The organism is Synechococcus sp. N32 (assembly GCF_900473895.1).
Lineage (GTDB): Bacteria > Cyanobacteriota > Cyanobacteriia > PCC-6307 > Cyanobiaceae > Parasynechococcus.
The window spans coordinates 437791-542070 of the sequence record NZ_UCND01000015.1 but is presented as its reverse complement, the minus strand read 5'-3'; the positions used below and the strand labels follow the sequence as shown (position 1 = coordinate 542070).

Here is a 104280-nt window from a genome sequence, read left to right as displayed (position 1 = left end):
GGCCCTGATCCAAGTACAACTGGCCAAACCGGGCCCAATCGCGGCCGCTGGCCCACACCAGGGATGAGCCCACCAAGGTTCCACTGTTGTCGTTTTCGAGAACGGCAGTTGCCATCCCGAGAGGCCCGAACAATGCCTGCTTGGGAAAGCTCCAGTAGCGCTGATCGTCATCGATGGCATGTCTGAGGATCCGGCTGAGGATGTTGGTGGTTCCGGATGAATAGCTCCACTTTTTTCCCGGTTTTTTGCTGAGGGGTTGGCTGGCGGCGAACCCGGCCATGTCGGCTTCCTGGGTCAGCATCCGCACCAGGTCCGAGTTCAGTGTTCCCGTCGATTCCTCGAACGCCAGTCCGCTGTTCATGCGCAGCAGCTGATCCAGGCTGATCCTTTGGCGTGGATCCTGCGGATCACTCCATTCGGGCACCTTCGGTGGTTTGCCTGGATCCAGAAGCCCTTCTTGGATGGCCCGTCCGATCAGGGCATGGGTGATGCTTTTGCTCATCGACCAGCCAATCAGTGGCATGTCGGGCTGGATGCCTTGGGCGTATCGCTCTGCGATCACCCAGCCGTTCTGCACCACCACAACGGCGCGGGTGCGTTTTGGTGTGAGCGGCTCGTTCTCTTCAAAGGCGCGATCGAGAGCGTCCTTCAGTGCCTGCTTATCGATCTCCGGCGGTTCTGCGGCGGCTGTGTCGCTCAGTGGCCAGGCAGAGCCAATGGGCTGGGGCGTCTCGGAGCCAGGCTGGTTTGGCTTGGGCAGCCGGGGTTTTGGATGCCCATCGATCTGCCAGGTGCAGCCCCGTTCGCCGTTCTGAATCGCTTCAGCACGAATCAGCCCGAACAGGGCGCTGGCTTCAACGCGTCCAGCGTTTGGTTTGATCCGGGTGTGGATCATCCCCTGGCCGGCGGCCAGATCTTCGTTGAGCACCTGCTCTGGATCCATTCCAGCCATCAGCACGCTGCTGCAGAGCTGCTTGGCGCTGAAACTCGCCCCCGCCCTGGCGAATGTGATCAGGTTGCGCAGCGGAGGCTCCAGGCCTGCTGTGGCGCTGAAGGCCACGGCCGCCACGGAGATCACCACCGTCCGCCACTGCTGCTTTGTCACCCTTGCTTTGTCACCCTCAATGGCCATGAAAAAAGCGGGGTTGTCCCCGCTTCAATCATGGATGGAACGTTGGCTTCAATACACGTCGTAGCTGACGCCGCGGTAACGCAGTTCTCGCCCACCGCTTGGGTGCTGTTGTGGGTCGATTTGTTCGTAGGCGACGCCGCGATAGCGCAGCACCTTGGTTTTGCTCCCCACCGGGGTGTGGACCCGGTCGGTGTGGCCCTGGTGGCGGTAGGCCCGTGCCATCTGTGTTCTGGCCGTTTCGATGGCCTGATTGCGCACAGTCCGTGCCTTGATCAGTTGAAGGGTGTTCATCTCTCTCTTGCGCGGTGCCCACGCCCCCGTTGCCTGGCGCGGATCTGACTGCGGCCTGTTGATGAGGCTCAACGTGACCACACCCTAGCTCCAATCTGTATCAACGGCTACTGTTTTATCTGCTTCTTTTGGGAGGCGTTGTCAGCATGGCTCTGGATGAAGGCAGCGCTTGTCTGGGGCAGTTCCTCTGGTGTGCATCTGCGGGCCGTCTGCGGCCGGCAAGACCACCCTGGCAGCCCGTCTGGCCGAGCAGCTGCGTGCCAGGGGGCGTCATCCCCTGCTGATCGCCTGCGACGACTACTACCGCTGTGGTTGGTCACCCAGCTCGCGCTATGGCTTCGACACGGTGGATGCCATTGACGCGGATCAGCTGAGGTTGCAGCTCAGCGCTGTTCGCTACCGCCAGTTGAACGCGCTGCGCAGCTACGACATGCGCAGCCGCAGGGTGAGCTCCAGGTTGTTGCAGCAGCCCTATGACCTGGTTCTGGTGGAAGGCTCCTACGGGCCACAGCATGTGTTGGAGGCTGTGCCCATCTCGCTGGTTGTGTACGTCGAAACCCCACTGCTTCAGAGGTTGATCAAGCGTCTCTGGCGTGATGTTCGCGACAGGCAGAGGCCGGCTTCCTATGTGATTCGCCAGATGCTGCGCGAAATGCTCCCGGGTGAGCGTCGCTTCATTCACCCCTTGAAGCGCCGCGCAGATCTTGTTGTTCGGGGCTACAACTTCGATCTGGAGCCGATTCTCAGCAGGATTGGATAGCTGCTTAAGTCTTGATCAGTCTCAGTGGCTTGATTCTGCGTAGGCCTGTGCGTCTGGAGACTGATTGATTGATGGTTTTGATGGTTTGCCCTGGCTGATTCGATCAGCGGGTCTGCTTTTTAGGGCGAGACGTCTTCTTTTTAGGGCGAGACAGCAGGCGCGAGATTTTGGTCATCCATCGACCCGGTGCAGCTTGTTGCGTCGAAACAACCGCTGCTCTTTGCTTGGCTGACGCAGGGTTTGGGCCTGAAGGTTCTGATAGCGCCCAGCGGAAATCTATCAAGGATCGTGGCTTGCCGGCTGGGGACAGAGCCAGCACCTGCTGGCGAAGCTGACGTTGAGTGCGCAACAGCCTTCAAAGGCACCTTTGTGCGCCATGGCTCAAGCAGGTCCTGTTCCGCCAGCAGGGGTCTCTCGTTCATCACAGGCGTCAAACAGTGCCCGCCCAGGGGAGACAGGCTCAGACCTTGTTTCCTTCGTCGTCCCAGTACTCGATTCTGTTCACGTCAAGATCGTCTTGTTTGAGTTTGGCGGCGATCTCCTTGGCCCTCGCCCTCAGATACAGCTCATCGGTCACCAGGCTTTGGTAAACGATCTCCTCCAGGGTTTCTGCGGGAGCTTCTGAGACGATCTGCTTCACGTCGTCCTTGCTCAGCTTCACGTCAGTTCGAATGCTGACGGTCTGCTCGAAGTTGAACTCGATTTCGTTGATGACCGATTCCATGGGCTCCTTCTCCTTCCAGGCAAAAAGAAACCCCCGCCAAAGGCAGGGGTTCCAAAACGGCTCGCAGGAGTGTGTCCTTGTTTCCACCCTGTGGGGCGTTTTTCCTCACAAACTCAACATGCCAATCCGATGCGTGGGCTGGGGTTGCTGATGGACAGCCTCGAAGTTGGCACCAGCGACCCGTCTCAAAGTTCAACCGCGTCGCCCCAGGCTGGAGATGCAAGGCGCTTCCAGCCCTGGGTCTGCAAGGACGCCCAGAGTTGTTCTGCTTCGGCCTTTCTCAGGTGTCGGCGTTCCTTCAGCAGGGGAGGGCCATCAGGCAGGCGCCGGCCTCTGTCGATGAAGACCTTCGGCTCATGGATCCATCCCTTCTGATCGCGATGGAATCGCCAGATCCAGCGGTCGTCGCTGTCAATCAGCCAGCCCTCTCCCATGACCATGCTGCAAGTACATCAGTACTAGCAATGGTGGGTTTGGCTGGTCAAGTGGTCTTCTGGTTCAGGTCCAGGCCAAAAAAAAGGAGCAGGCCCCTCAGCCCACCCCATCCGTGACGCATGGAAAGCACCACTGCTTTCGTGATGCACTGTCCAAGACGATGGCGCTTTGGTGGGTATCGATCCGCACATTTTTAGGCATTACTGCTTAGTAAGAACTGTTCTCATCCGCGGGATGATTCCGGAGGCGCGAGCATCACTGCCAACGCTTCGGGGAGTTGAACGAGCGCAGGTTCCCTCGCCTGCGCCTCCCCCAAACATTCATGGGAAGAGGTTGCGGATCCAGTTGCCTTGGCGCCGATCGTCTGATCCAGCTACCAACGCTTCAGGATCTTCCGCGTCATGGCCTCTTTCAACATCAGCATCGAGGGTGGTGCCAGCTTTTCGTGCCCTGATGACACATACATCCTCGATGCTGCCGAGGAGGCCGGAGTTGATCTGCCCTATTCCTGCCGGGCCGGCGCCTGTTCCACCTGCGCCGGCCGATTGGTGAGTGGCTCGGTGGATCAGACCGATCAGAGCTTTCTCGATGATGATCAGATCGGCCAGGGGTTTGCCCTCCTTTGTGTGAGCTACCCCACCGCTGATTGCGTGATCAAGGCCAACGCTGAAGAGCTGCTGTCTTGATCAGGGCTTGCGGGTGATCACAGGACGGCGCCGTTTCGGATAAAGCTCACGGCACATGGGGCAGACGGTTCCGTCGCAGCCCCGTGCTGTGCAGAACTCACGGCCCCAGAAGATGATCTGCAGGTGCAGTCGGTTCCAGTGCTCCTTGGGGAAGAGGCGCTTGAGGTCCTGTTCCGTGCGCGCCACACTGCTGCCGTCGCTCAACCCCCAGCGCTGGGCCAGCCGGTGGATGTGGGTGTCGACGGGGAAGGCGGGCACGCCGAAGGCCTGGGCCATCACCACGCTGGCTGTCTTGTGCCCCACGCCCGGTAACGCCTCGAGTTCCTCAAAGCTCTGGGGAACATCGCCGTCGTAGGCCGTCACCAGAATCTGGGCAAGGCGGCGCACGTTTCTGGCCTTGGTTTTGGCCAGCCCGAGCTGCCGGATGAACGCCAGGATCTGCTCCTCCTCGAGTGCCGCCATGGCGGCGGGTGTTGGCCCAGCGGCAAACAGCGCCGGCGTCACCTCATTCACCTTCTTGTCGGTGCATTGAGCACTCAACAGAACAGCGATCAGCAGGGTGAACGGGTCACTGTGATCCAGGGGGACCGGTGTTTCCGGGTACTGCTCGTGGAGGCGCTGCAGGATCACCTCCACCCGCTCAGACCTGCGCACGGTTTTTCAGTGGGTGGAGTGATCCTGGCGCCTCAGTGATTGCATCGCTTCGTTGCAGCCTTTCCCTGCCGTTGCCGAGATTGTTTTAGGACCTACTGATGCGATCCTCGATCAGGGCGCTTCGGCACGCATTGCCTCAGTTGAACTTGAACCGTACGGCAGCAGTGCTGCTGGTTGTGATGGGTGTGCTGCTGGCCTCTTGCCGCAGCCGAGAGCAGGACGTCAGCGCGGATTCACGCCCCCAGGTGCTTACCACCTTCACGGTTTTGGCCGATCTGGCCAGCAATGTGGCGGGTGAACGGTTGCAGGTGGCTTCGATCGTCAAGCCCGGTGCCGAGATCCACGGCTACCAACCCACCCCCAGTGACATCGAGCGCGCCAGCAAGGCGGATCTGATTGTTGAGAACGGGTTGGGGCTGGAGTTGTGGGCCCAGCGTTTCACGGCTGCAGCAGGGGATGTGCCCACCATCACCCTTTCGGAAGGCATGAAGCCTCTGCTGATCACGGAGGACGCCTATTCCGGCAAGCCCAATCCCCATGCCTGGATGTCCCCCCAGCGCACGATGGGTTACGTGGACCATCTGGAGCGGGCTTTCAGCCAACTCGATCCAGCCGGGGCTGAGGACTTTGCCGCTAACGCGTCGGCCTACAAAGCCAAGCTCCAGACCCTCGATCAGGAGCTGCGCAAGGCGATTGCCGCGCTGCCGGCCAAGCAACGGCTGCTGGTGAGTTGCGAGGGAGCCTTCTCTTATTTGGCAGCGGATTACGGACTCGAGGAGGCCTATCTCTGGCCGGTGAATGCAGAAAGCGAGATCACACCCAAGCGCATGGCACGGTTGATCGACACGGTGCGAGAGCGCGGGGTGCCAGCCATTTTTTGTGAAAGCACCGTCAGCGATAAAGCCCAACGTGAGGTGGCAGCGGCGGCAGGGGCGCGATTCGGTGGAACCTTTTACGTGGATTCCCTCTCGCCTCCGGACGGGCCTGCCCCCACCCTGTTGGAACTGCAGCGGCACAATGTGGGTCTGATCCGCAAGGGCCTGGACCTGTCCGAGAGCAACCGCTGATGCGCATTCAGGCCGACCAGCTCTGTGTGGACTACAACGGCACCGTTGCCCTGTACGACGCCAGCCTGCACCTGCCAGCCGGTTGCATCTGCGGTTTGGTGGGCATGAACGGTGCTGGTAAATCGACGTTCTTCAAGGCTCTCACTGGGTTTGTGCGCCCCTCGCGCGGCAGAATCCGGATCAACGGCAGCAGCGTTGCCGAAGCCCAGCGTCATCAAGCGGTGGCCTATGTGCCCCAGAGCGAAGGGGTGGATGCCCAGTTCCCCGTATCGGTGTGGGATGTGGTGATGATGGGCCGCTACGGCGCGATGAATGCGTTGCGGATTCCCCGCAGCTCCGATCGTGTGGCTGTGCAGGACGCCTTGACGCGGGTTGATCTGCTGGAGCTGGCCGATCGTCCCCTTGGCACCCTCTCCGGTGGTCAGCGCAAGCGCACGTTCCTGGCCCGAGCCATTGCCCAGCGCGCTGATGTGTTGCTGCTGGATGAGCCCTTCAATGGGGTTGATGTGCGCACTGAGCAGCTGATGGCCCAGCTGTTTCTTCAGTTCCGCGACGAGGGCCGCACGATCCTGATCTCCACCCACGACCTGGGCCACGTTCGTGATTTTTGCGATCTGGTGGTTCTGATCAACAAGACCGTGCTCGCCTACGGGGAAACCTCAGAAGTGTTCACCCCCGAGAACCTCGCCATGACCTTCGGTGGCGTGCCGCCGGATCTGCTGACGGGCAACAGCTCCCCCGAAGAGACGTTCTGATCGACAAACTTGCGGTTTAGTCGACGTTGTTGATTGATTCAGCAGACTTGATCGGCAGCTCCAAACCGGTGGATTGCTGCAGCTGTTTCAGCAAGGTGGCGATTGTGAGGGTGGAACCGGCAGATTTCTCCGCCACCAGACTGACCTCTTCCACTTCAACCGGCTGCACCGTATCGCTGAGCATCGTCAGCAACGGTTCCAGCTTCTGCAGCAGGAAAAGGCGTTTGGCGTCATCCCCCGAGCGTTTCAACGATTCCACAAGATCGCGCAGACCGTCCGCCTGGGAACGACCCTGTTCAATGATCGTGGCGGCTTCCCCCTTGGCCTCGGCCATCATGGTCTGACATTCCGACTCCGCCGGCGCGACGATATCGGCTTGCAGTTGTTCGGTGACCTGCTTGATCCGCTCGGTTTGCACCGGCAACTCAGCTTCTGCACGGGCCAGCTCGGCTCCCACGCTGGCCTCCACTTCGGCAATGAGTGCTGCCCTTCGGGTGAGGGCATCGGTGGTGCGCTTTTCGGCGTTGGCGGTGGCAATGGCGAGGTCCTTGTCCAGTCGCCTGAGGTCTGTGATGCGCTGGTTTTCAGCCTGCTTCACGGCGGACTGAGACTTGGCTTCTGCCTCTGCAATGCGCGAATCCCGCTTCAACTCCACCAATTGCTTGCGCCCGATGGAGTCGAGATAGCGCACATCATCAGAAATGTTCTGAATCTGCAGGGTGTCCAGCACCAGTCCAAGGCGCTGGAGATCGTCTTCGGCTTCCTCCAGGAGTGTTCGGGCGAAGGTCACTTTGTCTTCATTCAGTTGTTCGGGGGTCAGGCTCGACATCACGCCCCGCAGATTTCCCTCCAGGGTTTCCTTGGCGATGTGTCGGATCTCGTCTTGGCTTTTCCCGATCAGCCGCTCGATGGCGTTGTGAATTCCTGGCTCATCTCCCGAGATCTTGATGTTCGCCACACCGGAAACATTCAACGGAATGCCTCCTTTGGAGTAGGCGTTCTCCACCCGTAAATCGATGATCATGTTGCTCAGATCGAGCCGCATGACCTCCTCCAGTACCGGGATGCGCAGGGCGCTGCCACCTCGGACCGTGCGGTATCCCACGGTTTGACCGATGCCGGTGCGCCGCCTAAGTCCAGCGAAGATCAAGACCTCGCTGGGCTGACAGATGTAATAAAGCTGACGCAGCAGGATGATGAAAGCCCAGAGACCGGCAGCACCGGTGAGGCCGATAGCGACGAACATCAGAGATCTCCTGAATGAATAGTGGTGCTGCTGTTGCTCAAGGTGGACAGCAGATCGATGCCCAGGATCTGGTGCACTTGCTCGAAGAATTGGCGCACCACCCGGTGGTTGAGCTCCACAAGGCTGGCGAGGCTGGAGGCGTCATTCCCGTCCAGCGTGGTGATGCGCTTCAGCTGGATACGGCTGGGCAGTTGCGTTGCCTTGTCCAGCACCATTTCGATCTGCTGCAGCAGAAACACCAGTTCCGCGGTGCTGCCGGCCTCGTCCCACACGGTGGTGAGCAGATCATTCACCAAGGCACTGGCTTTCACATCCTCCGCTGTTGCAGCTGCCCGGCCTCGCGCCCGTAGTTCCTTCGCCTGCTGTGCGGCCTGAGCTGGAAGCACCTCTTCCGCCTGAAGCCGCAGCCGTTCAAGTTGTGCCCGCACCTGCTGAAGTTTCTGCTCGGCCCGAGCACGCGCTTCGAGTTCGGCTGCCGCCGTACGTTCCTCCTCGGACCGAGCTTTTTTTTCCATCTCCGCGATTTGAGTGCGGACCGCGTTGTCTTTTTCCAGCACGGTGGTTTCGGCTTCGGTGCGGACCACCTCAGCGACCTCTTCCATTTCCGCTTCCACCCGTTCGGCCTGACCGATCGCTTCCGCTTCAGCGATCTCCGCATCTCGCACGATCTGTGCAACCCTTCGACGGCTGATTGAATTCAGATAGTCGACATCGTCCGACACACTCTGAATCTTGAGGGTGTCGAGCTGCAGGCCAAGTCGCCGCATGTCTGAACCGACATCATCCGCGATCTGTTCAGCGAACCGCAGTCGATCCTCATTCACTTGTTCAGGTGTGAGCTGAGCGAGCACACTGCGCAGATTGCCTTCCAGGTTTTCCTTGGCCACCTGCACGATTTCGTTCTGGTGATGGCCGAGAAACCGTTCAATCGCGTTGTTCCGGATCGCTGGATCCGTGCTCACCTTCACATTGGCAATCGCCTGAATGTTGAGGGGAGTGCCGCCATGGGAGTAGGCATTGCTCACCTCCACAACGACCGGCAGCAGCGTCACATCCATGCGCCGTGCCGTTTCCAGGATCGGTTTCACGAAGGTCCAGCCACCATTGGCAACCACGCGATAGCCCTTGGCTCCTTGGCCCTGGTTTGACTTCGAACCGGTGACCACGAGCATTTCGTTGGGCCGGCAGATGCGGATCATCCAGCGACTGATCAGGTTCAGAGCTACAAGGCTCACCAGGACAAGGCCGGCTCCCCCGATGATCAATTCACCCTGATTGCGGTTGCTGAACTGAACGGTTGGCGGTCCGGTCTGCGCCTGGACCAGTTGTTTCGGCATCCGCGTTGCTGAGATCCGGTCCTGGCATAGCGACCGTGGTGCCAATCGACCATCACAATTCAGGCGGTTGAAGGGTTTCAACACGCAAGGTGTGGTCGTCGCTGGCGACCACAACCACCTTGGTGTTTGGGGCCAGAGCGCCTTTGCAACTCAGTGCAGGTCGCCGCAACAGCGTTCCCCGGACGGACAACTCAACGAAACCGCGCTGCTCGGCGTCCATTGCCAAAGTCACTACTCCCTCCAATCCGATCAGGTCGTCGCTGCGCACGAGGCTGTCGGCCTCCCGTCGGCCGATCACGCGCAGCAGTCGCGTCGCCGCCAGACCCATCCCGCCCCCAATGGTGAGGGCAATCAACTGACTGAACCAGCCGGCACTGGTCCGCACCAGCAGTTGCATCAACAGTCCAGACAAGCCGAAGCCTGTGAGACCAAACGACCAGAACGGAGTGCTGAACAGCAGGCTCAGCGCTCCGCCTTCCCCGTCGCCGCTGACGTCATCGTTTAAGGAGAGGCTGATCAGCACCATCCCGGCAAGGAGGCAGAACAGGTAAGCGTTGAGCATGGGGCGTCGTCTTAAAGGGGATCGTTGGGCATCACGGCGGTGAGTGCCTGCTCCAGGTCTTGCATGAACACCTGCATCGCCTCGCGACGGTTGCTGCGGTACTGACTCAGACGTGGCCGCACGGGCAAGGCTCGTCCGAGCTGCACCTCCACCCGTTGTGGGCCGAGGCTGGGCTGCCCCTTCCAGGGCTTGTCTTCGATCCAGCCGATCGCTTCCTCTACCAGCAGCAACATCTCGGCAAAGCGGTCAAAGTCGGGTCGATCACTGATGTAATGACCACTCACGCTGGTGAAATGCTCCACCAGTCGCATGCGGGTGAGTTGGAGGTCGGCTTCCCGTGCCTCCCAGTCCGCCAGGCTCCGCTCCAGCGGCGGAAGCTGATCAACACCTTCCCGGTAGATCCGATCCCAGGCGGCCTGCTCGATCCGGCGACAGCGCTCCTGGAGATTGCCGACGGCACGCAGGCCGAAATGGGTTTCGGCTTTGGCCAGGCCATGCCGGCGGTAGGCATCAATCCGTTCGCTGAAGGTCTGAGCTGGATCGGGCTTCAGCCGTTCGAGCTGCTCAAGGGCTTTGAGCAGATTCATGCCGATCTGGATCAGCCGGTCGCGGCTGGTGGTCTCGGGATTGTCCGGGCCGGCGTCGGGGGAGGAGATGCCGAGATGGCGTTCGAGGCAAGCCAACCGCGCTTCGAGGGCGATCCAGTTGGGGTGCCTCCAGCTGTAGTGAATGCCGATGGGCAACACCACCAGTGGCCGCTCGTCGTTGGCTTTCTCCAGATCCTCCGCGGCCCAGAACGCCAGCTGGGCCACTCCCGGCTCCAAGGGCGCCATCTCGCCGGAGAGGTTGTTGGTGGCTCCTTCCGGTGCCACCACCAGCGGGTAGCGCCCCTGGGCCAGAGCCCCGCGCGCTTGGGCCAGCGCTGGGCGATCCAAGCGGCCGCGGTGGATGGCGATGCCGCCACTGCGTTGCAACAGCCAGCCGATCACCGGGCCCGCCCAGATCGGAATGCCGCGGTCGTAGAGAAACCGCAGCTGGATGGGTCGTGGCAGCTGCAGCTTGAGTCGCCGTGCGGCCCGGGGAATGCCGTTCCAGAACAGATCCGCCATCACCACCGGATCACGGGTGCTGGGGTGCCGAAAGGCGATCAGCAGATTGCAGCCCCCCGACTGCTGGGCTGCAAAGGCCTTGGCCAGGGCTTCTGCCGCATCACGATGGCTCAGCTCAAGGCCCTGACTGCGGAAGAGCAGCGGAAGCAGGCGGCTCACCACGGCCTGAACCATCCGGCTGGGACGGGTGGGCAGCCGGCGCAGTGCAGGACGAGCGTTGTGGGTGGAGGCGCGGGGCATCGAACCGACTGCAGCGCGCCCATACTGATCCGATGGAGCTTTTGCTGGAACCCCTCAGTCACGCCTTCATGGTGAAGGCGTTGATGATCAGTGCCCTGGTTGGGGGTGTTTGCGGGCTGTTGTCCTGCTTCATGACCCTGAAGGGATGGGCGTTGATGGGTGATGCCGTCTCCCATGCGGTCCTCCCTGGCGTGGTGGTTGCCTATGCCCTGGGCCTTCCCTTCTCCCTGGGGGCGTTCGTCTTCGGTGTGGGCTCCGTTGCCGCCATCGGCTTTGTGAAGCAGAAGTCGAGGGTGAAGGAAGACACCGTCATCGGGCTTGTCTTCACCGGTTTCTTCGCTCTGGGGCTCGTGCTCGTCTCCAAGACGCGCAGCAACATCGATCTCACCCACATCCTCTTCGGCAATGTGCTGGGGATCTCAGCGGGGGATGTGCAGCAGACCCTGGTGATTTCGGTGCTGGTGCTAGTGCTGCTGCTGCTGTTCCGGCGGGACCTGATGCTCTTCTGCTTCGATCCCACCCATGCCCGATCGATCGGGATCAACACCGGACTCCTGCACTACATGCTGTTGGGACTCCTCTCCCTGGCCGCTGTTGCCGGTCTGCAGACCGTTGGAATCATCCTGGTGGTATCGATGCTCGTCACCCCCGGTGCCACGGCCTATCTGCTCACCGATCGGTTCGACCGGATGACGCTGCTGGCCGTCACCAGCAGCGTGCTCTCCAGTGTGCTGGGGGTGTTCATCAGCTACTGGACCGACAGCTCCACCGCCGGTTGCATCGTGCTGGCGCAAACCGCGCAATTCGTGCTCGCCTTCCTTCTTGCACCTGGGCAGGGGGTGCTGCGGCGTCTCTGACCAGTTGATGAGTGGATCAGTGGATCAGCGCTCGTCGTCGTCCCAGTCGTAGGTGTCGTTGAAGCGCTGAACGCCGGCTTCTCGAAAGTGAAAGTCCTTGGCGGAACGACCCTGATCCGATGCAGTTTGCTTGGAACCGTCCTGGTCCCACGGCTCGCGGTAATCAAGATCGTCCCGCATGTTCTGGAACGGCTCAGGAGGCTTCGCTGTCATCCCACTTGGCTTTGCCATCCAGCAGTTCGATCAGCTCCTGGAGCTTGCCCATGGTGACGCGCACATCGGCACCGTCGGGCAGAACACCATCGGCTACCACGTTGTAATGGTCACGGCACTGGTTGCGCAGCTCCTGCAGGCGCTTCTTGGTGATGGTCTTTTTCTGTTCTGCCGTTGCCATGGCGATTGCGTGGTCTGGCCCTCATCCCTAGCAGAGCAGGGTGCTGCCTACCGATCTACCCCGGAAGAACCTGGCGAAAGCCATGGGCTTCCACCACGTTGAGCGGGGTGTTGAACAGTTCACTCAGTTCGGCGGGCCGCAGCATCTCCCTTGGGCTTCCATCCCCAACAAGACGTCCCTCTGCCAGAAACAGCACCCGTTCCATCTCCGGAACGATCGTGTCCACCCGATGGGTGACCTGCACCACGGTGGTTCCCGCTTGGATCAAGCGCCGCAGGATCGCCAGCAACTGATGGCAGGCCTGGAGGTCGAGGGCACGGCTCGGCTCATCCAGCACCAGCACCTCCGGTTGGTGAACCAGGGCGCGAGCGATCAACAGGCGGCGCCGCTGTCCGTCCGACAGCTCTCCGCAGCAGCGTTCACGGATGCCGTGGAGGTGCAGTTGATCGAGCAGATTTCGCGCTTGCTCCCATTGCCGCGCACTGGGCTTCTGATCACGGCCCAGCCTGGTGGCCCCAAAAAAATTGCTCACCACCGCCTCTTCAACAGCTGTTTTGGGATGAAGCCGCTGTTCCATGTCGCTCGACACCACCCCCAGGCGGCTGCGCAGCGCCCAGAGGTTCACCGTCTCGCTGCCAAACAACCGCAGATGAGCGTCGGGGCGAACGATGGGATACAGGCTGCGGTCGATCAGTTTCACCAGGCTGCTTTTGCCTGCGCCATTGGGCCCCAACACCGTTGTGGACTGCCGCAGTTTCAATTGCAGGTTGAGCTTGTGCAGCACCGGCCGATCGCCCAGCCATGCCTCCACATTGCGGAGATCCAGCCAGGTTTCAGTGGTCATGGCCCTCCTGCAGCAACCGATCGATCACGATCGACAGGCGCGGAGCGACAGGCCGGAGCTCCTGCTGCCGCTCACTCCAGATGGCGTCACGCACCAGATCACTGAGGGGCACCAACTTCATCTCCTGGCCCTCCTTCAACTGCAGTTGGCTCACGGGCACGCTGAGCGTTCCGCGGAACACGTGGGCCACCCGTTTGCCGCTGTCATCGCTGAACCATGGTTCGAGCGGCACGCTGGGTGACCAAGCGATCTCCTCCTGCAATTCGCGGTGCACGGCTTCGCTGGCTGTTTCTCCCGGATCGAGATGGCCGCCAAACAACCCCCAGTGGCCCGGATAAATGATCGAGTCGATGTCGTCGCGCAGTTGGAGCAGCCATCGGCCTTCCCGCTCGAGCATGGCCAGGGCGACGGCGGGCTTCATGACGCCTCCGGTGTCTTGCGGGACCACTGGGCCAGTCCACCGCCCCGCCCCCGCGCTGTGAGTGTTCCCTGCTGCTCGTTCAGTTCAATCAGGGCAAAGAAGGGCAAGCGTTGGGGTTCCGGTGAGGGCAGGCTTCGCTGCAGCAGCACCTGATCGGACCAGCTCAGCTCCAACGACGTGAAGCTGAACTTCAGCAGTGGTCTTGAACCCTTCAGCTGGGCCTGGCCGCTGAACCGCAAGCGGAAACCGGCCAGGCAGACCTGATTCACGATGCTCAGGCCCTGGTTGCCGCGGCTCAGGATCAGGCTGGCCTGCAGCCAACGCAGCAGCGGTGCGGTGCCGGGCGCCGGTGCATCCCCGCTGCGCGTCCAGGTCTGCTGCAACATCCAGCAGCCCGGCAGCTGCTCGATCTGAATGCCGCTGCCCTCACGGCGGCTCTGGTCTTCCCTCGCCAGAAGAGCTGCGGCAGGAGAATCAGGCAAGGCTGAGATCATGGGGCTCTGCAACATCCCCATCTTTTCGGAGTCGGCCCATGCAGCGCGACAAGCGCCGGACACCTCCCATAACGGACCTGCTTCTACGGGGACTGCGCATCGGGGCCAGCACCGTTGCCCTGGTGGAACTGCTGCGCAGCGATTGGATCGGAGGGGGGCTCGCCAGCCTGGCCTGGCTGGTCTTCGTTCAGGTGGAGCGTCGCCGGGCGCCGCTCAAGCCTCCGTCCTGAGGATCGAATCGATGCAGTTCGGGTGTTGACGGATATAAGCGTTGAACTCCATGGCCAGCAGACGGGCCTCAAAAGCATCGGTGGCGTAGAAGCAGGATTCCAGCTTTTCTCCGTTGGATGTCTTGTGGCGGACGGTGTAGGCAGCCCGTCCTTGAGCAATGCTGGCCATGGACTGATGAAGCAGTCGTTTCAAGCTGGCACTCCTGCCAGGTGGAATTCCATAACCATTCATTCATGTTTGCGTTTCAACGCTTCGTAAAGCTGTTTGAAGCGGCCGACAGTCCGTCTCACCTCTCTGCCCGCATCCTGCTGCCCATGGCCTCCCCTGCTCTGGCCTTCAACGTTGCTCTCGCGTCACTCCTGTCCCTGATCGCGGGGCCTGTTCAGGCGGAATGGCAGCCGATGCAGGAGCCGGCGGTTTGGCAATCCCGTCGCGGCGATCTGCTTCCCGGCGACGGCTGGATCTTCATGGAAGCCCTCGACACCCCCGCGATCAAGGCGGCTGAATACATCCGGGCCCCCCAGAGCGTGGACGGTTTCGTTGAGGTGGAAGCAGGCCTGCTGATTCAGCGCGCTGGCCAGGACCGGTGGACCCAACGGGTTCTGCCGATGCGTGCCAACTGTGCCAAAGGGCAGCTGGAGCAACGCCAGGCCGATGGTGCTTGGACCGTGTACCCCGGTCGCGATGGAACCGTGGTTAAGGTCCGCTGGATCTGCGCATTGCGATGAGTCGGCCTGCTTTTCGTTACGAGGAACCGGAACGCTTCGGCGAGTCGCTCACCACAGCACGCCCCTGGAACCGGTCTGCCCTGACCGACGTGGAGCTGCTCAATGGACGGGTAGCCATGCTCGGTTTTTTGGCTGCCGTGGTGCTTGAAAAGGCCACGGGCTTGGGAATCGCTGGTCAGCTTGGTGCAGCTCTGCGTTGGTACCTGCAGCTGGGTTGATTGATGACGGTTGTTCCTGTTCTGAAGGACTCCCAACGCTTCAAGTTGGATGCCACCGACGACGCGATCTTCTACAGCGAGCCGCGTTTCGTTCACCACCTGGATGCGGGTTTTCGTGCTCGGCTGACCGCCCTCTATCGCGAGCGCATTCCTCCCTGTGCCCAGGTGCTGGATCTGATGAGCAGTTGGGTGAGCCACCTGCCGGACGATGTCAGTTACGACAACGTCATCGGCCATGGCCTCAATGCTGAGGAGCTGAGTGCCAATCCCCGATTGGATCGGCACTGGGTTCAGAACCTCAACCGCGACCAAACCCTCCCGGTTGAGGATGCTTCGATCGATGCCACCCTGATCGTGGCCGGTTGGCAATACCTGCAACAGCCCGAGCCGATCGCCGCTGAGCTGTGGCGGATCACCCGCCCCCGGGGCCAGGTGATCGTGGCGTTTTCCAATCGAATGTTCTTCACCAAGGCTCCCCAGGTCTGGACCGACGGTGATGACCGTGATCACCTGCGTTACGTCGCTGAGGTGTTGATGGCCCAGGGCTGGCCCCAGCCGGAGATCGTTGCCGAAGACACCCGCGCCGAGGGTGTGATGGGCTTGTTCGGTGGCAAGGGAGATCCTTTCTTCGCCGTTGTGGCCGAGAAACCTCTCTACTGATTCCTCGACTTTCCTTTGCCTTGCAGGGATGGACGTTGTTCTGAATTGCGGCAGCGTGAGGCGAGAACCTGGATCTCCATGAGCTTCACCCTTCCGGGTCTTCTCCCCTGGCGCTTCAGGATCGTGTTGATCGGTCAGCAGGTGGTTCTGGAGGCTTCGTCTGAGGATCAGCAGCAGAGCACGGTTCTTGAACCTGGTGGAAGCCGCATTCGGCGTGGCTACGACCTGATCAAGGCTCCGCAATGTGCGTTGATCCGGTGAGCAGCACGTCTCGCCTCTCCCAGCTCGTCGTCATCTTCGGTGGCTTTCTGAGTACCGAGTCTCATCAGTCACAGCAAGCCCTTTGGTCTTGATCCTGCAGTGGTGGGCCTTGTTTGGGCCTAGTCCCTCAGTGCTGTTGCGCTTCAGGAATCTGCGGTTATGTTCGGTTCAGGGACCCCCACGGGGGGACCTCTGACCGGATGCAGCTGCACAGCGGGAGCAGGTGATAGAGCGGGCCCGGGAGGCCACGCGAGCTCGTGAGAAAGCGATCTTTCAACAGCAGGCTCAGAAATCGGCTGAATTCCGGAGCATGGGAATTCTGGGCCGGATGGCCGCTTCACCTCTCAGCGCCAACGCGATCGCTCAAGCCCGTGCCCAATGGGGCATCACAGGCGAATGATGGCGTTGGCTCGTCATACAGGCAGACCCACTCGGGAGGAATCCGGTGAGATTCCCCCTAAAGTGCGTGCTGCCCTAACCCTCAGGGCCGCAGGTCACAGCTGGAAGCAGTGCTCCGACATTACCGGGGCCAGCTACCGGAACCTCCTGAAGTGGAAGGATCTGCCGATAGCTGAGGCCTACGTCGAGGAGAAGGTGAAGGAGGCCCAGGCGGGCACCTACAACAAGCTCATTAGCGCCGGCCCAGCTGTTGCCGATCGGCTGCTGTCAATCGCGTTGAATCCAGAGACGAAGTCCTATGCCGCGGTGAGCGCCTGTGAGGCGGTGATCCGCAGCATCGAGCGAGGGGTGCTGGACCGCGAGATGCGGGAACACATCACCAAGCGGCGAGAGCAGATGGCCCAGCTGGAGCATGGACGACCGATCGATGTTTGAGCCTCGACTGCTGACCGAGGAGGAAGCGCAATGGCGTGCCTCCTGCGGTTGGCATGTCGATGAATCAGCCGTCGTCGTTGCCCTTATTTTCCGGCAGCTCGGTGGATTCAGGTGTCTTGGCCTTACTGCTGAAGATCACCTTTGCGATGACAAAGGCAATCGCAATGGCGCCCAGCAGAAAGCCAAGAAGCTCCATTGCTGATCAGGCTTTGATTTCAGTCTTCTGAGGAGCCTCGGTCTCACCGTTGTGGTGAGCGTTGGCGCCGCCAACAAAAACCAGCACAGCCATGATCGCGGCGATCGCAACAGCTGCACGGACGCGCAGGACGCCATACGAAGCAGTGAAGTCAGCCGTGTTCAAGTGTTTCATGCAGGTGAAACTAACGGCGTTCTCAGAATTTGAGCGCGTCAATTGATACGAGGTCCAGACCCTCGGAAAGATGTGAGTCAGGCAGCACTGCCTCCCATGAGCTCTGAGACGTTAGGCATTGGGTCTGGCTTCCCATCGGCAATGGCACGAGCGCGAAGGTAGAACCAGCTCTCGGTGTTGCCCTTGGCTTCCATGCTCTCGGCGATGGCTTTCCAGTTGTTGACTTCGGCTTGATCCATGGGGAGCAAATAAAAAAATCTCCGGAACCCCTCAGATCCGGAGACCGTCCAACTGTCTGGTCGCAGCTCTGCGTTCAGACACCCAGACACTAAAAATCCTGCTTTGGGGACGGAGGTACGGATGACCGTTAAACCCTCGGCACGATGTGAGTAACCAGGTCGGCGTTGACCCAGTTGATGACACCGGCATTGACATCAGTCAACTGAAACAAATGGAGGGCGGAGCCCCCTACGAGATCGACTTTTAGTCCCTACGAGTTACCTGCCTCTAGGACAATCACTTGATCCATTCTCTTTTCCTCGGCAGTGAGGAAATCGGCCCACATCCCTATAAGGAAACTCAGAGTCGCTAAAGCCTGAACCTGCTCCTTCGAGCCAGGACGGGTGTATTTGAAGTCCATGAACATACGGTCAGCGGCTGATTGCTGTTCCTGGCATCGAGCATCAATGGACATTGTCACGCCCCGATTTTGATCACAATAACTATGTTTCGTTACATTACGTAATGAGTGTGCTTTTGGGCCCTTATGTCCATCTCCAGTCAAGACCTGATCGTCTTCTTCGCCAGCTTCGGCGTGGCTCTCGTCGCTTTGAACCTCTACAAGCTGTCTCAGCCTGCAAAGGGCTGAGGCCTCAGGCCCGTGGGTAGGGGTGAGTCGCCAGGTCGGCTTTGACCCAATCGCTCATAAAAAAAGAGGCAGGCCCCTCAGCCCACCCCAAACGACGCATTAGAGGCACCACTGCCTCATCACCCATTTTGGCTCTCGCGTGACTCGCCTGTGTAGCCCTGCGAACCGATCGAGGAACCAATTAGGCATTAATTCCCAGTGAGAACCGTCATTCAGTCGTTTTAGAAATGAATTGCGCGTCTGCACCACTGCAGCGCCTTGGGAGATGAAGACAAGCGGGTTCCCTCGCCCGCGTCTCCCTGGTTCAGCAGCGCGGAACGATGTGCGTAACCAGGTCAGCGTTGACCCAGTTGATGACGCCGGTATCGACATCAGCCACTTGGAACAACGTTGGAACCTTTGGGTTTCTGGCACCGCCATCCACCCAGATCACATCTGCCATACGCCAAGCACCATCCGAGTCGGTGATGACCACCGCGTCGCCTGGTTTGACCTGCAAAAAAATGGGATCCGACTTGGGCGCTGCAACGGCGCTTGCATAGTCAACCGACATACTCCTGTACTAATACAGCTGTATTAGTACAGGAGTATGTCGCAGGTCCAGGAATGGATCCTTAAGCGTTCGATTTTCGAGGTGCTGCGGAGCTACGTGGTGAGCTTCGCCATGGCGGCTCTGAGGTCTGTCTTCTTCATCCAGCGCTGATATCGCCGCTCGTGCTCCTGGAGGGTGTGGCCCATGCTCGCGGCACAGAGGCTCTGATTGACGTTGGTCTCGATTGACCGCACGGCCCAGCGGTGCCTCAAGTCGTAGATATCCAATCGATAGTCGGCTCCGAAGATTTCGGCGATGGTCTCCTTGTAGATCTGCGCCTGGCGTCCGCCGCGCCATGCAGCCACCCATCTCTCGTTCTCAAACGAGTCGAACTGCTCTGGCTTGATCCACCGTGCTTCCGTGAGCGGCCCGGTTGGGATCTCCACCTCATTAAGGGCCCAGCGGTCGATCCATTCCTTCGGGCAGGCGAAGCAGGTTCTCTCTCCGGGCAGCTTCTTCTTCTGCTTGATCGACAGGCAATCGGCGGTGCCGTCGTCGTGCAGTTGAAGGCTCGGCACCTCACCTGGTCTGCATCCGAAGGCCGCCATCGCTGCGAGGCACCATCCCCACTTCGTGGGCCTGATCACATCAATGAGTTGGACCAGCTGCGTATCAGTAGGCAGCTTTCTCTCCTTGGCCTCGTAGTCGCCCCGCAGCTTGCTGAGCTTCTCGCGTCCTTCGACACCGCACTTGTCGAGGAGGTTTTCGAACAGGATGCAGGTCATCTCTCTTGTCCTGCTGTCCGGCTCCGTGGTCTCCAGCAGGGTTCGCTGCAGTAGCCCGAGGCTCAGTGCACCCTTGGCGGGCAACCGGTTGAGTACTGCCTGATATCGCTGCCAGGTGAGCTCCGTATTGGGGAGTCGATTCCGGGTCTGCCAGTAGTCCTTCTCGAATGTGGCGATCGCTTCGGCAACGGTGAGGGGCTTCTCAGGAATGACCTGGCCCGGCTGATGCTTTGCCCTCAGCACCACCGTGCTGGGATCGATCCCTTCGCTGATCGCTTGGTGCATCGCGGTGGCGATCTGCTCCGCTTCGATCAATCCGCCGGGCGTTGCAGGACAACCGAGGCCTGCCTTCCGCTGTTTCCTCACCCCTGCTGCATCAGTCCAGGTGCCTCTGACACCGATGGTCCCCCTGCCGGGCACGACATACAGCGTCAGCTTTGCCCCGCGATTACGCAGGGCTTGGTTAGTAGTGGTGAGGTCCAGATCCAACTGGGCTGACTCTCGGTGGCTTATTTAGGGATTTGGCGGGAAATGGGCCTGATTTGGGCCTAATTTCTTGCCGGCATCATCCCGCACAATCCGGAGGCTGACCACCACCTCCTCTTCGCTCAACCGCTCAAAACCGTTGTCAGAAATGAAGAAATTAGATCCCAGAACGGTTTCGCTGAATCAGCCCGTTGTCATCTTCGGTGGCTTTTTGATCACGCAGGAGGCCTATCGCCCCCTCGCTGATTGGATTGATCAGGCCACAGGCGCTGCGGTGCACATCGTGCCTGCGTCCAAATTGGATTGGCTGGCCACCAGCTGGGGTTTCGGTTGGCGTCGCCTGCTTGATCGCGTTGATGCCGCTGTGTGTGAACTTCAAAGCCAGTCGCCTACAGAGCGCGTCACGTTGATTGGTCACAGCTCCGGCGGGGTGATGTTGCGGCCCTATCTGGCTGATCAGACCTTTCTGGGACGCCGTTTCAACGGTGCAGCCCGGTGCAATCGTCTGATCACGCTCGGCAGTCCCCATCAGGCCCTGCGTGCCACACCGCTGCGGGCTCGCGTGGATCGTGAGTTTCCGGGTTGCCCTGAAGCCGATCGGGTGGACTACGTCGCGGTTGCGGGTTGGCTTGATCCGCTGGGAGCGAATGCATCCAATTTTTCGCGCCGCAGCGCTGCCCGCAGCTATCGCCAGATCATGGGCGACCCGGATCTGCAGGGGGACGGTCTGGTTCCCCTTCCATCAGCCCTGCTGCGGGATGCCCGGTCGATTGAGCTGGCTGATACGGCCCACGGCGGATTGTTCGGCCAAAGCTGGTACGGCTCCACCGATCGCATCGAGCGCTGGTGGTCGCAGCTCGGAGACTGAACCGGGCGATCAGGCATTGTGGCCTGCTTCGGCGATCAGCTTGTGCAGGAATCGAAAGGATTTGGGGGCCAGGCCAGGTCGGTCAAACGCAAAACAAGCAAAAAGCGCAAGCCGGGAACGTCAAACCATCGCCGTGATCAATGCCCGATGGGGCGCGACCCTGGCCTCGAGGCGATTCAGGCCAGGCAGTGCCTTGGCCTGCCGCTTACTGGGCGTTTAACTGTTGCCCAGGTGAAGCGGGCACACAAGCTTCTGGCTGTTCAACACCATCCCGACAAAGGGGGCGACCCCGAGGTGATGACACGGTTCAACACCGCCCGCGATGTGCTGCTTGAGCCCGAGATGGAGATGCTTGCTGCCTGACGCCCTCGACGTGCGTCCCAGGGCGTCAGCTGCCGCTGCTGCGGCCCAGCACCAGCCAGGTGATCAGCATCAAGCCGCTCAGACTGACCACGGTGTAAATCCAATCGGCGTATGGCGTCCAGAACAGTCCCGCAAGGGGGGCTGTCATCGGTCCCAGACCAGCAGGAGCACCACAAACAAGGCCCCGAACACGAGGAAGGGCGTGAGCAGCGTCAGCAGAGTCTGTGTTTCGATCGTTCCGGTTGCAGCAAGCGGATCATCCGGCGGTCTGTTTTGATCTGTCAAATCTCCGTTATTCACTGAGATTGAGGCCAGAGCTCGCCGCCAATCAACCTTCATCGGGATCGAGCAGTGGGATGAACAACCGTCAGCGTCAAATTCTTGTTGCTTTTTCGGCCTCGATGGGGCTTGGCTTGCTTGGCGGGTTGGCGTTCAACGTCACGTCCCAACTGATCCGGCCCGGCAAGATTGAATTGGGCCCGGCATCGCCGGGAGGGCCTGGCCGAGCTCCTGCGTTGCCTGAGCAGAACACTGGTTCATCTGATCCCGACTGTGTTGTTCCCCCTGGAGGTGGTCCGCCTGTCACGACGAATTTCCAGCCCTGTTGATTGCATTGCAAGGACGGGTTTTATGGCCAAAGTTTCAAAAGAAAAGATAAAAAAGTGCTCTTGCGATACCCAGAATTGTTTCGGTTGTTCGCTCCGATACCGAAATTGATGGCCGGCTGAGGTGATTGTTTGGTTCTCTTCCTGCCCATGCATGAAAAGCGATCAGCGTCTCAGCTATCTGCACTTGATGAACAAAGCTGCTGAATCGGAAGACAGACAGAGCTATTTTTATTACCTCAAGCTGGCTGAACAAACCCTGCAACGCCAGGATCCGGAGGTGCTCTGGAAGCCTGCAGGTTGATTCAGCGAATCATGTTGGCCTTGAAAAAACCGAATCCGAGGCCAAAGGATGAGGATTGATCGCGATGCAGCGTGACTGAAACATCGAAATCGAGAAGATCGGATTGTTCGATGTCATCACGCTTCAAGTTGTGAGCGTTCTCCGCTTCGAAGCCATCGATGATGGCTTCGCGATGGGTTTCCAGGTAATCCACCACCAGCTTCAGCACATGGTCCCGCCAGGCCTCGCTGGCGTCTTTGCTGATTCGATCAGACATGGTGGATGACTCTGTTTCTACAGGTTGAACCCGAGACCAACGTTGACACGCGTTCCGTAGTTGTAAGGACGAACCGGTCCAAACCATGGGGGTGGGGCGAGGACGACAGGTCGTCGATTAGGTGCGTAGTACACCGGGGCATAGGTGCGGTAGTAGGGGCGATAGCTGTGCTTCACAGCGCTTTTGTAGCCCTTCCGGTACCCCTTGTTGTAGGCCTTCTGTCTCTTGTGGGAGTGGTGATGGCGATCGTTGTGGGCCTGGGCAGCGGGACTAACACTGATTCCGGTGACAACAATCAGAAGCGCAGCAATGCTGAGACGTTGAGCAAGCGACATGGTTGAGCGTTTGACTGATCCGACACTATCCAGCGTGGATGGGGAAACCGTGTCAGCTTTCTGGCCAGATGTGACTGGATGCGTCTTGAGGGCGTGATTCCCTACTCGGTGTCTGTGCGTTGTTCGAGCACGAAACGCAGGGCCCACAGTCCGGCGTAGGAGCCCGTCAGCACGAGGAGGATCAAGATCAGCACGACACATCCTCAACGTGGTGGTTTGTTGTAGCTGAGCCGTGTTGGTTCTGTGGTCAGATCGTCCAGTAGCCGTACCAATCAGGATGGGCTGGGCCATCGTCAACTTGGTCGTCGTCGACTTGGCCATCCGCGATCAGTTTCAAGTGCCACTGGCCATTGCCGTGAATCGGCAGAAGATCATCGAGCGCGCTGTCCATTTCGACAGGGTGAAGATCATCCTTGTGCACCTGCTCTTGTCCCTTGAGCCAACGCTGCCGTGCCCGCGCCTTGGCGGAGGCTGAAGAGCGGGCCACGATCACCCCGAAGGCATGCTGTTCTGCCATCGAGGCGGGGTCATAGGCGCCAAGGTTGACGAACCACAGCTGCGGACCGCCAACACTGGATGGATCCTGCGCTTGCTCAACAACCTCAACGCGATAGCCATCGACATGGTCGATGCAGCGGTAGCTGTCGATGTGCAAGCCACGGCGGAGGCCGATCCATTCCTGCCGCAGTGCCGGCAGCGTTGCGTCGATGGTCTCGCCCACGACCCAGCGAACATCGTGCTGCTCCACATGGCAGCCCTTGCAACGGCCCCCCAGCACCACCAGGAACAGCTTCTTGGCGCTGCTCATCGCTGGGCCGGTGATGACGCGTCGGCATGGGCGACGACGGCACGGCAGTGGGCGATGAACTCCTCGCCGTTCCTCTCCCCTTTGGCTTCCTTGGTCTGCAGGCTGAGAATCTCAAAGGTTGTGGTGGTGCTGCTGCTCACCGGGGAGACGGTCGGACTGCGGCTTCCATCATGAAGGCGATTGTCTAGCGGCAGTCCGTCGTAGGGATCGTTGCCGTCACAACGCTGAAAGGCTGCATGGATGGCATCAATGGCCTCCCTCACCTGATATGTCGCCCCTCGCTTCCTGGCGCGCTTGGTGATCGTCACCGCCGTGCGGTTCAGCAGCCGCTTGTAGCCGTCGGCGTCGATGTCCAGCCAGCTGGGGGGCGTGACCGACAACGGATTGCGTTCCATGCACCCCTTTGGTGGCTCCAGGTGTTCAGACTTTTTCGAGCCAGGCCAAGAACAACCGGCGGATTTCCTCTTCGTTGGTCACCCGTTCGCTCAGAGATGCCGTGACTGCGCCGGGGTGCTCGCGCTGCACGATTTGCTCAGCCTCGTAGGCATCCGCCGCTTCGACAGGCTTGAAGCCAGCGTCAACGGCCGCTGGAGCGCAATAGAAGACGGGGTAACGGCTCATCGGGTTGCTGCAACCTCCAACCGATAGCAACGATTCTGCGATCGAGGGAATGGCTGTGGGGAGCTTGCACCCACATCTGTTGAGTTCAGGCATCTTTCTTAAGTCCTGAGCCTCAACAGGTGCTGATCCATACCTTTGGTGGTTCTTGCTGAGGAACCGTGGCTTTTGATTCTGGAGATAAAACAGATCGCTTCATTGCCGCAGCCAAAACACGGGCGGAAGCTGCATTGAACGAGCCGGCACCAAAACTGACGGCATTGGAAAAGGGAATGTTGGAGTCGCTGCGACGGGGTGGAAGGCCCGTGCGTCATGGCTGAGCTCAGCGCATGAGCAGCCAAACGGCCAAAGCACCGCAACCAAACCCCTTGATGAACTGGGCCCAGGTGAGGCCGTAGGTATCGAGGGAAAGCATTCTCATCATCAGATTCAGAACCTCTTTGTGTTTCCGAATCAAGGCTGAGCTGTTGGCCGTGTTCAGTTGCGGAATCTGTTTGAGTTTGATCTCCCCGAGCTTGGCCAACGTTGCTGGTCGCGTGTGCTGCTGGAGCTTAAGGCGCGCCTGTTGGTCCGAAACGAACAAACCTTTCTTGGGTTGCTGTTCATCGGGTGACACGTTGCTAGGCAGTGGAAGCCCCTCCACTTGATTCATCTTGAAAAGAGTCGTCAGTCTGTCGACGGGATTCCTGGTGAGTGCACTGCTGGTGTCCCCCGCTTTTGCCCAAAAGGTTTCGAAAGAAAACGTCCGTGCGCTGAAACCGCCAGGATGCAAGCTGAGTCCATCAACGGTGGACTCAACAACTACCGAGCTTCGAAATGCATCTACGCCACCGGTAAGGGAGGTGGCAACTGCTTGAAGAATGCAAGTGATGGCTACCTGTTCGTGTTTGATGGTGGTTCTCCAGGCTGGCAAGAGGCTGGTGGTCAACCCACTGTTGAAACTGAAATTCTTGTCTCTCGAGATGGAGCTTCGGTTGTTGATGTTGTCTACAATGGATCACCGCGTTAATTGAAGGATTCTTCCAAGAATGTGGTTTGAATGGCCCCGCTGCTCAGGCGGGGCTTTTTTGTGGCTTGATTGAGCTCCATATCATTCGGGCATTCGAAGAACTGCAATCGGTCTAAATAATGAATCGACTGGAAGATGTGAATCCCAGGAGTGCGCAAGATGCTGTGAATACAGGGGTTCAACTCATCAAATACAGCAAGAGAAAAAAACTCATGCAAACGATAAATATCCGATCTGAGTGCCTCGTTCTCCATCCGCTCCCAGCTGTTGTTGAGCCGTTCCTGCAGAGAGGATGGGGCCCAGCAGCTTCAACGGCCCTTGTCTTCCGGCTTAGCCCTGCCGCCCCTGCGCTTGGCCGTTGTGGGTCATGTCGAATGGGTGGAATTTCTGGCGGTGGATCAGTTGCCCCGCCCCGGGGCCATTGGTCATGCCTTGCAGACTCTGCAGGAACCTGCTGGTGGTGGAGCCGTCGTTGCGGTGCAGATGGCACGGTTGCAGCAGCAACCCGTCCAGTTCTTTACGGCTTTAGGTCGTGATTCGGTCGGTGAAGCCTGCGTCAAGCGACTCGAGGATCTGGGCCTTGAGGTTCATGTCGCCTGGAGGGAGGTGCCAACCCGTCGTGGTGTGAGCATGGTTGATGGTGAGGGGGATCGGGCGATCACGGTGATCGGCGAGCGGCTGACCCCATCACTGGATGACGACCTTCCCTGGAACGCCCTTGGCGAATGCGACGGCCTGTTTGTCACGGCCGCTGATGCTCCTTTGTTGAAAGCCTGCCGTTCTGCTGCAGTTTTGGCGGCGACCCCGCGCGTTCGTTTGCCCGTGCTTCAGCAGGCCGGTGTGCCCCTCGATGCCTTGATCGGCAGTGGCCTTGATCCGGGTGAACGGGTGGAGTCGGGGCAGTTGAACCCAGCTCCCCACACAGTGATTTGCACGGAAGGTGCCGCAGGCGGTGTTAGTCATCCAGGCGGCCGCTATGACCCATCACCCCTTCCGGGGCCCTTGGTCGAGAGTTATGGCTGCGGTGACAGCTTTGCGGCGGGAGTGGTCACAGGTCTTGCGGCGCGCTGGCCCCTGGCGGAGGCCATCGCTTTGGGTGCCGAGTGTGGTGCCGCCTGTGCGACGCGATTTGGGCCCTATGGATGAGTGCTCGCCACGCGCGATGGCTCTCAATATCGGCAAAAATGCACTGATACACCAGCTGTTATGGCGCCCACCAAAAGAGAGATCATTGCCGCATCGGCAGGCTGGGTTGCCGTCACGTTGAACGTGGTTCCGGGCTTGGGTGCCGGGTACCTCTACCAGCGCCGCTGGAAGGCGTACTGGATCACGTCTGCTTTGGCGACGACCTGGTTTGTCCTGGGTGGAGTGCTGGGACAGGGGGCTGAGGCTGCTGAAGAAATCCAAAACCAATGGATTGGCTTGCTTGGGCTCGTTGCTCTCGCAGCTGGAACAGCAGTAGAGGCTGGGCTCGCAGTGAAGAAATCGCGTCAACAGAACTGAGGCTGGTTGAGGCCAGAACACTCAGCGACTGGGTTTTGTATGTCCTCAGCGACATCTGCCCTTGACGGGGCTTGGAGTGATCGCTACCCCTCGCGCCTGATCGCCTCGTCCTTCATCCGTTGAACCCGCTCCAAAACGGATTCATTGCTCATCCTGTTGTTCAGCCGTTCCACCAACAGTGGAAAGGCCAATGGGCTGGGCCGCGGAGTTTCAACGTGCAGCCATTCCTGGCTTGCAGCGCGCTCCAAGGCCGCCTCCAGGCGTGAGATCTCCAACTGGTCATCGAGCACCTCCTGCTGCGCCTGCAGCAGCAAGCGGTTGTTCGGCTCATGGCGGCTGAACACATCGAACAGCAGCGATGCACTGATCTGAAGCTGACCGGTGCTTTTGCTCGATCCCGGAAATCCCCGGTTCATCAGGCCTGCGATCTGGGCGATGGCGCGGAAGCGTCGCCGTTGCAGCTCGGAAAGATTCAGTGCGTTCTTCAGATCCCGCTCCAGCTTTTGGCGATCGAGCAGCAGATCGATGTGGTCTTCCAGCAACTCCGCCATGGGGTAGCTCTTCGGTGCCAACAGCTCAAAGCCGTAGTCGTTCACCGACACCGTGATCGTGCCCCGCTCCAGACGGGTGAGCCGCGACGCCCAGAGGAAGCCGATGCCCTCATGCACGAACCGCCCTTCAAAGGGGTAGGCATACAGATGTGTGCCTTCCCGGGTGCGACAGGTCTCAATCAGCAGCTGTCCCACCGTCGGCAACACCGAGATGTCCTGTTGCCGATCAAACAGGGGCTTCAGAGCCTGAAGTTCAGCGTTGTCGAGATCACCACGGCTGGCGCGGTCCACCTCAAGACGCAGGTGATGAGTCAGCAGATCGGAGAGAGCCATCTGCCCCCCAGCCCAGGCAGGCACCGTGCGCGTTTTCTTTGTGCTCACCTTCACGTAGGCGGTCATGTCGCGCAGCCGCACGAATTCCAGCTGGCGGCCGGAGAAGAAGAACACATCCTTCGGCTTCAGCTGGCTGATGAAGGTCTCCTCCACATGGCCGAGCACGGCACCACGAACAAAGCGCACGGTGATCGCTGGTGCGGCCGTGATCGTTCCAACGTTGAGACGGTGCAGCCGGGCGATGGCTTTCTCGCGAACCCGGTAGCGCTGGCTTGTCTCCTCCCACTCGAGCTTGCGGTAGCGGGGGTAGGCACCGAGGCACTCTCCGCCCTGCTCCAGAAACAGCATGCACCAGTCCCAATCCTCCTGGCTCAGCTCGGCATAGGCCGCACAGCTGCGCACGGCCTGCAAGGTCTGCTCCGGATGGAAGCCAGGGCCGCAGGCCAACCCCGTGAGGTGCTGCAGCAGCACATCCAGAGGGGCTTTCGGCGGCTTGCGTTGTTCCACCAGCCCCTCCGCCAGTCCCCGACGCACAGCACTGAGTTCGAGTAGCTCGAGCGCATTGGTGGGCATGAACAGCACCTGGGATGTTCCGCCGGGCAAGTGCGCTGACCGCCCCGCCCGCTGCAGCAGTCGCGCCAGATTCTTCGGACTGCCGATCTGCACCACCTGTTCCACGGGTTGGAAGTCCACCCCGAGGTCCAGGGAGCTGGTGCAGACCACCCAACGAATGCCGCCGGCCTTCACGGAGGCTTCGATCGCTTCCCGCTCGCTGCGATCAATGGCGCTGTGGTGGAGGGCCAACCCCTCCTCCATTTCCGGGCAGGCGAAGCGCAGGCACTGGTGCCACCGCTCCGACTGATTGCGGGTGTTGGTGAACAGCAAGGTGCTGATGCCGGGATTGAGGCGTGCCACCAGCTCCTCGTACATCCGCAACCCGAGGTGTCCGGCCCAGGGGAAGCCATCGATCGTCTCCGGAAGGATGCTCTGAATCTCCGTGCTGCGGGCAGGAGCGCCTCCGATCAGCTGTGGCTCACTTGCCGTTCCCAGGGCATGGCGCGCTGCCTGCTCGAGGTTGCCGATGGTGGCACTGATGGCCCAGGTCTGGAGCTGGGGGCGCAGCTGGCGCAACCAGCTCAGGCACAGCTCCGTCTGGCTGCCCCGTTTGCTGCCCATCAACTCGTGCCATTCATCGAGGATCACCGTCTCGAGTTGGACAAACAGCGCTTCGGCCTTGGCATTGCTCATCAGCAGGGCGAGGGACTCCGGAGTCGTCACCAGAATCTGTGGTGGTGCCTTGAGCTGTTTGGTGCGTTCGCTGCTGCTGCTGTCGCCATTGCGGATGCCCACCCGAATCGGCCAGCCCATCGCCTCGATCGGTTCGCGGATCGCCAGCGACAAGTCGCGGCTGAGGGCCCGCAAGGGCGTGATGTAGAGCAGTCGTATTCCCTTCAACGGCTGCTCCTCCGCCAACATCCGCGCGATCGGTCCCATCACGGCGGCGAAGGTTTTGCCAGATCCTGTGGGTACCTGGATCAAGCCATTCCGCCCCGCCAGATAGGCGCTCCAGGTCTGCTGCTGAAACGGCAGCGGTGTCCAGTTCCTTTGCGCGAACCAGTCATGAATCGGCTCCAAGCGAGGGTCGTTGGTTGTTGGCTTTGGCCTCGCCTTCGCTTTTGCCTTCTTTTCTGAAGCTGCCATCAGCGGTTCTCGATCAATGCCATCGCGGTCTGGAGTGAATCCGCTTCATCGGCGGGTTTGTCGCGTCGCCAGCGCAGGATGCGCGGAAAACGGACGGCGATGCCGGATTTGTGGCGTTTTGAGGGGTGGATGCCCTCAAAGCCGATTTCAAACACCAGCTCGGTTTTCAGGGACCGTGCCGGCCCGAAGCGCTGCAGGGTGTTGCGTCGGATCCAGCGGTCCAGCTCGAGGATTTCGGCATCGTTGAGGCCGGAATAGGCCTTGGCGAAGGTCACCAACTGCGGCTCTTCAGCGTTGGTCCAGAGGCCGAAGGTGTAGTCGGTGAAGAGGTTGGCGCGACGCCCACTGCCGGCCTGGGCATAGAGGAGCACCGCATCGAGGGTCATCGGCTCCAGCTTGTGTTTCCACCAGTTGCCCCGTTTGCGGCCGCTCAGATAGGGCGATTCCGCCTGTTTGATCATCAGCCCTTCGGCGTTGTGCTGACGGGCCTGGTTGCGCTGTGTCTCCAGTTCCTCCCAGGAGTCGATCGACCAGGACGGGCTCTGCTTCAGCCGCCACGACTCGGGATGGTTGATGCTGCCCAGCAGTGCCGCCAGCTGCTGCTGGCGCTGCCGTAATCCCTGCTGGCGGATGTCGACGCCTTGATGTTCCAGCAGGTCGTAGGCGATGAACCGCATCGGGCAATCCCGTTTCAACGTTGCTCCAACGCTTTTGCGGCCCAGTCGTCGTTGCAGCTGATCAAAGCCAAGCGGTTCGGCGGCGTCCTGTTGCCAGCAGATCAGCTCGCCGTCCAGAACGCTGCCGGATGGCAAGGCCTTGGCCACCTCCACAAGTTCAGGGAAGCTCTCGTTGACCAGCTCTTCTCCCCGGCTCCAGAGGTAGACGCCGGAGCCGCGATGAATCAGCTGACCGCGGATTCCATCCCATTTCCACTCCAGTTGCCAATCGCTTGCCGATGTCTCCAGCAGTCGTTCGGGTTCCAGGGGACTGGCGAGATAGAAGGGGTAGGGGGTGCCGCTGGAACGGTGTTCATCCGTCGTTGCGCAGGCGGTGAGTTGCCTGAAGCGCTCTGCGGAGGGCTCAAAGCCGCCCATCAGCCGTTGCACCACAAGGCTTTCTTCGAGATCAAACGCTTCGGCGATGGCCCGGCTGATCAAGCCCGTCGACACGCCGACACGGAATCCCCCAGTGAGCAACTTATTAACGATGAAGTGCTGGTCGAGCGGGGTTCGGTGCCAGAGCCAGATCACGGCATTGGCTTGATCGTCGTCGCTTCTGGTGCTGATGGCCGGCAGCAGGGTGTCCATCCACCAGCTCAGGGGCATGTCTCCATCACCGCTGGGCAGATCCGGATCGCTTGCTTCGACGCGCTCTTGCACGGCGGGCCAGAGCAGGCTGATGGTTTCAGCTGAGTCGCCCACCTGGCCGTAGCAGTCGTCGATCAGCCAATCCGGAAGACCACCGCGGTCCCGCAGGATGTCGCGGAGTCGGCGACCGGTGATTAGGCGCCTGCGGCGCTTGCCCAGCAGCAGCGTCAACGCCCAGGCCGACTCCTCTGGTTCGACCCCCTGAAAGTGATCCACCAGCGCTTGCACCTTGGCCTTGGTGCCCGTGACCTGATCCAACTGATTGAACAGGTTCTGAAAGGCACGCATGCGCGCTGGAACGGGATGGATGGAAAGCCCTGCCATCCTGACAAGACATTTTGTGAGCAGTGCTGGAAATCCGGCGGAGACCTGTGTTGATCTGAGCGACAGCTTCCTGAATCAGCCGGATGGCGCTCCTCTGGGACAACCTCGCGCAACAACTGGACACTGTCCGCGCCACTGAGTCAGCAACTGCCGTGGCGACTCCTGTGTCTGTTCCGGAAACAGCGGAGGATCCTTCCGACCGTCAACGTCGACTGCAGAAGGCGCTTGAAGCCGTTAAAGACAGCGGCAACGCCATGATGATTGAGTCACTCAATGCTGCGATTGAAGGTCGTCAGGCGAATCTCAACCTCCCCGATCTGCCTGACGGCATCGCCAAGTTCTAGTCCGCCTCCCCTTCGAACAAGGTCTCCAGCGGCTCCGCATCCACACCCTCCACCTCCCGCAGGTAACGGGCCAGAACGTCGCTTTGCCCATGGGTGACGTACACCTTGCGGGCGCCGCTGTCACGAACGGTCTGGATCAGCCCAGGCCAGTCGGCGTGATCACTGAGCACGAATCCCCGCTCATAGCCCCGCCGTCGACGGGCTCCGCGCACCGCCATCCAGCCGGAGGCAAAGGCGGTTTGGGGTGACTTGAAGCGACGCATCCAGCTGGAGCGATGGGCCGACGGTGGCGCCAGGATCAACCGCCCTTCGAGCGGATCCTTTCGGGGCAGTTCGCTGACGGGACGGCTGGGGGTCATCGGAACCGCTGCCTCGCGGTAGTGGCGGGTCACGGTTTCAACAGCGCCGTGCAGCAGCACCTCCTCCTCCACGCCGATGGCCTTCAGTTCAGCCAGCAAGCGTTGGGCTTTGCCGAAGGCATAGCAGAACAGCAGGGATGGTCTGCTGCGATCACGGCTCCACCAGGCATGGATCTCCTCGGCCACCTGCTCACCGCTTTGCCAGCGATAGATCGGCATTCCGAAGGTGGCTTCGGTGATCAACACGTCGCAGCGCACTGGTTCGAAGGGGTCACAGCTGGGATCGTCATCCCTTTTGTAATCCCCACTGACCACCCACACCTCACCCTCTGATTCCAGACGGATCTGCGCCGAACCGAGCACGTGTCCGGCGCTGTGAAACGACACCTTGCATTGCCCCAGCCAGTGTTCTTCGCCGTAAGCCACTGGGTGAAGGGTGATGTCTTTGCCGAGCCTCTGGCGCAGCACCCCTTCACTGGAGGCCACGGCCCAGTACTCCCCGCATCCGGGGCGGGCGTGGTCGGCATGGGCGTGGGTGATCAGGGCCCGGGGAACCGGACGCCATGGGTCGACCCAGGCCTTCGCGGCACGGCAATACAACCCCTCCGGTGTGCGTTCGATCAAGCTCCGCCACCGATCGCTGCAGACAGTCTGAAAGGCCCATACCTTGAGCGCGTTCGACCCGCTTGCCATGAAGCTGCTCGCTGCCGCTCTGTTTGTTTCAGCCCTGGCTGCGCCCAGTTCCGCTTTGGCTCAGAAAAAGATTCCCAAGGCCCAAGGCCACAACCAATGCCCCCTGGGTTATGTCAACACCCTGGGCACCACTTGTGTGTCTCCCATTAATTACGAGATGAAGCCCACCAACGGTGAAGCCTGCCCCTCCGGCTGGATGAATGTTGGCGCTGGCTATTGCCGTAAGAAGTAATCAATTCAGTGGCTGAGGCCTCAGGCCACTCCAGCGCTCCAGGGTGTTGATCGATTGAACACCCTGGAGCCGTGTTGACCCGGGCCGTGTCCAGGTGGGGATGGACCGAATGTTTTCATCCCTGCACTGCCTGAGCTGGTCCGGGTACTTGTCGGGCAGATCGCATTCCACGTAGTTCAGGTTGGCTCCGGCCTGTTTGCCGAAGAGCTTCATCTGTTCTTTGCAGGCGGGGCACCAATGGGCTCCAAAAAACCTGGCGCCCACCGTGTTGAGTTGCTCGGCCAACTTGATTGTTTGTGCTGTGGACTCCGTTGCGGGTTCAGGAATTGGTTGGTTCCACGGTTGTGCAGTCGCTGCGGTGTACAACGTCCCCGCCATCGCTGCCATCAAGGTCAGAACCCTGATGCCCTTGGGCTGGATGACGGGGGCCATGATCGCAGGGGTTGGATTGTCGAAAATTTATTCGCGTACCGCGTCGTTCTTTGATCTGTTAGCGCGTCACCGGCTCATTTCGAGCATGCGCTGCATGGGTTTCATGGCCTTCAGACGCATCGATTCATCCATCTCGATCGCAGGCGTGAGGGTCTCCAGGCATGCCTTCAGTTTTTCAAGGGTGTTGAGCCGCATGTAGGGGCAGGCATTGCAGCTGCATCCATCGATCCCTGGAACGTCGAGCAGGGTTTTTTCAGGAACACGCTGCTGCATCTGATGCAGGATCCCCGGTTCCGTAAGAACGATGAAGCTGTTGCAGGAGCTTTGTTCGGCGTAATTCAACAGCTTGCTGGTGGATCCAATGAAATCCGCCAGGTCCAGCAGATTCTGCTGGCACTCGGGGTGGGCGATCACTTCAGCCCCGGGATGTTCGTGCTTGAGGGCCAGCACGGCTTCTTCGCTAAAGGTCTCGTGAACGATGCAGCGTCCCGGCCAGAGGGTCAGCTCGCGACCGCTCTGTTGCTGAACCCAGCGCCCCAGGTTCTGATCGGGTGCGAACAGAACGGGCTGGTCGGCAGGCAGCTGATTCACCAGATCAACGGCATTGCTGCTGGTGCAGATCAGATCGCTTTGCGCCTTCACTGCGGCCGTGCAGTTGATGTAGCTCACCACGAAGTGGTCGGGGTGCTCTGCCCGGAAGCGGGCGAACTCATCGGCGGGGCAGTCGTCCGCCAGAGAGCATCCGGCCTCCAGATCCGGCAGCACCACCGTCTTTTCCGGAGTAAGAATCTTGGCGGTCTCCGCCATGAAGTGCACGCCGCAGAACACGATCACGTCTGCATCGGTGCTGGCGGCCTTGCGCGACAGCTCCAGGGAGTCACCAACGAAATCGGCGATGTCCTGAATCTCCGGCTCCTGGTAGTAGTGCGCCAGGATCACGGCATTGCGGTCCTGGCGAAGCCGGTTGATCGCCGCAACAAGGGCGGTGTCAGCGCTCATCAGGACCGGTTCGGGGCAGGATGGCCACAGCCTAGGCATTCGCTCTGAAGCACCTGCGACTTGCCATAGCCGGTGATCTCCACGGCGCCTGGGGCGACGCGGATGAGCAGCTGCTGCAGCGGCTCAAGCCCGACGCTGTTCTTTTCGTTGGTGATCTTGCTGATGGGGATCTGCGTCTGACGCGCCGGATCACGCGGCTTCCCTTCCCCGTGGCCGTGATCCTGGGGAACCACGACCGCGGGCGTGATCGCAGTGGCGGCATCCTCGAGCAACAACGCGCTGTGCTCGGCGATCTCCATTGCGCCTGGCGCTCAATTCAATGGCCGGAGCTTCCGTTGACGGTTGTGGGTGCGCGTCCATGCAGTGCTGGTGGAGGTTTTCACCTATCGAAAGCGGTGGAGGCGGTGTACGGCTCGGTGTCGCTTGAGGCTTCAGCCGAGCGGATTGTGCAGGCCGCAGCTGATGTACCCGCTGATCAGCCCCTGATCGTCATGGCCCACTGCGGTCCCTCAGGCTTGGGATCCGAGGCCGCCAGTCCCTGCGGACGCGACTGGAAGACGCCGGCAGTGGACTGGGGTGATCAGGATCTGGCCCTTGCCCTGGACCGCATGGCCAAAGACCGACCTGCCGATCTGGTGATCTTTGGGCATATGCACCATGCCCTCAAGCGCGGCTCTGGTTTCCGCCAGACCCTGTTGCGTCATCGCCATGGAACCGCGCTGATCAATGCCGCCTGTGTGCCCCGTTCAGGTGTGGATGGGCAAGGTCGAACGTTGCTGCATTTCTCCTGGGTTGAATTCCAGGGGGCCCGCCTCACGCAGCTCGCCCATCGCTGGTACACCCCCGATGCTGAGTTGATCCATCAGGAGCAGTTGCCGATCGATGCTCCGTTGCCGTGCTGATCTATTTCTGCAGCAGCAGCCATGGCTTCGGCCATGCGGCTCGCGATGCTGCGGTGCTCCAGCTACTGCGCCGCCTGCGTCCTGAATGGACCTTGGTGATGAGCTCGGGTCTGCCCTCCCCCGTACTCAACCTGCTGTTGGGGGATGCAGCGATTGAGCAGCGGTCCTGTCAATGGGATGTGGGCATGGTGCAGGCCGACGCGCTCGGTGTGGATTGCGCCACCACCCTCAGGGCCCTGGATGAGCTGGAGCAACGACTGCCGGCCCTGATCGAGGCTGAGGCTCTCTGGCTTGCGTCGCAGGGGCAGCCGGTGTTGATCATCGGGGACATTCCCCCGGCCGCAGCCGCCCTGGCCCAGCGCCTCGATGCACCTCTGGTGTGGATGAGCAATTTCGGGTGGGATGACATCTATCGCCCCTTGGGCTCTGCCTTCCAACGCTGGGCCGATGCTGCTGCTGAGGCCTACCGCTGCGGTGATCTGTTGCTGCGCTGCCCGTTTGACCTCGCCATGCACTGGGGGTTGCCTGAACAGAGGCTCGGTTTGGTTTGCGCCAGCCCGCGGCCCATTCCGGCGGATCTTGAGGCTTGCCTTGATGCCCAGGATGCTCCCCTGGTGTTGGTGGGGTTTGGAGGCCTGGGCTTGTCCCTTTCGCGGGATCTGTTTCAGCTCTGGCCCAACCACCATTTCCTGCTTCCGGCGTCAGCAGATGCCTCGCAAGCGCCTGAGTTGGCGGCGCTCACCAACCTCACTTTTCTGCCGGATGGGCTGCGCCCCGTCGATGTGCTCGGCCGTTGCTCCCGTTTTCTGGGCAAGCCGGGTTTCAGCAGCTTTTGCGAGGCGATGGCCCTAGGGGTTGGGATGCACGTGGTGGAGCGCAGCGGATTTGCCGAAGCTTCGGCGCTGATGGATGGTTTGCGTCGCCACGGCCAGCACCGTTGCCTCAGCCGTCAGGAGCTGGACACCGGCGCATGGCAGCTGGACCAGCCGTTGTTGGCGCCAAGCGAAGCCCCTCTTTCTGCATCAGGGGCTGAAGAAGCCGCTCTGGCACTGGTGGGTTGGGTTGCAAGTCGTTTTTAATTTTTGGTCTTTTTCATCACCTTTTTGAGCTGATTTGCCTGCCTGATAGTGGTCTGGCCGATTATTTGACTGGCATATATACCTATTGATTTGAGCCTTTAATTCGAGAAAGTCACCCTGTGTGGAAATTTTTATCCGCTCGAGCATTTCATCCGCTTCTGATCTGCTCATCGTCCTCTTTCGAGGGCATGCTCCTTGAACGCTCTTTATGGCTATCTCTGCATTCATCGGTCGTCAGACGCTTCATGCGGCCGTGATCGTCGGAGTTCTGCCTGCCCTCAGTTCCCTTCTTCCTGCCCAGGCGAGCCTGCTCCCCCCCGCCTCTCGGGCGCAGCTGATCCATACCTCTGACTTCCAGCCCAGCCGGGCCATTCCCTACGTGATTACGCCCGAACGTCGGGCGATGCTCAACACGATCCGTTTTGCGGAAGGCACCTGGAAAGGTGGTCTGGATGTGGGCTATCGGGTGATGTTCGGCGGTGGCTTGATGCCTTCCCTCGACCGGCATCCCAACCGGGTGATCTACAGCTCCCGCTACGCCAGTGCAGCTGCGGGGGCTTACCAGTTCATGCCCTTCACCTGGAATCTGGTTCAGCGCAGCATCGGCGTGCGCGGTTTCGGCCCTGAGGCTCAGGACCAGGGCGCGTTGTTTCTGATTCAGCGGCGCAAAGCCCTGGGTCTGACCGACACCGGCGTCCTCAGCCCGCTGCTCGCCGCCATGCTGGCTCCGGAATGGGCGTCGTTTCCCACCCTCGCCGGTCGCAGCTACTACGGCCAACCCGTCAAGAAATACGCACGTCTGCGTTCTTTCTATGAGGTGAACCTCGCAGAGTTGCGGCGTCTGCGTGACGTCAAGCGCCAGGCGCTCGTCACTCCCCCTCCGGCCCTTTGCACTGGGTCGCGCATTGAATGCGCCACCCGGCTCTGACGGCATTCACGTTTCTCGACGTTCCTCAGCCGTCGGCGTCGTTCTGAAGTTTCCTGCCAACGGTGGCCTGGGCGATCAGATACGCGGCGATCCCTCCCGCCAGGAAACCGACCCCATTGCGCAGCAGGGGCATCACTTCAGATGTTCGTGTGATCACAGGAGCAACGCCGAAGACGCCGAACAGCATCACCCACAGCGGTGAGAGCAGCAGCAACCAGGCCCAGGCGATGGTTTCGCCCTCCTTGCGGGGATAAGCCGCAAAGCCAGCAATCAAACCGCCAAAGATTGAGGTGGTCAGCGTCCAAAGCCACTGTTCCTGAGGAAGGCCAGGAACCACCTGACAGCCACCACGGTCCAGACAGATTTCCACCGCATTGAGGGCATCCAGCACGGCGCCGTCTTCGCCGTGATCCTTCACGTAGTACTGGTTGCCGTAGCGGGTCTGCAGCTCCACCCAGTAAGTGCGCGGCATCATCGCGAAGTAGGCATCGCCAACGTTGAAGTTCAGCAGGTTCCCGCCGCGGGGGTCGGCCACCAGCAGCAGGCTGCTTTCATCCAGCCCCCAGAACTCGCGAATGGCCAGACCCGGTGTGCGTTCGTACTGGGTCAACACCCGCATCTTCCAGCCGGTGCGTTTCTCCACATCTGCCAGAGATGCCTCCAGCTGGGCCCGCTGGGTGTCACTGAACACCTTGGCGAGGTCGATCACCGGGGTGGGGTGATCCGGCAGCAGCTCCGGGTTGTCGTAGGCCTCAGCCGGGGTCACCAGTACACCCAGGCTGACCAGAGCCACCACGACGAGGCTCCACAGATGTTGGATGTGATGTGTTCCCATGGAACTGCTGCAGCGACCGGCATTCTCTCCAATGGAACCGATGGCTGCGTCCTGTCCCGACTGGTTGGCAACGCATCTGCATCAGGCGGGGGGTGCCGTTCCGTTTTCCCGGTTCATGGATCTGGCTCTGAATGAGCCGGAGCACGGGTATTACGGCTCAGGCCGTGCACGCATCGGAGCCCAGGGTGATTTCGTCACCTCCCCCTCGCTGGGCAGTGATTTTGCAGCCCTTCTGGCTCCTCAGATCCTGGCCTGGCTGACGTCGATGTCCCGAAGTGATCCTGATCAACGCCTGTCGATCGTGGAAATCGGCCCTGGCGAAGGCCATCTGGCCCGGGATCTCGTTGCTGCATTGCGTGGTGCTGATCCAGAGCTGTTGGCTCGGATCGAATTGGTGTTGGTGGAGGCCAATCCCGGCATGCGATGGCGGCAACAGGCTCTGCTGGAGGAAGCAGACGATCTGCCGCTGCGCTGGTGTTCCCTGGACGCGTTGGGCAGCGCTTCGGTTCATGGGGTGGTGATCGCCCATGAGTTGCTGGATGCCCTCCCGGTGGAGCGCTTGATCTGGCGGCAGGGATCCCTCCTGCAGCAGTGGGTGGAGCTCAACCAAAACGGTGAGCTGCAAACGACGCATCGGCCTCTCCCCGATGGTTTGCACCAGGAGATCAGGCGTGTGTGCAGCCAAGGCGGCATTCAGTTGCCGCCACCCGATGCCGAAGAGGGTTGGACCACGGAGTGGAACACTGCATTGCCCGACTGGTTCGCTGCGGCGGCGGCTGCCGTGGATGCCGGCGTGCTGCTGGTGATTGATTACGCCCTGGAGGCCCAGCGTTATTTCACAGCCCGGCGCTCCGACGGCACCTTGATGGCTGTTTGCGCTCAGCAGGCGGGGCTGTCGCCCTTGGATCAGCCCGGCGGGCAGGACCTCACGGCCCACCTCTGTATCGAAGTCGTGGATGAAGCGGCTCAGCGCAACGGTTGGATGGTGGGTGATAAGGCGAAGCAGGGTGAGGCCCTGCTGGCCTTGGGGCTTGCAGAGCGTCTGCATGGACTGCAGCAGCTACCGGGCCAACAGTTGGCGGAAGCCCTGCAACGGCGTGAAGCCCTGCTTCGCCTGGTGGACCCCGCGGGGCTCGGTGCGTTCCGCTGGCTCACCTACCTGCGCGGGTTGCCGGAAGACGGCTTCAGTCTTTCAGGCGCTCAAGGCAGCTGAGGATCTCGTCCCGACTGACGTCATCGCGAATCTCTACGGTTCCTATGCTGGTGGGCATCACGAAGCGCAGGCGACCGTCGCGCACCTTTTTGTCCCCCTGCAAGCTGTCCAGAACCGCATCGGCGGCGAGATCGGGCCAGGCGGTGGGGAGTCCGGCGCTGTCGATCAGTCGGCGTTGGCGCTCGGCGTCGTCGCGACTCCAGCTGCCCTGCAGCACGCCAAGTTCACCCACGGCCACCATGCCAATGGCGACCGCCTCGCCATGCAGCCAGGTGCCATATCCGCAGAGGGTCTCCACCACATGGCCGAAGGTATGGCCGTAGTTGAGGATCGCGCGTAAGCCACCCTCCTTTTCATCGGCGGCCACCACCCGGGCCTTGGCCGCGGCCGATCGCTGCAGGATCGAGCTCAGGCGTTCCGATCCAAGCCCAGCGGGCGTGCTCGGGTCGGGGCAGGCCTCCAGTTCCTCGAACAGCGCCGTGTCACCGAGGATTCCGTATTTGATCACCTCAGCCATGCCGGCCCGGAACTCGCGTTCGGGCAGGGTGTTCAGGGTGGAGGGATCGATCAACACCAGCCGCGGCTGGTGAAAGGCGCCGATCAGGTTTTTGCCGCGGGGATGGTTAACCCCGGTCTTGCCACCGATCGACGCGTCCACCATGGCCAGCAGGGTTGTGGGCACCTGCACCACCTGGATGCCCCGCAGCCAGGTGGCTGCCGCAAAGCCGGTCATGTCCCCCACAACGCCGCCGCCGAGGGCCACCATCAAGGAGCTGCGTTCGAGATTGGCGTTGTAAGCCGCATCGTGGATTTCCGCCACCGTGGCTGGTGTCTTCTGGGTTTCGCCGGCGTCAATCACCAACAGTTCCACACTGAAACCTGCCGCTCTGAGGCTGTTCAGGCAGGCGTCGCCATAGGGGCTGGCGACATCCTGATTGCTGACCACAAGCACACGCCGACCCGCCTGCACTCCAGCGTCCAGCATCTGCTGCCCAAGCCTGGCCAGGCTGCCGTCTCCAATCACCACGTCGTAGGGGTTGCGCTCCAGCGCAACGCGGATGTGATGCAACGGGGTGATTGTGGTCATGAAACCGTTGGAACCCACCTACTCTCGCAACAGTGTCGCTGGTCCTGTGCGCGAAAGATCAGTGCGCAACTCCCTTTCGGCCTGGGCGTTCCTGTTGCCGGCTGTGGTCCTGATCAGTTTGTCGGTGCTGTTGCCGGCCCTGATGGCTCTGGTGATGAGTTTCACCGCCACGGGGCTGGATGTCAGTGAACCCCTGCGTTTTGTTGGTTTGGCCAACCTGGAGCGCCTGCTGTCGGATCCGATGGCGCGGCAGGTGCTGGTCACCACCTTCCTTTATCTGGTTGGTGTGGTGCCTCCCATCGTTCTGGGGGCGCTGGCGCTGGCGGTGCTGGTCAACCAGGGGCTGCCCGGTCGGTCTTTTCTGCGGGGCGCCTTTTACACGCCGGTGCTGGTGTCGATCGTTGTTGCAGCCATCGCCTTTCGCTGGCTGTATGCCGAGAACGGACTGATCAATGGATGGTTGAGTGCCCTGCTCGGTGATGCCTTCAGCCCGATTGGTTTTCTCACCACGCCGCAGCTGGCCCTGCCCGCCGTGATGTTGGTGACCCTCTGGAAGGGGCTTGGCTATTACATGGTGATTTTTCTGGCGGGTCTGCAGGGCATTCCCCAGGAGCTCTATGAGGCTGCGGAGCTGGATGGCAGCGAGGGCTGGAGAAAGCATCTCGACATAACCCTGCCCTTGATGAGTCCCTACGTGACCTTGGTCGCTGTGGTGTCGTCGATCGCGGCCACGAAGGTGTTCGAGGAAGTGTTCCTGATGACCCAGGGAGGTCCTGCGGATGCCACCCGAACCATCGTTTATTACGTGTACGACCAGGCCTTTGCCGAATTGGAGATCAGCTACGCCTGCACCCTGGGCCTGGCGCTGTTCCTGTTGGTGTTGCTGTTCACCATGATTCGGTTGGCCTTTGCCGGCGATCGCCCCCTGATCTGACGCTGTCATCGGCCCTGCAAACTGGCAAGCTGCGGACATCAGCTCGGACACGATGATCGGCGTTGTTGGAGGTGGTCAGCTGGCACGGATGCTTGTGCAGGCCGCCGCGCAACGCGATGTTCCCATCGCTGTTCAAACGTCCGATGCAGCTGATCCCGCGGCTGGTTTGGCCTCGCGCCTCGTGGCAGCGGATCCCCGGGATGTGGCAGGAACCCGGGAGCTGGTGGTGGGTTGTGACGGCATCACCTTCGAGAACGAGTGGGTCAATATCGATGCCCTTCAGCCGCTGGAGCAGCAGGGGGTTCGTTTCCAGCCCTCGCTTGCTGCGCTTTCGCCCCTGGTCGACAAGTTGTCGCAGCGCCAGCTGCTCGACGATCTGGCGATCCCGAGCCCGCCCTGGTGTCCGCTCAGTTTGATTTCACCGGCCCAGCCCGCGCTTCCTCAGGGCTGGACCTTTCCGGTGATGGCCAAGGCCTCCCGTGGTGGTTACGACGGCAAGGGCACGGTGGTGTTGCGCGACATCGATGGCCTGGCGCAGTTGTTGCGGGCGGTCCCTGCCGACGACTGGCTGTTGGAATCCTGGGTGGACTACGAGCTGGAGTTGGCTCTCGTGGTCAGCCGCGATCAGCGCGGCCGCATCCGCCATTTTCCGCTGGTGCAAACCCACCAACATCAACAAGTCTGTGACTGGGTTCTGGCCCCTGCTCCCGTGGATCCTTCGGTGGCTGCGCTGGCTTACAACGTGGCGGCCTCTCTGATGACGAAGCTCGGCTATGTGGGGGTGCTGGCTCTGGAGTTTTTCTATGGGCCCGCTGGCCTGCAGGTGAATGAAATTGCTCCACGCACCCACAATTCCGGGCATTTCTCGATCGAGGCCTGCACCAGCAGTCAGTTCGATCAGCAGCTCTGCATCGCGGCTGGTCTTCCCGTGCCTGATCCCGAGCTCAAAAGCCGTGGTGCCTTGATGGTCAACCTGCTCGGCCTCGACCCCGAGCGTCATCCTCCTTTGGATCAGCGGCTTGAGTCCCTGGAGGCCGTGCCGGGGCTTCACCTGCACTGGTACGGCAAGTCACCGGAAACACCGGGCCGCAAGTTGGGGCACGTGACGCTGCTGCTTGAGGGTGACACGCTCCTCAAGCGGCGCGATGAGGCTGAGTCAGCACTTGCCGCCATTCGCCGGATCTGGCCCCTCGAGAGCGAGAGTCAGGACTAGGGTTGGTAGCGAACTGCTGTGTTGGTGACGGCCTTTTTCTAGTGCTCTGATCTGACTCTCTTTCGACTTGGGGAGACTGTCGTGACGGTGACGTAGACCGGCCATGCAGCCGGAAACGAAACCCCACTTTGTCGCCCCTTCTGGTTCTTCCAGGTCGACCACTGGGGCTCGCACGGCATGGCGGTTCACCCCCTTCGCTTGATCAATGTTGTGGGTGCCTTGGACTTCGCCAAGCCATCACAAAACCAATATCTCCAAGTTTCTGCGTCAATATTCTGAAAGTTTGTTTTTTGGACTTGGTTTACCGGATGACTTTTTTGTCTTCTCTCTAGGTTCTGCTCTAAAACGTCTCTGCTTTGTTAGTGGGGCAGGCCCCTCATCAGCCAAGACTCGACCACAAAAAACAGAAGGAAGAATGAGCCGATGCTAATCACCAGTAGCTTGCCATTCATGCTGAAATTTTTCGCTCTTATTGCACTCTAGATACGTTCGTCTGGCTTGGAGTGGAGATTTTTGGTGGGGCTAGTTTTCGGAGTGGTTGAACTCCTGGAGCGCGTACTGGGCGAGGCATTTGTCTTTACCGGTGTCGGTCAGCGAGATGGTGGTCACGCTCTGATGCCAGTTTCGACGGTTGATCAATTCGTTGAATTCGGTCAAAGCGTCTTCGAGGTCGTCGAAACCGCCCATGCTCTCCATCGTTTGTTGCCCTTGTTTGACGGCAATTTCGAGGGGCATGGATCGATCGCTGCAGCCTTCAAGGCTACCCCTGTGCAGTTGTGTAGTCGATGATGCTTACGGCTGTGTGAACAAAGCTTGTCAGCGCTTTTCCTGTTCTTAGCGTTTGTTTGGTTGCAGTGCTGAGATGCGTGATCCACGCCTGGACGAACTGATTCAAATGGAAACCTGGGATTGGTGGAAAGCTCAGGTCTTTTATTTGCGCGAAAAGAAAGATTATGCTGATGCTGAGGCGCTGTTCATGGAATTCAAGATTCCTGCATCTGACTCCAATGATTGATGCCGCTGGTTGATGTCACTTGTTGATGCCACTTTTTGATGCAACTGTGCATGGATTGAGGGAGCCCATTTCGTTCTCCCATTGAGTTGGTTGGCTGTCGGTGTTGTTGAGAATCAATTTTCCGCATCGCTTCATTGTTCATCTTTCCGTGCAGGTTTCTTTCTTCTCATCCGTTTTCGGCCTGGTGGCAAGCGCACTGCTTGTGGGTTGTTTCGGCAGCCCCGCTGCTGACGCTGTCACCTTTTTGCCGGATGACGCTGAAGTCGCATGCCGGGCCATCCTTCCCCAATGTTTCCGCCGATCCGATTGGGCTGAACTCTGTGCCCGAGATCCCAGCGTTGCCGATGGTCATCCTCAGGCCTGTCGCGCTGCTGGGTTTGAGTCAGGCAATCGCCTTCAGGGGCGGTGATGCAGGACGGCCTGTTCCAGGTCTGGCCGACTCATCGACGTCACCACGAAGACTTCCTGGGCGGATGTCCCCTTGCGGGCCACCAGCTTGTATCCCCCTGTGATCGGGGTGGACACCCTCAGCTGCAGTTCAGGACTGCGGCCACGCACCCGGCTTATCACGGCAGGGGTGATCGTCTGGATCTCCGTCTCGTGGGACAGGGCCTTCAGCCATGGGATCAAGCCGTCCACATAGGTGCTGTGGGTGATGACGACCCGGCCCAAAGCTGAACGAAAACCCTAGAACTGGTGAAAGTTAGCCACTTTGGCTATGCCAGAGAGAGCGCTCCGGGGCTGTGATGCTGAAATCAGTAGACGCTCTCCGCCACGTGATCAGCGGACCGCTGCAAGATGCCTGCGGCCCCCAGACCCGCATGCTCACCGCTGAGGTGCACGGAACGGAGGTTCGGGGCCTGGCCTTGTGCCCTGGCCGGGTGGTGCGTTTCGTGATGGACGAGCAGCTGCAGCGTTTGCAGGTGGCTGATCTGCTGCGCCTCACCAAAGCCAGCCGTAAGCCGGCGGCCTGACTCAGCAGCGTTCCAGAGGGGCCATCGTTAAGCCCTCGGCCTGAAGCTGCTGGTGGTACAGCTCGGCCTGCTCCAGGGGACCGCACCAAACTTCAGCCGCACCCTGCCCATCAATCTTGTTGGCGAGGTTCCATGCCTTGTCCTCACTCATGCCGGGAATGATCTTGCGCAGGCAATCCACCACGTGCTGGAAGGTGTTCACATCGTCGTCCAGAACGATCACGCGAGCCTGGGGGTAGCGCTGTGTTGTTCCCTGACGCTCCAGCACTGCTGATGAACCTGGGCTGGAGCTGGTCATGACAGATGCCTTCGGGCGGACGAAAAGGTGCCCAACCCTAGGTAGGATCCAGACAGTCAAGTGGTCAAGCGCATGTTGTTCACTCTGGGTTGGGCGTCCTTGGCCGCCATGTTCAGTTTCTCCATCGCCATGGTCGTCTGGGGACGCAATGGTGACGGCACCCTGAACTTCTGATCGAATCTGTGCTTCAAGACGCACCCCTTCTCAGCCAGACCCTGGCGGTCACGGCAGCTGTGCTTCTTGTCTTCGTCAGCGTTGCCGTGATCTATCTCTCAACGATCGAATGGAGAGACCGTCGACGCCGTCAAGGTTCAACCAAGTCATCCTCCTGATTCCGTCCGTCCGACGTCAACTTGGACTTCATCCCTGCACAGCCCTTCTTCTGGGGTTGTGCTTTTTTTGCCCGCCCTGCTGCTGGCCACCTCCAGCCTGAAGACGCCTTCTCTGAATCGCCGTGGAACAGCAGAGCTGTTTGAGATCAGTCGGCGGGCACGGTTGGTTCAGAGTTTTGAGGCGGACCCCGCCGCACCGGTGCCGAAGCTCTGGCAGCAGCGGCTTGGTTCTTCGGAAGCTCCTGATCGCTGGGCCCGTCATGGTCGCGGCACCTGGTGGCTGATTTGGTTGGACGACGGTGAACCCCTTCTGGCTCTTCCGTCCGCACCGCATTCGTCTGCTCTGGATCTGCTGTTCGCTGATGAACTGCACCGCAGCAGTTTTGATCAACTTCCGTCGCTGAAACGACGGGAGCCCTCGGCTCTGGAACAGCGCTGCTTGCGGCTGCTGACCAGCGGATCGGCCGTTCAGTGGCAACCCTCAGGCTTGGCTTCGATCAGCGGTTCCCTTTTTCCCGCCTTGGCGAGCGTGTCGCATGGCTGTCTGCGTGTTGCGCTCCGGGGCGATCGTCTGATGGCTGAAGGGCCTGTGGCCTCCAGACCCTTTCGAGTCCCTGCAGGCTCACCACCCGGAACACCACGCCGATGTCGTTCGCTTCGATCCGCCTTCGGCTTACCTGGAGCTCAACAGCGTTTCCCTGCTGCCGCTGCTGGAATCCTTGTTCAACAATTCACTGTTCGCCCAACAACTCGACAGCCGCTACGGATTGCCGAAGCAGTTGCGCGACGTTCTGCTCAAGGCACCTGTCCTTGTGCGGCTGGATGCGCTGGAGGGTGGTCGTTTCCAGGCTGCGATTCAAGCCAGGTTGATGCTGGCTGCTGGTGAAATCGACATGACTAAGCGAAGTCTTGATGCCGTTGCCACCGCTTTGTTGAAGCGCGGGTTTCAACGGGTTGAACGTCCCCTGTTGTCTCCCGATGGTCGGCCCTCAAACCATGTGGCCGTTGTTTGGTTGGATCCCCAGGGTCATCCGCAAGGTGGTTGGTCACTGGGTCCTGCACTCCGAGGTCAGGTGGAGTTGCTGCTGGCCCTGGGGGATGCCCCGAACCTCCGCAGCAATCCGCTGAAACGGATGGGCCAACAGCAGCTTCGCCTTCGCGCACGACCGGATCAATTGGCTCGGTTGGGGTGGCTCGGACCGGGCTGGCCGCGGGTGGTTGGCAAGGCACCTCAATTGGAGCTTGAGATGACGGCACTGCCGAAGCAGCAGCCCGGATGGCTTCGGCTTCAGCTGGACGTGCGTTGAGCCTGCTCTTCCAAGCGACGTTCCTTCTTGCGCTTCTCGGCAGCGATGGTCTCTTCCACCAGTTCAACGGCCTGATCCATCCGTTCACTGTTGGAGCCAAACAGCGTTAGGTCCTTCTCAACGCGATCGGTTGGCAAACCGAGTCCCTCAGCAAGTTCCTTGCTCTGTTTGACGATGGCCTCGGTGTCCGTACCGGTGGCATCTGCTGCAGCCGCCTTGAGCAGGCTCATCAGTCCAACGGCCATCAAACGCGAGTAGTGGCTGCCCTCGTTGAGGCTGTGGGATGACAGCAAGCTTTTGAGGCTGTCGAGATCCTTCCCTTTGGCCTGGTCCACCAGAGAGGCGTTGGTTTTGTGCAGCTTCGCTGCGTCGAAGCCATTGCTGCTGCACAGGGCACTGAACAGTGCCTCGGTCTGCGCTTCAGGCCGATAGCCCTTGGTGAAGGTGTCGAACACTGTGCAGAGCCCAACGCTGAACAGCCCGTTAGCTTCAAACCGACTTTGATGGCTCAGCAGATGCAGCTCCACCAGCAGCTCATCAGCAAGGCGGCGGTACAGCGGCGCAATGACGTGGGGAAAGGCCTGATGAAACGCGCGTTTGCTGTCGGCGATGGTCTGACTTGCGGCCAACGTGCAGTCCAGGAATGAATGGCCGGAACCCTAGCGCCGCAGACATCGCAGTTAGGATTGCCCGACCCTGCTGATGCTCAGATGATCCCCATTGTGATTGAGGAGTCCGGCCGGGGAGAAAGGGCCTTTGACATTTATTCCCGGCTTCTACGCGAGCGAATCATCTTTCTCGGTGAGGCTGTCACCAGTGACTCCGCCAACCGGATCGTGGCCCAGATGTTGTTCCTCGAAGCTGAGGATCCCGAGAAAGATATCTATCTCTACATCAACTCTCCCGGCGGTTCGGTTTACGACGGCCTCGGCATCTTCGACACGATGCAGCACATCAAACCGGATGTGCACACGGTGTGTGTCGGCCTCGCCGCAAGCATGGGAGCTTTCCTGCTCTGTGCCGGCACCAAGGGCAAGCGCAGCAGCCTGCAGCACTCCCGGATCATGATTCACCAGCCCTTGGGTGGTGCCCAGGGCCAAGCCAGCGACATCCGCATTCAGGCAGACGAAATCCTTTTCCTCAAGGATCGCCTCAACAAGGAACTGTCCGATCGCACCGGCCAACCCCTTGATCGGATTCAGCAGGACACCGATCGTGACTTCTTCATGTCACCCACCGAAGCAGTGAACTACGGCTTGATTGATTCGGTGATCGACAAGCGTCCTGTTCAGGCCGTTGCTTGAAAAAGGGAAACTCTAAAAACAACCGTCCCAGCAAGATCTGTCCGGTCTGCGAGCGGCCCTTTGAGTGGCGCAAAGCCTGGAGAAATTGCTGGGATGAAGTTGTGTACTGCTCCGAGCGTTGTCGACGACGCAAGAACAAATCCAATCCATAAAAAAGCCCCCGCCTGAACAAGACGGAGGCTTTTTGTTTGTGGACCAAGAATCAGTCGAGGGTGACGACGGTGCGGTCTTTCTCTGGAACAGCGGTGAATTCAGCCAGAACAGCCTTGAACTCATCACCATCCATGGTTTCCTTTTCGATCAGCAGTTCCACCAGGCGATCCATGGCTTCGCGGTTGGCAGCCACGATCTCCACGGTCTCGTCATAACAGCGCTTCACCATGTTGCGCACTTGAACATCGATCTGTTGGGAGATCGATTCCGACACGTCACTGCGTGACATCAGGTCACGGCCCAGGAAAACTTCCTGGCTGCCGCCCTCAAGGGCAACAGGGCCGAGATCACTCATGCCGAGTCGGGTCACCATGTTGCGGGCCATCGACGCCACCTGTTGGATGTCGCCACCGGCTCCCGTGGTGACTTCCTGGTGTCCGAACACCACGTCCTCTGCGGCACGGCCACCCAGGGCTCCCATGATGCGTGCCTTGAGCTGGGCACGGGTGACCAGGGTTTGCTCCTCATCCGGGGAGAACCAGGTCAGGCCTTGGGCCTGGCCTCGGGGAATCAAGGTGACCTTCTGAACAGGGTCGTGGTCCTTGACCATGGTGCCGATCAGGGCATGACCGACTTCGTGATAAGCGATCAGACGCTTGCTGCGACCGTCGGTGAGGGGACGACCCTCCATGCCGGCGATGATCCGATCGACAGCGTCGTCGATCTCGCTCAAGCCGATGGCTTCCTTGCGGCGGCGGGCGGTGAGGATGGCCGCCTCATTCATCAGGTTGGCTAGATCAGCACCGGTGAAACCAGGGGTCCGGCGGGCAATGCTTTCGAGGGACAGCTCCTCTTCGAGCTTCTTGTTGCGGCAGTGCACATCGAGGATGGCCAGGCGGCCCTTTATGTCGGGGGCGTCCACGGTGACCTGACGGTCAAAACGGCCTGGACGCATCAGAGCTGAGTCCAGAACGTCGGGGCGGTTGGTGGCGGCAATGATGATGATGCCGCTGTTGCCTTCAAAGCCATCCATCTCCGTCAGGAGCTGGTTGAGCGTCTGTTCGCGTTCGTCGTTGCCTCCACCGATGCCGGCACCGCGCTGGCGGCCTACGGCATCAATTTCGTCGATGAAGATCAAGCAAGGGCTGTTTTCCTTGGCCTTCTTGAACAGATCGCGGACGCGGCTGGCACCCACGCCAACGAACATCTCAACGAACTCAGAACCAGAAAGGGAGAAGAAGGGAACGCCAGCTTCACCGGCAATGGCCTTGGCCAGAAGGGTTTTGCCGGTGCCGGGAGGGCCGACCAGCAGAAGGCCGCGGGGAATCTGAGCACCCACTGAAGTGAATCGCTCGGGCTGCTTCAGGAAGGTGACCACTTCCTGGAGTTCTTGCTTGGCTTCGGTGACGCCGGCCACGTCATCGAACATGACGCCGGTCTCCGCTTCCATCATGAAGCGGGCTTTGCTTTTGCCGAACTGCATGGCCTGGCCAGGGCCGCCAGGCATGTTGCTGTTCCGGCGGGCCAGGAAGATCAGGGCACCGATCAGCAGCAGCGGGAAGGCCAGATTGCCCAGCACGCCGAGGGCTGGAGGTGCTGTGCGGGGCGGATGAATATCAAAGCTGATGCCTTCGGTCTTCAGCGTGTTGATCAGCTCAGGGGCCAGACCAGGAAGGTCAACGCGCAGGCGTTGAACGCGGTTGTCGAGGTCGGGATCGACGGCTTCGATCACGGCGTTGCGGCCACCGTCGTAGATATCAACGGCTGTGACGCGACCGGCCTCGACGTAATCGAGGAAGCGGCCGTAGCTCATCCGTGCCACCGCGGCATTGCGGGGAGCGACGGTGGTGCCATTGCTGTCCTGGCTGAGGCCGTTGATGCCTCCGTTGCTCACCACCTGCCAGCCGATCAGCAACACGACGCCGATTGGCAACAGCCAGAGGGCAAGAAGGCGCCAGCGCTGATTCATGAGCCGAAAAAATTCGTTAACGAGTGTAAAGGAGTTGGACTGATGTCTGAGGCCTGATCAAAGGCTTCTCAGGGCAACAATCGGGTCGAGCTTTGCGGCGCGTCGGGCTGGAACAACTCCGAAGAACAGCCCGATGGATCCTGAGAGTCCAACAGTGACCACTACCATCGTTGCGCCGATAGTTGCTGGCAGGGGCGTAACTGCCGCCACGAGGCTCACTGTTCCAAGACCCGCCAGCGTGCCGATGGCGCCGCCAAGGCTGGCAAGCACCAGGGATTCCACCAGAAACTGCTGCAGAACATCACCGCTGCGGGCCCCCAAGGCTTTACGCAGGCCGATCTCTTCGGTGCGTTCGCTGACGGACACCAACATGATGTTCATGATCCCGATGCCTCCCACCAACAGGGAGATCCCACCAATGGCCCCGAGCATCAGGGTGAGTCCTCCGGTGATGGTGCCCACGATGGTGAGGGCGTCCTTCTGGGATCGCACCACGAAATCGTCGTCTCGGAGAATCCGGTGCCGCTGCCTCAGCAGGTTGTTGATCTGAAAGCTGGCTGCGTTGATGCTGTTCTCATCCCTGGCTTCAACACTGATGGAGTTGAGGCTGATGCCGTAAATCGGATCCCGACCGGTGATCCGGTTCACCATCGTGGTGATGGGGATGTAAGTGTTTTCGTCCTGGTTGCTGCCGAACACGGCCCCTTTGGGGGCCATCACACCGACCACCTCAAAGCTTTGATTGCCGATCCGCACCTGCTGGCCAATCGCTGAGCCAGTGGGAAACAACTTGGTGCGCAGATCCGAGCCGAGCACGGCGATGGCTTTCGCACCGGCCACGTCCTTGGCGTTGATGAAACGGCCCTTGGCCACGTCGAATCCGCGCACAGGGGGGAACTCCGATGTCGCGCCGAAGACCGCACCCGTGGAGCTGCGGGCTCCGGCCTGCACCACCTGATTGGTGTTGATCACGGGCGCCACGCGCTTGACGCTGGGAACCTGGGTGGCGATGGCTTCGGCATCTTCCAGCACAAGCGTTTTCGGTCGCGTGACCCCTTGGCGTCTGGCGTTTGTGTTGCCCGGAACCACAAACAACACATTGGCGCCGAGGTTGTTCAACTGGCCTTCAGCCAGCAATTGCGCTCCCCGTCCAACCCCCACCAGGGTGATCACCGAGGCGTTGCCGATCACGATGCCCACCATCGTGAGCAGGCTGCGCAGCCTGTTGCTGCGCAGGGTGGACAGGGCCATCCGCACCGTTTCCGTTGCGGGCATGCGCCGGTTCATGGTGTGGCGTCGCTCAGATCAGTGTGGCCTGTGCTTCGTTGCCGACGATGCTCACTTTGACCAGATCTGTGGATCCGGAAACGCCGGTGTGGGTGCCTGCGGACTGAACCACGAGATCACCTTCCTTCAGCAGATCGAGCTTCTTGGCTTTGACCATCGCCGCCTGGAAGGTCTGCGTGGTGCGTTCGCCCTGGGGAATCACCAGCGGTGTCACGCCCCACACCAGCTGCAGACGACACGCCACGGTGCGATCAGGAGTGATGGCAAGGATCGGTGCCGCAGGCCTGAACTTGCTCACGTTGCGAGCTGTGGCCCCACTTCGGGTGAGGGGAAGAATCGCGGAGGCATTGAGCTGGCTAGCGATGGTGCTGACCGCACCGCTCAACGCGTTGGGAATGGTGCTGGGCAGGTGGCTGTCGATCGAGCGTTGGGGATAGTCCTTCTCGATCCGTCGGGCAATGGTGGCCATGGTTTGAACGGCTTCCACGGGGAAATCCCCCACCGCGGTTTCGTTGGAGAGCATCACGGCGTCGGTGCCATCCAGGATGGCGTTGGCCACGTCGCTGACTTCAGCTCGTGTGGGCCGGGGGCTAGAGGCCATGGAATCCAGCATCTGGGTGGCCGTGATGATCGGGATGCCCAGGCTGTTGGCCTTGCGGATCAGTTCCTTCTGCAGCAACGGAACTTCCTCGGCCGGCATCTCCACGCCAAGGTCACCGCGGGCCACCATCACGCCGTCACAGAGCGGCAGAATCGAGTCGATCTGATCGATGGCCTCAAACTTTTCGATCTTCGCCACCACAGGTGTCTCATGGCCCTGTTCGCGGATCAGTCCGCGAATCTCCTCCATATCGGAGGGATTGCGCACGAAGCTGAGGGCTACCCAGTCCACACCCTGGCTGAGGCCGAAGGCCAAGTCGGTCTTGTCCTTGTCCGTGAGGGCGCGAACGGACAACTGAACGTCCGGGAAGTTGACGCCCTTGTTGTTGGAGAGAACACCGCCCACGGTGACGGTGCAATGCAAGGTCTGCTGCGCTTTGTCGACGGTATCGACCTTCATCTCAACGCGGCCGTCGTCGAGCAGGATCCGGCTTCCTGCGGTGACTTCGTCTGCCAGCTTGTCGTAGGTGACCGTTGCGATCGTCTTGTCGCAGCTCACCGGCCGTGAGGTGAGTGTGAACGGATCACCGTTGGCCAGAGTGATCGGACCCTCAGCGAACCGCCCGAGCCGGATCTTCGGGCCCTGAAGGTCCTGGAGGATGCCGATGGTTTGCCCCAATTCCTCAGACACCTGACGAATCGTGGCGATGCGAGCGGCGTGTTCGCTGTGGTCCCCGTGGGAAAAGTTCAGCCTGAAGGTGGTGGCACCAGCCTTCACAAGCTCCTTGATCCGCTCCGGGCTCTCGGTGGCAGGGCCGATGGTGGCCACGATCTTGGTCCGTCGGTTCAGGTCGAACTGGCCCATATCGCGGCTGAAAATCCTTGCGGAAACTACCATCCGGGCGTTTCCCAACTGGCCCCATGGAGATGAATTTCTATCAGGACGCCGCCCGAAAGACGGCTGCCTACCCGGATGTGGGCCGTAATCCCATCTATCCGACCCTCGGTTTGACCGGTGAAGCCGGCGAGGTGGCCGACAAGGTGAAAAAGGTGATTCGCGACCGTGGCGGTGTGTTTGATGCCGACACCTGCGAAGCGATCAAGTTGGAGCTGGGAGATGTGCTCTGGTACGTGGCTCAGCTGGCCAGCGAACTGGGTTATGACCTGAATGAGGTGGCTGACGCCAACCTGCAGAAACTGTCGAGCCGGGCTGCCCGTGGGCGCATCGGAGGCAGTGGTGACCAACGTTGATCTCCTGATGCTCCGTCGATTTGCTTCCGTGTTGTTCTGCCTGCCCATTCTGCTGGGGCTGGCGCTCCCCTGTGACGCCGCTGAACTGCAGCTCAGTGAGGTTCGCCTGGATCCCTGCGGAGAGCTGGATGCCGGCAATCAACCTGAATTAAGCCGCCCGGTTGGTGCCAGCTGTTATGTGCTGACGGGAGACGTTGAGAACCGCAGCAAGAACAGCGTCATCGACACCGATGTGTATGCACGGATCCTGGATGCCAGTGGTGAACCGGTTCTCCCCAACAGAACCCGGGTGGGATCGATCGGGGATGTGAACCCTGGTCACTCCCCGTTCGCCCTGCGAATCTCAGTGCCGGCCGGAACCCCAGGGCCGTTTGTGATCAAAAATCCCCGTGCCCGTGGATTCAATGCTCCGGTCCGCAGCCGCGTTGATGTTGAGGAGGATGACCTGCTGCCGTTGGAACGGGGCATTAACCAGCAGTGATCACCCAGAAGTGATCACCAGCTGGAGCCCGACATGTAGAAGGCTCTGATCGACTGGCCCACCAGGCTCTGCAACAGGTTCAGGGCCAGGAAGGCCAGGATGGCGGAGAGGTCAATGCCCCCCAGCGGTGGGATCAAACCCCTGAAGGCGTTCAGGTAAGGGTCGGTGATCGCACTCACGCTGCTGAGCACCGGATTGCCCCAGTCCAGATTCGGGAACCAGCTCAGCAGAACCCGCACGATCAGCACCAAGGAATAGATCTGCAGGGTCTGGGACAGCACCTGCAGCAAGGTGACGGGTAGAGATTCCATGACGGGAGCTGATCTGCTCTGACTTTATGCAGCTTCCGTCAGATCGGTTGCCCCAAGATCAGGAAGCACGGAGAAGGTGCAGTGAAATTTTTCGGTGAGGGTGAGCCAATAGGACCGCCCCTCGCTCTGACGACGCCGTTCGATGAAGTCCTGCGCCAGCAGTTCCTTGATGTGGTCGTAGGCCCCCGAGCCCCGCAGATCCACAAGATCCGATTGAAGAATGCGTTTCTTCAGCGCAATGGTGGCGAGGGTTCGAAGGGTTGCTGTGGAGAGGTTCACCGGCAGCAGGTCTTTGACCAGATCGCCCATGCCGGCTCGCAGCTGCAGCCCGTAGCGACCGCTCTGTTCAACGACCTCCAGGGCACTGTCCCGCTGGGCGTAAGAGGCCGTCAGGGCGACGAGGGCTTCTTCAACGCTTCGGCGATCGGCGTCGGCCAGCTCGGCCAGTTCACCGATGCTGACGGGCCGACCCTTGAGATAAAGAATCGCCTCGAGCCGGGTGGGCAGGGATGGAGACGTCATCACAACCCCTCGAGAGCACTCAAGTTACCGCCCTGAAACTCAGAGGAACAGGCCATAGGCCGGGTTGTTGCTTTCATCCCAGTGGCGATAGCCCAGGGCATTGAGGAATTCGGTCCAGCCCTGCATGTCCTGTTCCGGCACCAGCACGCCAACAACGATGCGCCCCACGTCAGCACCGTGGTTTCTGTAGTGGAAGATGCTGATGCTCCAGCCGGGGTGGAGAGCATCCACGAAGCTCATCAAGGCACCCGGGCGTTCGGGAAATTCGAAGCGATAAAGCAGCTCTTTGCATTCCCCCGCACAGGCCGTGCGGGCTGAAGCCGGCAGACGGCCGCCCACCATGTGGCGCAGGTGAACCTTGGCAAATTCGTTGTCGCTGAGATCGAGGCAGGGGAAGCCGCCACGCTCCAGCTGGCTCAGCAGGGAGGCACGGTCGTTGTCATCGCTGACCTGCACACCGATGAAGATCTGCGCCGAGGCCCCATCAGTCATGCGGTAACTGAATTCCGTGAGGCTGCGCTCCCGCAGCAGTTCGCAAAGCCGCCTCAGGCTGCCGGGTGATTCGGGAATCTCCACGGCCAGCATTGCTTCGCGCTCTTCCCCGAGCTCAGCCCGTTCGGCGATGAAGCGCAGCCGGTCGAAATTCATGTTGGCCCCGCAGGCCACCGCCACCAGATTGCGCCCCGCCAGCTGGCGCTCGGCCACATCCTGTTTGAGTCCTGCTACCGCCAGGGCACCGGCGGGCTCCAGGATTGAACGAGTGTCTTCAAAGACGTCCTTGATCGCGGCACAGATGGCATCGGTGTCGACCCGCACCATCCGATCGACGAACTGCTGGGCCAGCGCAAAGGTGTGCTCCCCAACCTTTCTCACGGCGACGCCATCGGCAAACAGCCCCACCTGTTCCAGTTCCACCCGCTGCCCTCGCTCGAGGGAGCGGCTCAGGGCATCGGCATCCACCGGTTCCACACCGATCACCTCCGTTTCCGGCCACAGCCGTTTGACGTAGGCGGCGATGCCCGCGATCAGGCCACCACCACCCACGGCCACATAGATCGCGTTGGGTGGCTGCTCGGCCTGGCGCATGATCTCCATGCCGATCGTTCCCTGGCCTGCGATCACTTCCGGATCGTCGAAGGGGTGAATGAAGGTGAGCCCCTCGGCCGTGCAGCGTCGCTGCGCCTCCGCGGAGCACTCGTCGTAGGTCTCGCCATGGAGGACCACGTCACCACCCAGGGCCCGCACGGCCCGCACTTTCACCTCGGGTGTGGTGCTTGGCATCACGATCACGGCCCGACAGCCAAGCCGCTGGGCACTCAGGGCGACGCCCTGGGCATGGTTCCCGGCACTGGAGGCAATCACACCGCGCTTGAGCTCGTCTCTGCTGAGCTGCGCCATGCGGTTGTAGGCGCCGCGCAGCTTGAACGAGAACACCGGCTGGAGATCCTCCCGCTTCAGCCAGACCGTGTTGTTCAGCCGGCGGCTCAGATTGGGTGCGGGATCCAAAGGGGTCTCCCGCGCCACGTCGTAGACGCGGGCACGCAGGATCCGCTGCAGGTAATCGGTCATCTCACCATTCTTCCAAGGGTTCGATCCAGACAGGATCCGGGTTGGTTCCCGTAGATTGCACGTATTGGAGTTGGCAGTGCATGCATCTCGGAGATCTGAAGCATCCGAATGAACTGCACGGACTCAGCCCGGCCCAGCTTGAGGACGTGGCTCGGCAGATTCGTGAGAGGCATCTGCAGGTGGTGTCCACCAGCGGTGGTCACCTGGGGCCTGGCCTGGGGGTTGTGGAGCTGACCCTGGCCCTGTACCAGACGCTTGATCTCGACCATGATCGTGTGATCTGGGATGTGGGCCATCAGGCCTACCCCCACAAATTGATCACCGGCCGGTTCAACGATTTCGACTCCCTGCGTCAGCAGCACGGGGTGGCGGGTTACCTCAAGCGCACAGAGAGCGATTTCGACCACTTCGGTGCGGGCCACGCCAGCACCTCCATCTCAGCGGCGCTGGGCATGGCCATGGCGCGGGACAACCGGGGGGAGTCGTTCAAATGCGTTGCCGTCATCGGTGATGGAGCCCTGACAGGCGGCATGGCTCTGGAGGCCATCAACCACGCCGGACACCTTCCCAACACACCTCTTCTGGTGGTGCTGAACGACAACGACATGTCGATCTCCCCGCCGGTTGGTGCGCTCTCGAACGTGCTGAACCGTGCGCGGCTCAGCCCACCGATGCAGTTCCTCTCAGGGAGTGTTGAGGAAAGCGTGCGGCATCTGCCCTTCATGGGTGGTGAGATTCCTGCGGAACTCAACCGCCTCAAGGGCAGCATGCGTCGCCTCGCAGTTCCCAAGGTGGGTGCCGTGTTCGAGGAACTTGGCTTCACCTACATGGGGCCGATCGACGGCCACGACATCGGTGAAATGGTGCGCACCTTCCAGGCGGCTCACCGTGAGGGTGGTCCTGTGCTGGTGCATGTGGTCACCAAAAAGGGCAAGGGCTATCCCTATGCCGAGGCCGACCAGGTGGGTTACCACGCCCAATCAGCTTTTGATCTCGGCACCGGAAAGGCGATTCCGTCGTCCAAACCCAAGCCCCCCAGCTACAGCAAGGTGTTCGGGCAGACCCTGGTCAAGCTCTGTGAGCAGAACAGTCGGGTGATCGGCATCACTGCGGCCATGGCCACCGGTACCGGTCTCGATTTGCTTCAGAAGGCCGTTCCGGACCAGTACGTGGACGTGGGCATCGCTGAGCAACATGCCGTCACCCTGGCGGCAGGCATGGCCTGCGAAGGTTTGCGTCCTGTCGTTGCCATCTACAGCACCTTCCTTCAGCGCGCCTACGACCAGTTGATCCACGACGTGGGCATCCAGAAGCTGCCGGTCACCTTCGTGCTCGATCGTGCCGGCATCGTTGGTGCCGACGGGCCGACCCACCAGGGTCAGTACGACATCAGCTACATGCGGGCCATTCCCAACTTCACGGTGATGGCACCGAAGGATGAGGCTGAGCTGCAGCGCATGCTGGTGACCTGCCTGCAGCACGACGGGCCCACGGCGCTGCGGATTCCGCGGGGCTCCGGGGAAGGGGTGCCGTTGATGGAAGAGGGTTGGGAATCGCTGCCGATCGGCCGCGGTGAACTGCTGCGGGAAGGCGACGATCTGATGATCGTGGCCTACGGCTCGATGGTGGCTCCGGCCCTCGCCACAGCAACGCTTCTGGAGGAAGCCGGTCTCTCCACCACCGTGATCAATGCCCGCTTCCTGAGGCCCCTGGATCAGGCGCTGATCCATCCCCTGGCACGTCGCATCCCCCGTGTGGTCACCATGGAAGAGGGAGCCCTGCCCGGTGGTTTTGGCGCAGCGGTTCTGGAGTCGTTGATCGATCAGGACATCAACGTGTCGATGTTGCGCATCGGCATCCCCGACCAGTTGGTTGATCACGCCACGCCGCAGCAGAGCAAGGAAGCTCTTGGCCTCACTCCTGCGCAGATGGCTGAACGCATTCTTGAGCGCTTCAGCAACACCTCTGGTGATCTGCCAGCCACCGCTTCGATCAAGGCCCTCCAGGCCTGAAGCTGAGGGCTCGTGTCCGTTCTGATCGTTGGCGCGGGACCGTCCGGTGCCCGTCTGGCGATTCAACTGGCGCGGGCGGGTGCTGAGGTGACCCTGGTGGATCGCCTGGCTGATCCCCATCGTCATGCCTATTCCAGTGGCGCCCTGCCTCTGGAGGCTGTTCGTCGCTTGGGTCTTCCGGATGACGCCATTGCCGCCACCTGGCAGGGCTGGCAGCTGCATGATCCCTCGGGTCTGGTTCATCAGTGGTGGTCGTCCGGCGACCTGGGGGTGGTGCTCGACTTCGGCCGGCTTCGGTCCTGGCTCTGGGAGGAAGCGCGCCGCCATGGGGTCGAGTTGATCCAGGGCTGCCGGGCTGCGCTGAGCACGCTCACGGCCGATCAAGCCAGCGTGCGGTTGCAAACACGTGATGGGCGTTCGTCATTGCGCTCAGCGCGCTGGTTGATTGATGCCACCGGTGCACGCCGAGATCTGCTGCAGCAGGCCGGCCTCAGCTCCAATCCCGAGGATCCTCTGCTGCAGGGCATCGGCGTTGAGTGGTTGCTGCAGACCGATGACCGTCAGGCGGCTGCCTGGCGGGATCGGATCAGTTTCTTTCTGGGCACCGCCTGGATCCCCCATGGATACGGCTGGATCTTTCCCATGCAGGGGCAACGGCTGAAGGTGGGGGTCTGTCACCTTCCACCGGCGGATCGTCCGGGTCCCGGCAGCCTGGCTGGGCCCCTTCAGCGCTTGATTCAACGCTGTGGCTTGGGCACCTGCCCGGTGCTGGATCGCCATGGCGGGCCAGTGTCCAGCAGCATCGCCCGCTCAGAACCTTTGGTGGCTGGTGCCCTGATAGCGGTGGGGGATGCGGCCAGTTCCGCCAATCTGCTTGGGGGAGAAGGGATCCGCCATGCGATGGACAGCGCCGATCAACTGGCCGAACTGCTGATCGCTGAAGGGATGGCAGGCCAATCCACAGCCATGGCGCTTCGCTACCAAGAGCTGATCAAGGCCAAGCGGAGTTGGCGTTGGATGGTGTCGGGCCGGCTGGCACGGCGCACCTGGTGGAGCCTCGACAATTCAAGGGCGGACCGACGTCTGGAACGTTTGATCCATGGGCTTTCTGCGACAGCAGAAGCACCTACTCTCTCAGAGCTGTTGTTCAACTACAACTTCGAGAGATACGGCCTGCGCTTGTTGCCGTATCTGCTCTGAGCCAAGGTGTTCCAGGGAGGAGACTGGCTCCTCCCTCAGGAGATGTGCTTCAGAGCACTCCGCGGGCGGCCAGACCCTGGATGGCACCGATGCCAATGATGTGGCCGAGGCTGGTGGTGCCGAGCAGGGCTGCATGACCCATGCCGCCGAAGAAGGAAGCGTTGGGGAGTGCGGCGCCAACGTTGGGGTGCTTGATCGTGGCCTTGCCGACCATGATGGCAACCACATTGCAGAGGATCATCACCAGGGCGACCTTGGGAGACCAGGACACGGAGGCGGGAGCGATCGCGAAAAGGTGGGTCAGCATTCGAGCCAATGAGCGACACCTCATCTTCCGGCGCTAGCGACGCCTTGCCTGCCTCTCTTAAGAGTTGTTCACCCTTTTTTGGGGGTTGGGTACAACAATCCGATCACCAAAACCGTATTGCTGAGGGTGAGAAAGGCTTCTGCCCCACCGTGCAACCAGTCAATCTCCACCAGTTCCGCTGAGCAGCAGCGCAGGGCGGCAATGGCAGCACCAATCGTGACGGCCACAAAAAGCAGGGTGAGCTGAAAGCCCCGCTCCGCCATCAACGGAAGCGCCTCACTTTTCCGCAGCCAGTGCAGAAACAGGAGATAGGGGATCAGCGAGGCGGCGAACAGCGGTGCGGGATCGAAGTTCATGGAGCACTGACTCCATCCACCTGCCGGCGACGTTGGAGCTGCCAGGCCGCCAAGGCCAGGGTGCAGTTGCCGATCACGGTGAACAGGGCCTGAAGGGTGACCAGCCCCCGCAGCGCTTCGCTGTTGTCAAACAGATGCCAGGTGCAGGCAGCCATGGCACTGACCAGGGCCGGAAGCATGGCCCAGGCCAGGCCCTGTAGCCCACGCCGATGCATCAACACGATCGCCACGCACCACTCCACCACGGAGGCGACATGGATCCACCAGGTTCCGAGCGATAACGCGTGCATGCCCTGAATCCTAGGAATCGGTTGATAATGCCCGGAGTGAACAGGCTGCTGCCCGTGGTCAGCCCCGCTGCGCCTGTATTGCTGCTTTGCGGCTACTACGGAGAGCACAACCTCGGCGACGATGCCCTGCTGCAGGTGCTGGTGTCGTCCCTTCCCGAGCCGCAGCAGCTGTTGATCACAGCCCGCGATCCAGCTCCCGTTCTGGCCTTGGCTCCGTCGGCGCAGACGGTGAACCGCCGTTCCCTGCGGCGCTGTCTTCGTGCGGCCCTGAGAGCTGATGTTCTGGTGCTTGGTGGCGGGAGCCTGCTGCAGGACAGCACCAGCTTCAGCAGCCTCATCTATTACCTGCTGCTGATGACGGTTGCCCGCCTCGGTGGCGCCGAGGTGGTTCTCTGGGGGCAGGGCCTTGGCCCTTTGCAGCGTCGGATCAGTCACCTGTTGGTTCGCACGGTGTTGCCCCTCTGCAAGGCAGCGAGTTGGAGGGATCAGCGCTCCTTTGATTGGGCCCAGCGTTGGGCCCCCAAGCTGCCGATGGTGCTGGCCGCCGATCCGGTCTGGCAGATGCCGGCGCGCCCTTGGCTTGGTGGCGACGCGATCGTGCTCAGTTGGCGTCCGACACCTTTGCTGGATTCCGCGGGCTGGCGTTGCTTGACGGAGGCTTTGGATCGGCTCAGTGCCGACTTGGATGCGCCGGTGATCTGGCTGGCCTTCCATCAGCATCAGGACGCTCCCCTGTTGCAGCACCTGAGTGACCAAGGTCTGCTGCCGGCGCGATTGAAGGCGCGCAGCTCAACCCTGGTGCCTCAGTCCCTGGAGGCTGTGTCCGATCTGGTGCAGCGGGCGCGTCTGGTGCTGCCGATGCGGTTGCATGCCCTGATCCTGGCCCGACTGGCCAACAGCCCCATGGTTGCCCTCAGCTACGACCCGAAGGTGGAGGCTGCAGCGGCCATGGCCATGGTGCCCTGCATCCCCTTGCGCTCGCTTCCCTCTGTGGATGATCTGTTGAGCCTTTGGCGGTCCGAAGTGGACCGTCCAGCCGATCCTGATCAGACCGAAGCTCTGCGCCGCCAGGCGTCAGCGCACAGCGAGCTTCTCAATCGGATGGCAGCCGATTTGACGGCAGACGACGGCCGCTGACGGCATCGAAGCGATGCTCACAAGCGCTGGGCCAACTGATACGTGGCTCAGCTTCGATCGCTGCCTCTCCGGGGCAGACCAGCCGCAGGTCGCCGCGATCGCAGCGCACCAGCAGCATCTGGTTGGCTCCGAACCATTCACGGCTGAGGATCGTGCAGGGTGAGCCTGCGGGATCGAGCCTTAGATCGTCCGGTCGGATGCCGGTGATCACTCCATCTCTGGCTGGCAGCAGATTCATCTGCGGGCGGCCAATGAACTGGGCGACGTAGGTGCTGGCCGGTTGCAGGTACAGCTCGCGGGGTGTTCCGATCTGTTCAATCCTTCCCTCGCGCATCACAGCGATGCGATCCGCCAGTGCCATCGCCTCCTGCTGGTCATGGGTGACGTAAACCACAGGCTGCTCACCGCCGATCATCAGACGACGCAATTGAGGCCGCAGGTCCTCACGCAACTGGGCATCCAGATTGCTCATCGGCTCATCGAGCAGGTATACGAGGGGATCCCGCAGCAGGGCTCGGGCCAGGGCAACGCGCTGGCGCTGGCCGCCGGACAGTTGTGAGGGCCGTTGCCGGGCTTGGCCGCTGAGTTGCAACACCTCCAGGACGCCTCGGATCCGCTCATCGCGGGCGGCGGCGCTGCCGCCCCGCATGCGCAGCCCCAGTTCGAGGTTGTCCCACACATTCAGATGCGGGAACAGGGCATAGCTTTGAAACACCATCCCCACCCGGCGTCGTTCAGCGGGCACGTCGACCATCTCAGCATCGTTGATGCGAATCGACCCTTGATCAGGGTGATCGAGCCCAGCGATCAGACGCAGGGCCGTGCTTTTCCCACAGCCGCTGGCCCCCAGCAGAGCGACGCATTCGCCGTTGGCCACATCGAGGTCGAGCTGGTGGAGAACCTGTCGTTCGCCGAAGCGCTTGTTGATGGCCCGAAGTTGCAGTGTCATCCCTTGATGGCTCCGTTGGTGAGTCCACTGACGATCTGGCGCTGAAACACCAGCACCAGCACCAGAAGAGGAATGGCACCGAGCACGGTGGCTGCCGCGTAGGTGCCGTAGGGGATGGAATAGGTGGATGATCCCGCAATTCGGGCCATCGCCACCGGCAATGTGAGCAGATCGCTGCGGCTCAGCCAGGTGAGCGCCACGGGATATTCGTTCCAGGCAAACAGGAACACCAGGATTGCCGTGCTGGCGGAGGCCGGGGCAATCAAGGGGAGCAGCACCCAGCGCAGCCGCTGCCACAACGACAATCCCTCAAGCTTTGCTGCGTCTTCGAGGTCGTTGGGCAGGGCTTCAAACGCTGCTGTGAGCAGCAGCAGGGCCAGAGGCATCGACAAAGCGCTGTAGGGAATGGCGATGGCGATCAGGTTGTTGCCGAGGGAAAAGGTGCGGGCCAGTTCGAGCAGTGCCAGAAACAGCAGCACATAAGGGAAAAGAGCGGCGCCCACTACGGCAGTGCGGAGGATTCCTTTCAACCGCTGAGGCAGCTTTGCCAGTCCGTAGGCGGCGGGGATGGCCAGCATCGAGGTGAGCAGTGTGGTGAGGGAAGCCACCAAGCTGCTGTTGAGCAGGTAACGCCAGAAGGGTGGATCGGTGCTGAGCAGATCCCGGTAGTTGTTGAGCGTCCAACGGCTCCAGAAGCTCAGTTGGTCGTTGACCAGAGCATCTGCGGTGGTGAAGGAACTCAGCAGCTGCCACAGCATCGGAGCAAGGGACCAGACCAGCAGCAGAGCAATCCAGAGGGAACGTCGTGTCATCGGTCCACGTGTCATCGATTCATGGGTCATCGGTCCAGGGACCTCAACAGACCGAAGCTCCTCAGCAGCAACGTGCCCGCAAGAATAAGGGCGGTCAGCAACAGAAATCCCGCGAGCATCACCGTGGCGCTGTAGCCGAAATCGAGGAAACGCATGCCGTTGAGGTAGGCATAGAGGGCGATGCTTTCGGTGCTGCCGGCGGGACCACCACCGGTAAGCACCTGCACCAGATCAAACACCCCGAAGGCCTGGGCCAGGCGGAACAGGAGGCTCAGCAGGATGTACGGGAGCAGCAGCGGCAGGGTGACCCTGCGAAGCGCCTGAAGGGGCGTTCCCCCTTCCAGGCGAAAGGCGCTGTAAAGGTCGTCGGGAATGCTCTGGAGTCCCGCCAGAAGAATCAGCGTGATAAAGGGGGTTGTTTTCCAGACGTCCGCACACACGGTCACCAGCCAGGTGATCGATGGGGTGGACAGGAGATCCAGGGAGTTGAGGCCAAGGCTTCGTGCCAGCACCTCGATCGGGCCGTAGGGGGTGTTGAAGATCCAGCGCCAGCCCAGGGCCATCATCGTTGTGGGCAGGGCCCAGGGCAGCAGGGTCAGGGCCCGAACAGCTCCCCTGCCGCGCCAGCGTTGATGCAGCAGCAGCGCAATGGCCAGGGCCAACAGCAACTCCAAACCCACTGAGATCAGGGCGAATCGCGCGGTTTGTCCGGCATCCAGCCAGAAGCGCTGATCGGCCGCCAGTCGCCACCAGTTGGCTCCGCCGTTGGCCACCGGTTCGAGGCCAGTGAGAACGGAATCAGCGTGGAAGCTCAGCCAGGCGTAGCGCAGCATCGGCCAGCCGAACACCACCGCGATCAACAGCAGAGCAGGTGCAGCCAGGAGCATCGTCATGGCGTGGCTCCCGCAGCGCGCAACAGAGTCTGGCTCCGCTGCTGACTGGTGGCCATGGCCTCATCGGCGGACCCGGCCGCGGTGAACAAGCCGTTGAGTTCCCGCTGCACCACATCGCTCAGCTGGGCATACAGCGGGGTAGGCGGACGAACCACCGCATGGTTCAAGGCCACCAGCAGATCCGGCAGCACGGGAGAGGCCTTCAGCATCTCCGGGTCATTGAACAGATCCGCCTGGATCGGGGTGTAGCCGTTGTTGAGAAAACGCTGCCGCTGGGCGTCTTCGCTGGTGAGGTAGCGAATCGCTTCCACCGCAGCTTCCTTGTGCTGCGATTGGCGCATCAGGCTCAGCCCCCAGCTGCCGAGGGTGGCTCCGGGGCGTTCACCCGGTTGGGCCACCATCAGGCTGATGCCGACGTTGCCCTGCACCGCGCTGTCGTCCTTCTGGAGTTCAGCCCAGGCGTAGGGCCAGTTGCGCATCAGAGCGGCATCACCGGCCTTGAAGGCCTGAAGCGACTCCGCCTCGGCGTAATTGGTTACGGCGTAGGGGCTGACGCCTTCGCTGATCAGCCCGTTCAACCAGGCTGCTGCGGTCGTTGCCTCAGGCGAATCGAGCTCCATGGCGTTGGTGGTGGTGTCCATCCAGTCACCGCCGAAGCCCTGCAGCACTTCAAGGAAGTCGCAGCTCAATCCTTCGTACTGACGCCCTTGCCAGACAAAACCGTTGGCAACGGCCTGGCTTTCAACGAGGCGTCCGGCAACCTCCACCAGCGCATCGGGCGTTGTTGGTGGCTGTTCCATCAGATCCGTGCGCCAGTAGAGCAGTCCCACATCGGCCACCAGCGGCCAGCGATAGAGATGGCCGTCGTAGTCATTGCCCAGCCGTGCACCTTGCACCAGCTGCTCCTGGTCGCCCTGACCAAACCAGGGATCCAGGGCTTCAAGCCAGCCGGCGGCGGCATATTTTGGCAACCAGGTGACATCCATCAACAGCGCATCGAACGGCGCATCACCGAGCAGAAGACTGCTGATTGCCAGGTCTGAAATCGATTCCGTGTTCAACGGACCGCGAATCAACTTGAGATGAATCCGGCCGCGATGCTCGCGGTTGAAGGCTTTCACCAGATCGGCACTGGCATCGGTGAAGGAGGAGGGCATGAGGATGCTCACCTCCTCCGCGCGCGAGGAGGCTGATCCAACCAGAACACCCAGGGCCATCACCAGCGCCAAGGCACCGCCCACGAGCCAGCGGCGCAGTTTCATTGCGGGGTGGAGGGCGACAGGCCAGACATCTGCTCCTCGGCCCAGTCGCTCACCGTGTAGTTCTCCACGGCATCGGTCATGCGGCTCATGCGGTCGCGCTGCTCGTCTTCATCCATTTCCAGTGCCGATTCGATGGCCTCATCCATGCGGCGATTTGAATAGGGATTGGTGAGCACGGCGCCATCCAGCACAACCGAGGCTCCGGTGAATTCCGAGAGCACAAGAACGCCGCCACGGTTGCGTCGAGCAGCGGCGTACTCCTTGGCCACCAGATTCAGGCCATCCCGCAGCGGTGTGATCCAGCAGACATCGGCATGGCAGAACCAGGCGATCATTTCGTCGTAGGGGATCCGGCGGGTGGAAAAGCGGATGGGCACCCAATCGATCTGGCTGAAGCGGCCGTTGATGCGTCCGGCCATCTCCTCGATTGAGCGTTGGGTGTCTTCGTAGATCTTCATTCCACTGGCAGCGGCCACACAGGCCAGCATCAGCACCACCTGGCCGTGCAGATCCTTGCGTCGTTCCAACAGCCGTTCAAACGCCAGCAGCAACTCTTCGTTGCCCTTGGTGTAATCCACCCGACTGGCAGAGAGGATCAGTTTTCGGCCTTTTTTGGTGTCTTGAACGATCAATTCGCCATGACTTTCAACCGACGGGCTCCAGCACAATTCCTGAATCAGATCCGGTGAGGTGCCCACCGGAGAGCTGAGCAGCTGAATGGTGCGACCGTTGTGCTCGAGGTGACTGGTGACCGTGCCTTCCGAAAGGGCGGTTCCGACCTCAATGAATTTCTTGTCCACCGGCACTTTGGGGCCTCGTTTGGCGCCCACCAGGGTTGTGGCGGCGCGGGCAAAGTTTTCGGTGTAGCGGGGAATATGGAAGCCGACGACATCACAACAGAGCAAACTTTCCAGGATCTGCTCACGCCAGGGAAGGATGGCGAAAACATCATTCCCCGGGAAAGGAGTGTGATGGAAAAAGGCAATCTTCAGGTCTGGACGTTCGGCTCGGATGTAACCGGGAGCCAGCCAAAGGTTGTAGTCATGCACCCACACCGTTGCACCCTCGGCGGCTTCGGCGCATGCCGCCATGGCGAAACGTTTGTTGACCTCTTCAAAAATCTTCCAGTTCGCGTTGTTGACATTGAAATAGGTTGGAAATGTATGAAGTATTGGCCAGAAGCATTCTTTGGATGTGATGTGATAAAAACTGGAGATCTGTTCATCTTCCAGGGGTATTCGGCACAGAGTAAACGGCGAAGGATTATCCATCTCAAACCGTTCTGTGCCTTCATTCGACTGATCGTCGACCCGTCTCCAGGCAATCCAAGTGCCTTTTTCGCAGCTACGGAAGAGGTTGCGAAGGGTTGGAATAATTCCGTTAGGACTTTTCTGATCGACCCATATTCTTTTCCCGTTCTTGTCTTTTGATTCGTCGAACGGCGTGCGGTGATAGAGGATTACAAATGAACTCTGACCCGCACCCATTTATTCGAACAACGCTTCGTTCGGTCCACCATTCAGCAAAAGCCCTCTTTTGTCAAACGGCGGCTTTGGTCTGAAAAGACACCAACGAATCCAGCACCTCGCGGGCGTGACCGTTGGGTCGAACCGCCACCCAGCGTTCACGCAAGACCCCGTCCGGATCGATCAGAAAGGTGTGGCGCAGCGAGTACGGCGCCATCCACGACCCGTAGGCCTTGCTCACGGTCCCGTCGGGATCGGACAGCAGGGGGAAGCTCAATCCTTCGCTCTCACAGAAGGATTCATGGTCGTCAACGCTGTCGGCGCTGATGCCGATCACTTCCGCACCGGCCTGAAGGAAGTCGTTGTGAAGGCTTTCGAAGCCCCGGGCTTCGATCGTGCATCCGCCGGTGAAATCCCTTGGATAGAAGTAAACCGCGAGCCAGCGGCCGCGCAGATCACGGCTGCTCCATTGCTTCCGATCGGGTTCGGACTGACTGGATCCGGGCAGATCGAAATCAGGCACGGTTGTACCCGTTTCCAAAACAACACCCCCGAGGGCCGAAGCCCGCGAGGGTGTGAGCGTCAGAGCTGCAAGGAAAAGGCCGGACTTGACTAGTAATTCCCGCCGATTCACCCGTTCAAAATCTCAGATCTTGGCCAGGTTAATGCCCAGAGACTTGGCGTAGGCGCCCAGGCCTTTCTTCTGGATGGTTTTGAGGGCGCGGGTGGTGACACGCAGCTTCACCCAGCGGTTGCCTTCCGCCCACCAGAGGCGACGCTGCTGCAGGTTGGCCTGCTGCAGCTTCTTGGTGCGGATGTGGGAATGGCTCACGGCCATGCCGTTGTTGGCGCGAGTACCGGTGAGCTGACACACCCGTGACATGACGATGTCCTTCTACTGAGAGGTTGTTTGGAGCTGAAAACTCAGTTCCAAACAACCAATTTAGCAAAAGGTCTTCAGGTCAAAGTCCTCTCTGCATCAAGGCACCCATCAATTCAGCGCTGCGGGTCTGGAAACCGGCCAGCTCATTGGGCTCCAGCCCCCCGACGCCCAGGCGCGCCATGTCATACAGATGGCGGGCCACATCCTCGGCCAGGCTTGCGGTTGGCGATGTTTCCGCCGCTCCCACCAGCACGCCACCGGCACGCAACTTCAGCATCCCCTCCACAAGGGGGTGGCGCCGGTTCACCAGCAGCACGTGATGATCGGGAAGGCCCGGCAGGCGTTGTTCCATCAAGGCGCCCATGTCGTTCAGCCGGCGCATCTGTTCCGGCAGAAGAATCATGGCCGGCGGTGCCCCCTCGGCTTTCAGGGCCTGTACCTGAACGGTCACCTTGTCGTTGGCGAGGGCCGCTTTGATCAGATCACGCAGTCGGTCTGACTCCGTGGTGCCGTCCTGATCGGTGAGTTCGGCATCGTTGTCCTTCAGGCTTTCGTCCAGTTCCGAGTCGACGCGCTGGAAGGTGAGTTCCTCATGGCGATATTCCAGCCAGGGGATGAACTGGGTGTCGATCACCGTCTCCAGCTTCAGCACTTCCGCGCCCTGGGAGGTCCAGAGGTTGAGCGCACCGGCCTGGGCAACGTCATCGGTGCTGTAGAGCACACGCTTGTTCTGATCCGCGGCCAATCGGCTGCGGTACCCCTCCAGGGTGGTGAAGGCACGGCCATCGCAGGCGATCGGGTCAGCGTCGTCCCCTTCCCCTGCTGCTGCAGTGGTGGCGAACAGGATCAGTTCAGACACCTGTTCTGCGAACTTCTCGTCCTCCATGGCGCCGATCTTCACGAAGGGTGCCAGGGCATCCCAGGCTTCGGCGTAACCCTTGGGATCCTCCTTTTTCAGGTTCCGCAGCCGGTCGGACACTTTCTTGGCGACGAAGTTGCCGATGGAGCGAACGCGTCGGTCGGTTTGCAGAGCACTGCGGCTCACGTTCAGGGGGATATCGGGTGAATCGATCACTCCCCGCAGGGGCAACAGGTAGCGCGGAACGACCTCCTTGATCGAATCGCTGACGAACACCTGGTTGCAGTACAGCTTGATTTCCCCCTTCTCCCAGTCGGCACGTCCGGTCTGCTTGGGGAAGAAAAGAATGCCCTGGAGGTTGTAGGGATAGTCGGTGTTGAGGTGAACCCAGAGCAGGGGATCGCCCTGGAAGGGATAGAGGTAGTGGTACAGGTCGATGTAGTCCTGATCACTCAGATCTCTTGCGCTTTTGCGCCAGGGGGCATCCATCTTGTTGATGGTTTCCCCTTCCAGCTGCACCGGTACTGCCATGAAGTCGCAGTAGGTGTTGATCAGGGTGCGGATCCGAGCCGGTTCGAGATATTCGAGCTCGTCCTCCATCAGATGAAGGATCACGTCCGTGCCGGGCTGTTCTTTCTCGGCGGCAGTGAGGCTGAAGTTCGGAGAACCATCACAGCTCCAGCGCACGGCCTCAGCCTCGGGCCGGGCTGAACGGGTCAGCAGCTCAACCCGCTCGGCCACCATGAAGCTGGAATAGAAGCCCAGGCCGAAGTGGCCAATGATGGCGTCGTTTTCCTGCTTGTACTTCTCCAGGAAATCCTCGGCGCTGGAGAAGGCCACCTGGTTGATGTAGCGCTTCACCTCATCGGCGGTCATGCCGATGCCGTTGTCGCTGATGGTGAGCGTTTTGGCTTCGCGATCCACACTGATCCGGATGGCCCCGTCATCCCCTTCACGGCAATCGCCGGCCATCGCCGCCATGCGGCGCTTGCTGATGGCGTCGACGCCATTGCTCACCAGCTCCCGCAGAAACACCTCATGGCCGGAATAAACGGCCTTCTTGATGATCGGGAAAATGTTTTCGGTGTGGATCTGAATCTGACCCTGTTCTTCCAGCACCGCCATTCCTTTGCGTGAAAAACCAGACACTAGAGACAGGTTTTACCCGGGCTCAACGGCTGTTTCAGAGGGTTCCCCGTACCTTTTACCGACGCCCCTTGGCCCAGATCAGGGCGTCTTCTGCAGGTCAGGGCGCTCTTCAGCGACGATGGCCCCCTCAACGGGACACACCTGCAGGCAGATACCGCAATCGATGCAGGTGTCGAAATTGATCCAGTAGAAGTCAGTGCCCTTCTCGTTCTTTCCTTTGCCTTGGTCGATACAGGCCACAGGGCAGGCATCAACGCAATCAGCGATTCCCTCGCAAACGTCAGTGACGATGGAATGAGCCATGGAGGTCCTGCTGCACAGCGGGATCTTAAGGATCGACCCAATCCAGCTGCAGACCACCCTGGGCCTTTGCCTGCTGCTCAGCCTCCTGCTTGGACGCCAGGGGTTCCAGGGCCATCAAAGCGGTGCGTCCCTGCTCGTGCCAGCCGCGCTGACGCTCCATCGCGGATTCCAGATTCGAAGCCGTCGAAAAAGCAACGAGAACATCGGACTGCTCCTGTTCGGCAGCATTCAGGTCTGAAATCAGTTCGCGGATCGGATCGATCGCGAGGCTGAACCCAGCGCCAAAAGCCCGGTCATCCGTTGCGCCGCAACGGCGCACCAGATCGTCGTAGCGGCCGCCGCGGGCAATCACCACCGTTGAACTGCGGCCATCACAGACCAGCTGGAATACCAGTCCGGTGTAGAGCTCGAAATGGGGTTGAAAGGTTGGATCCAGCTGGATCGTCACCGCCTGAGCCTGAGCTGCCGAGGCGAGATGGGCACAGAGGCGCCGCAGCTCATCGAAGACCGGCTGTTCCCCGCAGAGACTGCCGAGCTGCGTCAGCACCTGGTCGGGGGTGCCACGGCAGTCCAACAAGGAGAGCAGCCTGGTCTTCTCAGCGTCGGCCAGATCGAAGCCCTCGATGGCCAACCGGTCGAAATCGATCAATGCCGTGCGGATCTGATCACGCAACGCACCGCTGAACGGACGGAGCACCAGATCCATCAGAGCGGTGTGCCCCAGCAACAGCCTTGGTTTCTGGCTGGCCTGCAGCCCCAGGGTCTGAACTGAGGCCATCAGCAGGCTGAGCAGCTCCATCTCCGCTTCGCTGCCACTGACACCGAACAGTTCAACGCCGCTCTGAAGGTTTTCCTCAATGCACTGACCACCCTCATCGGCGGAACGGGTGCGGAACACCGTGCCAGAGGCCCAGAGCCGCAGCGGTCGCTGGCGATCCGCAAATCGGGTGCAGGCGGCTCTGGCGATGGATGCCGTCATCTCCGGACGCAGCCCGAGGGGGTCATCAGCCACCAGACGAACAATGTCTGAGCTGTCGATGGCACCGCCGGCCATCAGGGTGGCCAGGCGTTCCACCCGGGGTGGCGAGACCTCGTCGTAGCCCCAGAGGCAGTAGACCGACGCCAGACGTTCTGTCAGCTGTCGGTTGGTCTCCACCTGACGTGGATTCAGATCCTTTGCGCCAGCTGCAGGTTGCAGCGCCATCTCACGTCCTCTCGGCCACGCCTCAGGATCCCATGGCCGTGACCTCGGGCGCTCCGAAGGCGGCTCCAGGCAGTGGTTGCACCTGAGACAGCCCCTCGGTGATTGCCGCATGCAGGCTGGCTCCAGCGGCAACGACCCGGCCACTGGAGAGGTCGAAGGGTTGATTGCCGTAGCCGGTGACGGTTCCACCGGCCAGATCCACCAACGCCACGCCAGCGGCCAGATCCCAGGGAGACAGGCCCCGTTCCCAATAGCCGTCCTGGCGGCCAGCGGCCACAAAGGCCAAGTCCACCGCTGCAGCACCGCCCCGGCGCACGCCGTGGGTGCGATGGGTGAACCAGCAGAACTCGGCGTAGTTGTTGTCGAGTCGGGTGTGCCGGTCGTAGGCAAACCCGGTGACCAGCAGGGAGTCTTCGAGCCGATCGCAACTGCTGACTTGCAGTGGGCTGTCGTTGCAGAACGCTCCGACCCCCGGTGCCCCCCAGTACATCTCCTTCAGAAAGGGCACAGCGATGGCCCCGAGGATGGGCTGCTGGCCCAGGGTGAGTCCGATCGAGGTGGCAAAGAAGGGGTAGCCGTGGGCGAAGTTTGTGGTCCCATCGAGGGGGTCAACACACCACCTCAGGCCGTCCTGCTGACCGGCTGCCCCGCTTTCCTCAGCCAGCACAGCAATCTCAGGGGTTTGCTCCGCCAGCAGCTCCAAGACGATGCGTTCGGCAGCAAGGTCGGCATTGGTGACCAGGTCGCCGATGCGGCCTTTGCTTTCGATGGACGACAGGCGCCCGTAGTGGCGCATCAGTTCCTGGCCACCGGCATCGGCCGCTGAGCGGGCCACACCGATAAGACGCTCCAGATCGCTTGGGCTGAGACCGGCTTCGTGGGCGGCACGGGTGCAGATCGAATCCGGCATGTTCACTCCTCCTCGAGGGGAATGCGAGCCGTGACGCGCCCTTTGCCGAAGTGGCGACCGAACTGGAGCTCGTACACCTCATCCTCATCCTGGGTTTCAGCCTCCAGGGGCCCGATGGCGCGGGCCACGCAGAGCAGGCCGTAGCCCTTGTCCCTCAGCTCCCGCGAAAGACCCATGGCTTCGCGCTGGTCGAGGTTGCCGCTCTGTACGCGAACGGCGCACTCCGTGCAGCATCCGTTTCTGCAGGAGAAAGGAAGTGGGTCACCCTGCTCTTCGAAGCTGTGAAGGATGTAGTCCCCCTCAGGCACGTCGTGGGTGATGGTGCGACCCTCCTGGCGCCAGTGAATCGTGATCCTGTGGCTGGGACGCATGAAGGTCTGCTGGCAGTGCCCTGCTACATTCTCACCTGCCCCATTTAGCCGGTGGAGAGCTGGCCGAGTGGTCGAAGGCGCAGCACTGGAAATGCTGTATAGGGGCAACTCTATCGAGGGTTCGAATCCCTCGCTCTCCGCTTCTCCGGTCCGTCAGGACCGGATTTTTTTTTGCCCTTTTATAAGCCTGAAGGCCAAACCACGGCCTTGCCTGGGGCCGGCTCGGCGATCAGCCGAAACGACCGGAGACGTAGTCCTGGGTGGCCTGCTGTTGGGGGGCGTTGAAGATCTTGTCGGTCTCGTTGAATTCCACGAGATAACCCACCTTTCCGGTTCCGCCTTCAACGGCCTCTGCGTTGTAGAAGGCGGTCATGTCGCTGACGCGAACGGCCTGCTGCATGTTGTGGGTGACGATCACGATGGTGAAGCTCTTCTTGAGCTCATGCATCGTCTCCTCGATCTTCAACGTTGAGATGGGATCAAGGGCTGAACAGGGCTCATCCATGAGGATGACCTCCGGTTGAATCGCGATCGTGCGCGCGATGCAGAGGCGCTGCTGCTGTCCGCCGGAGAGCGAATACCCGCTTTCATTCAGCTTGTCTTTGCACTCATCCCAAACCGCCGCCTGGCGGAGGGAACGCTCAACAAGCTCATCCATGTCTCCGGTGTAGCCATTGATGCGAGCGCCGAAGGCGATGTTTTCGTAGATGCTTTTCGGGAATGGGTTGGGTTGTTGGAACACCATTCCGATCCGGCGGCGCACCTCCACGGGATCAATCCTGGGCCCGTAGAGGTCTACACCTCCAAACAGGATGCTTCCCTTCAGTGAGCAGCCTTCGATCAGATCGTTCATCCGATTCAATGAACGAAGCACCGTGGACTTTCCACAGCCGGATGGGCCAATAAAGGCTGTCACCTTGCCGCGGGGAATCTCGCAGTAGACGTTTTTGACGGCTTCGAAATTGCCGTAGCTGATCGTGACGTTCTGCAGGGAAAGGGCGACGTCTGCGTTGTGGGACTCGGTGGCTTGGGGCTGTTGAAGAGTCGTCATTGTTTTATGTAGAAGAAGGTTTATTTGGCAGCAAATCGCGCCAGCCAGCGAGAGAACAGGTTCAGGGCCAGGATCATCACCACGAGCACAAACGATGCGGCCCACGCCAGCTCGTTGTGAAATTCGTAGGGCATGATCGCGAAGTTGTAGATCATCACCGAGAGGGTCGCGATTGGAGCGAAGATCCCTTCGGGCGTGAGCAGATCTGACCAGAACGGTGAGAACAGAGCGGTGAAGATCAAGGGAGCTGTTTCCCCTGCTGCTCGGGCGATGCCCAGCACAACCCCTGTGGCTATCGGGGTTAATGCGGCAGGCAGAGTGATTCGAACAACGGTGACGAACCGGGATGCCCCCACACCGAGGGCACCACGCCGGAGATCGTCGGGCACCAGCTTCAGACCTTCATCGGTGGTTTTGATCACTGTGGGAAGCATCAGCACCGCTAGTGCCATGCCGCCGGCCACTGCGCTGTAGGCGTTTCCGAACAGGATTCGACTGGTGACGATCGTGCCGTAAATGAAAACGCCGGCAATGATCGATGGCACCCCGGCCAGCACATTGGTGCCGAAGCGGATGAACTGAGCGAACCATCCCGAACGGGAGTATTCAGCCAGAAAAACTCCGCCACCGACGCCCACCGGAACGGCGATCAGTGCAGAAATGGCCGTCACCACCAGCGTTCCAACGATCGCATTGGCGATGCCGCCGTCTTCGAGGCCTGGCGGTGGTGGAAGTTGCGTCAGCAGGGCCAGGCTGATCTTGCTGCCCCCCTGCACGAGCACGTAGCCCAGCACAAGGATCAGGGGCAGAACAGCAATCGCGGCAAACAGGGCTGCCAGAAACGAGAGCGCCCTGCTGCTGATGTTTCTGCGTTGAAAGGGTTTGTAGCTGAGCTCAGAAGCTGACTCGGCCTTGCTGTGGGTGAGCGTCTGTGTCATGTCAGTACTTCAGGCTCAAACGCTTCACGATCCACTGGGCAAAAATATTCACGCACAGGGTGAGAACAATCAGCACGAAGGCTGCGTACATCAGTGATGACACCTGGGAGCCATCCGCCTCACCAAATTGATTGGCCAGCATCGCTGCGATGGTGTTGCCGGGAGCCAGCAGCGACACGCTGAAGTTGTTGGAATTTCCGATGATCATGGTCACGGCCATGGTTTCGCCCATGGCCCGGCCCAAGGCCAGCATCACACCACCAATGATTCCGGAAATCGCTGCCGGGAGAATCACATTGATGATGGCTCCCCAGCGGGTTGTGCCCACCCCATAGGCCGCCTGGCGCAGTTGCGGCGGAACCTGATTCAGGCAATCACGGGAGATCGCCGTGATGATCGGCAGGATCATCACCACCAGGATCAACACTGCGGGAATAGTGCCAGGACCCATCGGTGGGGTGCTGAACAGGGGGAACCAATTGAACAGCTGATAAAGAAGTTCCAGCCCAGGCCTGATGAACGGTTCCATCACAAAAATGGCCCAGAGGCCAAGCACCACCGATGGAATCGCCGCGAGCAGTTCCACCATCAGGCCGATCACGTCCCTGATCCGCTTGGGAATGATGTTTTCGGTGATGAAAATGGCTGTGCCAACACCGAGGGGCACCGCGATCGTCAACGCGAGTAGTGACGTGATCAAGGTGCCGTAGATCGCGGCTCCGGCCCCGTACTGATCGTCCACGGGATTCCAGTCTGAGGTGACCAGAAATTGCCATCCGTAGCGGGCCATGGAATCCAGACTCCCCTGGAAAACCACCACAAGGATTGAGAACAGAACGATCGCCACAACGGAGGCCATGGCGATGGCGAGATTTCTGAAACTGATGTCCACCAGCTTTTCCGCTGGTGGACGGCTTCGGAGCAAGTAACGACTGTCCGGGTCGGACATGCATCCAATGGCGCGCCCTTACAACGTATGACCCGAACCGTTTGGGGGCATTAACAACCGCTTAAGGGAGGGACTGGAGCCGGTTTGAACCTGCCGTTAGCGTGGGGATCAAGTTTTCAGGGATATGGGGCGGATCGTCGGAATCGATCTGGGGACCACCAATTCGGTTGTCGCTGTGCTGGAGGCAGGTCGTCCCCACGTGATCGCCAATGCCGAGGGCGGCCGAACCACCCCATCCGTTGTCGGATACACCAAGGATCAGGAACTGTTGGTGGGTCAGCTGGCCCGGCGCCAGCTGGTGCTCAGCCCCCGCAACACCTTCTCGAACCTGAAGCGGTTCGTCGGCCGGGACTGGGACGAACTGGAGGACAGCAGCCTCTCGGTTCCCTACACGGTGCGTGCCAACGACCAGGGGCAGGTCCGGGTGCCCTGTCCGGTGACCGAGCGGGAATACGCGCCCGAAGAACTGGTGGCCAGCATCATTCGCAAACTTGTCGATGACGCGTCCACTTATCTGGGTGAACCGGTGGAAGCGGCGGTGGTGACCGTGCCCGCTTACTTCAACGATGCACAGCGCCAGGCCACCCGCGACGCCGGACGCCTGGCGGGCATCTCGGTGGAGCGCATTCTCAATGAGCCCACTGCAGCTGCTCTGGCCTATGGCTTTGACCGCAGCGCCGTCAAACGGGTCCTGGTCTTCGACCTCGGTGGAGGCACCTTTGACGTGTCGCTGCTGCGCATCGCCAATGGCGTTTTTGACGTCAAGGCGACGAACGGCGACACGCAACTCGGCGGCAACGATTTCGATCAACGCATCGTCAACTGGCTGGCTGATGCCTTTGAAGAGGAGCACAAGGTTGACCTGCGCCGCGATCGCCAGGCCCTGCAGCGGTTGACGGAAGCGGCTGAGAAGGCGAAGCAGGAACTCTCCGGCGTGCTGAGCACCCCGATTTCGCTTCCCTTCATTGCCACCGGCAGCGATGGTCCGCTGCACATCGAAACCCGCCTGGACCGCGCCACTTTCGAAGGACTCTGCCCCGATCTGCTGGATCGTCTGCTGAGTCCTGTCCAGGCGGCGCTGCGCGACTCCGGCTGGTCGGCTGACGACATCGATGACGTCGTTCTGGTGGGTGGTGCCACGCGGATGCCGATGGTTCAGCAACTGGTGCGCACCCTCGTGCCGATCGATCCCTGCCAATCGGTGAATCCCGATGAGGTGGTATCCATCGGTGCTGCTGTACAGGCCGGAATCCTCACCGGTGAACTCAGGGATCTGCTGCTCAACGACGTCACCCCCCTGTCGTTGGGACTGGAGACCATCGGCGGATTGATGAAGGTGCTGATTCCCCGCAACACACCGATCCCCGTGCGTCAGTCCGATGTGTTCAGCACCTCGGAAGCCAATCAGTCGTCTGTCGAAATCCATGTCTGGCAAGGGGAGCGCCAGATGGCGACGGATAACAAATCCCTCGGACGTTTCCGGCTCTCCGGGATTCCGCCGGCTCCGCGGGGGGTGCCCCAGGTGCAGGTGGCCTTCGACATCGATGCCAATGGTCTGCTGCAGGTCAGTGCCACCGATCGCACCACCGGACGCAAGCAGTCGGTGTCGATTCAGGGCGGCTCGAACCTCAATGAGGAGGATGTGACCGCTCTGCTGGCGGAAGCGGAGGCGAGGGCTGATGAGGACAGGCGCAAACGCAACCAGATCGAGCGCCGCAACCGGGCTCAGACCTTGCTTGCCCAGGCGGAACGGCGGCTGCGGGATGCCTCACTTGAGCTGGGGCCTTATGGCGCTGAACGGCAGCAACGGGCCGTTGAAATGGCCATGCGTGACGTGCAGGACTGCCTCGCCAATGACGACCTCCAGGAGCTTGATCTCTGCGTGAGTGGTCTCGAGGAGGCGTTGTTCGGGCTGAACCGCCGGCTGTCGGCGGAACGTCAGGCCGATGGCAGCCCGCTTCAGGGAATCCGCAACACCCTGGGCTCCCTCAAGGATGAGCTGTTTGCCGATGACTGGGACGACGACCCCTGGGGTCCCCCCAGCCGTCCGGGTGACCGTGGCCGTGGTCTGAGCCGGCGTGATCCTGCACCTTGGGACGATGACTTCTACCGCTGAGCCTGATTACTGGTCTCTGCTGGGGGTTGATTCCGACTGCACCGATCAGCAACTGAAACGGGCCTTTCGCCGGGAGGCGCGCCGCTGGCACCCCGATCTCAACAGCAACGATCCCGTTGCTGAGGAGCGCTTCAAGCTGGTCAATGAGGCCTATGCGGTCCTCAGCGATCCCCGCCGCCGTGAGGCCTGGCAGAAAGGGGGTGGTTCCCGTGCGGATGTTGCCGACCCCTTTGCCCAGGGCTTCCCTGATTTTGAGGATTACCTCGATGTGATCTTCGGCGGTGGAACAGGACGTTCCTCAGTTGAGGTTGAGGACGAGCCCGATCCCCCTTTCCGCGGTGATGACGCCAGTGGTGATGACGCCAGCCGGGAAACCAGAGGTCATGAACCTCCGGTATCGGCACCGCCGCCGCCGCCGCCGGTTCGTGCCGTGGAAGATCTCGAGTCGGTGGTTCATCTCACCCCGGATCAGGCTCTTCAGGGAACCGTGGTGGAACTGACGCTCGATGACGGCACCGTGATCGAGCTGAACACGCCCCCCTTTGCTGGGGATGGCTGGCGTCTGAGGCTTGAAGGCGTTGCCCCCGGCGGCCGTGATCATTTCCTGCAGCTCCGGGTCGTGACCGATGACGGCCTTCGGATTGATGGTCTGCGGGTGCTCTACAAGCTGATGCTGTTCCCACCGGATGCAGCCCTCGGTTGCGCCGTTGATGTACCGACCCTGGATGGCCCTGTGACGCTGCAGGTTCCTCCAGGCTCATCCAGTGGACGTTTGCTGCGGCTGCGGGGGCGCGGGCTGCAGCTGGATGACGAGCGGGGTGACCAGTTGGTGGAGATCGTTGTGGTGATTCCGTCGGATCTGGGTGATGCGGAACGGGCCCTTTACCGACGTCTTCAGGAACTGGCGAGTGAATCCGAGCAGGGTGGTTGACGATGGGTGAGACTCCGGTCCGGTTGATCTGACGGTTTTCCCGATGCGCGTCCACGTCCTGCTCTTTGATGCCGGTACGGATAGCGAAGGCATCCACTCGCTTGAAATCGCCGGACGAACCGTGGTTCTGCTGTTTGAGAACCCCGACGATGCCGAGCGATATGCCGGTCTTCTGGAGGCCCAGGACTTTCCGGTTCCAACGGTGGAGGCCCTCGATCGGGAAGACGTGGATCTGTTCTGTCGTGAGGCCGGCTATGAGGCCCGGCTGATCGAGTCGGGCTTTGTTCCCAGCAATGACGAGGAGCGTCTGTTCATGGCGCCGCCCAAAAGCAATCGCGATGTGAGCAACTGGAAGGACGAGGCTGTTTCTGACGGTGGAGTGGCAGAGCAGCAGGGCGTGGAGCCTGCGCGCCAGGGGCTGGAGACCGAACCGGAATCGAATCCTGAACTGGATGAGCTGCGTCGGCGCCTGGAGGGTCTGCTCTGAGCCATGGCTGTGTTCGACCCTGATCTGCAGCCCTCCAGCGACCGCGGCCACCTGCTCACCGAGCAGAGCAATCGGCGCAGTTCACGCCTAGATCAGCTCGACACCCTGGCGCTGGTGGAGTTGTTTGCAGACGAGGATCGTCGCCCCCAGGAGGCTGTTGCCGCTGTGGCTCCGGCGCTAGCCCAGGCGGTTGATTCCGTTGCCGAGCGACTCCGTGCCGGCGGCCGGCTCTTCTACCTGGGTGCTGGCACCTCCGGACGACTGGGGGTGTTGGATGCCGCGGAATGTCCGCCCACCTTCTGCAGTGATCCCCAGCAGGTGCAAGGTGTTCTCGCCGGTGGTTCCGCTGCGTTGCTGCGCAGCTCGGAAGGGCTCGAGGACATTGAGGCCGCCGGACGTGCAGACCTCGTGGAGCGGGGCTTCTGTGCCAAGGACTGCCTGGTGGGCATCGCCGCAGGCGGCACCACCCCCTACGTGCGCGGTGGGCTGGCCTTCGCCAAAAGCATCGGAGCCCTCGCCATCGCCATGGCCTGCGTTCCAACGGAGCAGGCGCCCCTTACCTGCGACATCGACATCCGCCTGCTCACGGGCCCTGAATTGCTGACGGGATCCACCCGGATGAAGGCTGGAACCGCCACAAAACTGGCCTTGAACACCCTCTCCACCGCCGTGATGGTGAAACTGGGCAAGGTCTACGGCAACCGCATGGTGGATGTGGCCGCCAGCAACAGCAAACTGGTGGACCGTTCCCTGCGGATCCTGCGGGATCTTGCCGGTGTGGAGCGGGAGCGGGGGCTGACGCTGCTGGAGGAGGCCGGCGGATCGGTGAAACTCGCCCTGTTGATGGCCGCTGCAGCCTTGTCGGTGGACCAGGCCAAGGCTCATCTGCAGCAGCACAACCAACAGCTACGGCCGGCCTTGGCCGCCTGCGGCGCTCAGCTGGCGGAAGCCTGATCGAACGGTCCCCAGTAGGGGGCGGTGAACAGATCAAGGTTGGACCGGGTCTGTTCCGGGACTTGATCTTTGGGGGTGATCAGGGCATTGGCGAGGGCTGTGTGGGCCGGCGAGGCGGGAGGGTCCTGTTTGAGCCGCTGCATCAATCCACTCAGGATCGGTTCAGTGGCTGAGGCATTGGCCTGAAGGTTGCCGATCACCATCTCCACCGAGACAGCGTCGTGGTCCTCATGCCAGCAGTCGAAGTCGGTAACCATGCTCAGGGAGGCGTAGGCCAGTTCGGCTTCCCGGGCCAGACGGGCTTCGGTGTGATTGGTCATCCCGATCACTGAACAATCCCAGGAGCGGTAGAGCTTGCTTTCGGCCCGGGTGGAGAAGGCGGGGCCCTCCATGCAGAGATAGGTGCCACCGCGGTGCAGCCGTCGACCCACCGGCAACCCCTGTTCAGCGGCATCGGCCAACAGGGCACTCAAATTGGGGCAGAAGGGGTCCGCAAGGCTGACGTGGGCCACGCAGCCGTCGCCGAAGAAACTGGCGGGCCGGCCACGGGTGCGGTCGATGAACTGATCGGGCACCACCATGTCGCGCGGCTGCATATGCCCCTGCAGCGACCCCACCGCCGAGAGCGAGATCAGCCAGCGCACCCCCAGTGAACGCATCGCCCAGATGTTGGCCCGGTAGGGCACTTCACTGGGAAGCAGATGGTGATGGCGGCCGTGGCGGGCCAGGAAGACGGTTTCGACGCCCTCGAGCTCTCCCAGGCGCAGTTGATCGGATGGTGTTCCGAAGGGTGTGTCGACAGTGCGTTCCTCCACCTGGCGCAAGCCAGGGATCGAATAAAGGCCGCTGCCGCCGATCACACCGACGCGGGCTTGGGAGAGGTCGGGCATGGTCGGCGTCTCTTTACACTCCAATTTTGCTCGCGCCACCATGACCAAGGCCTTGATGGACACTGAAGCAGGCCTGATCGAGCTCGAGCTGTTCGAAGCCGATGCCCCGAACACCGTCGCCAACTTCGTGAAGCTGGCCAAGGATGGCTTCTACGACGGTCTGGCCTTTCACCGCGTCATCCCCGGCTTCATGGCCCAGGGGGGATGCCCCAACAGCCGTGAAGGCGCCCGCGGCATGGCCGGTACCGGCGGCCCCGGCTACCAGATCGATTGCGAGATCAACCAGCAGAAGCACCAGGCCGGCACCCTGGCCATGGCCCATGCCGGTCGCAACACCGGCGGCTCGCAGTTCTACATCTGCCATGAGGCCCAGCCTCACCTCGATGGCGTGCACACCGTGTTCGGCCACACCGGCAACATGGATGTGGTGCTGAAGCTGGCCAACGGCTCCAAGATCAACAAAGTGACGATCCAGGAAGGCTGATCAGCTCCGGGTCCAATGCAGCAGTGACGGGCCGTTTTCCAGCAGTTCGTCACTGCCCAGGTTGATCAACTCATTGAGTTGATGCTCCACCCGTTCCAGGGTCTGGGGCGGGTGCAATGCCATCCGCTCCGTGGGAACGCGCATCAGACCCACCCGCTCTGTGGCTGCCAGGGCCGCCAGGCTCTTGAGCAGGGGGGCTGCATCGGCGCCGTCGGGAATCAGTTTCCAGACGAATTGCGGTCGATCCCACAGCGCTAACAAGCGGGGTTCATGCAGGGCTTCAAGGCTGAAGCCATGGCGCTGGGCGATGGCCTCCACTTCCTGGCGAATGGTGGGCCAGCTTTCGGGGCCCACGTTCACCGCCAGGGCCAGCACCACGCAGGGACTCTCGGATTCGAACAGATGCCCGAGCTTCTCCCGCTTGGCCGCCAGGTAGTCGGCGTTGTGGGCACCGGGGTCCATCACCAGAGGTACCCGCTCCTCCACCTGCAGGCCATAGCCGCCAAGGCCGGCAATCTTGCGGGGGTTGTTGGTGAGCAACCGCAGCCGATGGATGCCGAGGTCGGAGAGGATCTGTGCGCCAACGCCGTAGTTGCGCAGATCCGCCGGGAAGCCAAGCCGCTCGTTGGCTTCAACGGTGTCGAGGCCGGCTTCCTGGAGGCTGTAGGCCTTCAATTTGTTGATCAGGCCGATGCCCCGCCCTTCCTGGCGCAAATAAACGACCACACCCTCGCCCTCCGCTTCGATCTGACGCAGGGCCGCCTCGAGCTGGGGCCGGCAGTCGCAGCGCAGTGAGCCGAAGGCATCGCCGGTGAGGCATTCGGAATGCATTCGCACCAGCACGGGTTCGCTCAGGGCATTGGGCTCACCCTTGATCAGGGCCACGTGTTCTGAGCCATCCAGTTCGTTGCGGTAGCCCACCGCCTGAAAGCTGCCGAAGCGGCTGGGCATCTGGGCCTGGGCCATGCGGCGAACGAAGCGCTCGTTCTCCAGCCGGTAGCTGATCAGGTCAGCAATGCTGATCAGCTTCAGCCCCCAGCGATCGGCGTAGCTGCGCAGCTCGGGCAAGCGGGCCATCGAGCCATCGCTGTTCTGGATTTCACAGATCACTCCGGAGGGGCTGAGGCCCGCCAGCTGAGCCAGATCCACGGCGGCTTCGGTGTGACCGGCCCGTTTGAGCACGCCGCCGGGACGGGCGCGCAGCGGAAAGATGTGCCCAGGGCGACGCAGTTCGGCTGGCCGTGTGGCTGGGTTGAGGGCGACCTGAATCGTGGCGGCGCGGTCTTCGGCGGAGATGCCGGTGGTCACCCCATGCTCGATGCCGGCATCGATGCTCACGGTGAAGGCCGTCTCGTTGGCATCGGTGTTGCGGTCCACCATCAGCGGCAGATCCAGTTCGTCCAGCCGCTGCCCCTCCATGGCCAGACAGATCAGGCCCCGTGCCTCGGTTGCCATGAAGTTGATCGCTTCCGGGGTGGCGAACTGGGCCGCGCAGATCAGATCGCCTTCGTTCTCCCGTTGTTCGTCGTCCACCACGACAACGCATTCCCCATTGCGGATCGCCGCCAGGGCGTCGCTGATGGCATCAAACGCGATCGGTTCGTTCGAGGGGTCAAGGAAACTGGGGTTCAGGAGCCTGGTCGCCGTGAGATGACTCCATTATTGATCTCTGTACGATCGACCGTTGTCTGGTTGGTTCAATGGCAGGCAGGACAACGTCGGCGGTTGAAGCGATGGCAACGGTGAAGGGCGGACGGGTTGCTGTGATCGGCGCCTCCGGCTACGGCGGCCTGCAGACCATCCGTCTGCTTCAGGGCCACCCCGGCCTGTCTGTGAGTTTTCTTGGCGGTGAACGCAGTGCTGGCCAACGCTGGAGCTCCGTCTGCTCCTTCCTGCCCCTGCCGGATGACCCAACGGTGGAATCAGCGGATCCTGATCGGATTGCGGCCTGTTCCGATTTTGCTGTTCTGAGCCTCCCCAACGGCCTGGCCTGTCAGTTGGCACCGCAACTGCTGGAGCGGGGTGTGCGGGTGGTGGACCTCTCCGCCGACTTCCGCTACCGCTCCCTGGAGCAGTGGCTGCAGGTGTACGCCAAGGAGGCCGGCTCCCTCAACCGTCAGGACGCTGAACTCTGCAGCAGTGCCGTCTACGGCCTGCCGGAATGGAACGGCCCTGCCATCGCTGACGCCAAGCTTGTTGCAGCTCCGGGTTGCTTCCCCACCGCCAGCCTGCTGCCCCTGCTGCCGTTCCTCAAGCAGGGCCTGATCGAGACCAGCGGCATCATCATTGATGCCAAGACGGGCACCTCCGGCGGAGGGCGCGTGCCGAAGGAGGCCATGCTGCTGGCGGAGGCCTCGGAATCCATCGCGCCCTACGGCGTGATCGGCCATCGCCACACCTCTGAGATCGAGCAGATGGCGATGGAGGTTGCTGGCCAGGAGGTGCGGCTTCAGTTCACGCCTCATCTGGTGCCGATGGTGCGTGGTCTGCTGTCCACGGTGTATGCCCGCCTGCGCGACCCCGGTCTCACCGCCGAGGATTGCACCACGGTTCTGAAGGCGATCTACCGCCACCACCCCTGCGTTCAGGTTCTGCAGGTGGGCACCTATCCCGCTACCAAGTGGGCGCGCCACACCAACCGGGCCCTGCTGTCGGTTCAGGTGGACACCCGCACCGGCCAGCTGGTGTTGATGAGTGCCATCGACAACCTGATCAAGGGTCAGGCCGGGCAGGGCGTGCAGTGCCTCAACCTGATGGCGGGCCTCGCTCCGGAGACGGGGCTTCCCTTGCAGTCGTTCTATCCCTGACGCCAGGTGGGTTTCAGCTCAGCCAGTGCCCTGGGCAGGAGCAGGTGTTCCTGCTCCTGAATCCGTTGGGCGAGCCTGGCGTGGTCATCCCCATCGAGAACGGGAACAGGCGCCTGGGCCAGGATCGGACCGGCATCCAGTTCCTCGGTGACGATGTGCACCGTGCAGCCGGTGACCTTCACCCCGGCCTCCAGGGCCTGCCCGATGGCATCCAGGCCACGGAAGCTGGGCAGCAGTGAGGGGTGGATGTTGATCAGGCGATCGGAATAGCCGCTGACCAGCACCTCGGTGACGATCCGCATCCACCCCGCCATCACCACCAGTTCCACCTGGTCGGCGCGGAACAGGCGCACCAGTTCGCCGTCCAGCTCGCGCCGGTTCTTGATCAGGCGATGGTCAAGCACCGACACCGGGATGCCGAGACGCTCCGCCCGCTGCTGGGCACCACAGCCCGGATTGTTCACCACCAGCCGCTGGATTCGTGCATTGAGATCCCCCGCCTGAATCGCCTGGGCCAGGGCCTCGAAGTTGCTGCCGCTTCCGGATGCCATCACCCCCAGCTGCAGCGGGGCCTGGTCAGCTCGATTGTTGTGGCTAGGGTCTGTCAAAGCGGGGTTCGGTCCATGTCCCATCTCTCCATCCTGCCGACTGTCTTCACCGACCTTGAGCGTCTGGTTCAGGTCCTGTGCGATGAGGGCTTCACGGTGGAGCGTTCGACCGAATTGCAGGGTTTCGCGGACGACTCCCATGCCGTTGATGTGCTCGCGTTTCAGGGCTCAGCCATGCCCCTGGGCTGGACCCAGCGGGAGGACGGAACAATCGTGATGCATGGCGACATCCAACGCATCAGCCGCCACCCCGGGCTTGAACAGCGCCTGCAACGGGTGACCCGTCGCTACGCCCTGCTCCACGCCATGGACGAGGTGCGTCTTGGTGGTGTGAGTTCCGCTGAGCTGATCCTGCAGACCAACTGACGTGTTCGAACCGGTTCAGATCCGGCTCGATCTGAGCCATCCCGAAACACAGACCATCGCGGTCTCCATCCAGTGGACACCGCAGACCCAACGCCAGACCTTCCAACTGCCGGTGTGGACACCGGGGTCGTACACGGTTCGTGATCACGCCCAGCACCTCCACAGCCTGCAGCTGCTGGCCAACGACGAGGAGCTGCCGGTGCGTCGCATGGCGCCGCACCAGTGGCTCTGTGATCTGCCGGACCTGAGCCCGCTCACGCTCAACTATCAGCTGGAAGCCCGGGATCTCACTGTCCGCACCGGTTTGTTGGATCCTGATTTCGCATCGCTCTGCCTCGCTGCTGTGGCGATGGACATCGACGGGTGCCGCTGGTCACCACACCACGTTGCCGTCACGGCTCCGGAGCACTGGAGTGTGCATCTGCCGCTGGAGCCCAGCGCTGAGGGCTGGGTCGCTGCCGATTTCGATGCCCTCGTGGACAGCCCGCTGCATGCGGGGCCTTTTCAGGCAGAACCCTTCATGGTGGAGGGCAAGACCCATGAGCTGTTGCTGATCGGAACGCCACCGATGGGTTGGCCCCCGAACTTCATCAGCGACATCGAAAAGGTGTGCAGTGCCACCTGTCGCTTGCTGGGGACCCCTCCCCCGGCGGGGGACCGCTACCAGCTTGTGTTGCAACTGCTTGATCAGGGTTACGGCGGCCTCGAACACGACCACAGTGCTGTGCTGCAGTTCAGCTGGTCGGCTCTGGCCAAGCCCAAGGGGTACCGGCAGCTGTTGCAGCTGATCGGCCATGAATACCTGCACCAGTGGAATGTGCGGCGGCTGCGGCCCGTTGAGCTTCGCCCCTACGACTACGGGCAGGCGGTGATCACCGAAGGCCTCTGGTTTGCCGAGGGAATCACCAGCTACTTCGACCTCAGCCTGCCCCTTTTGGCGGGATGTTCGGATCGACCGACCCTGCTCAAGGATCTGGGGGAGGAGCTGTCCAGCGTGCTGATGTCACCCGGTTGCTCGATCCAGTCGTTGGCGGCCAGTGCCCGTGAGGCGTGGATCAAGCTGTACAAAGCCACGCCAGCCTCACGGGACAGCCAGATCAGCTACTACCGCCTCGGTGCAGCGGTGGCCTTCTGCCTCGACGTGCGCCTGCGGCGGCGCGGCCACTCCATGGCCGCGATCCTGCGGGAGTTGTGGCAGGGCCCCGGCCGTCAGGCCCGTGGCTACAGCCGTGATCACATCAAGGCGGCAGTGGCTCGATGGGATCGCGATCTTGCCTCGGATCTGGATCAATGGCTGGACCAGCCCGAGGCCGTTCCCCTGCTTGATTGCGTGAAGGCTCTGGGTCTGCGCATGGACCCTGTGCCGCTCAAGCATCCCGATCATGGACTCACCCTCAAGGATGCTGAGGGTGCCGCTTTGATTCAGCGGGTGCGGCCTGACAGTCCCGGGCAGCGGGCCGGGCTTGTGGTGGGTGATGAGCTGTTGGCGATCAATGGCTACCGGGTGCGTCGCAGCAGTGACCTCGCAGTTCTGCTTGAGAAGCAGGAATGTGTGCGCGTTACCTATTCAAGACGCAGCCTGCTCAAGGAGACCCAGCTCTTCCCTGATGCGGGTGTGGATCATTGGACGTTGGATTGGGATCCTGGGTGCACAACGGAACAACGCCAGTTGCGGGATCGATGGTTCGAGATCGTCTAAGCCGTCTCTGCACCGGTGTGTGGAACCGCGTTGAGCAGCACCGTCCGCTCTCCATCAGCGTTGCTGCAGCGGGGACGTTGGCTCTGGGGCTGACCAGCTGGTCGTTGATGGAGCGAGGGAAGCTCTCTCCTGTGGGGATGGAGCGTGGTCGCCAACGTGAGAACAACCCCTCCTCTTCGGTGCCGTTACCACCGAAGTCGCGCTCCTGGCGCTCGCCCCTGGCCCGGCAGTGTTCGGGTGTGGACAGGGCGTTGCGGTCGCATTTGAACCAGCTCGATGCCCGTTCGGGTTCCTGGCGGACGTTCGTGAAGATCGATCCCACCAATTTTGGTGAGCGCTACGACAAGGACGCCTACGGCCGTGTGATCGACGCCACGCCGAGGGTGGTGGTACTGCACGAAACCGTCTACTCCTTGAGCTCCGCTCTGAACACCTTCATGACGCCCCATCCCCGCGATGAGGATCAGGTGAGCTATCACACCCTGGTGGGCCAGGACGGACGCGTTCTGGATCTGGTGGATCCCTTGAGCCGGGCCTATGGCGCAGGTTTTTCGGCCTTTCTGGGGGAGTGGGCGATCACCAACAGGAAGCTCAAGGGCTCCATCAACAACTTTGCTCTGCATCTGAGCTTGGAGACACCACCATCAGGCGCGAATGCCAACCGTTCCCACGTTGGCTACACCTCCAAGCAATACGACGCGCTGGCCCTGGTGTTGTCGGGTTGGATCCGCTCCTTCAATCTGCCGCCAGCGGCGATCACCACCCATCGCCACGTGGATCTGGGCGGAGAACGGGATGATCCCCGCAGTTTTGACTGGTCGAAACTTCAGACGCGGCTGGCGGCCCTCGGTGACCTCTGCGTGAGTTGATGCGTCGTTAGCGTTCGCATGCCTGTGTACTGCGTCGGTGACAACGCTCCCCAGCGAGGATCTTGATCGCATTATCGAAATGGCCTGGGAAGACCGAACGCCCTTCGAGGCGATCGAGTTTCAATTCGGACTCTCCGAGCCGCAGGTGATCGCAGTGATGCGGCAACAGATGAAAGCGTCATCGTTCAAGCTTTGGCGCAAGCGGGTCAGCGGCCGCAAAACCAAACACGCCGCCACCAGCCGCTCCGATCGATTCTGGGCGAGCTGCCACAAGTGAATGGAGCCCGATTGGGTTCAGCGCAGGACGCCCCGCAGGATCCCTTCAACAAGACCCGCCGGATTCATGCTCCGGGGGAAATATTGCCCTATCACGCCGGCATAAGGGTCAATGTCATCGGAACGCCGGACCGGAGTGGTGAAGGCCCTGACGCAGCCATAGAAATCCCTGGCATCTCTGCACTGTGCTGCCACTTCGGCGTCCACCTGAGCGAGTGCGGTTGATGGGACAAGCAGGCCAAATGCCAGCAGGTGAAGGAGTTGTTTCATCGATCTGCCGTGCTGGATCGATGTTTCAACAGATAGGGGGGCGTCCACATCCCCCATATGGGGGAGAGGCAGAGCTGATGAACTCCCTCAACTGAGGGATGAGGAGACGAGGGATTGGGTTGGGCCGCTCACGCAGCCAAGTGCTCATCGTTGATCTTTAAACCGTGATGTCGGGATTCGGTTGGCGACCGCCGTAAATCAAACCGTGCAGTTCAGGGTCCTGCATGTATCTCAATACCCGAGCTGGGTAATCCAATTTCCCGTTGTGGAGGTAGGTGAGGGTGGCGATGGCCTTGGCATCCAGGTAGGAGCGGCTCGCCTGCAGCATCAAGCTCTCCGGCAGACCAAGGGCCAGCTTCAGCCGTTGAAACTTGGCCGCCAGCAGGGTGATGTTCATCTCGGGGTCCAGCAATTGATTGCGGGCCCAGGTGATCTCCTCCTGGGTTGGGTTCGCCGGCAGCCGGTTCTGATGGATCAGTTCCGAGACGCTGATCTGGGCCGGTCCGTGGGTCTTCACAAGACCGGAATGGGCGATGAAAGGGAGGTTCTCCCCCGGCTTGGAGTGCTGAATTTCGTCGAAAAGAACGGCGGTGATCAGCATTGGATTCACCTGATGCGCCGCTGCCTGGCGCAGGATCACCGGCTTCAGCTCGCGAAGACGATCCAGGGTGGATGCGCGCAATGGTTGGAGCTGATCCATCCCGCTGGTGAACAGCTGGGCCAGCTGCGTCTGGGGGCCGTGCACCCCGAAGCGCCGTTGCAGCAGCTTCAGTTCTTCGGGCGAAAAATCTGTGGGCTCGAGTCTGTCCTCCACCACAAGTGGGGCTTGATCCCCAACCTCACCAACCGGGTGTGACCACTGACCAACCAGGCACAGGCTCGCTGCCGTCGCCAAGAGAGCTGTTGTCCATCGCGATGGCTCAGCCATGGGGGATGGAAATGGGGTCAGCGGAAGATGACATGAAACTAGCTGTGGTGTCCTTTCCCGTGGGCATCCCGTCAGATTCTGGATACGTTCGGCAGGACTGCACCGTCCGCCCGGCATGAGCTTTCCGGATTTCAACGCTTCCGACGCTCATATTCAGTGGCAGAGGTTCTGCGATCTCAGCTGGTATCACGATGATCTGGGCGTCTGGCTCGACATCAGCCGGATGCATGTGAACGCCACTGATCTGCAGCAGCTGCAGCCGCGAATGGACAAGGCGTTCGCGGCGATGCAGGAGTTGGAAGCCGGCGCCATCGCCAATCCCGATGAGCAGCGCAAGGTGGGGCATTACTGGCTTCGCACTCCTGAACTCGCTCCCTCGTCAGAGCTTCAACAGCACATCTCCAGGGAAATCGGTCTGATCGCAGCTTTTGGTCGCGATGTGATCAACGGAACGATCAAGGCCCCCAACGGCGAAGCCTTCACCGATGTGCTCTGGATCGGCATCGGCGGCAGTGGCCTGGGACCGGCCTTGATGATCAAGGCACTCCAAAACCCGGGCGAGGGGCTTCCGTTTCATTTCTTCGACAACGTCGATCCCAATGGGATGAGCAACGTTTTGGCGGGGTTGGAGGGGCGTCTCGACCGCACCCTGGTGGTGACGGTGAGCAAGTCGGGGGGAACGCCCGAACCCCACCTCGGCATGGAGCAGGCTCGCCATCGCCTCGAGGCCGCTGGGGGCCAGTGGGCCGGCCAGGCCGTTGCCGTGACGATGCTCGACAGCAAGCTGGATCAGCAGGCCCAGAAGGAAGGTTGGCTCAAGCGCTTCGACATGTTCGATTGGGTGGGGGGGCGCACCAGCATCACCAGTGCCGTTGGTCTGCTGCCCGGTGCCTTGATTGGCTGTGACATCCGCGATTTCCTCACCGGCGCCTCTCAGATGGATGCCGCCACCCGCGCCGCGGATCTGCGCCGCAATCCAGCCGCCCTGATGGCCGCTTCCTGGTTCGTGGCCGGTGGTGGTCGCGGTCAGCGCGACATGGTAGTTCTGCCCTACCGCGATCGTCTGGAGGTGTTCAGCCGTTACCTCCAGCAGCTGGTGATGGAATCCCTGGGCAAGCGCCTGGATCGCAACGGTGACGTGGTGCATCAGGGCATCGCTGTTTACGGCAACAAAGGCTCCACCGACCAGCACGCCTACGTACAGCAGCTCCGCGACGGTGTCGATAATTTCTTCGCCACCTTCATCGAGGTGCTCGAAGACGTGAGCGACATCCCCACGCTTGGCGGGGAATGCCCTGGCGACTTCCTCGATGGTTTCCTGCAGGGCACCCGCTCAGCCCTTACAGAGGGTGGCCGCCAGAGCATGACGATCAGCATGCGCCGCTTTGATGCCCGCCGTCTCGGTGCCTTGATCGCTCTGTTCGAGCGTGCCGTCGGTCTCTACGGCGAACTGGTGAACATCAACGCCTACCACCAGCCCGGCGTGGAAGCCGGCAAGAAGGCAGCGGCAGCGATTCTCGACCTTCAAGGTCGTGTGGAAGCGATCCTGGCCGACGGTGTGGCCCGCTCCGCCGATGAGATTCGCCTGGCCCTCGGGGATGGCACCGATGAATCCATCTTTTGGATTCTGCGTCACCTCACCGGCAACCAGCGCGGCTTCAGTGCCCAGGGCGACTGGAGCCAGCCCGCCTCGATGCGTTTCAGCAAAGGCTGATCCCGCCTGGGATCAGGGCACCAGGTTCACCAGTTTTCCGGGGACCACGATCACCCGACGGGGGGCTGCACCCTCCAACCATTTTTCGGCCACATCACTGGCCAGGGCGAGCCGTTCCAGCTCTTCCTTGTCTGCGGAGGCCGGAACCTGCAGTTTGCCCCGCACCTTGCCCTTCACCTGGATGACCACTTCAACGCTGTCCTGCACCAGTGCCGTTGGATCCAGAACCGGCCAGCTTTGACGGTGCACGCTGCCGCTTCCCCCCAGACGGCTCCAGAACTCCTCCGCCAGATGTGGCGCGAACGGAGCCAGCAGGCGAACCAGTCCGGAAAGAGTTTCCTGCAACACAGGTGCACTCAGGGCCTCGATGCCCGTGGAGCTGATGGCATTGGAGAGCTTCATCAGCTCGGAGATGGCCGTGTTCAGCTGGATCTCGTCGCTGAGGTCCTCGCTGACGGCTTCGATGGCCAGGTGCAGCGCCCGACGTACGTCGCTGTCGGCATCGCTCAGATCGGCCGGCCGTTGCATCGGCTCGAGTGAGTCGATGCGGGCAGCACCGGCCTCAACAAGGCGCCAAAGCCGTTGCAGGAAGCGGAACTGGCCCTCCACATCGGCGTCATCCCACTCCAGATCCTTCTCCGGCGGAGCCTTGAACAGGATGAACATGCGGGCTGTGTCTGCGCCGTAGCGGTCGATCACCGCCGCGGGGTCAACGCCGTTGTACTTCGACTTCGACATCTTCTCGAACAACACCTCGAGCTTGTCGCCGGTGTTGGGGTCCCGGGGATTTTCGGGATCTGCCACGTCCGCTGGAGCGATGTACTTGCCGGTTGTCGCATTGCGGTAGGTGATTCCCTGCACCATGCCCTGGGTGAGGAGCCGTTCAAACGGTTCGTTGATGTCGACCAGGCCGCGATCGTTCAGCGCCTTGGTGAAGAAACGGGCGTAGAGCAGGTGCAGGATCGCGTGTTCGATGCCGCCCACGTATTGCTTCACCGGCAACCAGCGGTTCACCGCCTCCTTGCTGAAAGGTTTCTCGGTGTTGTGGGGATCGGCGAAGCGCAGGAAATACCAGGAGGAACACATGAAGGTGTCCATGGTGTCTGTTTCCCGCTTGGCCGGCTTGCCGCAGCGGGGGCAGGCCACATTCACCCAGTCGCTCTGCTGGCTCAGGGGCGAACCGCCCTTGCCCGAGAGATCAATGCCCCGGGGCAGCTCCACCGGAAGGTCCTCGCGGGGCACCGGAACAGCACCGCAGTCATCGCAGTGGATGACGGGAATGGGGCAGCCCCAGTAGCGCTGGCGTGAGATCAGCCAGTCGCGAAGGCGATAGGTGACCTTGCTCCGTGCCCAGCCCTTCTCGGCGCCGTGGCCGGTGATGGCGCCTTTGGCTTCGCTGGAGGCCGTGCCATCAAAGCTGCCGGAGTTGACCAGTGTTCCGGCATCCGTCCAGGCCTGACCGGCCGCGATGGCTTCAGCAGCTCCCTCGGCGTCGATCACCTGCTGGATCGGCAGACCATTCGACCGGGCAAAGGCGATGTCGCGTTGGTCGTGGGCCGGCACGCCCATCACGGCGCCCGTGCCGTACTCGGCCAGCACGTAGTCGGCGATCCACACCGGCAGCACCGCCCCCGTCAGGGGGTTGATCACGTGACTGCCGATGGGCACCCCCCGTTTGGGCCTGTCATCACTGGTGCGTTCGATCGTGCTCAGACGAGCCACCTCCTTGCGGAAGGCCTCCACCGTGCCCTTCTGTTCAGCGCTGGTGAGGCTGTCCACCAGCTCGTTTTCCGGTGCCAGCACCACGTAGCTCGCCCCAGCGAGGGTGTCGGGCCGAGTTGTGAACACCGTGATCGTCTGATCCTGTGCCCCTTCAACGCTGAAGCTGATCTCCGCCCCTTCCGAGCGACCGATCCAGTTGGCCTGCATGGTGCGCACTCGTTCCGGCCACCCCTTGAGGGCGTCCAGGTCGTTGAGCAGCGGCTCGGCGTAGTCGGTGATGCGCAGGAACCACTGATTCAGCTGGCGTTGTTCCACCAGAGCTCCGGAGCGCCAGGAGCGGCCGTCACCATCCACCTGCTCATTGGCCAGCACGGTCTGGTCGACGGGATCCCAGTTGACGGTGGCGTTTTTGCGATAGGCCAGCCCCCCTTCGAGCAGTTCAAGGAACAGCCACTGGGTCCAGCGGTAGTAGTCGCTGTGGCAGGTCGCCTGTTCGCGGCTCCAATCGATCGAAAGGCCAAGGCGATCCAGCTGCGCCCTCATCTGATCGATGTTGCGGTCGGTCCACTCGCCGGGGTCCACATTGCGTTCGATTGCCGCATTTTCAGCGGGGAGTCCGAAGGCATCCCAGCCCATCGGATGCAGCACGGCATGGCCCCGCATGCGTTGAACCCGGGCGATCACATCGGTGATCACGTAGTTGCGCACATGGCCCATGTGCAGGCTCCCCGAGGGGTACGGGAACATCGACAGGGCAAAGAATCCGGGCTTCTCACCACCTACTTCAGTGGTGTCCACCCCATCCGCCTTCCAACTCTCCTGCCAGCGCTGTTCCAGCGCGGTGGGGTCATAACGACCGGTCTGGGCACTGGCGTCGACGGCAGGGTTGGCAGCGTTCACGGAACCAGCGCTCGGCAAGGTTGCGATCGTGCCACATTCCTGGTGTTCAGCCGAGGGAGCGGATCACGCTGATCTGCCGACGGTTGATCAGCACGGGCCGGCTCGCACCCGCCCGTTCGATGGCCAGAAATTCAGGGTTCTGCCAGATCAGACGCCCCTCGATGGGCTCTTGTCCCACCACAGCAATGCTGAGGGGGAGCTGTTCACGAATCCAGCTCTGCAGCAACCGAACCCCCGGAAGGCTTGGATCGAGTGGAGATGTCTCCATAGGATTCGGGGGCAATACCGGCCACGAATGCTGCAGTTCAGCAAATATCAGGGACTTGGCAACGACTTCCTGATCGTTGAAGGCCGGCAGGGACAACTGCCCGATGCCATCAGCAATCCCGATCCCGCCTGGGTGCGGCGCATCTGTGATCGGCGCTTCGGCGTTGGTGGCGATGGCCTGATTCTGGCGCTGCCTCCTCAGGCGGAGGGAGAACTGCGGATGCGGATTCTCAATGCCGATGGCAGTGAGGCCGAAATGTGTGGCAACGGCATTCGCTGCCTGGCCCGCTACCTGGCCGACACCGACGGTGATGCCCCAGGCCGCCGCTGGGAGATCGAAACCCTGGCGGGAATGATTCGCCCCGAACTGATGGCCGATGGCCAGTTGCGGGTGGACATGGGTCCTCCTTTCCTCACCTCCGAGGGCATCCCCACAACCCTGATGCCCGAAGACGGCCTGCCGCAGGGGGTGCTGCTGCTGGAGGGAGAACAACTGAAGGTGGCGGCCGTTGGCATGGGCAATCCCCATGTGGTGGTGCCCGTCGACGACCTGGCCAGCATTCCCTTTGATGCCTGGGGTGCTGCCCTGGAGGTCCATCCGGCTTTCCCGGCCAAGACCAACGTTCATTTCCTCCAGGTGCACAGCCGTGAGCGGCTGGAGATCCGGGTCTGGGAACGGGGGGCTGGCCCGACCCTGGCCTGCGGCACCGGTGCCTGCGCCACCCTGGTGGCGGCGGTGCTGCTGGGCCTCGCCGATGACTGCGCCGAGGTGGTGCTGCCCGGCGGTCCGCTGATGATTGAGTGGCGTGATCGTTCCGGTTCCGTGCTGATGACGGGACCCGCCGAAGCGGTGTTTGACGGGGTGCTGACGCCCGATCTGGTGCCGGCAGGATCCTCGATGGCTTCGATCAGCGAAGCCCCTGCCGCTCCACCTGCGCCGACGGCCGCAACCGACTTCGATTGCTCCAAGGATTGTGCTGACCAGTGTCAGCGCCCCGACCGCTGCCTCCGCGATGAGGCGCAGCAGAAGGTGCAGGCTTTCCTCAGCAGCACGTCCCTCGACTCGATGCTGAATCTCGCCAGTGAGTCCCTGGAGCAGCGCACCAAGGCGCGGTTCGAGCGTGGAACCCCCTGAGCTCTACCTGGATGCTGCTGCCACGACACCGCCCCTGCCGGCGGTGATCGCGGTGATGCAGCAGCTCCAGCAGACGGCCTGGGCCAACCCCAGCAGCCTCCATTGGGCTGGGTTGGCAGCAGCGGAAGCTCTGGAGCGAGCGCGCTGGCGCATCGCCGAGCGCTTTGCTGTCAGCCCTGATCAGTTGATCGTCACCTCAGGGGCGACGGAATCCGTGCACCTTGCCTTGCTCGGCACTGCCGCCGGTCTTGTCCCTGGCCGGTTGGTGATCTCTGCGGTGGAGCATCCGGCGGTAGTCGCTGCGGCGCACCAACTGGAAGCCCTGGGCTGGACCATTGCCGAATGGCCCGTTGATGGTCAGGGCGTCCTGCGGCTCGATCAGCTCGATCGGTTGTTGTCCGCTCCAACCCGATTGGTTTCCCTGATTGCAGCCCAGGGCGAAGTTGGTGCACTGCAACCCATCAGCACGATCGCTCGGGCCTGCCGCGAGCGCGGCATCGTCATCCATAGCGATGCCACCCAGCTTGTTCCCCAGGGTTGCTTCGCCTTCGACCGGCTCGGCGTTGATCTGCTGACCCTCTCCGCCCACAAGTTCCGTGGCCCCCGGGGCGTGGGCCTGTTGATTCGGGCCCCGGGTGTGGACCTTTCACCGCTCCAGGGCGGCGGTGGACAGGAGCACGGCCTGCGCTCCGGTACCGAACCTGTTGCGTTGGTGGGTGGCATGGCCGAAGCCCTGATGGGCCTCCCCAGCTTTGACCCCGTCAGCCAGCACGTTCCACCGGGCAGCTCAACCCAGATCCGTCGTCAACGGGATCAACTGCTCGAACGCCTGCTGCAGCTACCCCAGCTTCAGCTCTGCGGCCCTTCACCCGATCATCGTCTACCCCATCACATCGCGCTGTTGGCCAAAACCGTTGGTGGACAGCCACTGCCGGGACGCGATCTGGTGCGACGGCTGGCGGCGGCGGGGGTGGCCTGCAGCAGCGGCAGTGCCTGCAGCAGTGGCAGCAGTGCCGACAGTGCTGTGCTCACGGCCATGGGCATTCCCGGGCCTGAACGTCAGTCGGGTCTGCGGCTGACCCTTGGCCCCTGGTTGTCGGATCAGGATCTCGACGCCGTTCCCGGCCGTTTTGCATCCGTGCTCGAGGCATTTTCCTGACATGCTTTGGCGATGACTCAATCCGACGCTTCCTGTCTCGCCCTCCCCGCGGATCTGCTCGCCGCCGAGGAGGCCATGCTGCAAGCCGCCCTGGCGGCCGTTGGATCCGGCGACGGTCAACGCTGGGCCGCAAGCCTCCGTTTTGAAGGGCTTCGCCTGCTGCCGGTGGCGGTACGGCTGGCCCGAGCACTGATCGCTGCCGGTCAGGACCTGTTGATGGTTTGGCCCGATGCCGGTGCTGCCGCCCTGGCCCGGCGCGATGCGGAGGACCTCAAGGAGGTGATCCTTGATTTCAATCAGCTCAAACGGGCGGAGAGCGATGGTCCCGACACCCGCCTTCTGCTTGCGGTGAACCCCTCCCCTGCGGATTACGAGGAGTTCCAGGCCTTGTGTGAGAACCACGCAGGAGTGGTTCTGATGCTTAATGGACGTCTCGAAGACGCCGCCGTCGGCATCGGCAGCGTGGCCCGGGAGCGCCGAAAGGGTTTCGTGGCCAGCTGGCAGCAGGCCTACTGGCTCCAGCCCCTGGAGGGAGGCGCGTTGATGCGCTGCTTCCCCGATGACTGGCGTCTCTATCGACAGGATCCCGATGGTTACCGGCAACTGGAGGTGCTTCCCGAACGTCCGGATCCCGACACCACAGCAGCGCTTCTGGCCGGTGAAGATCCGGACAGCATCAAGCAACAGCTGTCCGGGGTCGACCGCTTCCTTGATGGTCTGCGCAATTGAGCCGCCTCTGGCTTGATCCAGGCTCAGACCCTCCTTAAGGTTCAAGCCCAGGCTCCCCTTCGATGGTGCTCAACAGGCTTCGATCCCTTTCACCCATCGATGCCGTGGCTGGAGTCGTCGCCTTGGCCGCTCTGGCCGGGGTTGTCTGGTCCCCCAAGCTCTCGAATGCGGTCGCCAAGGCCACCGGTGCCGTGAAGCCTGTGCAGGTGAGCGTTGATGTGGTGCGGCTGTACAGCGCCGATCCCGAGCAGCTGCTGAATTCAGTGCGGGAGGAAGCAGCCCTCAACATCGTGATTCGCAACCAACCGGCCGGACGGGTCAGCCTGGTGTCGGTAGATGACGTCACCAATTCCCTGACGGCGGTGCAGCCCGATGGTTCGGTGGTGCTCGCCGATGCTCCCGCCACGGCTCTACCCCGCCATGCCCGGTTTGTGATGGAGGCCCAGGCTGAGATCAAACCCTCCGGTGTTGTGATCGGTGGCACCAAGCTCAAGGTGGGTGTGCCCGTTGAGCTGGAGGGTCGCCTCTACCGCTTGAAAGGTGTTGTGAGCGGAGTGATGCCTCTGTGATTCGCTCTGCCCTGGTCTCCCTGCTGGTGCTGGCGCCCCAGTTGCCCGTCAGGGCAGCGCCTCCACTGTTGGCACCACCTCCGGTGGTGCAGCGCCAGGGCCAGGCCATGCTCAGCGGCGGTGCACTGTGCCCGGCCCTGCAGACGGCCCTGGAATCAGCGGTGGGCACGGAAGAGCGGCTTTGGAGCGTCAGCGTTGTCGATCAACGGGGTCAGCTGCTGGCTGATCTCAACGGGGGGATCCCCCGGATTCCTGCATCGAATCAGAAACTGGTCAGCACGGCCTTTGCCCTGGATCGCCTCGGCCCCGACTTCCGTCTGAAGACGCAGCTGTTGCGTCATCCCGATGGATCACTGGAGATCGTGGGGGAGGGCGATCCCGACCTCAGCATTGCCGAGATCCAGAAGTTCGCCATGGTTGCCCTCGGCCAGGGCGGCTCCAGCAGCACCTCCAGCTCCGCCTCCGCGCCGGTTCAGCTGATGGTGCGGGAGGAACCTCGTCAACTCTGGTGGCCTGCCGATTGGGATCCTGCGGATCGCTCCTACGCCTACGGCGCACCGATCACTCGCCTTGCTCTCACCAGCAACGCCCTGCACATGGCGGTGATGGATCCAGCGGCACGGCTGCAGCGGATCCTCAACTCCACCGTGCAACAGCAAGGGGGACAGATCCGCCTGCAGATGGTTGATCAGCGGACCCGAGAGGCGGCCCTTGCGCGGAACTGGCGGGCGAGTGTTGTCCTGCACAGCGAGGATTCCGCGCCGATGCACGCCCTGCTCAGCCTGGCCAACACGGAGAGCCACAATTTCACCGCTGAGGTGCTGATGCGTGAAGCGGCGGACGTTTGGGATGTGAACCGTGCGTCCATCGCCACCACCCGCTGGTTGCAAGCCCAGGGCATCCCGATGACGGGACTTCGGCTGCGGGATGGCAGCGGACTCTCACGGGGCAACCGTCTCACCAGCCGTTCCTTGTCTGTGCTGCTGTGGCGCATGGCGCAACACCCCCTGGCGGCCTACTACCAGGCCTCGATGGCGATTGCAGGCCAGAGGGGAACGCTGCGCAACTACTTCTGGGGCACACCACTTGTGGGTCGCTTCTGGGGAAAGACCGGCACCCTCAGCGGAGTTCGATCGATCTCCGGCATCCTTGAAACCACCGATGGACCGCGTTACGTGAGCATGATTGCCAACGGGTCCTATGCACCCAACTCCGTGATGGGCCAGATCCTGCTGGCCAGCCAGCGGATCAGCCGTTGCCCCGCATGGACCGCAGCCGTGACGCTGCCCGCTGAGCCCGACTGAACGGAACGGTTTTGCTGTCGTCGCCAGCGTTGGCGCCAGGGGCCGCGGAGCGGATCGTCTGAATCTTGGAGAGCTCCTGACGGCCGGCCATCACCACCTGGGCCATTTCCTTGAGGCGAACCTCCAGCTCCCCCAGGGTCTGCTCGGCGTAACGGTTGGCCCCGTCTTGAACGCCGGCTGCTTCCTGGCGGCTGCGTTGGATCAGCGACTCGCACTGCTGTTGGGTCTGCTGGCGGAACTGCAGCGCGTCGTTGTGAATTCGCTCGGCCTCATCACGGCCTTCCTTCTGCAGACGCAGGGCTTCACGGCGAATCGTCTCCAGATCCTGAAGCACCTGCTGTCGGTTGGCTTCATGCTGCTCAGCGTGATGGCGCTTGAGTTCCGCTGCGTTGGCCTCGATCTGTTGCAATTGCTGCTGGGCCTGTTGGCGGCTGGCATCGAGTCGCTCAGCGTGTTGATGCTTCAGCTCAATCGCTTCTTGATCCAGCTGCTGGCGACGCTCCAGTGCTTCCTGCTCCAGCTGCTGGCGGCGTGAGGCGAACTGCTGTTCCAACTGGGCCAGCTTGCTTTGCATCTCCTGCTCCAACTTCGCCCCCTGCTCGCGCGTTTTCTGGAGCAATTGCTCACACTGCTGGCGGGCTTGCTCACGCATCTCATTCACCTGCCGTTCCGCTTCCTGGCGGATGGCAGCGTTGCTCACAAGCTGCTCGCGCTGACGCTGGGCCTGTTCAACGATCTCCTCGGCGTTCCTGCGGGCGGTGTTGATGAACTCGTCCCGGCGATCCAGAAGTTTGGCGGCCCGCTCCAGCTCCTTCGGCAATTCATCGCGGACGGCATCCAGCAGCTCAACGGCATCCGTTTCATTGACCAGACGTCCGCCGGTGAAGGGCAGCCGACTGCCCTCCAGCACAACTTCCTCCAGCTGATCGAGTTGATCGAGAACGGAGAACCGGACGTCGTTCATCTCAGCTGGCATGGAAAGTTGAATTAAAGAGCCTGTTGAGGTCCTTCGCCACCTCTGGTGGAACCATGTGGTCGATCGATCCACCGAAGCGGGCCACTTCCTTCACCACCGAGCTGCTGAGGAAGCTGTGGCGGGCCGTCGTGGCCATGAACACCGTTTCCAGATCGTCTGCCAAGGAGCGGTTGGTGTGGGCGATCTGCAGTTCGTATTCGAAGTCACTCATCGCTCGCAGGCCCCTCAGGATCAGGTCGGCGCGATGGGTGACGGCACAGTTCACGGTGAGGCCATCGAAACTGATCACCTCAACGCCGGAGAGGTGGCGTGTCGCCGTGCGGATCTGTTCGATCCGCTCTTCGACACTGAACGCGGGCCGTTTGCTCGGATTGCTGAGCACCGCGACAACCACCTCTCCAAACAGGCTCACCGCCCGCTCGATCAGGTCCATATGACCATTGGTGAGAGGGTCGAAACTGCCGGGGTAGAGCGCCCGCATCGGGAATCAGCGATGGGCGGATCCTATGCAGTGGATCGCTGTTTAGATTTCAACCAACGCATCCGTGCCATGAGCCTCGACGCCGACGCCAAGAAGGTCCTGCTTCGCAAGATCCCCCATGGGCTCTTCATCTGCGGTGTTCGCAACGGTGATGAGGTCAACGGATTCACAGCCAGCTGGGTGACCCAGGGATCGTTCGAACCGCCCTTGGTGGTGATGGGTGTTCGTGCTGACAGCAGCAGTCACACCATCATCGAGGCCACCGGCAAGTTCTCGCTCAACGTGCTGCGGGCCGATCAGAAAGATCTGGCAGCCGTGTTTTTTAAGCCCCAGAAGGCACTCGGTGGTCGCTTTGAAGCGGCACCCTTCGAGGAGGGCGAACTTGGTCTTCCCCTGCTCACCGATGCCGTCGGAGGTGTGGAGTGCGAACTCGTGGGCTCGATCAAGCATGGTGACCACACCGTTTTTGTGGGCGAAGTGAAAACGGCGCGCCTGATCGCCGATGGCGAGGCCCTGAACCTGGCCAGCACCGGCTGGAATTACGGCGGCTGAGCTGGCCCGGTGGATGCCGCCTCCGGTGCACCGCTGCTGACGCAGCCCGAGCGTCTTGAACGCCGGCTCAAGGAGATCCCCGCTGAGCCGGGTTGCTATCTGATGCGGGACGGCGACGACCGGATCCTCTACGTCGGCAAGTCGAAGGCGTTGCGCAGCCGCGTGCGCAGCTATTTCCGCAGTCGGCATGATCTGTCGCCACGGATCCGGCTGATGACACGCCAGGTCTGTGAGATTGAGTTCATCGTCACCGACAGCGAGGCGGAGGCCCTCGTTCTCGAGTCGAACCTGATCAAGAACCATCAGCCGCACTTCAATGTGCTGCTGAAGGACGACAAGAAATACCCCTACCTCTGCATCACCTGGAGTGAGGCCTACCCGCGGATTTTCATCACCCGTCGCCGTCGCTTCCGAAGCCCCCTGGATCGCTTTTACGGGCCCTATGTCGATGTGGGTCTGCTGCGCCGCACCCTGTTTCTGGTGAAGCGGGTGTTCCCGCTGCGGCAACGACCCCGGCCGATGTACCCCGACCGCACCTGCCTCAACTACAGCATCGGGCGCTGTCCGGGGGTCTGCCAGGAAAAAATCAGCTCGGAGGATTACCACCGCACCCTGCGCAAGGTGGCGATGGTCTTCCAGGGCCGCAGCGATGAACTGCAGCAGCTGCTTCAGGAGCAGATGGAGCGGTATGCCGAGCGGATGGATTACGAGTCGGCGGCCCGGGTTCGCGATCAACTTCAGGGGCTGGATCAGCTCACCGCCGATCAGAAGATGAGCCTTCCGGATTCCTCGGTGAGTCGGGATGTGCTGGCCCTTGCCTTCGATGAACGTTTGGCGGCCGTGCAGCTGTTTCAGATGCGCGCTGGGAAGTTGGTGGGACGTCTTGGCTACACAGCCGACGCCTCAGGTCTGGGACCTGGACTGATCCTGCAACGGGTGATCGAAGAGCACTACAGCCAGGTGGATTCCGTTGAGGTGCCCCCCGAGTTGTTGGTGCAGCAGGCTCTACCCCAGCAGAAACTGATGGAGGATTGGCTCTCGGAACAGCGCGAGCGTCGGGTGCAGATCCACTGCCCGCAGCGCCAGCAGAAAGCCGACCTGATCGAACTGGTGCAGCGCAACGCGGAGTTTGAGTTGCTCCGCGCCAAGCAGGGTCAGGAGAAGCAGTCGTTGGCCACGGAGGATCTGGCGCAACTGCTGGAGTTGCCCACCCCGCCGCGAAGGATCGAGGGCTACGACATCAGTCACATCCAGGGCAGCGATGCCGTGGCCTCTCAGGTGGTGTTCATCGACGGACTGCCCGCCAAACAGCACTACCGCAAGTACAAGATCCGCAGCAGCAGCATCCGCTCTGGCCACAGCGACGATTTCATGGCGATGGCGGAAATCATGCGCCGTCGTTTTCGGCGCTGGGCTCGGGCCAAGGCAGAGGGGGTGGATGTGGGTGCCCTGCGTCACAAAGGCGGCAGCGCTCTGCAGACCGACGGCCTCAACGACTGGCCCGATGTGGTGATGATCGACGGCGGCAAGGGCCAGCTCTCTGCCGTGATGGAGGCCCTGCGCGAGCTTGACCTGCACGAGGATCTCAACGTCTGCTCCCTCGCCAAGCAGCGCGAGGAGGTGTTTCTCCCCGGTGAAAGCCAGCCGCTTGAGAGTGAGCCGGATCAGCTCGGGGTTGTGCTCCTTCGCCGCCTGCGCGATGAAGCCCACCGTTTCGCTGTCAGCTTCCACCGCCAGCAGCGTGGTGAGCGGATGAAGCGTTCACGCCTCTCGGACATCCCCGGGGTTGGGCCCAAGAGGGTCAAGGATCTCCTGGCTCATTTCCATTCGATCGATGCCATCCAGCTGGCATCGGTTGAGACCCTGTCCAAGGCCCCTGGCGTCGGCCCGGCCCTGGCTCGCGACATCCACGATTTCTTCCATCCTTCCGATGACGGAACCGACGCTGATGCCAGGGCTGCTTTAGAAGAGCAGCCTCAGGAACTCTCCGCATGATCCGTCATCTCTGCATGGCTCTGGCAGGAGTGCTTCTTCTCGCCGTTCCTGTCTGGGCGTCCCCCGGGCTGTGCACAGGGCCCGTCTGTGCCGATGGCATCACCCGCAGCGCCAAGAACCACTGGCAGCTGGTGCTGCGGCTCAACGATCAGCAGGGCCATCGCGAAAAAGTGGTGATGAATTGCCGGGCTGGCCAGCTGAGCCCCATGGCCGGCCCCGTGGATCGCGCCTATGCCACCGCTTTGGGTCGACGCGCCTGCCGTCTTGCTGGGGAGGACAGCTGACGGTGGATCTCAGTCTCGTTTTTCCCCATCAGCTGTTTGAGCACCATCCCGCGCTTCGGGCGGGACGGGCCGTGGCCCTGATCGAAGATCCGCTGCTGTTCGGCACTGATCCCCGCTGGCCCATCCAGGTGCACCGGCAGCGCCTGCTTCTGCATCGGGCCTCGATGAATGCCTATGCCGAGATGCTTCAGGCCAAGGGCTTCACCGTGCTGCGGGTGCTGCAGGGGCAGGCGGCCGGCACCGTTGAGATCCTTGGAGATCTGCTCGATCAGGGCTATCGGTCCTTCCATCTGGCGGATCCGGTGGACGATGTTCTGAGCCAACGGATCTCCGCCTTCGCCTCCCGTCACGGCTGCGGTCTGGAGATCGTCGCCACCCCGATGCTGCTCACCCCAGAGCCCGTCATTGAGGACCATTTCGCCTCTGGCAAGAAGCCCCTGATGGGTCGCTTCTACGAGATGCAGCGCAAGCGACTGGATCTGCTGATCGATCCTGATGGTGGTCCTGTTGGTGGCCGCTGGAGTTTCGATGCCGACAACCGCAAGAAGCTCCCGAAGGGAATCCTGGTTCCAGAGCCCCCGGCCGAACGCTCGAGTGGCTCGTTGGCTCTCGTTGAGGCTGCTCGGCAGCAGCTCATCGGGGAGGGGGTGACCGGCATCGGCAGCTGGGACGGGTTCCATTACCCCGTCACCCATGGCGATGCAGCCCGTTGGCTGGATCAATTCCTCGAACAACGCCTGCGCCAGTTCGGGGCTTATGAGGATGCGATCAGCACCCAGCACCAGGTGATGTGGCACAGCGTGCTCACGCCGATGCTCAACATCGGTCTGCTCACGCCGCAGCAGGTGCTGGATCGAACGCTGGAGCGGGCTGATGCCGGTGACATCCCCCTCAATTCATTGGAGGGATTTCTGCGTCAGATCGTCGGCTGGCGGGAGTTCATGGCGGCGATGTACCGACGCCATGGTGTGGAGATGCGTAACGGCAATTTCTGGGGCTTCGACGATCGGCCGATTCCCTCCGCCTTCTACACCGCAACCACGGGCCTGCCCCCGATTGATGACGCCATCCGCCATGCCCTGGAGACCGGCTATTGCCATCACATCGAACGCCTGATGCTCCTGGGGAACGTGATGCTCCTCTGCGGATTTCATCCAACCCGGATCTACACCTGGTTCATGGAGCTGTTTGTGGATGCCTACGACTGGGTGATGGTTCCCAACGTCTATGGCATGAGTCAGTTCGCTGATGGTGGCATCTTCACCACCAAGCCCTATCTCTCCGGCTCCAACTACGTGCGCAAGATGTCGGATTACCGCAAAGGTGAGTGGTGTGACACCTGGGATGGCCTGTTCTGGACGTTCATCCATCGCCATCAGGATTTCTTCCGGCGCCAATACAGGCTGGCGATGATGGCCCGCAACCTGGATCGCATGGCTCCCGAGGTTCTGTTGGCCCATCAGCGTCGAGCTAGCGATTTTCTTGACGCGCTCACCTGAACCCTGCGTAAGGTCGCCCCAGATCAGTTGTGTTGATGACGTTTTCGCCCGAGGCCTACCTCTGGTTCAAGACCCTGCACATCGTTGGGGTCGTGGTGTGGTTTGCGGGCCTCTTCTATTTGGTGCGCCTGTTCATCTATCACGTTGAAACTGAGGAACTGGCGCCGGAACTGCAGCAGCCGTTCCGCGATCAGTACACCCTGATGGAGAAACGGCTCGCCAACATCATCACCACGCCGGGAATGGCTGTGGCGGTATCGATGGCCATAGGGTTGCTGCTGGCCCAGCCCTCCTGGCTTCAGCAGGGTTGGATGCACGCCAAGCTCGGTTTTGTGGCGGCCCTGCTGGCTTACCACGTGTTTTGTTACCGGCTGATGAGCCAACTCCACGCCGGCACCTGTGCTTGGTCAGGCAAGCAGCTGCGCGCCCTGAATGAGCTGCCCACGCTGCTGCTGGTGA

Annotated in this window: 131 protein-coding genes, 1 tRNA gene, 1 other RNA gene and 1 pseudogene (2 of these 134 cut by a window edge); 60 read left to right on the top strand and 74 right to left on the bottom strand. The window is 61.4% G+C overall.

All coding sequences use genetic code 11. The annotated features are described in order from the left end of the window. Together DXY35_RS11530 and DXY35_RS11525 are read right to left on the bottom strand one after the other, a co-directional pair. A protein-coding gene (locus DXY35_RS11530) for a serine hydrolase (RefSeq protein ID WP_115082392.1) crosses the window boundary here: on the bottom strand, positions 1-1132 show its 5' portion. Its footprint begins 281 nt before the window's first position; the window shows 1132 of its 1413 coding nt (coding positions 1-1132); it begins with the start codon at positions 1130-1132; its stop codon lies beyond the left edge, outside the window. A gap of 48 nt (positions 1133-1180) precedes the next feature. Next, the gene (locus tag DXY35_RS11525; protein WP_170950614.1) at positions 1181-1423 is read right to left on the bottom strand and encodes a hypothetical protein; all 243 of its coding nucleotides are present in this window, start codon (positions 1421-1423) and stop codon (positions 1181-1183) included. A 169-nt stretch (positions 1424-1592) separates the two neighbouring features. Here DXY35_RS11525 and DXY35_RS11520 point away from each other — a divergent pair, with 169 nt between their 5' ends. Continuing rightward, positions 1593-2183, top strand: coding sequence for a nucleoside kinase (locus DXY35_RS11520; RefSeq protein ID WP_115082391.1), 591 nt, complete (start codon positions 1593-1595; stop codon positions 2181-2183). A 460-nt stretch (positions 2184-2643) separates the two neighbouring features. On the opposite strand, the gene DXY35_RS11515 is transcribed toward DXY35_RS11520, so the two are convergent. Continuing rightward, positions 2644-2907, bottom strand: a complete 264-nt coding sequence (locus DXY35_RS11515; protein WP_115082390.1) for a hypothetical protein — start codon at positions 2905-2907, stop codon at positions 2644-2646. A 185-nt stretch (positions 2908-3092) separates the two neighbouring features. Continuing rightward, on the bottom strand, positions 3093-3347 hold the full coding sequence (locus tag DXY35_RS11510) for a DUF1651 domain-containing protein (RefSeq protein ID WP_115009155.1): 255 nt from the start codon (positions 3345-3347) through the stop codon (positions 3093-3095). 396 nt (positions 3348-3743) lie between these two features. Between DXY35_RS11510 and DXY35_RS11505 the strand changes: the two genes are divergently transcribed. Continuing rightward, positions 3744-4028, top strand: coding sequence for a 2Fe-2S iron-sulfur cluster-binding protein (locus DXY35_RS11505; protein ID WP_006849985.1), 285 nt, complete (start codon positions 3744-3746; stop codon positions 4026-4028). Here DXY35_RS11505 and nth read toward each other — a convergent pair whose 3' ends face one another. Continuing rightward, positions 4029-4682 (bottom strand): endonuclease III, encoded by a 654-nt coding sequence (gene nth / locus DXY35_RS11500; RefSeq protein WP_115082389.1) that lies wholly within the window; start codon positions 4680-4682, stop codon positions 4029-4031. Positions 4683-4861: 179 nt separating this feature from the next. Here nth and DXY35_RS11495 point away from each other — a divergent pair, with 179 nt between their 5' ends. Together DXY35_RS11495 and DXY35_RS11490 are read left to right on the top strand one after the other, a co-directional pair. Next, positions 4862-5749: a metal ABC transporter substrate-binding protein gene (locus DXY35_RS11495; RefSeq protein WP_137006748.1), complete on the top strand. Its 888-nt coding sequence runs from the start codon at positions 4862-4864 to the stop codon at positions 5747-5749. After that, positions 5749-6504 (top strand): metal ABC transporter ATP-binding protein, encoded by a 756-nt coding sequence (locus DXY35_RS11490; protein ID WP_115082387.1) that lies wholly within the window; start codon positions 5749-5751, stop codon positions 6502-6504. The genes DXY35_RS11495 and DXY35_RS11490 overlap by 1 nt, the downstream gene beginning before the upstream one ends. Before the next feature lie 16 nt (positions 6505-6520). On the opposite strand, the gene DXY35_RS11485 is transcribed toward DXY35_RS11490, so the two are convergent. Genes DXY35_RS11485 through DXY35_RS11470 form a run of 4 tightly spaced genes read right to left on the bottom strand, consistent with a single transcriptional unit; the run spans position 6521 to position 10998 of the window. Then, on the bottom strand, positions 6521-7750 hold the full coding sequence (locus DXY35_RS11485) for a flotillin family protein (RefSeq protein WP_115082386.1): 1230 nt from the start codon (positions 7748-7750) through the stop codon (positions 6521-6523). After that, entirely contained in the window at positions 7750-9087 is a 1338-nt protein-coding gene (locus tag DXY35_RS11480; RefSeq protein ID WP_115082385.1) for a flotillin family protein, read from the bottom strand. Before DXY35_RS11480 ends, DXY35_RS11485 begins: the two co-directional genes overlap by 1 nt. Positions 9088-9139: 52 nt before the next feature. Further along, complete coding sequence (locus DXY35_RS11475; RefSeq protein WP_115082384.1) at positions 9140-9649, bottom strand: nodulation protein NodD; 510 nt, start codon at positions 9647-9649, stop codon at positions 9140-9142. Between the two features lie 11 nt (positions 9650-9660). After that, the gene (locus tag DXY35_RS11470; RefSeq protein ID WP_115082383.1) at positions 9661-10998 is read right to left on the bottom strand and encodes a 1-acyl-sn-glycerol-3-phosphate acyltransferase; all 1338 of its coding nucleotides are present in this window, start codon (positions 10996-10998) and stop codon (positions 9661-9663) included. A 32-nt stretch (positions 10999-11030) separates the two neighbouring features. Here DXY35_RS11470 and DXY35_RS11465 point away from each other — a divergent pair, with 32 nt between their 5' ends. Further along, positions 11031-11855: a metal ABC transporter permease gene (locus DXY35_RS11465; protein WP_011364450.1), complete on the top strand. Its 825-nt coding sequence runs from the start codon at positions 11031-11033 to the stop codon at positions 11853-11855. Between the two features lie 24 nt (positions 11856-11879). On the opposite strand, the gene DXY35_RS12860 is transcribed toward DXY35_RS11465, so the two are convergent. From DXY35_RS12860 to DXY35_RS11445, 5 genes are read right to left on the bottom strand one after another with little or no spacing between them, the layout of a single operon-like run. Beyond that, positions 11880-12035, bottom strand: coding sequence for a hypothetical protein (locus DXY35_RS12860; RefSeq protein WP_170950613.1), 156 nt, complete (start codon positions 12033-12035; stop codon positions 11880-11882). Positions 12036-12048: 13 nt separating this feature from the next. Next, complete coding sequence (locus tag DXY35_RS11460) at positions 12049-12249, bottom strand: hypothetical protein (protein ID WP_006851769.1); 201 nt, start codon at positions 12247-12249, stop codon at positions 12049-12051. A gap of 55 nt (positions 12250-12304) precedes the next feature. Next, a complete protein-coding gene (locus tag DXY35_RS11455; RefSeq protein ID WP_115082382.1) occupies positions 12305-13093 on the bottom strand; it encodes an ABC transporter ATP-binding protein in 789 nt (262 codons plus the stop codon). Continuing rightward, positions 13083-13514 (bottom strand): NUDIX hydrolase, encoded by a 432-nt coding sequence (locus DXY35_RS11450; protein ID WP_115082381.1) that lies wholly within the window; start codon positions 13512-13514, stop codon positions 13083-13085. Before DXY35_RS11450 ends, DXY35_RS11455 begins: the two co-directional genes overlap by 11 nt. Further along, a complete protein-coding gene (locus DXY35_RS11445; RefSeq protein ID WP_244273134.1) occupies positions 13511-13996 on the bottom strand; it encodes a hypothetical protein in 486 nt (161 codons plus the stop codon). The genes DXY35_RS11450 and DXY35_RS11445 overlap by 4 nt, the downstream gene beginning before the upstream one ends. Before the next feature lie 50 nt (positions 13997-14046). Here DXY35_RS11445 and DXY35_RS11440 point away from each other — a divergent pair, with 50 nt between their 5' ends. Continuing rightward, complete coding sequence (locus tag DXY35_RS11440) at positions 14047-14238, top strand: hypothetical protein (RefSeq protein ID WP_114989292.1); 192 nt, start codon at positions 14047-14049, stop codon at positions 14236-14238. Here the strand turns inward: DXY35_RS11440 and DXY35_RS11435 are convergent. Next, the gene (locus DXY35_RS11435) at positions 14222-14407 is read right to left on the bottom strand and encodes a hypothetical protein (protein WP_114989374.1); all 186 of its coding nucleotides are present in this window, start codon (positions 14405-14407) and stop codon (positions 14222-14224) included. The genes DXY35_RS11440 and DXY35_RS11435 overlap by 17 nt on opposite strands. Before the next feature lie 65 nt (positions 14408-14472). Between DXY35_RS11435 and DXY35_RS11430 the strand changes: the two genes are divergently transcribed. The 6 genes from DXY35_RS11430 (at position 14473) to DXY35_RS11405 (ending at position 16940) form a co-directional block, all read left to right on the top strand. Continuing rightward, entirely contained in the window at positions 14473-14967 is a 495-nt protein-coding gene (locus DXY35_RS11430) for a hypothetical protein (RefSeq protein ID WP_244273132.1), read from the top strand. After that, positions 14964-15185, top strand: coding sequence for a chlorophyll a/b-binding protein (locus DXY35_RS11425; RefSeq protein ID WP_115082380.1), 222 nt, complete (start codon positions 14964-14966; stop codon positions 15183-15185). Before DXY35_RS11430 ends, DXY35_RS11425 begins: the two co-directional genes overlap by 4 nt. Before the next feature lie 3 nt (positions 15186-15188). Continuing rightward, the gene (locus DXY35_RS11420) at positions 15189-15845 is read left to right on the top strand and encodes a methyltransferase domain-containing protein (protein ID WP_115082379.1); all 657 of its coding nucleotides are present in this window, start codon (positions 15189-15191) and stop codon (positions 15843-15845) included. A 78-nt stretch (positions 15846-15923) separates the two neighbouring features. Then, on the top strand, positions 15924-16106 hold the full coding sequence (locus DXY35_RS11415; protein WP_115082378.1) for a hypothetical protein: 183 nt from the start codon (positions 15924-15926) through the stop codon (positions 16104-16106). Positions 16107-16329: 223 nt separating this feature from the next. Beyond that, positions 16330-16506, top strand: a complete 177-nt coding sequence (locus tag DXY35_RS12855; protein WP_170950612.1) for a hypothetical protein — start codon at positions 16330-16332, stop codon at positions 16504-16506. A 62-nt stretch (positions 16507-16568) separates the two neighbouring features. Continuing rightward, entirely contained in the window at positions 16569-16940 is a 372-nt protein-coding gene (locus tag DXY35_RS11405; RefSeq protein WP_115082377.1) for a hypothetical protein, read from the top strand. 64 nt (positions 16941-17004) lie between these two features. Here the strand turns inward: DXY35_RS11405 and DXY35_RS13225 are convergent, their stop codons facing one another. From DXY35_RS13225 to DXY35_RS11380, 6 genes and pseudogenes are all read right to left on the bottom strand, one after another. After that, a complete protein-coding gene (locus DXY35_RS13225) occupies positions 17005-17136 on the bottom strand; it encodes a hypothetical protein (RefSeq protein WP_256359523.1) in 132 nt (43 codons plus the stop codon). A 6-nt stretch (positions 17137-17142) separates the two neighbouring features. Next, complete coding sequence (locus tag DXY35_RS11400) at positions 17143-17310, bottom strand: hypothetical protein (RefSeq protein ID WP_244273130.1); 168 nt, start codon at positions 17308-17310, stop codon at positions 17143-17145. A 77-nt stretch (positions 17311-17387) separates the two neighbouring features. Then, complete coding sequence (locus tag DXY35_RS12850; RefSeq protein WP_170950611.1) at positions 17388-17549, bottom strand: hypothetical protein; 162 nt, start codon at positions 17547-17549, stop codon at positions 17388-17390. Between the two features lie 128 nt (positions 17550-17677). Continuing rightward, positions 17678-17761, bottom strand: a pseudogene (locus DXY35_RS11395) (DUF3104 domain-containing protein); the annotation flags it as partial. 721 nt (positions 17762-18482) lie between these two features. Next, positions 18483-18731 carry a DUF3104 domain-containing protein gene (locus tag DXY35_RS11385; RefSeq protein ID WP_115082373.1) on the bottom strand — a complete coding sequence of 83 codons (249 nt, stop codon included), beginning with the start codon at positions 18729-18731 and terminating at the stop codon, positions 18483-18485. Between the two features lie 92 nt (positions 18732-18823). Continuing rightward, positions 18824-19861 carry a hypothetical protein gene (locus tag DXY35_RS11380; RefSeq protein ID WP_170950610.1) on the bottom strand — a complete coding sequence of 346 codons (1038 nt, stop codon included), beginning with the start codon at positions 19859-19861 and terminating at the stop codon, positions 18824-18826. Between the two features lie 268 nt (positions 19862-20129). Between DXY35_RS11380 and DXY35_RS11375 the strand changes: the two genes are divergently transcribed. Both DXY35_RS11375 and DXY35_RS11370 read left to right on the top strand, forming a co-directional pair. Then, positions 20130-20849, top strand: coding sequence for an esterase (locus DXY35_RS11375; protein ID WP_115082371.1), 720 nt, complete (start codon positions 20130-20132; stop codon positions 20847-20849). A gap of 18 nt (positions 20850-20867) precedes the next feature. Further along, positions 20868-21212 (top strand): molecular chaperone DnaJ, encoded by a 345-nt coding sequence (locus tag DXY35_RS11370; RefSeq protein WP_115082370.1) that lies wholly within the window; start codon positions 20868-20870, stop codon positions 21210-21212. 25 nt (positions 21213-21237) lie between these two features. Here DXY35_RS11370 and DXY35_RS13220 read toward each other — a convergent pair whose 3' ends face one another. Further along, positions 21238-21360: a hypothetical protein gene (locus DXY35_RS13220; RefSeq protein WP_256359522.1), complete on the bottom strand. Its 123-nt coding sequence runs from the start codon at positions 21358-21360 to the stop codon at positions 21238-21240. Continuing rightward, positions 21357-21551: a hypothetical protein gene (locus DXY35_RS11360; RefSeq protein WP_115082369.1), complete on the bottom strand. Its 195-nt coding sequence runs from the start codon at positions 21549-21551 to the stop codon at positions 21357-21359. Before DXY35_RS11360 ends, DXY35_RS13220 begins: the two co-directional genes overlap by 4 nt. Positions 21552-21971: 420 nt before the next feature. On the opposite strand from DXY35_RS11360, the gene DXY35_RS12845 reads away from it, so the two are divergent. Beyond that, on the top strand, positions 21972-22121 hold the full coding sequence (locus tag DXY35_RS12845; protein ID WP_170950609.1) for a hypothetical protein: 150 nt from the start codon (positions 21972-21974) through the stop codon (positions 22119-22121). 1 nt (position 22122) lies between these two features. Here the strand turns inward: DXY35_RS12845 and DXY35_RS11350 are convergent, their stop codons facing one another. From DXY35_RS11350 to DXY35_RS11315, 7 genes are all read right to left on the bottom strand, one after another. Then, positions 22123-22377, bottom strand: coding sequence for a hypothetical protein (locus DXY35_RS11350; RefSeq protein WP_115082367.1), 255 nt, complete (start codon positions 22375-22377; stop codon positions 22123-22125). 17 nt (positions 22378-22394) lie between these two features. Next, entirely contained in the window at positions 22395-22712 is a 318-nt protein-coding gene (locus DXY35_RS11345) for a hypothetical protein (RefSeq protein WP_115082366.1), read from the bottom strand. 247 nt (positions 22713-22959) lie between these two features. Next, positions 22960-23520: a DUF1543 domain-containing protein gene (locus DXY35_RS11340; RefSeq protein WP_115082365.1), complete on the bottom strand. Its 561-nt coding sequence runs from the start codon at positions 23518-23520 to the stop codon at positions 22960-22962. After that, positions 23517-23915, bottom strand: coding sequence for a hypothetical protein (locus tag DXY35_RS11335; RefSeq protein ID WP_115082364.1), 399 nt, complete (start codon positions 23913-23915; stop codon positions 23517-23519). The genes DXY35_RS11340 and DXY35_RS11335 overlap by 4 nt, the downstream gene beginning before the upstream one ends. 25 nt (positions 23916-23940) lie before the next feature. Next, complete coding sequence (locus DXY35_RS11330; RefSeq protein ID WP_244273128.1) at positions 23941-24141, bottom strand: hypothetical protein; 201 nt, start codon at positions 24139-24141, stop codon at positions 23941-23943. A gap of 319 nt (positions 24142-24460) precedes the next feature. Next, positions 24461-25066 (bottom strand): hypothetical protein, encoded by a 606-nt coding sequence (locus tag DXY35_RS13135; protein ID WP_244273126.1) that lies wholly within the window; start codon positions 25064-25066, stop codon positions 24461-24463. 77 nt (positions 25067-25143) lie between these two features. Then, the gene (locus DXY35_RS11315; protein ID WP_115082362.1) at positions 25144-25401 is read right to left on the bottom strand and encodes a hypothetical protein; all 258 of its coding nucleotides are present in this window, start codon (positions 25399-25401) and stop codon (positions 25144-25146) included. A gap of 64 nt (positions 25402-25465) precedes the next feature. Here DXY35_RS11315 and DXY35_RS11310 point away from each other — a divergent pair, with 64 nt between their 5' ends. After that, positions 25466-26293: a PfkB family carbohydrate kinase gene (locus tag DXY35_RS11310; RefSeq protein ID WP_115082506.1), complete on the top strand. Its 828-nt coding sequence runs from the start codon at positions 25466-25468 to the stop codon at positions 26291-26293. 60 nt (positions 26294-26353) lie between these two features. Continuing rightward, positions 26354-26650: a hypothetical protein gene (locus DXY35_RS11305; RefSeq protein ID WP_115082361.1), complete on the top strand. Its 297-nt coding sequence runs from the start codon at positions 26354-26356 to the stop codon at positions 26648-26650. Positions 26651-26733: 83 nt separating this feature from the next. Here DXY35_RS11305 and DXY35_RS11300 read toward each other — a convergent pair whose 3' ends face one another. Then, the gene (locus tag DXY35_RS11300) at positions 26734-29235 is read right to left on the bottom strand and encodes a ligase-associated DNA damage response DEXH box helicase (RefSeq protein WP_115082360.1); all 2502 of its coding nucleotides are present in this window, start codon (positions 29233-29235) and stop codon (positions 26734-26736) included. Continuing rightward, positions 29235-30890, bottom strand: a complete 1656-nt coding sequence (locus tag DXY35_RS11295) for an ATP-dependent DNA ligase (RefSeq protein ID WP_115082359.1) — start codon at positions 30888-30890, stop codon at positions 29235-29237. The genes DXY35_RS11300 and DXY35_RS11295 overlap by 1 nt, the downstream gene beginning before the upstream one ends. A 119-nt stretch (positions 30891-31009) precedes the next feature. On the opposite strand from DXY35_RS11295, the gene DXY35_RS11290 reads away from it, so the two are divergent. Beyond that, positions 31010-31270 carry a hypothetical protein gene (locus tag DXY35_RS11290; protein ID WP_115082358.1) on the top strand — a complete coding sequence of 87 codons (261 nt, stop codon included), beginning with the start codon at positions 31010-31012 and terminating at the stop codon, positions 31268-31270. Here DXY35_RS11290 and DXY35_RS11285 read toward each other — a convergent pair. Continuing rightward, on the bottom strand, positions 31267-32253 hold the full coding sequence (locus DXY35_RS11285; RefSeq protein ID WP_115082357.1) for a ligase-associated DNA damage response exonuclease: 987 nt from the start codon (positions 32251-32253) through the stop codon (positions 31267-31269). The genes DXY35_RS11290 and DXY35_RS11285 overlap by 4 nt on opposite strands. Positions 32254-32320: 67 nt before the next feature. Here DXY35_RS11285 and DXY35_RS11280 point away from each other — a divergent pair, with 67 nt between their 5' ends. Beyond that, positions 32321-32554 carry a hypothetical protein gene (locus DXY35_RS11280; RefSeq protein WP_115082356.1) on the top strand — a complete coding sequence of 78 codons (234 nt, stop codon included), beginning with the start codon at positions 32321-32323 and terminating at the stop codon, positions 32552-32554. On the opposite strand, the gene DXY35_RS11275 is transcribed toward DXY35_RS11280, so the two are convergent. Both DXY35_RS11275 and nadA read right to left on the bottom strand, forming a co-directional pair. Next, on the bottom strand, positions 32555-32986 hold the full coding sequence (locus tag DXY35_RS11275) for a hypothetical protein (RefSeq protein WP_115082355.1): 432 nt from the start codon (positions 32984-32986) through the stop codon (positions 32555-32557). A gap of 66 nt (positions 32987-33052) precedes the next feature. Continuing rightward, positions 33053-33985, bottom strand: a complete 933-nt coding sequence (nadA, locus tag DXY35_RS11270; RefSeq protein WP_115082354.1) for a quinolinate synthase NadA — start codon at positions 33983-33985, stop codon at positions 33053-33055. Between the two features lie 53 nt (positions 33986-34038). Between nadA and DXY35_RS11265 the strand changes: the two genes are divergently transcribed. From DXY35_RS11265 to DXY35_RS11255, 3 genes are all read left to right on the top strand, one after another. Beyond that, positions 34039-34887: a TIGR04168 family protein gene (locus DXY35_RS11265; protein WP_170950635.1), complete on the top strand. Its 849-nt coding sequence runs from the start codon at positions 34039-34041 to the stop codon at positions 34885-34887. Further along, positions 34881-35966 carry a hypothetical protein gene (locus DXY35_RS11260; protein WP_115082352.1) on the top strand — a complete coding sequence of 362 codons (1086 nt, stop codon included), beginning with the start codon at positions 34881-34883 and terminating at the stop codon, positions 35964-35966. Before DXY35_RS11265 ends, DXY35_RS11260 begins: the two co-directional genes overlap by 7 nt. A gap of 208 nt (positions 35967-36174) precedes the next feature. After that, entirely contained in the window at positions 36175-36894 is a 720-nt protein-coding gene (locus tag DXY35_RS11255; protein WP_115082351.1) for a glycoside hydrolase family 104 protein, read from the top strand. A gap of 25 nt (positions 36895-36919) precedes the next feature. On the opposite strand, the gene DXY35_RS11250 is transcribed toward DXY35_RS11255, so the two are convergent. After that, complete coding sequence (locus DXY35_RS11250; RefSeq protein WP_115082350.1) at positions 36920-37729, bottom strand: TPM domain-containing protein; 810 nt, start codon at positions 37727-37729, stop codon at positions 36920-36922. A gap of 40 nt (positions 37730-37769) precedes the next feature. Here DXY35_RS11250 and DXY35_RS11245 point away from each other — a divergent pair, with 40 nt between their 5' ends. Then, positions 37770-38942, top strand: coding sequence for a class I SAM-dependent methyltransferase (locus DXY35_RS11245; RefSeq protein ID WP_244273124.1), 1173 nt, complete (start codon positions 37770-37772; stop codon positions 38940-38942). Here DXY35_RS11245 and aroB read toward each other — a convergent pair. Further along, positions 38914-40029, bottom strand: a complete 1116-nt coding sequence (gene aroB / locus DXY35_RS11240; RefSeq protein WP_115082348.1) for a 3-dehydroquinate synthase — start codon at positions 40027-40029, stop codon at positions 38914-38916. The two genes, DXY35_RS11245 and aroB, sit on opposite strands and share 29 nt — an antisense overlap. A gap of 61 nt (positions 40030-40090) precedes the next feature. On the opposite strand from aroB, the gene DXY35_RS11235 reads away from it, so the two are divergent. The 3 genes from DXY35_RS11235 to ssrS all read left to right on the top strand — a co-directional run bounded on the left by DXY35_RS11235 (position 40091) and on the right by ssrS (position 42367). Further along, the gene (locus DXY35_RS11235) at positions 40091-40963 is read left to right on the top strand and encodes a carbohydrate ABC transporter permease (RefSeq protein ID WP_170950608.1); all 873 of its coding nucleotides are present in this window, start codon (positions 40091-40093) and stop codon (positions 40961-40963) included. A 52-nt stretch (positions 40964-41015) separates the two neighbouring features. Next, complete coding sequence (locus DXY35_RS11230) at positions 41016-42176, top strand: 5-(carboxyamino)imidazole ribonucleotide synthase (protein WP_115082346.1); 1161 nt, start codon at positions 41016-41018, stop codon at positions 42174-42176. 7 nt (positions 42177-42183) lie between these two features. Beyond that, positions 42184-42367: non-coding RNA, 6S RNA (ssrS, locus tag DXY35_RS11225), on the top strand. Between the two features lie 331 nt (positions 42368-42698). Here the strand turns inward: ssrS and DXY35_RS11220 are convergent. Next, positions 42699-42911 (bottom strand): hypothetical protein, encoded by a 213-nt coding sequence (locus DXY35_RS11220; protein WP_115082345.1) that lies wholly within the window; start codon positions 42909-42911, stop codon positions 42699-42701. Between the two features lie 127 nt (positions 42912-43038). On the opposite strand from DXY35_RS11220, the gene DXY35_RS12840 reads away from it, so the two are divergent. Further along, positions 43039-43191 carry a hypothetical protein gene (locus tag DXY35_RS12840; RefSeq protein ID WP_170950607.1) on the top strand — a complete coding sequence of 51 codons (153 nt, stop codon included), beginning with the start codon at positions 43039-43041 and terminating at the stop codon, positions 43189-43191. Between the two features lie 184 nt (positions 43192-43375). Next, a complete protein-coding gene (locus DXY35_RS11215; protein WP_137006744.1) occupies positions 43376-43600 on the top strand; it encodes a hypothetical protein in 225 nt (74 codons plus the stop codon). Here the strand turns inward: DXY35_RS11215 and DXY35_RS11210 are convergent. Further along, on the bottom strand, positions 43588-43863 hold the full coding sequence (locus tag DXY35_RS11210; protein ID WP_006851066.1) for a DUF2103 domain-containing protein: 276 nt from the start codon (positions 43861-43863) through the stop codon (positions 43588-43590). The genes DXY35_RS11215 and DXY35_RS11210 overlap by 13 nt on opposite strands. A gap of 74 nt (positions 43864-43937) precedes the next feature. On the opposite strand from DXY35_RS11210, the gene DXY35_RS11205 reads away from it, so the two are divergent. Continuing rightward, entirely contained in the window at positions 43938-44165 is a 228-nt protein-coding gene (locus tag DXY35_RS11205) for a hypothetical protein (RefSeq protein ID WP_115082343.1), read from the top strand. 1 nt (position 44166) lies between these two features. On the opposite strand, the gene clpS is transcribed toward DXY35_RS11205, so the two are convergent. Continuing rightward, on the bottom strand, positions 44167-44463 hold the full coding sequence (gene clpS / locus DXY35_RS11200; RefSeq protein WP_114989263.1) for an ATP-dependent Clp protease adapter ClpS: 297 nt from the start codon (positions 44461-44463) through the stop codon (positions 44167-44169). A 72-nt stretch (positions 44464-44535) separates the two neighbouring features. Between clpS and petN the strand changes: the two genes are divergently transcribed. Then, a complete protein-coding gene (petN, locus tag DXY35_RS11195) occupies positions 44536-44637 on the top strand; it encodes a cytochrome b6-f complex subunit PetN (protein WP_011364412.1) in 102 nt (33 codons plus the stop codon). A gap of 877 nt (positions 44638-45514) precedes the next feature. Next, a complete protein-coding gene (locus DXY35_RS11185) occupies positions 45515-46102 on the top strand; it encodes a hypothetical protein (protein WP_137006743.1) in 588 nt (195 codons plus the stop codon). On the opposite strand, the gene psb29 is transcribed toward DXY35_RS11185, so the two are convergent. After that, positions 46084-46731: a photosystem II biogenesis protein Psp29 gene (psb29, locus tag DXY35_RS11180; RefSeq protein WP_115082340.1), complete on the bottom strand. Its 648-nt coding sequence runs from the start codon at positions 46729-46731 to the stop codon at positions 46084-46086. The two genes, DXY35_RS11185 and psb29, sit on opposite strands and share 19 nt — an antisense overlap. Before the next feature lie 81 nt (positions 46732-46812). Here psb29 and clpP point away from each other — a divergent pair, with 81 nt between their 5' ends. Next, the gene (gene clpP / locus DXY35_RS11175) at positions 46813-47406 is read left to right on the top strand and encodes an ATP-dependent Clp endopeptidase proteolytic subunit ClpP (protein ID WP_114989260.1); all 594 of its coding nucleotides are present in this window, start codon (positions 46813-46815) and stop codon (positions 47404-47406) included. Then, complete coding sequence (locus tag DXY35_RS11170; protein ID WP_115082339.1) at positions 47403-47558, top strand: DUF2256 domain-containing protein; 156 nt, start codon at positions 47403-47405, stop codon at positions 47556-47558. Before clpP ends, DXY35_RS11170 begins: the two co-directional genes overlap by 4 nt. A 50-nt stretch (positions 47559-47608) precedes the next feature. Here DXY35_RS11170 and ftsH read toward each other — a convergent pair whose 3' ends face one another. From ftsH to pyk, 3 genes are read right to left on the bottom strand one after another with little or no spacing between them, the layout of a single operon-like run. Beyond that, positions 47609-49528, bottom strand: a complete 1920-nt coding sequence (gene ftsH / locus DXY35_RS11165; protein ID WP_115082338.1) for an ATP-dependent zinc metalloprotease FtsH — start codon at positions 49526-49528, stop codon at positions 47609-47611. A gap of 57 nt (positions 49529-49585) precedes the next feature. After that, positions 49586-50815: an ABC transporter permease gene (locus DXY35_RS11160; RefSeq protein WP_115082337.1), complete on the bottom strand. Its 1230-nt coding sequence runs from the start codon at positions 50813-50815 to the stop codon at positions 49586-49588. 13 nt (positions 50816-50828) lie between these two features. Further along, positions 50829-52280, bottom strand: a complete 1452-nt coding sequence (gene pyk, locus DXY35_RS11155; RefSeq protein ID WP_115082336.1) for a pyruvate kinase — start codon at positions 52278-52280, stop codon at positions 50829-50831. 56 nt (positions 52281-52336) lie between these two features. On the opposite strand from pyk, the gene DXY35_RS11150 reads away from it, so the two are divergent. Further along, a complete protein-coding gene (locus DXY35_RS11150; RefSeq protein ID WP_115082335.1) occupies positions 52337-52666 on the top strand; it encodes a nucleoside triphosphate pyrophosphohydrolase family protein in 330 nt (109 codons plus the stop codon). 7 nt (positions 52667-52673) lie between these two features. Beyond that, positions 52674-53147 carry a hypothetical protein gene (locus tag DXY35_RS11145; protein WP_115082505.1) on the top strand — a complete coding sequence of 158 codons (474 nt, stop codon included), beginning with the start codon at positions 52674-52676 and terminating at the stop codon, positions 53145-53147. A 14-nt stretch (positions 53148-53161) separates the two neighbouring features. Here DXY35_RS11145 and DXY35_RS11140 read toward each other — a convergent pair whose 3' ends face one another. From DXY35_RS11140 to ilvA, 3 genes are read right to left on the bottom strand one after another with little or no spacing between them, the layout of a single operon-like run. Continuing rightward, entirely contained in the window at positions 53162-53458 is a 297-nt protein-coding gene (locus DXY35_RS11140; protein WP_115082334.1) for a YggT family protein, read from the bottom strand. A gap of 24 nt (positions 53459-53482) precedes the next feature. Continuing rightward, complete coding sequence (gene scpB / locus DXY35_RS11135) at positions 53483-53980, bottom strand: SMC-Scp complex subunit ScpB (protein WP_115082333.1); 498 nt, start codon at positions 53978-53980, stop codon at positions 53483-53485. A 39-nt stretch (positions 53981-54019) separates the two neighbouring features. Continuing rightward, a complete protein-coding gene (gene ilvA, locus DXY35_RS11130) occupies positions 54020-55549 on the bottom strand; it encodes a threonine ammonia-lyase, biosynthetic (RefSeq protein WP_115082332.1) in 1530 nt (509 codons plus the stop codon). Between the two features lie 80 nt (positions 55550-55629). Between ilvA and dxs the strand changes: the two genes are divergently transcribed. Together dxs and DXY35_RS11120 are read left to right on the top strand one after the other, a co-directional pair. Next, positions 55630-57561, top strand: a complete 1932-nt coding sequence (gene dxs / locus DXY35_RS11125; protein ID WP_115082331.1) for a 1-deoxy-D-xylulose-5-phosphate synthase — start codon at positions 55630-55632, stop codon at positions 57559-57561. Positions 57562-57573: 12 nt separating this feature from the next. Continuing rightward, complete coding sequence (locus DXY35_RS11120) at positions 57574-58761, top strand: NAD(P)/FAD-dependent oxidoreductase (protein ID WP_115082330.1); 1188 nt, start codon at positions 57574-57576, stop codon at positions 58759-58761. Between the two features lie 49 nt (positions 58762-58810). On the opposite strand, the gene psaK is transcribed toward DXY35_RS11120, so the two are convergent. From psaK to DXY35_RS11105, 3 genes are all read right to left on the bottom strand, one after another. Then, positions 58811-59068: a photosystem I reaction center subunit PsaK gene (psaK, locus tag DXY35_RS11115; RefSeq protein ID WP_041434789.1), complete on the bottom strand. Its 258-nt coding sequence runs from the start codon at positions 59066-59068 to the stop codon at positions 58811-58813. Positions 59069-59136: 68 nt separating this feature from the next. Beyond that, positions 59137-59424 (bottom strand): DUF3593 domain-containing protein, encoded by a 288-nt coding sequence (locus tag DXY35_RS11110; RefSeq protein WP_115082329.1) that lies wholly within the window; start codon positions 59422-59424, stop codon positions 59137-59139. Then, positions 59421-59714 (bottom strand): DUF2499 domain-containing protein, encoded by a 294-nt coding sequence (locus DXY35_RS11105; RefSeq protein ID WP_115082328.1) that lies wholly within the window; start codon positions 59712-59714, stop codon positions 59421-59423. The genes DXY35_RS11110 and DXY35_RS11105 overlap by 4 nt, the downstream gene beginning before the upstream one ends. Positions 59715-59768: 54 nt before the next feature. Here DXY35_RS11105 and csaB point away from each other — a divergent pair, with 54 nt between their 5' ends. After that, positions 59769-60851 (top strand): polysaccharide pyruvyl transferase CsaB, encoded by a 1083-nt coding sequence (gene csaB / locus DXY35_RS11100; RefSeq protein ID WP_115082504.1) that lies wholly within the window; start codon positions 59769-59771, stop codon positions 60849-60851. Here csaB and DXY35_RS11095 read toward each other — a convergent pair. From DXY35_RS11095 to DXY35_RS11040, 12 genes are all read right to left on the bottom strand, one after another. Then, positions 60808-61800 (bottom strand): ABC transporter ATP-binding protein, encoded by a 993-nt coding sequence (locus DXY35_RS11095; protein ID WP_115082327.1) that lies wholly within the window; start codon positions 61798-61800, stop codon positions 60808-60810. The genes csaB and DXY35_RS11095 overlap by 44 nt on opposite strands. Continuing rightward, the gene (locus DXY35_RS11090; RefSeq protein ID WP_115082503.1) at positions 61797-62612 is read right to left on the bottom strand and encodes a carbohydrate ABC transporter permease; all 816 of its coding nucleotides are present in this window, start codon (positions 62610-62612) and stop codon (positions 61797-61799) included. The genes DXY35_RS11095 and DXY35_RS11090 overlap by 4 nt, the downstream gene beginning before the upstream one ends. Before the next feature lie 26 nt (positions 62613-62638). Next, complete coding sequence (locus DXY35_RS11085; RefSeq protein ID WP_115082326.1) at positions 62639-63505, bottom strand: carbohydrate ABC transporter permease; 867 nt, start codon at positions 63503-63505, stop codon at positions 62639-62641. Then, on the bottom strand, positions 63502-64767 hold the full coding sequence (locus tag DXY35_RS11080; protein WP_115082325.1) for an ABC transporter substrate-binding protein: 1266 nt from the start codon (positions 64765-64767) through the stop codon (positions 63502-63504). Before DXY35_RS11080 ends, DXY35_RS11085 begins: the two co-directional genes overlap by 4 nt. Beyond that, a complete protein-coding gene (ggpS, locus tag DXY35_RS11075) occupies positions 64764-66254 on the bottom strand; it encodes a glucosylglycerol-phosphate synthase (protein ID WP_115082324.1) in 1491 nt (496 codons plus the stop codon). The genes DXY35_RS11080 and ggpS overlap by 4 nt, the downstream gene beginning before the upstream one ends. A gap of 52 nt (positions 66255-66306) precedes the next feature. After that, positions 66307-66867 (bottom strand): peroxiredoxin, encoded by a 561-nt coding sequence (locus tag DXY35_RS11070; RefSeq protein WP_114989244.1) that lies wholly within the window; start codon positions 66865-66867, stop codon positions 66307-66309. A 12-nt stretch (positions 66868-66879) separates the two neighbouring features. Next, positions 66880-67116 carry a 50S ribosomal protein L28 gene (rpmB, locus tag DXY35_RS11065; RefSeq protein WP_006850205.1) on the bottom strand — a complete coding sequence of 79 codons (237 nt, stop codon included), beginning with the start codon at positions 67114-67116 and terminating at the stop codon, positions 66880-66882. A gap of 79 nt (positions 67117-67195) precedes the next feature. After that, entirely contained in the window at positions 67196-69100 is a 1905-nt protein-coding gene (htpG, locus tag DXY35_RS11060; RefSeq protein WP_115082323.1) for a molecular chaperone HtpG, read from the bottom strand. A 102-nt stretch (positions 69101-69202) separates the two neighbouring features. Beyond that, entirely contained in the window at positions 69203-69427 is a 225-nt protein-coding gene (locus tag DXY35_RS11055; protein ID WP_115082322.1) for a ferredoxin family protein, read from the bottom strand. Positions 69428-69452: 25 nt separating this feature from the next. Beyond that, entirely contained in the window at positions 69453-70631 is a 1179-nt protein-coding gene (locus tag DXY35_RS11050) for an ATP phosphoribosyltransferase regulatory subunit (protein ID WP_115082321.1), read from the bottom strand. A 22-nt stretch (positions 70632-70653) separates the two neighbouring features. Next, the gene (locus tag DXY35_RS11045) at positions 70654-71541 is read right to left on the bottom strand and encodes an inositol monophosphatase family protein (protein WP_115082320.1); all 888 of its coding nucleotides are present in this window, start codon (positions 71539-71541) and stop codon (positions 70654-70656) included. Between the two features lie 2 nt (positions 71542-71543). Continuing rightward, positions 71544-71912, bottom strand: coding sequence for a 2Fe-2S iron-sulfur cluster-binding protein (locus DXY35_RS11040; protein WP_114989241.1), 369 nt, complete (start codon positions 71910-71912; stop codon positions 71544-71546). Between the two features lie 53 nt (positions 71913-71965). Between DXY35_RS11040 and DXY35_RS11035 the strand changes: the two genes are divergently transcribed. Next, a tRNA-Ser gene (locus DXY35_RS11035) sits at positions 71966-72052 on the top strand. 89 nt (positions 72053-72141) lie between these two features. Here the strand turns inward: DXY35_RS11035 and pstB are convergent. Genes pstB through pstC form a run of 3 tightly spaced genes read right to left on the bottom strand, consistent with a single transcriptional unit; the run spans position 72142 to position 74850 of the window. Then, entirely contained in the window at positions 72142-72963 is an 822-nt protein-coding gene (gene pstB / locus DXY35_RS11030) for a phosphate ABC transporter ATP-binding protein PstB (protein ID WP_114989240.1), read from the bottom strand. A 20-nt stretch (positions 72964-72983) separates the two neighbouring features. Beyond that, positions 72984-73901 carry a phosphate ABC transporter permease PstA gene (pstA, locus tag DXY35_RS11025; RefSeq protein ID WP_115082319.1) on the bottom strand — a complete coding sequence of 306 codons (918 nt, stop codon included), beginning with the start codon at positions 73899-73901 and terminating at the stop codon, positions 72984-72986. A gap of 1 nt (position 73902) precedes the next feature. After that, positions 73903-74850, bottom strand: a complete 948-nt coding sequence (gene pstC / locus DXY35_RS11020; protein ID WP_115082318.1) for a phosphate ABC transporter permease subunit PstC — start codon at positions 74848-74850, stop codon at positions 73903-73905. Positions 74851-74974: 124 nt separating this feature from the next. Here pstC and dnaK point away from each other — a divergent pair, with 124 nt between their 5' ends. The 4 genes from dnaK to murQ are packed head-to-tail and all read left to right on the top strand — an operon-like array spanning position 74975 to position 79338. Then, positions 74975-76966 (top strand): molecular chaperone DnaK, encoded by a 1992-nt coding sequence (gene dnaK / locus DXY35_RS11015; RefSeq protein WP_115082317.1) that lies wholly within the window; start codon positions 74975-74977, stop codon positions 76964-76966. Further along, entirely contained in the window at positions 76950-77897 is a 948-nt protein-coding gene (locus tag DXY35_RS11010) for a DnaJ domain-containing protein (RefSeq protein WP_115082316.1), read from the top strand. The genes dnaK and DXY35_RS11010 overlap by 17 nt, the downstream gene beginning before the upstream one ends. Positions 77898-77940: 43 nt before the next feature. Then, positions 77941-78384, top strand: a complete 444-nt coding sequence (locus tag DXY35_RS11005) for a DUF3110 domain-containing protein (RefSeq protein ID WP_115082315.1) — start codon at positions 77941-77943, stop codon at positions 78382-78384. A gap of 3 nt (positions 78385-78387) precedes the next feature. Next, positions 78388-79338, top strand: a complete 951-nt coding sequence (gene murQ / locus DXY35_RS11000; protein ID WP_115082314.1) for an N-acetylmuramic acid 6-phosphate etherase — start codon at positions 78388-78390, stop codon at positions 79336-79338. Here the strand turns inward: murQ and mtnP are convergent. Beyond that, a complete protein-coding gene (mtnP, locus tag DXY35_RS10995) occupies positions 79320-80270 on the bottom strand; it encodes an S-methyl-5'-thioadenosine phosphorylase (protein ID WP_371681776.1) in 951 nt (316 codons plus the stop codon). The two genes, murQ and mtnP, sit on opposite strands and share 19 nt — an antisense overlap. Here mtnP and DXY35_RS10990 point away from each other — a divergent pair. Beyond that, complete coding sequence (locus DXY35_RS10990; protein WP_114989232.1) at positions 80269-80712, top strand: peptidylprolyl isomerase; 444 nt, start codon at positions 80269-80271, stop codon at positions 80710-80712. The genes mtnP and DXY35_RS10990 overlap by 2 nt on opposite strands. Here DXY35_RS10990 and ribBA read toward each other — a convergent pair whose 3' ends face one another. Then, positions 80713-82308 carry a bifunctional 3,4-dihydroxy-2-butanone-4-phosphate synthase/GTP cyclohydrolase II gene (ribBA, locus tag DXY35_RS10985; protein WP_115082312.1) on the bottom strand — a complete coding sequence of 532 codons (1596 nt, stop codon included), beginning with the start codon at positions 82306-82308 and terminating at the stop codon, positions 80713-80715. It abuts the gene before it with no gap. Between the two features lie 137 nt (positions 82309-82445). Between ribBA and argC the strand changes: the two genes are divergently transcribed. Next, complete coding sequence (gene argC, locus DXY35_RS10980; RefSeq protein WP_115082311.1) at positions 82446-83519, top strand: N-acetyl-gamma-glutamyl-phosphate reductase; 1074 nt, start codon at positions 82446-82448, stop codon at positions 83517-83519. Here argC and purN read toward each other — a convergent pair. Further along, entirely contained in the window at positions 83510-84070 is a 561-nt protein-coding gene (gene purN, locus DXY35_RS10975) for a phosphoribosylglycinamide formyltransferase (protein ID WP_244273120.1), read from the bottom strand. The genes argC and purN overlap by 10 nt on opposite strands. 72 nt (positions 84071-84142) lie before the next feature. On the opposite strand from purN, the gene DXY35_RS10970 reads away from it, so the two are divergent. From DXY35_RS10970 to DXY35_RS10955, 4 genes are read left to right on the top strand one after another with little or no spacing between them, the layout of a single operon-like run. Further along, positions 84143-84493 (top strand): DUF1257 domain-containing protein, encoded by a 351-nt coding sequence (locus tag DXY35_RS10970; RefSeq protein ID WP_115082310.1) that lies wholly within the window; start codon positions 84143-84145, stop codon positions 84491-84493. Between the two features lies 1 nt (position 84494). Continuing rightward, a complete protein-coding gene (locus DXY35_RS10965) occupies positions 84495-86192 on the top strand; it encodes a M61 family metallopeptidase (protein WP_115082309.1) in 1698 nt (565 codons plus the stop codon). Then, positions 86174-87061 (top strand): N-acetylmuramoyl-L-alanine amidase, encoded by an 888-nt coding sequence (locus DXY35_RS10960; RefSeq protein WP_115082308.1) that lies wholly within the window; start codon positions 86174-86176, stop codon positions 87059-87061. The genes DXY35_RS10965 and DXY35_RS10960 overlap by 19 nt, the downstream gene beginning before the upstream one ends. Positions 87062-87098: 37 nt before the next feature. After that, positions 87099-87338 (top strand): TIGR03643 family protein, encoded by a 240-nt coding sequence (locus tag DXY35_RS10955; RefSeq protein WP_115082307.1) that lies wholly within the window; start codon positions 87099-87101, stop codon positions 87336-87338. A gap of 17 nt (positions 87339-87355) precedes the next feature. On the opposite strand, the gene DXY35_RS10950 is transcribed toward DXY35_RS10955, so the two are convergent. Continuing rightward, complete coding sequence (locus DXY35_RS10950; protein WP_244273118.1) at positions 87356-87607, bottom strand: hypothetical protein; 252 nt, start codon at positions 87605-87607, stop codon at positions 87356-87358. A 157-nt stretch (positions 87608-87764) separates the two neighbouring features. Then, positions 87765-88535, bottom strand: a complete 771-nt coding sequence (locus DXY35_RS10945; RefSeq protein ID WP_115082306.1) for a helicase DnaB — start codon at positions 88533-88535, stop codon at positions 87765-87767. 115 nt (positions 88536-88650) lie between these two features. On the opposite strand from DXY35_RS10945, the gene DXY35_RS10940 reads away from it, so the two are divergent. Beyond that, complete coding sequence (locus tag DXY35_RS10940) at positions 88651-90249, top strand: glucose-6-phosphate isomerase (RefSeq protein WP_115082305.1); 1599 nt, start codon at positions 88651-88653, stop codon at positions 90247-90249. Between the two features lie 12 nt (positions 90250-90261). On the opposite strand, the gene leuS is transcribed toward DXY35_RS10940, so the two are convergent. Together leuS and DXY35_RS10930 are read right to left on the bottom strand one after the other, a co-directional pair. Beyond that, a complete protein-coding gene (gene leuS, locus DXY35_RS10935) occupies positions 90262-92871 on the bottom strand; it encodes a leucine--tRNA ligase (protein ID WP_115082500.1) in 2610 nt (869 codons plus the stop codon). A 46-nt stretch (positions 92872-92917) separates the two neighbouring features. Beyond that, a complete protein-coding gene (locus tag DXY35_RS10930) occupies positions 92918-93139 on the bottom strand; it encodes a hypothetical protein (RefSeq protein ID WP_115082304.1) in 222 nt (73 codons plus the stop codon). 27 nt (positions 93140-93166) lie between these two features. Between DXY35_RS10930 and dapF the strand changes: the two genes are divergently transcribed. The 5 genes from dapF to dacB all read left to right on the top strand — a co-directional run bounded on the left by dapF (position 93167) and on the right by dacB (position 98034). Further along, on the top strand, positions 93167-94273 hold the full coding sequence (gene dapF / locus DXY35_RS10925) for a diaminopimelate epimerase (protein ID WP_115082303.1): 1107 nt from the start codon (positions 93167-93169) through the stop codon (positions 94271-94273). Further along, a complete protein-coding gene (locus DXY35_RS10920) occupies positions 94260-95432 on the top strand; it encodes a cysteine desulfurase family protein (RefSeq protein ID WP_115082302.1) in 1173 nt (390 codons plus the stop codon). Before dapF ends, DXY35_RS10920 begins: the two co-directional genes overlap by 14 nt. 12 nt (positions 95433-95444) lie before the next feature. Next, positions 95445-96161, top strand: a complete 717-nt coding sequence (locus DXY35_RS10915) for a DUF1995 family protein (protein ID WP_115082301.1) — start codon at positions 95445-95447, stop codon at positions 96159-96161. 62 nt (positions 96162-96223) lie between these two features. Next, entirely contained in the window at positions 96224-96730 is a 507-nt protein-coding gene (locus DXY35_RS10910; RefSeq protein ID WP_115082300.1) for a DUF4330 domain-containing protein, read from the top strand. Further along, the gene (gene dacB / locus DXY35_RS10905; protein WP_115082299.1) at positions 96727-98034 is read left to right on the top strand and encodes a D-alanyl-D-alanine carboxypeptidase/D-alanyl-D-alanine-endopeptidase; all 1308 of its coding nucleotides are present in this window, start codon (positions 96727-96729) and stop codon (positions 98032-98034) included. Before DXY35_RS10910 ends, dacB begins: the two co-directional genes overlap by 4 nt. Here dacB and DXY35_RS10900 read toward each other — a convergent pair. Both DXY35_RS10900 and coaD read right to left on the bottom strand, forming a co-directional pair. After that, positions 97979-98998 (bottom strand): hypothetical protein, encoded by a 1020-nt coding sequence (locus DXY35_RS10900; RefSeq protein ID WP_115082499.1) that lies wholly within the window; start codon positions 98996-98998, stop codon positions 97979-97981. The genes dacB and DXY35_RS10900 overlap by 56 nt on opposite strands. A 1-nt stretch (position 98999) precedes the next feature. Next, positions 99000-99491 carry a pantetheine-phosphate adenylyltransferase gene (gene coaD, locus DXY35_RS10895; RefSeq protein WP_114989170.1) on the bottom strand — a complete coding sequence of 164 codons (492 nt, stop codon included), beginning with the start codon at positions 99489-99491 and terminating at the stop codon, positions 99000-99002. A gap of 69 nt (positions 99492-99560) precedes the next feature. On the opposite strand from coaD, the gene DXY35_RS10890 reads away from it, so the two are divergent. The 5 genes in view from DXY35_RS10890 to hemJ are tightly spaced (at most 35 nt apart) and all read left to right on the top strand, a layout consistent with a single transcriptional unit that may run on beyond the window. Continuing rightward, a complete protein-coding gene (locus DXY35_RS10890) occupies positions 99561-100043 on the top strand; it encodes a flavin reductase family protein (RefSeq protein WP_115082498.1) in 483 nt (160 codons plus the stop codon). A gap of 9 nt (positions 100044-100052) precedes the next feature. Next, positions 100053-102038: an excinuclease ABC subunit UvrC gene (gene uvrC / locus DXY35_RS10885; protein ID WP_115082298.1), complete on the top strand. Its 1986-nt coding sequence runs from the start codon at positions 100053-100055 to the stop codon at positions 102036-102038. Beyond that, positions 102035-102322 carry a hypothetical protein gene (locus DXY35_RS10880; RefSeq protein WP_115082297.1) on the top strand — a complete coding sequence of 96 codons (288 nt, stop codon included), beginning with the start codon at positions 102035-102037 and terminating at the stop codon, positions 102320-102322. Before uvrC ends, DXY35_RS10880 begins: the two co-directional genes overlap by 4 nt. Before the next feature lie 2 nt (positions 102323-102324). Beyond that, positions 102325-103821 (top strand): cryptochrome/photolyase family protein, encoded by a 1497-nt coding sequence (locus tag DXY35_RS10875; protein WP_115082296.1) that lies wholly within the window; start codon positions 102325-102327, stop codon positions 103819-103821. Between the two features lie 35 nt (positions 103822-103856). After that, positions 103857-104280, top strand: partial view of a protoporphyrinogen oxidase HemJ gene (hemJ, locus tag DXY35_RS10870; protein ID WP_115082295.1) — the 5' portion only. 149 nt of this gene lie beyond the right edge of the window; the window shows 424 of its 573 coding nt (coding positions 1-424); its start codon is at positions 103857-103859; its stop codon lies beyond the right edge, outside the window.

Coding starts and splice junctions, on each gene's coding strand:
- DXY35_RS11525 (WP_170950614.1), bottom strand. CDS start 1,423: ATGAACACCCTTCAACTGATCAAGGCACGGACTGTGCGCAATCAGGCC.
- DXY35_RS11515 (WP_115082390.1), bottom strand. CDS start 2,907: ATGGAATCGGTCATCAACGAAATCGAGTTCAACTTCGAGCAGACCGTC.
- DXY35_RS11510 (WP_115009155.1), bottom strand. CDS start 3,347: ATGGTCATGGGAGAGGGCTGGCTGATTGACAGCGACGACCGCTGGATC.
- DXY35_RS11505 (WP_006849985.1), top strand. CDS start 3,744: ATGGCCTCTTTCAACATCAGCATCGAGGGTGGTGCCAGCTTTTCGTGC.
- DXY35_RS11495 (WP_137006748.1), top strand. CDS start 4,862: ATGGGTGTGCTGCTGGCCTCTTGCCGCAGCCGAGAGCAGGACGTCAGC.
- DXY35_RS11490 (WP_115082387.1), top strand. CDS start 5,749: ATGCGCATTCAGGCCGACCAGCTCTGTGTGGACTACAACGGCACCGTT.
- DXY35_RS11485 (WP_115082386.1), bottom strand. CDS start 7,750: ATGTTCGTCGCTATCGGCCTCACCGGTGCTGCCGGTCTCTGGGCTTTC.
- DXY35_RS11480 (WP_115082385.1), bottom strand. CDS start 9,087: ATGCCGAAACAACTGGTCCAGGCGCAGACCGGACCGCCAACCGTTCAG.
- DXY35_RS11475 (WP_115082384.1), bottom strand. CDS start 9,649: ATGCTCAACGCTTACCTGTTCTGCCTCCTTGCCGGGATGGTGCTGATC.
- DXY35_RS11470 (WP_115082383.1), bottom strand. CDS start 10,998: ATGCCCCGCGCCTCCACCCACAACGCTCGTCCTGCACTGCGCCGGCTG.
- DXY35_RS11465 (WP_011364450.1), top strand. CDS start 11,031: ATGGAGCTTTTGCTGGAACCCCTCAGTCACGCCTTCATGGTGAAGGCG.
- DXY35_RS12860 (WP_170950613.1), bottom strand. CDS start 12,035: ATGCGGGACGATCTTGATTACCGCGAGCCGTGGGACCAGGACGGTTCC.
- DXY35_RS11460 (WP_006851769.1), bottom strand. CDS start 12,249: ATGGCAACGGCAGAACAGAAAAAGACCATCACCAAGAAGCGCCTGCAG.
- DXY35_RS11455 (WP_115082382.1), bottom strand. CDS start 13,093: ATGACCACTGAAACCTGGCTGGATCTCCGCAATGTGGAGGCATGGCTG.
- DXY35_RS11450 (WP_115082381.1), bottom strand. CDS start 13,514: ATGAAGCCCGCCGTCGCCCTGGCCATGCTCGAGCGGGAAGGCCGATGG.
- DXY35_RS11440 (WP_114989292.1), top strand. CDS start 14,047: ATGCAGCGCGACAAGCGCCGGACACCTCCCATAACGGACCTGCTTCTA.
- DXY35_RS11435 (WP_114989374.1), bottom strand. CDS start 14,407: ATGGCCAGCATTGCTCAAGGACGGGCTGCCTACACCGTCCGCCACAAG.
- DXY35_RS11430 (WP_244273132.1), top strand. CDS start 14,473: ATGTTTGCGTTTCAACGCTTCGTAAAGCTGTTTGAAGCGGCCGACAGT.
- DXY35_RS11425 (WP_115082380.1), top strand. CDS start 14,964: ATGAGTCGGCCTGCTTTTCGTTACGAGGAACCGGAACGCTTCGGCGAG.
- DXY35_RS11420 (WP_115082379.1), top strand. CDS start 15,189: ATGACGGTTGTTCCTGTTCTGAAGGACTCCCAACGCTTCAAGTTGGAT.
- DXY35_RS11415 (WP_115082378.1), top strand. CDS start 15,924: ATGAGCTTCACCCTTCCGGGTCTTCTCCCCTGGCGCTTCAGGATCGTG.
- DXY35_RS13225 (WP_256359523.1), bottom strand. CDS start 17,136: ATGGAGCTTCTTGGCTTTCTGCTGGGCGCCATTGCGATTGCCTTTGTC.
- DXY35_RS11400 (WP_244273130.1), bottom strand. CDS start 17,310: ATGAAACACTTGAACACGGCTGACTTCACTGCTTCGTATGGCGTCCTG.
- DXY35_RS12850 (WP_170950611.1), bottom strand. CDS start 17,549: ATGGATCAAGCCGAAGTCAACAACTGGAAAGCCATCGCCGAGAGCATG.
- DXY35_RS11385 (WP_115082373.1), bottom strand. CDS start 18,731: ATGTCGGTTGACTATGCAAGCGCCGTTGCAGCGCCCAAGTCGGATCCC.
- DXY35_RS11375 (WP_115082371.1), top strand. CDS start 20,130: ATGAAGAAATTAGATCCCAGAACGGTTTCGCTGAATCAGCCCGTTGTC.
- DXY35_RS13220 (WP_256359522.1), bottom strand. CDS start 21,360: ATGACAGCCCCCCTTGCGGGACTGTTCTGGACGCCATACGCCGATTGG.
- DXY35_RS11360 (WP_115082369.1), bottom strand. CDS start 21,551: ATGAAGGTTGATTGGCGGCGAGCTCTGGCCTCAATCTCAGTGAATAAC.
- DXY35_RS12845 (WP_170950609.1), top strand. CDS start 21,972: ATGAAAAGCGATCAGCGTCTCAGCTATCTGCACTTGATGAACAAAGCT.
- DXY35_RS11350 (WP_115082367.1), bottom strand. CDS start 22,377: ATGTCTGATCGAATCAGCAAAGACGCCAGCGAGGCCTGGCGGGACCAT.
- DXY35_RS11345 (WP_115082366.1), bottom strand. CDS start 22,712: ATGTCGCTTGCTCAACGTCTCAGCATTGCTGCGCTTCTGATTGTTGTC.
- DXY35_RS11340 (WP_115082365.1), bottom strand. CDS start 23,520: ATGAGCAGCGCCAAGAAGCTGTTCCTGGTGGTGCTGGGGGGCCGTTGC.
- DXY35_RS11335 (WP_115082364.1), bottom strand. CDS start 23,915: ATGGAACGCAATCCGTTGTCGGTCACGCCCCCCAGCTGGCTGGACATC.
- DXY35_RS11330 (WP_244273128.1), bottom strand. CDS start 24,141: ATGAGCCGTTACCCCGTCTTCTATTGCGCTCCAGCGGCCGTTGACGCT.
- DXY35_RS11315 (WP_115082362.1), bottom strand. CDS start 25,401: ATGGAGAACGAGGCACTCAGATCGGATATTTATCGTTTGCATGAGTTT.
- DXY35_RS11305 (WP_115082361.1), top strand. CDS start 26,354: ATGGCGCCCACCAAAAGAGAGATCATTGCCGCATCGGCAGGCTGGGTT.
- DXY35_RS11300 (WP_115082360.1), bottom strand. CDS start 29,235: ATGGCAGCTTCAGAAAAGAAGGCAAAAGCGAAGGCGAGGCCAAAGCCA.
- DXY35_RS11295 (WP_115082359.1), bottom strand. CDS start 30,890: ATGCGTGCCTTTCAGAACCTGTTCAATCAGTTGGATCAGGTCACGGGC.
- DXY35_RS11290 (WP_115082358.1), top strand. CDS start 31,010: ATGGCGCTCCTCTGGGACAACCTCGCGCAACAACTGGACACTGTCCGC.
- DXY35_RS11280 (WP_115082356.1), top strand. CDS start 32,321: ATGAAGCTGCTCGCTGCCGCTCTGTTTGTTTCAGCCCTGGCTGCGCCC.
- DXY35_RS11275 (WP_115082355.1), bottom strand. CDS start 32,986: ATGGCCCCCGTCATCCAGCCCAAGGGCATCAGGGTTCTGACCTTGATG.
- nadA (WP_115082354.1), bottom strand. CDS start 33,985: ATGAGCGCTGACACCGCCCTTGTTGCGGCGATCAACCGGCTTCGCCAG.
- DXY35_RS11255 (WP_115082351.1), top strand. CDS start 36,175: ATGGCTATCTCTGCATTCATCGGTCGTCAGACGCTTCATGCGGCCGTG.
- DXY35_RS11250 (WP_115082350.1), bottom strand. CDS start 37,729: ATGGGAACACATCACATCCAACATCTGTGGAGCCTCGTCGTGGTGGCT.
- DXY35_RS11245 (WP_244273124.1), top strand. CDS start 37,770: ATGGCTGCGTCCTGTCCCGACTGGTTGGCAACGCATCTGCATCAGGCG.
- aroB (WP_115082348.1), bottom strand. CDS start 40,029: ATGACCACAATCACCCCGTTGCATCACATCCGCGTTGCGCTGGAGCGC.
- DXY35_RS11230 (WP_115082346.1), top strand. CDS start 41,016: ATGATCGGCGTTGTTGGAGGTGGTCAGCTGGCACGGATGCTTGTGCAG.
- DXY35_RS11220 (WP_115082345.1), bottom strand. CDS start 42,911: ATGCCCCTCGAAATTGCCGTCAAACAAGGGCAACAAACGATGGAGAGC.
- DXY35_RS12840 (WP_170950607.1), top strand. CDS start 43,039: ATGCGTGATCCACGCCTGGACGAACTGATTCAAATGGAAACCTGGGAT.
- DXY35_RS11205 (WP_115082343.1), top strand. CDS start 43,938: ATGCTGAAATCAGTAGACGCTCTCCGCCACGTGATCAGCGGACCGCTG.
- clpS (WP_114989263.1), bottom strand. CDS start 44,463: ATGACCAGCTCCAGCCCAGGTTCATCAGCAGTGCTGGAGCGTCAGGGA.
- petN (WP_011364412.1), top strand. CDS start 44,536: ATGTTGTTCACTCTGGGTTGGGCGTCCTTGGCCGCCATGTTCAGTTTC.
- clpP (WP_114989260.1), top strand. CDS start 46,813: ATGATCCCCATTGTGATTGAGGAGTCCGGCCGGGGAGAAAGGGCCTTT.
- ftsH (WP_115082338.1), bottom strand. CDS start 49,528: ATGAATCAGCGCTGGCGCCTTCTTGCCCTCTGGCTGTTGCCAATCGGC.
- DXY35_RS11160 (WP_115082337.1), bottom strand. CDS start 50,815: ATGAACCGGCGCATGCCCGCAACGGAAACGGTGCGGATGGCCCTGTCC.
- pyk (WP_115082336.1), bottom strand. CDS start 52,280: ATGGGCCAGTTCGACCTGAACCGACGGACCAAGATCGTGGCCACCATC.
- DXY35_RS11150 (WP_115082335.1), top strand. CDS start 52,337: ATGGAGATGAATTTCTATCAGGACGCCGCCCGAAAGACGGCTGCCTAC.
- DXY35_RS11145 (WP_115082505.1), top strand. CDS start 52,674: ATGCTCCGTCGATTTGCTTCCGTGTTGTTCTGCCTGCCCATTCTGCTG.
- DXY35_RS11140 (WP_115082334.1), bottom strand. CDS start 53,458: ATGGAATCTCTACCCGTCACCTTGCTGCAGGTGCTGTCCCAGACCCTG.
- scpB (WP_115082333.1), bottom strand. CDS start 53,980: ATGACGTCTCCATCCCTGCCCACCCGGCTCGAGGCGATTCTTTATCTC.
- ilvA (WP_115082332.1), bottom strand. CDS start 55,549: ATGACCGATTACCTGCAGCGGATCCTGCGTGCCCGCGTCTACGACGTG.
- dxs (WP_115082331.1), top strand. CDS start 55,630: ATGCATCTCGGAGATCTGAAGCATCCGAATGAACTGCACGGACTCAGC.
- psaK (WP_041434789.1), bottom strand. CDS start 59,068: ATGCTGACCCACCTTTTCGCGATCGCTCCCGCCTCCGTGTCCTGGTCT.
- DXY35_RS11110 (WP_115082329.1), bottom strand. CDS start 59,424: ATGAACTTCGATCCCGCACCGCTGTTCGCCGCCTCGCTGATCCCCTAT.
- DXY35_RS11105 (WP_115082328.1), bottom strand. CDS start 59,714: ATGCACGCGTTATCGCTCGGAACCTGGTGGATCCATGTCGCCTCCGTG.
- DXY35_RS11095 (WP_115082327.1), bottom strand. CDS start 61,800: ATGACACTGCAACTTCGGGCCATCAACAAGCGCTTCGGCGAACGACAG.
- DXY35_RS11090 (WP_115082503.1), bottom strand. CDS start 62,612: ATGACACGACGTTCCCTCTGGATTGCTCTGCTGCTGGTCTGGTCCCTT.
- DXY35_RS11085 (WP_115082326.1), bottom strand. CDS start 63,505: ATGACGATGCTCCTGGCTGCACCTGCTCTGCTGTTGATCGCGGTGGTG.
- DXY35_RS11080 (WP_115082325.1), bottom strand. CDS start 64,767: ATGAAACTGCGCCGCTGGCTCGTGGGCGGTGCCTTGGCGCTGGTGATG.
- ggpS (WP_115082324.1), bottom strand. CDS start 66,254: ATGGGTGCGGGTCAGAGTTCATTTGTAATCCTCTATCACCGCACGCCG.
- rpmB (WP_006850205.1), bottom strand. CDS start 67,116: ATGTCACGGGTGTGTCAGCTCACCGGTACTCGCGCCAACAACGGCATG.
- htpG (WP_115082323.1), bottom strand. CDS start 69,100: ATGGCGGTGCTGGAAGAACAGGGTCAGATTCAGATCCACACCGAAAAC.
- DXY35_RS11055 (WP_115082322.1), bottom strand. CDS start 69,427: ATGGCTCATTCCATCGTCACTGACGTTTGCGAGGGAATCGCTGATTGC.
- DXY35_RS11050 (WP_115082321.1), bottom strand. CDS start 70,631: ATGGCGCTGCAACCTGCAGCTGGCGCAAAGGATCTGAATCCACGTCAG.
- DXY35_RS11045 (WP_115082320.1), bottom strand. CDS start 71,541: ATGCCGGATTCGATCTGCACCCGTGCCGCCCACGAAGCCGGTCTCAGC.
- DXY35_RS11040 (WP_114989241.1), bottom strand. CDS start 71,912: ATGCGTCCCAGCCACAGGATCACGATTCACTGGCGCCAGGAGGGTCGC.
- pstB (WP_114989240.1), bottom strand. CDS start 72,963: ATGACGACTCTTCAACAGCCCCAAGCCACCGAGTCCCACAACGCAGAC.
- pstA (WP_115082319.1), bottom strand. CDS start 73,901: ATGACACAGACGCTCACCCACAGCAAGGCCGAGTCAGCTTCTGAGCTC.
- pstC (WP_115082318.1), bottom strand. CDS start 74,850: ATGTCCGACCCGGACAGTCGTTACTTGCTCCGAAGCCGTCCACCAGCG.
- dnaK (WP_115082317.1), top strand. CDS start 74,975: ATGGGGCGGATCGTCGGAATCGATCTGGGGACCACCAATTCGGTTGTC.
- DXY35_RS11010 (WP_115082316.1), top strand. CDS start 76,950: ATGACTTCTACCGCTGAGCCTGATTACTGGTCTCTGCTGGGGGTTGAT.
- DXY35_RS11005 (WP_115082315.1), top strand. CDS start 77,941: ATGCGCGTCCACGTCCTGCTCTTTGATGCCGGTACGGATAGCGAAGGC.
- murQ (WP_115082314.1), top strand. CDS start 78,388: ATGGCTGTGTTCGACCCTGATCTGCAGCCCTCCAGCGACCGCGGCCAC.
- DXY35_RS10990 (WP_114989232.1), top strand. CDS start 80,269: ATGACCAAGGCCTTGATGGACACTGAAGCAGGCCTGATCGAGCTCGAG.
- mtnP (WP_371681776.1), bottom strand. CDS start 80,270: ATGGTGGCGCGAGCAAAATTGGAGTGTAAAGAGACGCCGACCATGCCC.
- argC (WP_115082311.1), top strand. CDS start 82,446: ATGGCAACGGTGAAGGGCGGACGGGTTGCTGTGATCGGCGCCTCCGGC.
- purN (WP_244273120.1), bottom strand. CDS start 84,070: ATGGCATCCGGAAGCGGCAGCAACTTCGAGGCCCTGGCCCAGGCGATT.
- DXY35_RS10970 (WP_115082310.1), top strand. CDS start 84,143: ATGTCCCATCTCTCCATCCTGCCGACTGTCTTCACCGACCTTGAGCGT.
- DXY35_RS10960 (WP_115082308.1), top strand. CDS start 86,174: ATGGTTCGAGATCGTCTAAGCCGTCTCTGCACCGGTGTGTGGAACCGC.
- DXY35_RS10950 (WP_244273118.1), bottom strand. CDS start 87,607: ATGAAACAACTCCTTCACCTGCTGGCATTTGGCCTGCTTGTCCCATCA.
- DXY35_RS10945 (WP_115082306.1), bottom strand. CDS start 88,535: ATGGCTGAGCCATCGCGATGGACAACAGCTCTCTTGGCGACGGCAGCG.
- DXY35_RS10940 (WP_115082305.1), top strand. CDS start 88,651: ATGAGCTTTCCGGATTTCAACGCTTCCGACGCTCATATTCAGTGGCAG.
- DXY35_RS10930 (WP_115082304.1), bottom strand. CDS start 93,139: ATGGAGACATCTCCACTCGATCCAAGCCTTCCGGGGGTTCGGTTGCTG.
- dapF (WP_115082303.1), top strand. CDS start 93,167: ATGCTGCAGTTCAGCAAATATCAGGGACTTGGCAACGACTTCCTGATC.
- DXY35_RS10915 (WP_115082301.1), top strand. CDS start 95,445: ATGACTCAATCCGACGCTTCCTGTCTCGCCCTCCCCGCGGATCTGCTC.
- DXY35_RS10910 (WP_115082300.1), top strand. CDS start 96,224: ATGGTGCTCAACAGGCTTCGATCCCTTTCACCCATCGATGCCGTGGCT.
- DXY35_RS10900 (WP_115082499.1), bottom strand. CDS start 98,998: ATGAACGACGTCCGGTTCTCCGTTCTCGATCAACTCGATCAGCTGGAG.
- coaD (WP_114989170.1), bottom strand. CDS start 99,491: ATGCGGGCGCTCTACCCCGGCAGTTTCGACCCTCTCACCAATGGTCAT.
- DXY35_RS10890 (WP_115082498.1), top strand. CDS start 99,561: ATGAGCCTCGACGCCGACGCCAAGAAGGTCCTGCTTCGCAAGATCCCC.
- DXY35_RS10880 (WP_115082297.1), top strand. CDS start 102,035: ATGATCCGTCATCTCTGCATGGCTCTGGCAGGAGTGCTTCTTCTCGCC.